This is a genomic window from Croceitalea sp. MTPC6 (assembly GCF_036985525.1).
Taxonomy (GTDB): Bacteria; Bacteroidota; Bacteroidia; order Flavobacteriales; family Flavobacteriaceae; genus Croceitalea.
Window position 1 is genome coordinate 1 of the sequence record NZ_BTGR01000005.1, and the last position, 115,343, is coordinate 115,343.

Genomic DNA, 115,343 nt, shown 5'->3' on the forward strand with positions numbered 1-115,343 from the left:
ACTGCTGATGGTGGTTCCGGTGCTTCGGAAATACTCTACCAAGAGGCCTTCCAACAGGACAGGCCATCGGTCAACAACGACTGGATATTCAAAATCCCACAGGCGGAGATCGATGCCAACCCTAATTTAACGCCTGCAGACCAAAATTAGATATTAATAAATAAAAAGGAACTTACATAATAAGGTCGCCTAGAAATTACTTTCTAGGCGACCTTATTATAATTATTTCAAGTTTCCAAATGCATATTTGAAGCATACCAAGCTATTATTACTAATATTCTCCACGCACAACGGTTATTAAATTCACTTCAATAAATAATATTTCCAAAAAAGAGAATGAATCTTCTAATATTTATAATTCTGTTTCCAGCAGAAATAAATTATTACTAAAGCTAGTATAACACTCTTACTATTGGTCTGCTAACGTAATAAACAAATATGACAAACTGAGCAATTATTTTATGTTATCCATAAAAGTTACCGTTTCCATTTTTCTTATTTACAACCTTATTAATTCTTACAGGAAAGCACTTTATGAACTTTGTAAATAATTCAGGTCATTTAGTCAAAACTCTGGATTACTATTTTATAGTAAGTAATTATCGGGATTAAGTAATAGTTTATAAGGATTACCCAAAACAAGCAGTTTACGATGTTTATTTACACTCAGCTTAACTATATAAGGTGGCTCTGATACATACTTCTAAAAAAAAATTATGTCTCATTTTTAGGGTGATTTATTTGAATTAGCTATCAAAAACTTCAGAGTCGCCTTTATATAGTTTACTTTATTGGGGAATAAAGTCCATCAAAAAGTACGTTTACAACCTTTCCTTTGTTTAATACTTCCCATAATTGCCTTACAGTACCATTAGTGTTTGCTGTCCAGGTTATTCTGTTTACATATAACTTTCCATCAGTATGTTCAAATTCATCCGAAGAGAGAATCATTTGGTTTCCAAACTTATTACCCCTTAACTTTAAATGACTTCCAGAATTATCAATCCAAAGTTGTTCCCATTGTCCAGTTTCTAAGTTATAGAAATTAAGACTGGTGCCTGTATAACCTGGTGTAGCACTTGTCCAATTCTCACGAAGGACACAATCTCCTTCAACTTTAGCGATTGTATTTTTTCCAGCAATTGAACCATCCTTGTTCGTTACTTCCCAAGAACCAACCCAGAAATCAAATGCAGAATGGTTTTCTGAACAGCATTTACAATCTGCTGTTTGCGATGATAAACTGTAAGAAAGGGAAAGAAAAATTACTAGGAATATAACCTGTTTAGGTATCATTTTAAATTAGATAAATATTCAATTACGCTATTATTAAAAACAATGGGTTGTTCTACATTCACTACATGTCCACAGTTATCTATAACTGCCAATTGAGACATTTGATGCGATTTTACCACTTTCTCTATGGTCGGAAGGAAAAGGTAGTCCTCACCACCCATAATATATAGTGTTGGAATTTCAATATCTACAGTTCTAAAAAAACGTAACAATGGATTAATCTCAGAAGTAAGTTTAAACCACCTTATAAACTCTTTCTGATATAATTTCTTGGCTTCCCTAACAAAAAGCAAGCGCGACTCCCTATGGTTCTTATTTGGCATGATTACGAAGGCAAAGAACTTGTATAACCATATGTAAGGTACTATTGATTTAAAAATAACGCCCAATCGCATTAATACTTGCGATCGAAAATTTAATTTCATAATAGCACCGCCCATTACCATACTTGCAACCCTGTCCGGGTATTTTTCTGCTAAATTACGTATCAGAATGGTTCCTAAGGAAATTCCGATAAAATGTGACTTTTTAACTCCCTCATAATCAATTACCTCCACAATATCATCTGTTATACTGTCAAAAGTATACTTATCGCTGAACGCATCTTTTAGATTAGGTTTGGAGTTCCCATGACCCCTTAAATCCAATAATAGGATATTGAAGTGTTCTTTAAAATCCCTTAACTGCTTGTACCAAATTGTAGAACTTCCTCCAGCTCCATGAACAAAAGTCACCCATTCATTTGAAGTTTTATGTAAATATTTGGTATAGTTGAGCAATCTAAATTTTTTATAAAAGTACGTTAATTTTTAGCCAACAAAACCCGCAAAAACATCTAGAGCTATTAATTATTAGTTAAAAATTAGACAAACTGCCTGATTTTTAGGTGTGTACACATTTACATCGTAGTCTAAACCAATGTTTTGAACGTATCTTTGTTAGAACAAATCTTTTGAACTATGGAAAAGCAATATTGTAGAGTTGGAGCAGTGACTCCAATCACAGGAGAAAGTAATGCGGTGGCTATTTTACAATACCGTTACGAGAACTTTTTAAGTAAGGCCATGGATGCTAATTACATCGATACCAAATTGGGAGAGTTCTTTGAGCGCAAAGCACAAAGCATTAAAAGAATATTGGAGGATTTAGTATAATTTTTCTAATTCCTTCTTCATTTGCGTTTGAATTTCTTTGGCTTTTAAAGCCGCTTCATCTGCGAAGCCCTCTGTATTGGAAGCGTAAATAATTCCTCTAGAAGAATTCACCAATAGACCCACAGTTGAATTCATCCCATACTTACACACTTCTTTTAGGTTCCCCCCTTGGGCACCAACGCCCGGTACCAATAAGAAGCTGTTTGGCACTATCTCTCGAATTTCTTTTAAGTATTCGGCTTGCGTAGCGCCTACAACATACATCAAGTTTTCAGCATTTTCATACGTCTTGGAAACCGTCAGAACTTCTTTATAGAGTTCTTGATTATCCATATGCTTTGTCTGAAAGTCAAAAGCTCCTTTATTTGAGGTCAAGGCCAACAAAATAGTATGCTTATTGGTAAACTCTAGGAACGGTTCAACAGAATCACGTCCCATGTATGGTGCTATGGTGATTGAGTCAAAAGCCAATTCTTCAAAAAAAGCTTTGGCATACCGGGTAGAAGTATTTCCAATATCCCCTCTTTTTGCATCAGCAATCGTAAACTGCTCCGGATAGTTTGTGTTTAGATAATCAATTGTTTTTTCAAGTGATTTCCAACCTTTTAAGCCATAGGCTTCATAAAAAGCAATATTTGGCTTGAAGGCTACGCAAAACTCCTGAGTGGCATCTATAATAGCTTTATTAAAGCTAAAAATAGGATCTCCTTCTTGTAAAAGATGTTTTGGAATCTTTTCTAAATCGGTATCTAAACCAACACAGAGAAAGGATTGCTTTTTTTTGATTTGAGCTATTAAATCTTTTGTTTTCAAATGCTATAAATACTTTTCTTTTATATCCCACTACAACACTTCGACAAGCTCAGTGTGACAACTAATAGTAATTTTCTACTGACTACCAATCTAAAATATCTCAGAAGCTTCTTTTAGTTTTTCGGTATTTTCAACCAACATCAATTCATCAATGATTTTCTGAATATCACCATTGATAATGTTTTGCAGGTCATATAGCGTTAATCCAATTCTGTGGTCGGTAACCCTGCCCTGCGGGTAATTATAAGTTCTAATCTTGGCAGAGCGATCACCACTGCTCACTTGAGAGTTTCGTTTTGCAGCATCTTCTTCCTGTTTTTTCGCCAACTCTAAATCATATAATCTTGACCGAAGTACTTTAAAAGCTTTTTCTTTGTTTTTATGTTGGGATTTTTGGTCTTGACATTGTGCCACCAATCCAGTTGGAACATGCGTTAAGCGTACCGCTGAGTAAGTGGTATTAACTGATTGACCACCAGGACCCGAAGAGCAAAAGAAATCTATTCGAACATCTTTTGGGTCTATTTGCACATCAAAATCTTCTGCTTCCGGAATTACCATAACCGTAGCTGCACTAGTATGGACACGACCTTGGGTTTCAGTTTGCGGAACACGTTGCACGCGGTGCACTCCTGCCTCAAATTTTAAAGTACCGTAAACATCCTCTCCATTAACTTCAAAATGGATTTCTTTATAACCACCACTGGTACCTTCACTTAAATCTATAATATTGGTTTTCCATCCTTTGGATTCGCAATACTTTGCATACATGCGATATAAATCCCCAGCAAAAATACTTGCCTCATCACCTCCAGTACCTGCACGAACTTCCATGACTACATTTTTTTCATCTTCCGGGTCTTTTGGAATGAGCATAAACTTAATTTCTTCTTCTAGCTTTGGAATAGCCTCTTTAGCTTCATCATATTGCATTTTGGCCATTTCAACCATTTCTTCGTCACTACCGTCAGCAATAATTTCCTCTGCCTCATTCAAATTGTTGGTCAACTCAATATATAAGTCACGTTTATCAACAAGTGCCTTTAAATCTTTGTATTCTTTATTCAACTTCACATAAAGCTTCTGGTCAGTGATGATATCTGGTTGAATAATTAAATCCGAAACCTCATCAAAGCGTTGCTTTACAATATTCAGTTTATCTAGCATAGTTCAATCCTCCTTAAAATGCGAATTTACGATTTTTTTGATGGGATCAATTTTGAAAAAAGATGTAACTAATCAATAATAAAAGTAGTGCTCAAAGTTAGAATGGAGGCATTTAAACCGTCACTTCTATCATAATAACTGTAACGTAAATTAATGGTCTGTAAACCAAAAAAGAAGACTCTTGCACTATTAAAAATATCTCTATACTGTACTCCAAAACCTAATTGATTTGCTTGGTAAGCTGATAAATCGTAATCAGAAGTATAAAAATCAAAACTCGATAAAGCGGCTTCTTTTACATAGAAATAATCAGCAGCTGTTTGAGTATAGTAACGATAGCTAGGATAGAGGGTAAATTTATCATTTAGTTTAATCGGCGCTTCTATATTAGCAGTATGGGATGTTATTCCCCAATCGTCATAATAAAAACGATAATAAGACCGCAATACGACGGCATCATTCAAATAATAGTTTAGTCGACCACCAAGAGGAATCTTAAACCTGGAATCTGGTAGCCGTTCAATATCATCTGCTAACTGAAAATCATCAATAAAAAAGTCATCAACATCACTAAAATAAACGCGTTGGAAAGGTGTGCTCAATAGACCATTTTGAGAAACCAAATCCACAAACAATGAAGCTTGCAGTTTTTTACTTAAAATTTGAGAAAATGAAAGTGAAACGGAATAGGTATTTCTTTTTTCATCTATAAATTCAGTAAAGTCTGGAGCATATGTTCCATTACCTGTAATACGGTCATCAAAAAAACCTTGTCTTAACTCTATAGGGTACTGTGAATTCCATTTATCTAAAAACACCCTACCACTAATGCCTATTTCGGTATTTTTTTCATTGAATAGTTTCGCATACGAGCCTCCAAAGCCTATGGAAAAATAATCGTATTCATTAGACACATATGCATTGGCACTCCAAATATTATTTCTATCATCGGAACTATGCCGATACGTTGGATTAAAATAGGCAAGTATATCTTTTCTTGATTCTCCTGAGGATGCATCAAACGGACTCACATTAGGATTATTCCCATCCAAAGGGTTCACATTACTTGAAGAAGCTGAAGTGTAAGCGGACAAGCCCACATCAACAGTTAAAATATCATCCGCATTTATAGGCATTCTCAATACCAATGTAGAAGTGGCATCGGTTAACTCCTCTGTTCCTTCACCACCAGTTACAGCAGCATTTTGCCCCTCTTGACTATAGTAACTAAATAACACATCCAATTCGCTCGCTTCCAGTACTTTTCTTTTGTAGGAAGTATCATTTTGTTGGGAATACACAGCTACACCAAAAAACACACAGATTAAAACAAAAGACAGTTTCTTCAAAACAAGAATTCTCGTAAAATTATTAGCTTTTAATCTATAAAGACCCTTCGACTACGCTCAGGGTAACTTCAACCATCAAATTTCGTTTCATTTAGTTCACAAAATTTGGGTTTCAGTTACAACCACAACCACCTCCAGTTTTTCCTCCATTTGCACCAGAAGAAGCTTCACGATATAGTTGAAAGTTGGTTTCAAAACGTTCGGAAGCCCTAGCACTCAATTGCATATCACCATCATTCAGATAGACTTTATCATACCCTTTTACTGCTACACAAGAGCTAGAACAAATCAATATTAGAATTAAAATTAAAAACTTATGCATAACTAAAACTACTGATTATTATCGAACAAAATACCTGAGCTTTTATGGATTTTATTTTCACCATCTACAACAACAACTTCAACACCTGGAATTTGATTGATTAAATGGATTCCACTATCCCTACCAATTATAAAAACAGCTGTCGCTAATGCATCACACAATTCTGCATCTTTTGCAAAAATGGAAACACTGTTTATTCCTGTGGTTGGATAGCCTGTCCTTGGATCAATAATATGAGAATACTTTTTACCATCAAACATTAAATACTTTTCATAATTCCCTGAGGTCGCAACTGAAGATTCCACAATTGGAAGCCATGAAAAAACCTTGTCCTTACTTAAAGGATTTGCGATACCTATCATCCATTTCTCACCCGTTGCCTTAGTTCCCCAGGTCGTTAAATCTCCAGAAGCATTTATTAGTCCTGCCTTTACCCCTTTAGAAATCAACAGCTCTTTTGTCCTATCAGCAGCAAAGCCTTTTCCTATAGCACCAAAACCAATTCGCATTCCTTCTTCCGATAAAAAAACTGTTTGTGAATCGGCATTAAGAACTATCTTCTCATGACCTATTTTGGAAATTGAGCTTTCTATCTGCGGTTTTGTTGGAAGTTTGTCCATTGTACCATCAAACTTCCATATGTTGTCCATGGAAGCATAAGAAATATCAAAAGCGCCATCTGTAATCTCAGAGAGTTTTTTTGCACGTTCTATGAGCTTGAAAAGTTCAAAACTCACTTTAACAGGTTTTATACCTGCATTTTTATTGATTTTGGAAGTTTCGCTATCCTTGTCCCAAGAAGAAATCATTTTCTCAATTCGAGTGATTTCCGCAATAGCTTCTTGAATATTGATATAGCCTATCTCTTCATTTTGGGCAACGACCGTTATTTCAAAACGGGTGCCCATTAGCTTTAAAACTTTCTTAACCGTTACCAGTTTTTCTTGATTCTGACCAAAGGTCAAAAAACAAAAAAAACAGCAAATAATAACGGTCCATTGTTTCATTATAAAAAGGAATTCAGGACAGCAATATACTCTTTTGGGCTTATCTTTTGATAGCCCGTTTTGCCAAGAACCTGTTCCGATTTATCTAATACCAGCACCAAAGGGTAGTGTCCTTTTGGGTTAAAGCGTTCAGCTAGTTCCTTATTTTGATTTAGCTGTTCTTGGGGGAGTTGATTTGCTTTTTTCCGTGGAAAATCAGCTTTATACAATACATATTTTTCTGAAGAAAAACTTTTAAACTCATCTGAAGTCCAAATAGTTTTATCCAATCTCTTACAAGGTGGACACCAATCAGAACCTGAAAAAACCAAAATCAATGGTTTATCATCAGCTTTTGCTTTGGCAAGCGCATCACTATAATTTTCTTTCCAATCCTGGGCTACAGCTCCAATCGAAAAAAAAAGTGTCAAAACAAATAGTAACTGCTTCATCATCAATCTAAGGCTTAGCTTTCAAATACGCGAAGCATATCTCCGTTAAGTTCTGTTTGGAATACTTTTAAGGGTCTTGGAGTAGTACTATCAACTTGGTTCAAGGGGGTACCGTCTTGGGCAAAACGCGAACCGTGGGTAGAGCATTTAAAAATACCTCCATCTTCATTCACAAATCGCACCTCATCTGTTTGTTGGTGACTACAAATTTGACTAGCTGCCACGAAATTTCCTTCTAGGTTTCTGGCAACTACAATATCTGTAAGCCTATCAGCAGGGTTGGATTTTGCTAAAATAAAACCACCATTATTTGCCAATGGAGCGGAATCAGCAGCTGTTAAATCGACAATAAAGTCCACACCTGTAGGTTCTGGGAAGGTTTCTAAGTCTTCTGAATCTGAAGAACAACCGTTTAAGCAAGGAAAAGTTAGTGCAAAAGCTGCACCAGCACCTATGCTTCTCAAAAATTCTTTTCTTTCCATAGCATTATGTTTATTAAAAGAACGTGAGATTTTGCTTAATCGTATGGCTAATACGTAAATGTTCCGTATTCGCTTTTAATGGTCAATTTTTTTGTATTGCTTGCTTCTACCCTACCCACTATTTGAGCATCTACATCAAAAGACTTTGAAACGGAAATTAAATCATCGGCAACCGCTGGGTCAACATACAATTCTAGACGATGACCACAGTTAAAAACCTGGTACATTTCTTTCCAATCTGTCCCAGATTGTTCTTGGATTAATTTGAACAATGGTGGAACTTGAAAAAGATTGTCTTTTACAATATGTAGCCTATCTATAAAGTGAAGTATTTTAGTCTGCGCTCCACCACTACAGTGTACCATACCATGTATTTCCTTAGAAGCATATTTTTTCAATATTTTTTTAACTATTGGCGCATAGGTTCTTGTTGGTGACAAAACTAATTTACCTGCATCCAAAGGAGAATACACTACTTCATCCGTGAGCTTGGTTTTACCAGAATACACTAAATCTTCTGGGACAGAAGCATCAAAACTTTCTGGATATTTATCCGCGAGGTATTTGGAAAATACATCGTGCCTAGCAGAAGTAAGTCCATTACTCCCCATACCGCCATTATACTCCTTTTCATAAGTAGCCTGACCAAAAGAAGCCAAACCAACAATAACATCGCCTTCTTTGATATTGGCATTATCAATTACATCACTACGTTTCATGCGCGCAGTAACCGTAGAATCTACAATAATAGTTCTAACCAAATCTCCAACATCAGCAGTTTCACCACCGGTAGAATGAATTGTTATTCCATGTGTTTTCAAATCCTCAATCAATTCTTCAGTACCGTTGATAATGGCTGATATCACCTCAACCGGAATAAGGTTTTTATTGCGCCCAATGGTTGATGAAAGCATAATATTATCCGTAGCCCCAACGCAGATTAAATCATCTATGTTCATGATTAAGGCATCCTGTGCAATTCCTTTCCAAACAGAAATATCCCCTGTTTCTTTCCAGTACATATAAGCCAAAGAAGACTTGGTTCCAGCACCATCTGCATGCATTACCAAACAATGGTCATCACTACCCGTCAAATGGTCTTCCACAATTTTGCAAAACGCTTTGGGGAAAAGCCCCTTGTCTATATTTTTTATAGCGTTATGTACATCTTCTTTGGAAGCGGAAACTCCACGTTGGGCATATCTTTTACTCGTGTCTGAGGACATGTATTATTCTGTTTGGACAAAAATAACAAAACCGAGGTTAGGAGTTGGAAATAAATATCGCCTGTATCGGCTATGATTTCGTTATGCAATCATCCGTAGAATTATTTTACCTACAAATCAGTTGTCTATTCATACTTTTATTTTGGTGTGTGAAAAAACCACAATGCATTATATCCATTATTAGCAGTAATTATTTTTATTTCAAATTCAATTGCCATGAAATTCCAAATTGGTCAATTACCCAACCAAATTTTTCGCTAAATCCGTAATTAGCTAATCCCATTGTTACTTTTCCGTTTTCGGCTAGTTTTGAGAAAAGTCTATTCATTTCTTCCTCATTCTCACAATCTATATAATTAGAAACAGCAGGCGAAAAATCCCAATCGTGAACTGGCGGGCTATCACTGCACATAAATAAATTTCCGTTTAGTTCGAATGTGGCTTGCATAATTTTTCCTTCAGCTACAGGTGCTCCATTTCCCCAACGACTTACATTAATGATTTTAGAATTCTCGAACAATTCCACATAAAAATTCATTGCATTTTCAGCATTTCCATCTTGAAAAGTTAGCGACCTGATCATTTGATTTTCCATAATAGACTTATTTTGTATTATTATCGTAATTAAGCTATCATTTTCGATTTGCAACTTTTTTATTTCGTTAGGATTATTGTTCTCATTTTTATAGTTAGAACAACTCAAAATAATTAATCCAAACAATAAGATTGATATAGTTTTTTTCATAATATTTTTATGTTCATTTCTTTTTGACTTCCGCTTCTTTAATTACTACCAAAAGTCTTAGCTATGATTTTGTTGTCAATATTTCAATGGTAAATTTTCTGTATGAAATCCAGCAGTATCAATGGTTAATAAGTTTCAAGTTAGTAAAAAAGCCACACTGAATTATAGCCATTGTTGACATTATTTTTATTCATTAACATTGCTGATTGGGGAATTTACTTTGGCGTAATTAACCCAATTAGATTGCCAGCCACATCTTTAAACCAAGCAAATTCTCTTCCATCAGGTAGCTTAATTGGTTTTACAAATATCTCTCCACCGTTGAATTCAATTGCTTCTAGGTCAGAGAGTAGGGAATCAGTTTCAATATAAACCGTTACATAATTTTGAGGGTCATCTGGTCCCAGTTTATTGATATGCCCACTTAACGAATCTTCATTTCCTGTGTCGATTATGGCAGAATTCCCGTGCATCTTTAAATTCCAATCAAAGACGGTTTTATAAAATTTAGATGTTTTATCTAAATCAGCACAGCCTATTTCAAAATGTACCACTGTTTTTTTCATAGTTTCTCAAATTACTACCAGCGCCGGACTAAACTTAGTTACCTTCAGCGCGTAGTATGTTTAAATTCATTTAAATATACGAAGTGCTGGTGAAGGTGGCCAAATTACTTAAAGCCAATTGATGGTGTACGTTTTCATTCCACACGCACCGCAGTTAAAGCTGTATTACTTAGGTCTTCGCGCCGCAATTAAAGTGATTTGGTTTAGCCCGGCGATGGGGTACATTTCCCGTGGGGCGGGGCTTTGCTTTGCAAAGTATAGCGGCATGGGTCAGCTTTAGCTGAATGTACCCCATCTGTTGTATAAAGATATCACACTTATATGTTGAAATCACATAACTTATTGTCTTTTAGTCAGTAATAGCTCTACAAACAAACGTTTACAAACGTATATTATTCGAATAATGTAGGCTTTTTGGTCAGGCAATCTTTCTCCCAAATCTTTTGCGTAGTCGGTTGATCTATATTACCCCCAGAAATGACCATTAATACACGTTTTTTGGTTTTCTGGGTTTGCAACCATCTACGTATGGCTTCCATAGGCATAGCGCAAGTGGGTTCTATTCTGCATTTTAGCAGGTGGGTTAACCACTGGGTCCAATAGATTAAATATTCTTCTTCAATTTCGTAAAACCCATCCAATTGCTTTAAATACTCAAAAGTGATATCCCCAACAGCCATGGTCATAGCACCATCAGCTAAAGTATCTGGCACACCTGATAAGCGTTGAATTGTTCCTTTTCTTAAAGATTCTGCAGCATCATTGGCATTTAAAGGTTCTACCCCAAACATTTTGGCTTTTGGGGCTAAACCACGGGTAGAAATTAAGGACCCAGAAGTGAGTCCGCCACCTCCACAAGGGGTAAAGACCGCGTCAATAGCATCTAATTCTGCAATTGCTTCGTAGGCTGCTGTTCCTTGTCCACAGATAACTTGTTCATGATTAAATGGTGGAATCCAAAAGGTGCCTTCTTCTTTCGCCGCTTCTGCTACTTTAGCATCTGTAATATCACGTGTTTCATTTAAAACAACGTTAGCACCATAGGCTTTGGTCGCTTGTACTTTTACTTTAGAAGAATAAGCAGCCATAAAAATTGTTGCCGGAATCCCAAATTGCTTTGCAGCATAAGCTACAGCCTGTGCATGGTTCCCAGAGCTATTGGCAACAATATGTTTGGGTCGATGTCCATTTTCTAACAACCACGCTAAAGTGTTAACTCCTCCCCTAGCCTTAAAAGCCCCGATTTTTTGGAAGTTTTCTGCTTTAAAATAAATTTCATGACCCAGCCATTCATTCAAAAGTGAAGAGGTTAGAATAGGGGTTTTATTTATGTAGGGGTCTATTCTGCTTTTTGCCTTTTCAATATCTTTTAGCGTGAGTTTCATAAGGCTTATTTGACAAATAGCAATTCACGATATTTTGTCAAAGGCCATAAATCATCAGCTACTAATTGTTCTAAAGCATCTGCCTCTGTACGAATTTTATCAAAGTAGGGCTTTACATCATTACAATATGCTTCTGCTTTTTTACTGATAGTGGATAGTCTATGTGCTTTATTCTTAGTAAGCAACATGGCATCTGTCAGCTTTTTAGCTTCTAAAATATGCTCCCCTATCTTCTCTAAAATATTTAATTGGGGTTCTGTTAATTTTTTATGCGCCGCTCCATAGACTTCCTTGAGTCCAGCAACATTTTCCAACAATAGGTTTTGATATTTTATCGCCGAAGGGATAATATGGTTGTAGATAAGTTCACCCAAGATTCGCCCTTCAATCTGAATGTGGAATACATAGTTGTCCAATTCTACTTCTTGATGTGCCTTTAACTCCGTCTCATTCATTACATCGGTTACATCAAACAACGCAACACTTTCTTTCGAAGTTAATACTTTAAGTGCTTCTGGGGTATTCTTATTATTGCTCAATTTTCGCTTATGCGCCTCACTTTGCCAATCATCACTATAGCCGTCACCATCAAAACGTATACGCTTCGAATTTTTAATATATTCTCTAAGCACATTAAAAACTGCTTCGTCCTTTTTTAAATTTTTCTTATCAATTAAGGCATCAACCTCTTTTTTAAAATCGGTTAACTGCTTTGCAACTATAGTGTTTAAAACGGTCATTGGTTTGGCGCAGTTCATCTTTGCACCTACTCCTCGCATCTCAAATTTATTTCCAGTGAATGCAAAAGGTGATGTACGGTTACGGTCTGTATTATCTAATAAAATCTCAGGGATTTTACCAACCACATTTAGTTTTAACTCTGTCTTTTCTTCTGGTGAAAGTTTCCCTTTGGAAACGCCTTCCAATTCGTCCAATACTTCACCTAATTGTTTCCCTACAAAAATGGAGATAATCGCTGGCGGCGCTTCATTAGCCCCTAAACGGTGATCGTTACTAGCAGATGCAATTGAAGAACGAAGCAATTCCTCGTAGGCATCCACCGCCTTGATTGTATTGACAAAAAAGGTTAAAAACTGAAGGTTCTTCATTGGGGTCTTACCCGGACTTAACAAATTTACTCCAGTATCTGTTGCCAAGGACCAGTTATTGTGCTTTCCAGAACCATTTATACCAGCAAAAGGCTTCTCATGAAAGAGTACCTTAAATCCATGCTTGTCAGCTATTTCATCCATAACATCCATTAGCAAAAGGTTATGGTCTACGGATAAATTGGCCTCTTCAAAAACTGGCGCCAATTCAAACTGATTTGGAGCGACTTCATTATGCCTTGTCTTCACTGGAATTCCCAATTGGGTACATATTTTTTCCAACTCACTCATAAAACTTAAAACCCTACTCGGAATTACTCCAAAGTAGTGATCGTCCAACTGTTGCTCTTTTGCAGCAGAGTTGCCCACTAAGGTTCTACCTGTCATTAAAATATCTGGGCGGGATTGTGCCAAAGCCTTATCAATTAGGAAATACTCTTGTTCCCAGCCCAAAGTAGCATTTACTTTACGCACGTTTTTATCAAAATATTGAGCTACGCCAGTAGCAGCTTCATCAACAGCATTTAATGCGCGCAATAGTGGTGCTTTATTGTCCAATGCCTCCCCAGTGTATGAAACGAATATGGTTGGAATACAAAGAGTTGTCTTGTATATAAATGCTGGGGATGTTGGGTCCCATGCAGTATAACCACGAGCTTCAAACGTGTTCCTTATCCCACCACTGGGAAAACTAGAGGCATCAGGTTCTTGCTGAACCAATTGCCTACCGCCGAATTTCTCCATAGCACGCCCATCTGGTAATAAATCGAAAAAAGCATCATGCTTTTCTGCAGTAGCTCCCGTAAGTGGTTGAAACCAATGTGTGTAATGGGTAGCTCCCATAGAAAGTGCCCAAGCTTTCATTCCTTCGGCAACCTGATCGGCAATCTTTCTATCAATCTTACTACCAGAAAAAATTGCCGATTTTACCTTATTGTAAGCATCTGTGGTCAAAAATTGAAGCATTTTTGACTCGTTAAAAACATTTTTGCCAAATAAATCAGAGCGTTTTCCTGTCTCATCTATCAATATTTTCTCTCTTTTGTGGCTATCTGCCAAGGCATCAAATCTCATCTTAGACATTTTGGTGGAATTTTAAGACTGTAAAATTAACAATTTAGCAATATATGGGCTAAAAAATGACATTTTATTAATTAACCCCTGCAAAAAAGGGGGTTAACAAATTTTTGATAACTTTTGACGATTTACTTCCCCTAAAAATTTATAATGTACAGAAAATAATTATTTTTACCCCTTATTAAAATTTAAAGTAAACTACCCACTATTATGAGTAAGTCAAAATTAGAGTACATCTGGTTGGATGGCTATTTTCCAACGCAAAACATGCGAAGCAAGACTAAAGTAGTAAATGACTTTAGTGGTAAATTAGAAGATTGCCCAATGTGGTCTTTTGATGGAAGTTCAACAAGGCAAGCTGAAGGAGGTTCTTCAGATTGTTTATTAAAGCCAGTAGCAATTTTCCCAGACCCTGCAAGAAATAATGGTTTCTTAGTAATGACTGAGGTTTTAAATGCAGATGGGACTCCACACGAATCCAATGGTAGAGCAACAATAGATGATGATGATAATGACTTCTGGTTTGGTTTTGAACAAGAGTATTTTATTATGGACACTCAAACGCAACTGCCTCTAGGCTTCCCAATAGGTGGTTATCCTGCGCCGCAAGGTATGTACTACTGCTCTGTTGGTGGTAAAAATACCCATGGAAGGGATTTGGTTGAAGAGCATGCAGATTTATGCATCGCAGCTGGAATCAATTTTGAGGGAATTAACCAAGAGGTTGCTTCTGGACAATGGGAGTTCCAATTATTCGCAAAAGGAGCTAAAAAGGCCGGTGATGAAATTTGGGTAGCTCGTTACCTATTAGATCGTTTAACTGAGCAATATGGTTTTTATATAGAATATCATCCAAAGCCGTTAGGAAAAGATATGGATTGGAATGGATCTGGAATGCATGCTAATTTCTCTAATACAACATTAAGAACGTGTGGAGATAAAGCTACTTATGAAAAAATATGTGAAGCTTTCCGACCTGTGGTAAAAGAACACATTGCTGTATATGGCGAATTTAACGATCAGCGTTTAACCGGAGATCACGAAACACAATCTATTAATGAATTCAGTTTTGGTATTTCCGACCGTGGCGCATCTATTCGTATTCCTATTGCAACAGTAGAAAGTGGATGGAAAGGATGGTTGGAAGATAGAAGACCAGCCTCTAACGGTGACCCATATAAGATTGCAGGTAGAATTATCCAAACAGTTAAATCTGCAAAGGTTTAAAACAAATAAATTAATTGTTGATTATAAAAAAACCGTCTCAGAAATAAGGCGGTTTTTTTAGTTCTCAATCGTTTTTAATGGAGTATTCATCCAGTAATCCACATTGTCATTTTTTTTATAGATAGGCTGACTAGAGTCGTATAAAGGAATAGTTTTATACATTAAATCTTCTTTGGAAAAATCATTATTAAAATCCTTAATTACTTTTTGAGTGAAGAACTCCCTAAACTGATCAAAGCTTTCCAATTTACGTTCATCCAATAGATTAAAATCTTCATCAATTAAATTTTTAATGCGCATAAACAGTTTTTCCTTTTCTAAGTCTCTATCATTAGATAATAATTGACTTATAAGCTCAATTTGGCCAGGTTTAGAGCTAAGTTTTACAGTAATTTTATTCCCAACAGCTTTAATTATTCTTTGAACCCGTATTTCTTTCCCTTTAAATGTTAGACTAAAATCTGATAGTTTTAACTCATCATAATTTTTTGCTGGTTTGTTTAGCTCAATTTCCAGGAGCCCATTTGCCTTATCAAAAAGGCCCTTTTTTATTCTGAATAGTGCTGGGCGTCTTATTCTAAATTTGTTATGGAAAGAAATATAATTTAAATACATTTTATCTTTAATGTCTGTATATTCAACTAAAATTTCTATGAGTAATTCTTTCTCTGTAGAATTGTAAAAATCTCTTTTGTTCTCGAAACTGCTATCCGAGTTCTTCTTATAGACCGCATAGTCCAACTTACGAATGGCATAATTACTTTTATCAATATAAATAGTTCCCACAACCTGAAAAGGAGGCATCATTTTTTTAATACCAATCTTATAAACAGCTTTGTTTCCATAAGATGTTTTCTCAACTGATGAAAAAAGGTGTCCTTTTAAAAAATCTTCCGTCAATTTATTTACAAAAGAGTATGTTTTTATATCATGATTCCTAATAGCATCATGAATATGTAAAATCATCAATTCGTTTCCACCATAATCACTTATCAAAGAAGCATCTGGAATAAACTTATCTTTTGTAACATAGTCATACGGCTTTGCAGCTAAAGAATCTACTTTAAAATCCTTGTTCTTCTCATAAGAAAATAAGCCATATTGGGTATTCGTATAGTCGTCACTTTGAAAACCCATATCAAAAACCTGAACAATGGCTTCGTTCAAATTAATATACTCTTTCTTCTGCAATTGATAATCGCGATAATATCCTATTAGACTAAAAGGATCATTGGGATAATTATCTGGAATTCTTTCTAGGGCATACTTAATGATTTTTCTGGCAGATAATCGTTTCGATCGCTTTGCCTTAGCTGTAACAATAGTCTCCTGGAGCTCCAGAACTGCACTTTTAATTAAAATAGTATTAATGCCATTTTTTTTGAGGGTTGAGATTTGAATATTCTTGGTCTCATAACCCATACTGGAAATTTCCAAGACCGTACCTTCAAGTTGAAACTCTATTGGAATCTTAAAACCCCCATCTAGGTTGGAAATTACCCCAAGTGCTTTACCCTGAATTCTAACCGTAGCAAAAACAATTGGCTCCTTAGTTTTAGCATCTAAAAGTTTCCCTGTAATAAATTCATCCGACTGAGAATAAGCCACAGGAGCGAATGAGAACATAACTGCCCAAATAAAAAAAAATAAGCCAAACTTCATGGTAACTTTTATGCTAAGCTATAGTAAGATAGATAAAAGCAATATAAACTGCAATTAGAACAAGCCCGTCTCGCCATCCCAAACGCAATCCTTTTGGCAAAAACACCAAGGGCAGTATTAAAAAAGAGATTCCCAACATCCAAAATATATCATTTGTCAATAATCCTTGGTCAACTACATTTATAGGTGTGATGATTGAGGTAATACCAAGCACAGCTAGAAGGTTAAAAATATTAGAACCAATTAAATTACCTAATGAAATTGCTTTTTCCTTTTTTATAACTGCAATAATGGAAGCTGCCAACTCTGGGATACTTGTTCCGACTGAAACCACGGTTACCCCAATGACCCTATCACTAACTCCAAATTTTGAAGCGAGTCCAACGGCGCCGTCAATCAAAAACTCTGAACCTCCCCACAAAGCTACTCCCCCAATTCCCAAAAAGAGTACTGTTTTATATAAGGGTAAAGGCTTGTCGTCTTCTGGTAGTTCATCAACCACTGCTGTTTTTTGAAAACGTAAAATATAGACTAAAAATGCAAAAAGAAGAACTACCATTATGATTCCCTCATATTGTTGAAGCGTACCATCAAAGTAGATAAACCCCACAAACAAAATTGATGCAACCATCATTACCGGCCAATCCGTTGTATAGAAACTTTTACGAACATCTATGCTTCCCAATAATACGGTAACAGCTAAAACCAAGCCCAAGTTTGCTATGTTGGAACCTACCACATTCCCCAATGCTAAATCCGGAAAACCATCTAATGCAGCTTTTATGCTTACAATGAGCTCTGGCGCTGATGTGGCCAAGGAAACCACCGTCATACCTATTACTATCTTTGGAATATCCAATCTAAGTGAGAGTGCTACTGCCGATTTTAAAAGCCAATTACCGCCTAAAATCAACAACACTAGACCTAAGATTATAAAAAGAAAGTTTTGCATCAATGGTTTGTTTAGCGCAAAGATAAAGGAAGTTTTAGATGTATAATTTCATTTGAAATTTCCTTAAAAACTAAATAAATAGTTAAATAACTATAAAAATAGTTGTTTAACTATTTTTTACTTAGTATGTTTGGAATCTAAACTCATAGTAATGCAAAAATTAACTAATAAGGAAGAAGAGGTAATGAAAATTCTTTGGAAGCTAGATAAAGCTTTTGTAAAAGAGATACTTGCAGAAATTTCTGGTGACAAACCCCATTATAATACGCTTTCTACTATTGTAAGGAATTTAGAGGAAAAAAAATATGTTGCTTATGAAGCATTTGGGAATACGCATCGTTATTATCCTTTAATCACCAAAGAAGATTACCGTAAAACCTTTGTGAATTCTACCATTGCAGATTATTATGACAATTCCTATAAAAGCTTGGTTTCCTTTTTTGCAAAAGAGGAAAAGATATCTGTAGAAGAACTAAAAGAAATTATTCAACTTATCGAAAATAAAAAGTAATGGAACCGTTTTTCATACATCTTATAAAGTCGTCCAGTATTCTACTTTTATTTCTGTTATCCTATTATCTTTTTTTACGAAAAGAGACCTTTTTTAATGGTAATAGACTGTTTCTTGTCTCGGGGCTCATAACAGCAATTTTTTTACCTTTTGTCACTATCACAAAAACTATTTTAGTTGCACCTACTCCATTAGCCCAAAATGATTATTACATCATTGAGGAAGTTGCAAGTGATGCGAACGTTACTTCATCATTTAATTGGGTAGCAGTTTTAATGATAGTTTATCTTTTAGGGGTCCTGTATTTTTCTTTTAAACTGATAATTCAACTCAGTACAATTAGAAAAATTAAAAAAACCAGCGATATTATTGCAGATGATTATTTCTATCATGTAAAAACCAAAAAACAGATTTCCCCATTTTCGTTCTTTAAACATATTTTTTATTACCCCAAACAATTTGAAGGAGCGGAACTCAAAACCATTATTGAACACGAAAAAGTTCATGCTCGTGAGTTACATTCCATTGATATTTTGATAACAGAAATCTTGTTTATTGTCTTATGGTTTAACCCTATCATTTGGTTTTACAAAAATATTATCAAACAAAACTTAGAATTTTTGGCAGACGCAAAAACCTGTGCTCAAAACCTGGACAAAAAAAATTATCAATACTTAATGCTTAGGCAGGCTCTTGGCAATCATCACATTTCAATCGCAAATCCATTTTATAATTCAATCATCAAAAAACGAATAGTCATGTTAAATCAAAATCAATCAAAATCAGTCAATCGTCTGAAACTTTTACTTGTGCTTCCATTTCTTGGTCTTTTCCTCTATGGATTCAATACCAAAGAAGTGGTGAAGTTTTCCGAAGCTCCAATTTCACAAACTATTGAGAGTGAGCAAAACCCCATGCTTGCCAACCCAATTAAAACAACTGAAACTGAAGTTAGCAAACCAAAGAAAACTCCAACCAAAAATTCTAACTATGTAAAAACAATCGAATTAAAAATTGATAAAAACACTACGGATGAATCGCTTGAAAAAATGAAAAGTGATTTAGCAAAAGACGGTGCAGACTTTTCATATACAGTTGTTAGAAATAGTAGTAAAGAGATTATAGATATCAGTATTCAAATAAGTGGCAAAGGAACTAATGGAAAAAAGTTTAATGGCAACTATAACACAAGTTCAGATACGCCAATAAACCCAATTACCATTCTGTACGATGATAAAAGTAATGCGGTTTCATTTTGGAATAGCAAATCCACTTTTAATACGTTCGGCAAGAATAAAAGTTCAAACTCCATGGTTTGGATAGATTCTGGTGAGGATGGAGATAATCCAAAACAAATTGAAATCAAAAAAATAAATGGTAAGAAAATAATAATAGTTGACGGAGAGGAAGTAGATGAAGAAGAATTAGAAGACATGAATATCTTTCATAATGATGATGGTAGTTCCAAAAAAATGAAATTCTTCATTAATTCTGAATCTGATGAAGATAAAGAAGGTAGCGAAGACGTCTTTATTATAGAAAATGATGATAATAGCGTATCAAAAATAAAAGTTAGTTCCGCTTCTTCAAAAGATGGAAAAAAGAAGCCTTTAATTTATATTGATGGCGAAAAGGCGACTAAAAAACAGATGGCGGATATAAAGTCCAATAAAATCGAATCTGTACATGTTCTAAAAGGAACATCTGCTAAAGAAAAATACGGTGCACTTGGAAGTGATGGTGTAGTAGAAGTAACTACAAAGAATAACAAAAATATTATAGTCTTTGAAAACTCTAATGATGAAAATGAAGAAAACAAAAACGTGTTTGTTATAAGAGCAGATGAAGCTGGTGATTATGATAATGATATAAAAATTAGATCTAAAGGTCCAAAGCCATTATATATAGTTGATGGTAAAGAAGTAAAAAAGTTAAAAAATACCAGTCCAGATGAAATAGAATCTATAAATGTTTTAAAAGGAAAGGCAGCAAGAAAAAAATATGGTAAAAAAGGAAAAAACGGGGTTGTGGAAATCATCACAAAGAAGAATTAGTCAATCAAAAAACGACCCTTTTTTATTTTATGACCGGCCATTAGATGGTCGGTTTTTTTATGGGTTCAAAAGATGAAATCCTCAAAAAAGCTACTTTTTTAAATGAAATACCCCTTGCATTTTAAAAACAGTACAAAATACCCTCTACAATTATTATATAATGTAACCATAATATACTTATAAAATTACAATATGCAACTTTATTGTAGAGAGTCACATATTTTTCGAAGGTTATCCTATTTTAAAACTTTCACTTTTGTATTCAATTACATTGTTTTTGCTCCAAATCCTTGGAAACATGACAATTATCATCATATATTCAAAAAACAATTAAGCAACACAATCAATTTTTAACTAAAAAAACAACCATATGATAGCCATTGTAAAATTCATCGTTCTAGTCTTTATCAGTATTGTAGGCTTATTTATTTAATCACTAAACCAAGCTAAAGACAACAATACAAACCCTCTTTATAATCATCAATCAAAAAAATCATCAATCAACCATAAACCCGCTAAATAGCGGGTTTTTCTTTTCCTATCTGTTCATTTTAAGTATATTTCCAGTACAAGAAAATTAAAAAATGAAAAAACAAATCACATTTTTACTTGCACTTGTGTTCATTATTCAATCTTGCAAGAAAGACCAACAGGGCAATGAAAAAGATATTCACAAAGAATTTGCCGAACTTTTAGACAATTACTATGAGAATGGGTTAAAATTAAATCCAATAACCGCAACCACAGCGGGAGATTATAGATATAATGATGTTTTTACCAATCTCTTGTCCGATGAACATCTTGAAAAAGAAAAAGCATATTATGAAAAGTACAAAGAGAAAGTCACTACAATACCTGACGAAGGGTTGAGTGAAAGTGAACGACTAAGTAAAGCTATCTTACTTTGGGAATGCAACATACATCTTAATGAATACAACTTTAACGCGAACCTGACCCCTATTGACCAAATGTGGTCCCCAAACCTATTTATGGGACAATTGGCCAGTGGTTCTGGAGCACAACCCTTTAAAACTGTAGAAGATTATGAAAAATGGTTGAAAAGAGTTGATGGGTATTTAGAATGGATGTCAAGTGCTGAGGATAGAATGAGAGAAGGGGTAGAGAAAGGCCATGTATTACCAAAATCTTTGATTAAAAAAGTATTACCGCAGCTAGAAGCACTGACCGTCAAAGATTTAGATAAACATCTTTTTTATCAACCTATACAATTATTACCAGATAGTTTTGATGTTTCTGAAAAAGAAAACCTCACTAAAGCATATCAAAATATGGTCACGGAAAAAGTAATCCCTGCCTATGAGAAACTGCATTCCTTTATGCAAAACAAATATATGACAGCTGGTCGTGAATCCAGTGGAATTCAAGGCGAACCGAATGGTGATGCATATTATGCACATCAAATAAAAAAATACACTACAACAACCATGACGGCAAATGAAATTCATGAGTTGGGTTTAAGTGAAGTAGCCCGAATTAGAGGAGAAATGGAAAAAATTATGAAGGAAGTTGGTTTTGAAGGTGACCTTAAGACTTTCTTTGGCTTTGTTAGAAACAATAAAAAGCTAATGCCATTTGATGACCCATCCCAGGTCATCGAAAATTTTAACGCCATTCATGAAAGGATGAAACCACAAATAGAAAAGCTATTTGGTAATAAACCCAAAACTGCGTTTGAAGTAAGAAGAACTGAAGCTTTCCGTGAAAATTCAGCAAGTGCGGAATACAACCCAGGCTCACTTGATGGCACAAGACCTGGCATTTTTTATACCCCAATTCCGCAGGTAGAAAAGTACAACACGTATTCAGATGAATCCTTATTTCTACATGAAGCTATACCTGGACATCACTATCAAATTTCTTTGACCCAAGAAAATAAAGAGCTGCCAAAGTTTAGAAAAACACTATGGTACAGTGGCTATGGTGAAGGTTGGGCATTGTATAGTGAATCTTTAGGAAAAGAATTAGGACTTTACACCGACCCTTACCAATATTTTGGGATGTTGGGTGCAGAAATGCACCGAGCTGTCCGCCTTGTAGTTGATACAGGATTACACTCTAAAGGTTGGACAAGAGAACAAGCCATACAATATTCATTGGAAAATGAAGCTGAATCCGAAGCATCTATTACAGCCGAAATAGAACGTTACATGGCCAATCCTGGTCAAGCATTATCATACAAAATAGGTCAGTTAAAAATTCGTGAGCTACGTGCCAAGGCTGAAGAGGTTATGGGAGATAAATTCGATATTAAAGAGTTTCACAACCAAGTTTTAGAGACTGGCTGTGTGCCATTAGCACTATTAGAAGATAAAATCAATACTTGGATCTCTAAGCAATAAGTAATCAATAAAGGCTCGGGTCTATGACCGAGCCTTTATTTTTGTATTTTACCTAAAAATAAACTGTGGGAAAATCCTTTTTCAAAATCTTAGCTAGAATGAACAAAATTATACTTCCATCTTTTACAAAAAAAGGATTGGATTTAGCTAAAGCCAGTAAGTTTCAATTGGCAATTATTGGTTGGCGCTATTTTGTTACGACCAAAGCATTGGGCTAATAGTTTAATAAGGCTTCAATTTTATAGTCCCCTAATTTTTCGGCTCCATTTAAAAAGTCTAGTTGAATTAAAAAATTACATTGTACAATTTCCCCACCAAGTCTTTCCACTAATTTACAAACAGCTTCGGCAGTACCACCAGTTGCCAAAACATCATCATGGATTACTACTTTCTCCCCTTTTTTAATAGCATCAGTATGTATCTGTAGTATATCTGCACCATATTCTAAATCGTATGACTCTGAAAATGTGTTGTAGGGAAGTTTACCCTTTTTACGGACAGGCACAAAACCCGCATTTAATTTAGAGGCTAATAATGGTGCAAAAATAAACCCTCGACTATCTACTCCCACTACCTTATCCACATGTTGTCCGTTTATCTTTTCTAACAAGGTTTCGCAAGCCCTTTGAAGTGCAACTTTATCATTTAAAAGTGGTGTAATATCTTTAAAAACAACTCCTGGTTTAGGAAAATCTTTGATATCTCTGATAAAGGGTTCAAAATCCATTTGTTTTTGCTAGCTAGGGTTTTGTTGTAAATTTAAAAAGAAATATATTTGCACCCCATTAAAAAGGCCTCGTGGCGCAACTGAATAGCGCATCTGATTACGGCTCAGAAGGTTGCAGGTTTGAATCCTGCCGAGGTCACTTAAAACAAAGAGCCCACCAAATGGTGGGCTCTTTGTTTTGTCATTTCTTAGCTAAACTATCTAAAGGAAATGATTCTAAATTTAATTTTAAGTCACTTATTTCTTTTAATAGGGCTTCTTTCTCTTTTCGATTCTGTTCCTTTAGTTCGGTCAATTTCGCATCTAATTCAGATTTGGTAATACTTCCCGATTCAAAAAAAAGGTCATTCACAATACTAAATAGTGTAAATAGAAAACTCAAGGAAACTGCACTTATCAAAAAAAACAAAAGGTTTCGTTCTCTTTTGTATGAAGTTTTTTCTGTTTTTCCTAGGCTAACTTTTTCTTCTGTCGAGAGTTTTCGAGAGTTAGAAAGTTGAGATAAAAATGTGTCCCACTTCTCTTCTTCTTCTATATACATATCCTTAAACCCACCTTCTTCTATAAACTCTTCTGTAAACGCGGTAGCGGACAGCATAAATATTTTTGAACCGTTACCACTCATTATATCCAATAAGTTAGGATTATAATCAATAATCTCACGAACTAATTTTTCTACAAATTGGAGACTGTAATTTGGTCGTAGAAATTCATCATAAAGCAGTTGCACCTCAAAATAGTCATCTCTATCTGAAGCATATTGTAAAAATTTGTCTTTTAATTCCGCTTTAAAAAACTCACTCATTGGTGATTTGGCAATTGAAAAATTACAGGGAAACTCTTTGGTAATTACAAATTTAATTGAATCTTAAATTTGACAATTAATAATAGTAAAATATTTGGAAGAAATTATTTTATCGGTCTTAATACAAAAAAGAATTAAAACTTTAATTTTTCATGCTTATCCCAAAGACCCCAAAAGGCACCAACATCACCTTCAGCCCCCACTTTCCAAGATTCATCAAAAGATGAAAAATAAAAAATATCGATATCATCTTTAGCTGACCAAGCTTGTGTATTTATAAAATATTTCATGGCATTCCCAGCGTTTGAAATAGAGCCTTTTAGGCTACTACCCTCACTTGGCCAACCAGTTTCCGTAATAATAACTTTTTTACCTTTTGCTGCATCTGTTGCTTGACCAAACATCTGTTGCATATGACCAAGAGAATATTCCAATGGACAGCCTTCCCAATAAGGATAGCAATTGGATAAAATGACATCACTGGCATCTACTATTTCTGGATGTTGGGAAAACTCATAGTAGGCGTCCACATATCCTACCTCAACATTAGGCAGTGCTTCTTTAACGCGATGTATATAACCCAATAATTGTTCTTTGGTCAAATCATTTCGATATAAAACCTCGTTACCCACGGCAGCCATATCTACACAACCTTCTTTGGCCAATGATATTAAAGCTTCTACCTCGGTTTCGTTCATTTCTAAATCATCCCCTAACCAAGCTCCTACTAAAGTTTTAAGTCCATTCTTTTTAGCAACCCTTGGTATATGCTCATTACCTTCAATACAAGAAAAAGATCGCACCCATTTTGTATAGGGCTTAATGATACTAATTCTACGCTGAACTTGCTCCTCAGTTATTACATCACCCGGCTTTTGACCATCTTCATACATGCTGAAACAAAGTCCATGCATTCCGTTTTGTAATGTTTCCAGCCAAAGTTCACGCAACTCGTCTGAAGAAATTTTGCTAAAATCAACACCAGAATGTCCAGAATAACTGTGTTTTTCTAGTGTAAAATGATGACCTTTTCTGTATGACATTTTCTTTTGTATTAATTATTAGGTTATACTTTTCTTTCTTCAAGCTGTATTCTAATCTTATTTGCTTTTTCTTCGGTAACATCATAGCTCCTCATAATCAACATGGCAATAATTGTACCTGCCATCGGAAAAAAGCAAAAGAAAGCATGTAACCCATCAACAGCAAATTCCTGCTCAGTAGTTGCCAAATCTGGATTAAAGCCCACTATAGCAATAATGACCCCACTCAAAGCTCCAGCAATTGCAAAGCCCACTTTAACCATCCACCAGTAAATAGCACCAAAAATACCTTCCCTACGTTTGCCAGTATTTAATTCATCTATATCAATAACATCAGCGGTCATCGACATCATAATGGTAAATAAACTTCCTATTCCAAAAGAAAATAAAGGTAGAGCTATGATATACATCCATGGTTTTCCTGGAACGAATAGAAAATATAACATAATGTAACCTACTATTGAAATTGATTGAGACAACATAAAGGCCTTTTTCTTTCCAAACTGCTTGGACATCCAAGCCACAGTTGGTATAACAATGAAGGTAGTACCCAGCGCACCTAAAAATCCAAATAAGGACACCCAAATACCAGAAGCTTCTGCATCACCATTAAATAATTTATACACGATAACAAAAAATGTCAATGCAGCAACAGTATTAAAAGCATTATAAATTAGGAAAGTGGAGAAGCACAATTTTCTAAACTCGGGGATTTTAAAAGCTTCCTTAAAACTTACCAGAATTTTTCTGAAACTACCTCGAATATTAGCAGCGTTTAAGGGTTCATAATCCTCATTAATCGTTGGTTTGCTTTTAATGAACAAAGCTGGTACAATAGCGCAAATAGCGCAAGGAATAGCAACCCAAATTGCTAGCTCTCTAACTGCGGCATCTGCTGATGGAAACCAGTCCGGATCGTACATAATGACCCAAAACCAGGGAGCGATTACCCATGCCCATTGGCCAATCCATTGAGCAATTGCCATGATGTTGGTTCGCTCATGGAAATCATTGCTCATTTCATAGCCCATTGCCACATAAGGAACGCTAAAAAAGGTTAATCCCAAATAGAATACTATTGACCATATGAAGAAATACCAAAAATTATATTGCAGAGAATCATCTGCGTAGAGCTGCCACATAAAAATATAAGCTACTCCCATTAATAACCCACCTATTAGAACATATTGCCTTCTCCTACCCCATTTAGATTTGGTATTATCTGAAATAAAGCCCATAATTGGGTCAGTAATGGCATCAAAGATTCTTGGAAAGAAATATATGAGAGCCCACATCCAACCAGGAAAGCCTAAATCTTGAACCAAAACAACCATGAAAATTGTTAGAATAGCGGGGAACATTTGGTTGGCAAACATACCAATCCCAAAAGCCAATTTTTGACTAAACGCAACGCTATCCTTATTTACTGTAGGCATTTTACTGTATTAAAGTTTATAACCCTTACTAGATTTAGTATCATAACGGTTAAACACTAAAAAACTCCTCTACAGCTTTTTCTTGTATAAATCGCCAAGCGCTCTACCTCTTTCGCTCCAGCTGGTATTTCTTCCAGTTGTAGTCCAGGGTAATTGTCTTCTTCCTTCCATTTTGATATTGTTGAACTGAAAAAAGAAGAAGCTTCAGAATCTGCCTCGTAGATAATCAAATCATAAGCCTCACCCATATCTCCCCCAAAACGGGTAACAACCTGCCATTCACCATCTCTTTTATAGGAAGTATTTGTATGATCGGATTGCGGGTAGTATCTATCGTCAGTAGGTCTAATAATAACCCAGATGTCTTTTTCATGGGACTCTGGATATACGCCCATTGTTAGTATACGGCAATCCACTGAATCCTTATCTATTGGTGAAACTACTTTCACTTTATCTACCGGACCATTAATCTTTATTTTATTACCTATGGAAACTTGTTCCATTTGGCTGTTATAATTAACCAAATCGGATGAATAACTACCATAGATCATCATTAAAACACCAATAATTCCTAAGGATACCCCTAACTTACCAGAACTCCCTTTTTTAATAGTAAGTAGAGCGATTAAGATTAATAAAACTCCAATTATTAATATTACTAATTTAGTTGACATCTTATTATTTTTTAATTAGGTAATCTCATTTAGCAATGCAATTTTGTTATAGCACACCTCTTCTTTCTTCCAATTGAGCTTTAATATCTTTTGCCCTATCTTCGGAAAGACTGTATTTCCACATAATCCATATAGCTAAAGCTGCTGTAACTACTGGGATTATTATATCAGCAATTCTTAATTTCGTTAAAGTATCAACTGTCTGGGTAGCTGCATTACCATCAAAACCAATTAATTTTAATACTAGACCACCTAAAACTAGAGCCAATCCTTGTCCTAGCTTTACAACCCACCAATATAATGCACCAAAAGTACCCTCTTTCCTAGGCATTCCATTAACAAGTTCATCCAAATCACAAACATCGGCAGTCATGCTCATCATTAAAGTAAATAAACTTCCTAAACCAAATGACATTAGAGGTATTGGAATAAAAGAAAACCAAATATTGTCAGGCGTGAATGCCCACCATTTCATGGCATATCCAACTATAGAAAGGGCCGTTGAAATAATGAAAGCTTTCTTTTTGCCCCATTTCGTAGCCATTTTAGATACAATTGGAATTACTAAAAATGCTGAAACCAAGGCTCCAACGGAACTAAACCAAGCAGGCCATGTGGAAGTAGCTTCGTAACTGCCATTAAAAATGTAAAAAACGAAAATGAAAAAACTAAAAGATGCTACAATTTGGTACCCATTAAACACTAAAAAAGTAGCACCGCATAATTTCATAAAAGGCTTATTCTTTACAGCCTCTTTTATACTTGTAAATAAGTCTTTTAAATTACTGAATATAGAGGTAAATGTTAACTTTTTTCTATCTCCCATATTAGAGGCATCTATACCCCTACAAAATATAGCAGGTAATAATCCAAGTAACAAGCAAGCAACTCCAACATAGAATGCCATTGTTCTTACTCCTTCAGCTTGATTACTGAAAAAATCCGGGTCAGCAATAATAACCCAAAACCAAGGTACAATTACCCAAGCCAATAAGCCAACCGTTTGCGAAAATGCCATTAAACGAGTACGCTCATTATAATCTGAAGTCATTTCATAACCCAAACCAACCAAGGGTGTTGCAAACATGGTATTTCCAATAAGAAATACCATAGACATTATTAAGAAATACCAAAAATTATAGTCTGAAGAATTGTTTTCATCAAGTTGCCAAAGCAAAACAAATGTAATAGCGCTTAAAATACCTCCTACCAAAATATATGGTCTTCTTCGTCCATATTTTGAACTAGTGTTATCCGAAATAAAACCCATGATTGGGTCGGTAATTGCATCAAAAAAACGTGGCAAACCACCTAAAAGACCAGCTAAAAATGGATCCATCCCAAAAGCTGTTAGCAAAAAGAACATAAAGAAGCCTAAGGCCCCTGGATATAAGTTTAAAACCAAATGCCCAGCTCCAAAAGCTGCTTTTTGACCAAGGGGGACTCTATTCGATGAAACTGTTTTTACATTTGGCATAATTTCATTTTTTAGTTATTCGGTAGCTATATTTTTTGATTTAGAAATCACAATGGTTTGGATAGCTTGCGCGTCTATTGAAAATTCTACATTCTTTTCATTTAGCGATAGGTTTATGGTTTTTGGGATTTTAAACTCATTAAATAGGACTACTACCGTTGAGCCATCAGGATTTATAGCAGCAGTTGCCATTAATTTATTATCAGACTTTTCTAATCCAATCACTTTGGCTTCAGGTCTAATAAACTTACTAAAATGTGCCATCGTCTGATAAAGTGGTGTAAAATACACTTCATCTTTATCTGTGTCGACGATTACTGGAGCAATACACCAGTTTTTAAACCAGTTAGGTCCCCCTTCAGTATCCAAAACCATATTCCAATCTACCCAACCGTCCACCCAGTTGTTCAAACAACCTATAATATCCCTCGCATAACGATTTACAGGCGCATATTTAGGGTGTAAGTGCTTGTCTTTTTCTGGAGCCCAAGTGAATCCCCAATCCGTTGCTTCTTTTTTCCAATACCAAGCATCATCTTTCCAGACAGGAACTTGCGCATCTACACATGCTTCTGACTGAATTAATAGTTTATTAGGCGCTTTTTCATGGGCGTTCTGTAATTCTTCAGGGAAATAATCATATGTACTGGCATACCAGTGAATAGCCGTTCCATCAAAATATTTAGCGGTTTCTTCATTCTTAAATTGAGAATCTACCCATTCTTTTAAATGTTCTCTGTTCTGGTCATAACCTAAAATCTTTAGGTGCCCTTTTCCATCTGCTTCAAGTTTTGGCCCTAAATGATTCACAACAAAATTTGTCATTTCATCTGGTGTATAATGCATACTTTCCCAGTTGTTCCCGTTACCTAAAGGTTCGTTTTCAACAGTAAATCCCCAGATATCTATACCTTCGGCTTTATAAGCATCTACATATTTTGAGAAAAACAAAGCCCAAGTGTCGTAATATTCTGGAAGTAGTTTACCCCCAACCCAATTGTTATTATCTTTCATCCAAGGTGCTGCTGTCCATGGTGAGCCAAAAATCTTAAATCCGTCTGTTGAAGCTGCCATAGCTTCTTTAATGAACGGAATCAAATCTTCTTTATCTTCTTCAATGGTAAAGCGCTCTAAGTCTTTATCACCTTCAACCGGTGTATAGGAATAATTGCTTAATGAAAAGTCACAAGAGTTCATATGTGATCTTGTTAAAGAGTAGTGTGCGCCTTCCTTGCTAAAATATGCATCAATAATCTTTTTTCGATTTTCTTTACTCAACCTATTTAACAAATATGCCGAAGACTCAGTAAATGCACCACCAAAACCTGTAATGGTTTGAAATTTTTCTTCCGGCAACAGTTTAATCAAAATAGTATCATCAGTGTCTTGAAAATGTGTTATCTCGGTTAATTTGTTCCCGCTTTCTGATGTTTCGTAAATCGTAATATCCAGTTGTTCTTCTTTTTCCATACAGCTCATACACATGAAAATAAGAAATACCACAAATGCTGCCCTTCTAAATTCAGCACTTGATTTAATCATTTTCTTATATGTAAGTTTTTTTTGCATTATTTAGATGGTGGGATTAAAACCTCTTTCATTAACTCTTCTTTATTGCCACCATAAGTTTTTGTGATTGGTTTGCCGTCTCTAGTGAGTCCTTCGAAGGTTCCATTATCTACTAAACCCCAAATTGCATATTTTGCTTCACTCTTTAGATTTATCAACCCGAAGTGATTTTCCGAGCCCATAGGATTAGCTGCATCTTTCCATTGTTCATCAAATGCTTCAAAATAAAAACATGATATTCCATTGGCATTTGTCCACTCTCGCATATGCTTATAATACAACGCCTCTTTATATTCATCTGTAGCTTTTGAGCCTTCAGGCCCATAGTGACCATTGGATTTGGAAGCCCAACCAGTTTCGCCTATATGAATTGGTTTATCAATACCTAAGCTTTTCATATACTTATGTACGCTATCATACTGAGACATAGCATATTCTTTAGCTCTGAGCATAGCTGCAGCTATTTTTTCACTACCTGATAAATCTTTTTCATCCTCAAGAACACCCCAAAAGACTGGATTGTAGTGTGTATCATGCATTGGATAGGTATGAACAGAAAGAAAATCAACAGCAGCAATCAATTTATTTAAATCTTCAACATGGTATTCGTCATCTCCCCCTCCCCACGAGGCAAAGTTATCTGAACTCGTAATCCATAAATCCTCAGGAAGCTCTCCAGATTTTTTTAATTGTTGTAAATGATTGACCCATTTTAAAATCACATTGGGCTGAACGTAATAACTAGCTGCCCATTTTACCATAGCTTCATTGCCAACCGCTATGACCTTGACTATATCTGGATACTTTTTAGCCAATCTAACCGCTTCTTTAATCTCTACGGCATTTCTTTCACTTTCTTCATTATGGTTTGGCTCCAAATCTGTCCATGCATTTTTGCAATCAATCCAAGCGCCCAACATCACATACATTTCAAAATTTGGGTCTTCTTGTTTTAGTTCTTTTATTGCCTTTAAAACATTGCCCGCATGTGGTAAATGGACTTTGTAGGTACGTAATACCTTAATACCCATAGCGGCCATGATTTTCATATCCTCCTTTAATTCATTCAATGTCGGCTCTATGTCATGATCTATATGTCTATAACCACCATACGATATTGCTAGATATTTAGGATTGCCTAAAATAGCTGCTGCATTTATATTTGATTCTTGCTTCACTACAGTTTCTTTACTTTCTGATTTGGTGTTTTTTTTACATGAAAAAGCCACGAATACAAGTAGTAAAAAGGTAATTGATTTAAAATAGTTTTTCATGGCTATATAATTTAAATTAAATACTCATTTATTGATAGCAACAATAATTTTATTTATCTCACCTGTTCTATCAAAAACCTTTTTGCTTGTTACATGGTCCAACGATAGGCTATTGAATTTAGCTCTAGAATTATCCTTAAAAAATACGCTCAAACTTTCGTTATCGGCTATTCTGTAAATAATGGGTACTTGACAATACGTAAAGCAAAGTTCCCCCTTGTCCAAAGAGAGTTTTTCTACCTCACCATTACGAGCTATGTATTCAAATACTGAACTGTCTTCTAAAAATTCATTTTTTCTTAGCAAATAAGGCTTGAATACTAGTTTTCCAGATTCTACAAAAACACCTAATTCACCAAATCTACTGAGTATGTCTTCTTTGACTTGACCAGTCATTCCTGGTTGTTGAGCGCCCTTCCCTGCAGGTGTATGGGAATATGGATCAGTAGGGAAAGCCCCATAAAGTTCTGGAGATTTGTGAACTCCTATTCCTTCATTAATTTCATAATAATGCTCTAACAACCTTCCTATTACTTCTTCACTCTCTCCTAGTTCAATCGCTCTTAAGCAAGTTTCTTGAACAGCAAGAAGAAGTTTAGATACCATATGCCAATAGATAGAACCTAAACCTTCATAGCCAAAGAAAGTACCAGACCTACCAGTAAAAGACTTATGGTCAAATATTTCTTCAAAAATGGAAAGTAAAAGTGGCTCATCTTCTTTAACAAGTTTACCATACTTTTCTTTTGGTAAATTGGATAAGGCGTTTTTTAAACTATCTGCATTATTAAAAGAACCATTAAAATGATAATTCCCATCAACATCTTTCCTAATAATTTCAATATTCCCATCTTTCAAAAGTTGTTTTACTAAAACAGATTTCTCAACCTTTTTTGCCGGAATATTATTCTTTTCAACAAACCTTGGGAGCTCTTTATTTGGATAGAGCAAATAACTATATTGATCCTCTCTAAAAAGAGCACTTTCTTTTAAACCATCTAAAAGTGCTAGGGAATCTTTACTTGAAAGATATCCTGAACTCAAAGCTGCTACTTGACCTTCCAACATCTCCGACAAGTAAGAAATTGAAACTTCAGTATCATTTTCAACCGTCATTAGATTGTAAGCATGATAGAGGTTATCATTTCTTTTATTAGCCCTTATACTGTGCTCTAAATAAATTAATGCTGAATGAACGAACTGTAAAATATCCTCTTTAGTAAGTTTTCCTTTTTTAGCTTTAAAGCCCTTGTCATAAATTGTTTCCCTAAAAACACTCCCAGCTTTTCCCAGTCCATCCATTACTTTCTTTCTATCTTCATTTGACAGAGCTCCTGAAAGACTTGAAAGGTTTGCAGTTAAAGTGACCCTTATTTCATTAAAAAAAGTAATCAACTCTTTAGAAATTTGATAATTTTCTATTGGTGCTCCTTCTACAGTTTTTTGGAAGAAGTTTAGAAATCTTCTCAAATAATTTAAGGTAACCATTGAAACTCCGTTACCAACCAATGCATTATTAGCATCATTCCATTCTGGTCTTTGGGTGTTCATCCATATACCACCTTCCGGAATAAAATTGGAAACCTTAGCAAGCACAGTTGCCAGCAACTTTTCTAGTAGATTTACTCTGTATATCGAATTGTCAGAACCCTTTAGCAAAGCACCATCAGCACCTAGTTTTGATCTTTCCTCTCTAATTTTTAAATCAAGTTCCTCATCAAAAACAATGGTGTCCTTTGGGTTTTGAAGTATAGCCTGGTAATCCTTAATTTTATAAGGGACGTTGGCGTAAACAAAAATTTGCTCATTAAAATAACTGCCTAGCTTTCCAGGATAATGGTTCTCGATAAATTCTAAAAATTTCAACAAATAAATTATCTGGTGATCGCCCCAATAACCAATATAAGACCATGGGTCATCGGGTTCTATAGCCTCCCAATCGAAACCATCTTTTGTAACTCTATAGGGGTTATATCCATCAAATGTAGAAGCATTCAAAAATTTATGAATCATACTATCCACGAATGCTGGATAAGAGTGGGCCAATGCCTCCCAATTTTGGAATATATCGCGCCAATTCCCTTCATAATCCAAAATCTTAGACCCATCTTCAGCAACAGTATTTATGGAGAACTTATTCCATGGTCTACTGGGATCTCCATGTCTTCTGCTAAATTTTAAGGGCATGTACTCATAGGCCAATCGTTTAAAATCGGCATCGTTATCATTTTCCGCTAATTCCTTTAATTCTTTAAGTGTAAACTCTTTAGCAAGGTTTTTTAAAACTACTTCCTTTTCCTTATATACCCTTCTGTTAGCTACCCTTATATATCTAACAAAGTCCTGCCACCCTATGTTGTAGTTATCATCAAAAATTCCTCCACGCATAATATTAAAGAGCGTATTGGAAAAGTGTCTCGTATTCCTGAGTTTATCAGCAGTAAATTGCATCGCATCTGAAGCCGCATTTAACTGTACTAGCTGTTTTGAGCCTAATTCTATATCCTCCTGAACTAGACTAGAAAGGTTTTTTTCTTTTTTAAGCTGATTCGTAATGATTGCAATAGCCGAACTAGATTGATTGACTTCTGCAACCATCATCCAACTTTTTGTAATGCTATTCTTTAGAGTAAAATCTGATTTAAGAAAATAAGCCCCTTTTTCTGCTTTTATATCAACTTCTTGATTAATGGTTTGACCCTTTCTAAAAGCATCTAACTGTTTAGAGCAAACTAAATAAGTGCAATCTTCAAGTCCTGTAGACCATACCGTAGTAGCTTTTAAAGCTTCACTTGGCTCTGCCCTATCCACAATGATAGCACTCAAAGCATAAATTCCCAATCCAATGTCAGCTTCAAGCTCATTCTTCTTGTATGCATCAACTAGGTTACTACTTGCGTTTTGCAGTGCAGAATTTACCCCATGGGGCATAATATTCTGAATGCCGTCTAAAACAATAATTTCAATATTACTTTCATTGTTATTTATAAGTGTTGATTTCTTGACAAAACCATACGCATCACTTGAGTTCCATTGATACCTATAGGTAAGGCCTAAATCTTCATTTATCTCCTCAAAAACTACTTTGTTTCCATAGCTGTTTTTATATAGGTTTCTAAAAACTTTATATAGTCCTGCATAACTATCAGAAAAAGGTTCCCATAAAAAAACTTTATCTTCAGAATGTACTTGCAGAATAGTTTTACTCCCAGTAATATGGGCCATTTCAGTTATCTTATCATCTGTATAATAAGGAAACAAGGATGATTCTGAATTTTGTCTGCCTGCTGTTAGACCACCATTACTTGAAATGAACATCCAATGGTTGGAATTACTTACAATGCTCATGAAAAAAGGACGCATAGTGTCATAGTTTGAAATCTTATAATAGCTTTCGTTTTCAAACTGAACTATATCTCCAATAATTTCTTTCTCGGTAGATTTTACTTTTGCATTGCCTATGTAGATGTCTTTATCTAACATTGATTGATTTTGGTTACTTTATTGGTTGAAAAAGGCCAGTTGAAATTTGTTTTCAAACTAGCCTTTTATAAATTTCAAAACTTACAATTATTCTAAAATAATATCATCAATATAATATGTCTCTGATGATGAAGTAGGGTTGTTACCTGTATCAAAATCAGGAATGATAACTATACCATTATAAATATTTGGATTGAAATCACCAGGAACTACAGCACCAAAATCAAAAGTTAACTCTACCCATTCATTTGCATTAGTAACAGTTTGTTGCAAACTATAATTTGGAATACCTGAATCAGTTGGTCTTCTTTGTAACTCAAACTGGAATACTACATTTGGTTTTGTAGAATAAACTTTTACTTTAAATGTCCTTGTTGTTGTCATATCTAATGGTGAAGCAAAAACATTTTCCATACCTCCATAAAACTCTGTCCCAGCAGGTTTGTTAAAAGTGTAAACATTAGCAGATGTATTAATACCTCCAGATACAGGATTTGCAGTTATTGATCCATTAACGCTTGCAGGTTCAAAAACAGCACTAAATTCTTCTCCATTTTCGAAATCTGCTGGTAAAGCAGAAAGAGCTGTAACTCCGCCACCTCCAGAGCCTCCATTATCACATAACCTGATGTTATCGAACTGGATTGTCCAATCTGCAGTACCATCACCTTGTGTTCCGTTGTCCATTATCAAAGTGATGCCCGTAACTTCACCTGTGTTACCTGTGAAATCGTAAGATAGGGTCTCCCATCCTGTCCCTGAGGTAGGTAGAATAATCTCTTGGTTCAATCCTTCTAGCTTGAACAATAACTGCCTTACAGAAGTGGAATTTACATCAATGGTAAACGTTCCATTGTCCAGGGCAATATTACTGGCCAAACCGATGGTAATACCACCAAAAGGCTCACCAGCATTCTTTACATACTGCGCTAACTTAGCACTGCTATTGACTGAAGTGTCAGAATTATCGATAATGGTTCCTACACCACCACCAAAATTGCTGAAAATAGAATCATCAGCAGTCTCAAAATCATTTACAAGGTCTCCACCGTCGCATACTTCTAGAGAACCACCGCCTCCGCCAGAGCCTCCATTATCACATAACCTGATGTTATCGAACTGGATTGTCCAATCTGCAGTACCATCACCTTGTGTTCCGTTGTCCATTATCAAAGTGATGCCCGTAACTTCACCTGTGTTACCTGTGAAATCGTAAGATAGGGTCTCCCATCCTGTCCCTGAGGTAGGTAGAATAATCTCTTGGTTCAATCCTTCTAGCTTGAACAATAACTGCCTTACAGAAGTGGAATTTACATCAATGGTAAACGTTCCATTGTCCAGGGCAATATTACTGGCCAAACCGATAGTAATACCACCAAAAGGCTCACCAGCATTCTTTACATACTGCGCTAATTTAGCACTGCTATTGACTGAAGTGTCAGAATTATCGATAATGGTTCCTACACCACCACCAAAATTGTTGAAAATAGAATCATCAGCAGTCTCAAAATCATTTACCAGTTCTCCACCGTCACATACTTCAAGAGAACCGCCACCTCCGCCACCGGAACCAGCAGCTTCAAGGGTTAAGTCATCTATATAATATGTTCCTCCATTAGTAATTGGGTCATCTGTTTGATTGTTATCAGGTTTTATAACCAATTGATTGTAAGCCATAGGCCCAGCTGGCAAACCAGTAAATAGGATTTCAACTTCTGTCCATTCATTCGCGTTAGGAATTGTTACAAATACAGGTGCAGGATTCCCAGTTGGCGGGTCTGTTTGTGGATTTAATGCCAATTCAAACCTAAATACTACGTTTGCTTTAGTTGAATATACTTTAGCCTTAAAGGTATCTGTAGTTGTTAAATCAAAATTATCAGCAAATGTATTTTGTATCCCTGCAAAGAAATCTGAACCTGTTGGTTTATCTATTTGTAAAACAAAATCTGAAGTATTAATACCTGTTTTATCAGGGTTTTCAGCTAACATAGAAGTTAGTCCTTCACCAAAATTATCTGCAGCAGGGAATGTATCACAACCTTCAAAATCCAAAGGAAGTGCTGTTGCAGCAACTGGAGTGTCTGTACACCCAGTGGCGCTCATATCTCCGGCAGAATCACTACCGTCTCCACCTTCTACCAATGATACATTATCAATTACAACGACACCTACATCTGCTCCCATGTCGAAAATAATACGACTATTAGCACTACCAAAATCTGCAGCACTTAGCTGTAATGTAAATGTTTGTGTTGTTGTAGTGAGGTTAACCGATGGCGCAGTATTGGTAAATGGTGCTTCATTCAAACCAATTCCTGCCAACATAGTCCTTTCACGGTCAGAAGATGCATCAAACATAAGAATGTAATTGGTGCCCTGTGCAATCTCAACAACTTGACTTAGGTTGACATCAAATGCATTACCTGCAGTCTCAACATTGGCTAAATTGAAAGAATTACCACCTTCAGTCTGTACATTAAGCGCATTTCCAGTCCATCCGTCACCACCATTGGAGAAGTCACCATTTACAAGAAGCCCTGAGTCAAATACTACAGGTTCGTCTGGTAATGTTATGGTAATCTCATCCTCAAAAACCCCCGAAGCTCCAGATACATTAAAAGCCTGTAAGGAAACCGTGAATGTACCTTCTTCAAAAGTCCTAACCGGATTTATTTCTGATGATGTTTGGCCATTGCCAAAGTCCCATTCATATCTTTGAGCTTCTTCTGATATATTGATAAAAGAAACGGTACCGGTTGTAGCACTTTGCGTAAATGTAAAACCAGCGATAACCTCCGGTAAATCAGCTTCATCTTCTTCACATCCAAAAAAGGAAAAAGTTAGTACACAAAGAAATATTAGTTTAGTACTGTTGATTAAAAATTTCATAATAGTTATAGTTTAGTTTTGTCTAAAATTGGTGTTCTCATATACTCGTACATAATCCACTAGCATGGATTGTGGAAAAACAGTCTCGTCATTAGGGGAACCAACAAATGTCCCTCCTACAGCAAGATTCATTAGAATAAAGAAAGGTTTGTCAAATACCCAAGGACCTGTAACATCTTCTCTTGTTATTTGATTATATAAAATGTTATCTACATAAAAGTTGACCGCATCTGGGCTCCATTCAACACCAAACACATGAAAACTGGTATCAAACCTATCATTTAAAAGTTCAAACTCTTTAGAAATGGCATTTCCACCGGAGTATCCTGGACCATGAACACTACCAATTAAAACCGAAGGATTCTGACCACGATATTCCATGATATCTATTTCCCCAGCAGCTGGCCATGGATTCTCATCGATATCCGCACCCAACATCCAAAAAGCTGGCCACATACCTTGACCAAAAGGTAAGCGTATCCGTGCTTCAAAACGACCAAACGCTTGCTCAAACCTATCTTTAGTAAGTAATCTTGCCGAAGTAAAAGCTGACCCTTCAAAGTCTTCTCGCTGTGCAGTAATTAACAGCACACCATTCTCAACTTTAACGTTCTCAGTACGGTCTGTATAATATTGTAACTCGTTATTACCCCAACCATTCTCTCCTGTACCAATATCAAATCCCCATATATTGCTATTGGGTGCTCCATCAGTATTAAACTCATCCGCAATTACTAATTGTGTAAAGTTTACCACTCTTTGTTCATCTTCAGTAGCACAACACATAAAGAGTAATGCTAGCAAAACGGTTAAACTTATTTTTAACTTTTTCATATTTTCTTTGTTCATCTTACCTTTTACTTTTAGTTAGCTTATTTACTCTCTGTAGAAGTATATATTGTCTAGAATAAAATTAGGACCACCTGTTAATATTATAGAACCTAGGTTATTTTTCTGTGTTGCAATATCACCATCCAAAGGAATCTCAAAAGACACCCATTGTCCTGGTATTAAACCAGTTGCAGTAAATCTTTTATCTTTATCATCCTCTATTGGATTACCATTAGTTTCGTCTGTATTCACTACTTGATTTGCTCCAAAGTCCCTTATTTGAATTCCGACTTCAACACCTGGATCTTGCACATAGATATCAACATGCATAAAATTCAATTCCGTAGCGTCTACCGTATTTCCATAAATAATGCCTGTAAAATTATTATTGGCATAAATTATTACATCGTCTCCATTCGCCGAGGAAATGGATGCTTCGGTAGTTGACCCTCCAAAACCAGGGGCAATATTAATTTCCGTTTCGTTTACGTATGCATTACTGAATATAGATTTAACATCTACCTGTGGACGCGTTGGTGTTGGAGCAGATTGTAAGCCTCCACTAGCATCAATGGTTAATGAACCTTCCGCCAAAACTCCACCTAAAAGCGCAGTTATTTCAGTAGTACCTTCACCAATAACAGAAACCTCACCTAGTTCGTTTACAATAGCCACATCAGTATTAGAAGATTCAAAATTAAAATACGATGGCGCAGCTAGAACTGTTACATTTTCACCAGAACTTAAGTTAAAGGTTTGTGTTAAACCCGTTACCATAACAGTAGAACCAGTAAAAGTTTGTTGTGTAATGTCCTCCCCAGAAAAAATGGCTGGACTTGGTTGAGCAATCGTACCCAACTTTTCAAATTGGATTTCATCAAAAAATAAAACATATCCTCCTTCATCATCAGCATTTTCTGCACCTTCAGCCAACCAAAATAATCCTACTTCGTTAGTAAGCGGTGTAGCGTCTGGAATAGGTATTATGTACTTCTGCCACCTGGTACTAACTTGCAAATTTTGTGTGGCTACTCGATATTTATTACCTGTACTACCATCAATACCAAAACCAATTTCATTTATATCTGCTGACTGTGAAGCCTTTGCATAAAATGTAAGTGCATCGAAACCAGATAAATCTCTCTTTGCCGTTGTATTAAATGTAGCACCAACAAAACCGGTTCCGAACGAAGGGACATCAAATCGCATGGCAGCATCACCTGCGAAAACCTCATCAGTTTCCACACTAAATGCTTCTGGGTCTGCTCCAGCATCTACAAAGGGAAAATAATTTAATCCGGCTGAAAAAGCATCAATAAAAACATTACCATTTGGTGGAAACTCTGCAAATTCCACATCATCTGAAAATTCTCTTTCACAACCTGAAAAAATAACTAACCCCAAGGTTAATAGAAATGTAAAACGTAAATTGATATATTTTTTATTTTTCATTTTTCTGTCTTTTTATTTCCCGATATTGATGTGTACGTAAGTCATTATTTCCCATTCGCTACCATTTCCAAAACCAACAGGGCTAATGATAGGTTCAGTAGCAAATTCTAGCGCATTGTTTGGAAGATATCTTGGCGAAAACTCGTTCAACGAACGCCATGTACCCCTAATACCTACTTGAGTACTTGGTAGGATAAACCAATCTGGTTTACCAAGTGTTGTAGATATATCCAACATTAGTTGTACTGGATATGTTAAGTTAAAATCTCGGTGATAATCAAATGGTCCCCAATCATTAATTTTTTGGGTGTATTGTACCTTCCATTTATTGTATAACATTCGGATATCTCCTCCAAAACGTCTTATCAATCGATTGCTATCACCATTTGCCTGTCCATTGCCGTAATAGAAGTTTCCTATTATACCAAAGTCAGAGCCAAGCTTAGATACCATTCTAGAATGTACTTCCCATAAGTCTTCTGCTGGTGCAGAATTAGGAAAGGCAAAAAAGGTACGATTTGCCAAAAATCCAATGGCTGCATCTTGTGTTGTTGGAAGGTGACGGTATACAAAACCTAAGTTCATAGCGAACTTAGCATCTTCCGATCTATCGTTATCCCACTCATACATCCATGTACCTGGAGTTGGGTCAAAGGTTAATAATATTTCACCTCCTACTGTTTCACGGTTAGCACGTACCGAAAATGGGTCGTCAATAATATTCCTTAAACGACCTGGACCTTCCACATCATTAGGCATCGCATCCACTAGTGGTTTTTGCCATAAGAAATTAGGTGCAATTTGAAAATTTCCTGTAGCGTAAGTAAAACCAGATAATACGTTCACTTGATTACCACTACCAGAATCCCTTAATTTCCAACCTGTAAAAGTTAATGTTTGGTCCGCACCACCATTAGCTATTAAACCCATGGCTGCACCCTGGCCATACCAATTGAATTTTCCTCCTTCATAAGTGATTTTTGCCTTGCCACCCCAGTTGTCAGTTGATTGAATCCTATCTTGAAATACAACATAGTTACCAGATTCTCCCCTAACATCTTGAAATCCAATATCGTTAAGCGGACTACCGCTCCATATTCCTCCAAGCACAACGTCAAACTTTCCAAATTCTCTTTCTATTGCGATAGAGGCTCTTTCTGTAGGCCATGCTGGTATTACACCACTACGTGTTTGGTTTACGTCTAAAACTCGTCTTCCGTTATCATCTAGCACAACGTCTTTTTCGAAATCCCTGTGGTAAATACCTGTTACACCAAACTTACCTAGATGGGTACTATACTTAAAAAGCATTGTTGGATTTGCACCCCACCATAATTGTGGTCCAATAGCAGCTTTTAAACCTTTGAGAGCTCCTTTCCCATCAACTTCCATTCCTAAAATCTCACCATTATAAATATCAAGATTAGGACCATAATTAGCTTCAGGATAAAAACCGAAGAAATCACCTTCGTAACCCCAATGGTAATGTCCTGTTCTATAAAAACCTCTTAAGTCGAACTCTTTTGCATTCCACTCAAACTCTGCTTGATACATCCGAATTCTATTTACATCTTGTACAAGCACATTACCCTGATCTGTATTGACCTCTATAGGTCTAGAATTGTTTTCATAAAAAATCTCGTTGATAGGGTTTTGAGCCACATTACCAACAATATTAAAGTTTACTTCTGCCCTCATATTTGGCGCAGGATTTCCTTCAATGCCAACAAAGTAAGATTGCATATGATCAAACCCTAATTGATTAGGGAAAGTATTAGGATCATCTGGGTCTGCATTATTTGGTGTAGTAAGAAGGTTACCTCCTGTACTAAACGTTGAAAACTTTGCCTGAAGATTACTTATGCGAAGTAAATTGCTCTGCTCTCCTGTCAAAGCAGCTTTATCCCCTCGTGCCCTAAGCACAGCATCCATTAACTGTATATTATTAAAATGATTTTTTACAAAATCAAGGTCAACGCCCTCATCATAAGGATTTAGTTGATGGGCGTCCTTTAGTGCATAATAAGCTGCTCGTGGATAAAGTTGGTACAGACCTCTTGGATCTGTTTGCCCTTTGGCACAAATACCAAACCATTCCTCATTCATGTTATTTGCTCCTTCTGAAGCTAAATCTCTAGCATACCCACCATTGGACCATGATGCATTATTATCATGTACATCAGCATTCTTTCTATCGTCAAAACCGAATTTCCACCATCCATCACTAAATTGAAAAGTAAATCCACCAATAGAGTTATCAGCCTTCCCTAAACCTGCTGCATTCTCATAAATTTCTTTCCAGTTTTCTACCATGTAGTAGGCCTGGGAATATTGATCTTCTTTATTATCAATAGCGTTGAATGCATCTGCACCAAACTCAGTGAACATTACCGGTTTATTAAGTTTGTCTTTTACAACTTGAAACATATCCCCAAAAGAGGCACCACGATATGTGTTTGTTCCATAAATATCAATGTCTTTACATTCCTCAGCAATTATGTCAATGAAGAGAACGTCTCCGTTACATATAGCTACTGGATGGGAAGGGTCTGCAGCTTTCATTAGCTTAGCAGCTTCGTTCATCAATCTATACATTGGACGACCACGTTTTTCTCCAATAAATTGCTTCTCCCCTTCATCATCTGGAAAATCCTCAGTTTCTGCACCGGCCCAAAACAAGCCGTAGTTATTTTCATTGCCCAAGAGGTACATCAAAAGTCCTGGTGTATCTTTATAGCCCCTTACCAATTCCTCCATCTCGGACATCAAAAACGCAGCAGTTTTTTCATCATCGTAGATAGTAACAGGAGTCCAAACTCCATCTAATGTTAATCCGTAACGACCAAATGAATGGTTAAGCATGGTGTAGATACCATAGTTTTCATATATGTATCTAATCCATTTAGCTGGAACCCCGGTATATTGACGTATTACATTAACACCCATGTTTTTTAAAAGCGACATCTCTGTATCAAGACCAGCTTTGATTACATCGTCAGACTTTTTCCAAAAATTTGCATTAACGGTGTTAGTTCCAATAGGTATGTAGTCCCAGTTCATACCGTTAATCATAAAATCTTCTCCATTAACAACCAATTTTGCTCCTTCACCATTATTTACAACAGAAACATTAGCCGTCTGTCCAAATGTGAATACTGATAAGAGCAGAAATATTGATTTTAATAATTTTCTAAGAATTGTGTTCATGTTCTCTTTTTTTCAGTTTCTAAACATATTGTTAAATATTAAGAATACCATAAAAAGTACCTCTACAAAAAGTATACATGATAATTAAGGTGCTATATTATTGCCATATTAACAAAAATGAATGGTTTTGTTTATGAAAATTTCGTCAAAACCTAGTTTTCTCGCCTTTAAAGTTGAACAAAAAAAAAGAGGCTAAACAATCCGTGTATAGGTAATGTTGAGGTGATGTAAGAAAGTGTTGTGGTCTAAAATGGAAATGTTGTGCTATTATAACTCCAAAATGTAGTTCACTAGATTATCTCCATACTTCAAATTTAGTTTTTTGCGCAGTCTGTAACGTTTTATTTCTACACTTCTAGGTGAAATATGAAGCAGTTGGGCAATCTCTTTTGAAGATAAATTTAAGCGTAAATATGCACATAATTTAAGGTCATTTGGTGATACCGAAGGATGTAGTGTTTTGACCTTTTTTAAAAATTCACTGTCTGCATTATTAAAAGCTTCTTGAAATAGTTCCCAGTCATCATTCTTTTTAAGGTTCTTATCAATAATCTTAATGACAGATCTTACAGAGTTTTTATCATTCACTTGATTAAGTTCGTCCTTAATGTTTGTCAATAATTCGTTCTTTTTAATAATGCTCATAGTCGAAGCTGCCAACTCTTTGCTCTTGTTTTTGAACTCTGTCTTCAACTGTTCGTTTTTAATCCTTATGATTTCTTTTTCTCCATGTACCTGAGCTAACGCCAATTCTTGTTTGTTTTTATAGATTAGCTTTTCTCGTTGTTTTTTATAATAACTTTTGTAGAGATTGTGCATCATAAAAGAAAATAATACCATGGTTAAAAAATATAACACTATCATGACATTGGAAATATACCATGGCTTTGCAATCTGAAAACTATGTGTTGCAATATTGGAAGAAACCTTATTCCCGATCTTAGCTCTTACATTAAAGATATAGGAACCATATGAAAGATTCTCAAAAGTTGTATTTGAAGCAGTTGACCATTGGCTCCAATCATCATAAATTCCTAAAAGTTGAAATTGATATTGGGTATTTAAAAGCTTATTGTACTCTGGTGTGTAAAATGAAATATCAAGATTGTTCTCGTGAGTTCTTAAGTACCCTTTATTACTTTTATCCATCATGTGCCCTTCATCTTCATAATTCGTAACGAACACCCGATCAATATTCACCTTAAAATCCTCAATCAATAGGTCATCTAGCCTTGCAGTAATATAGCCAGAGGTAGTCCCCATTAAATACTCATTGTTGCCTAAACTTAATATATTTTCATAGCCAAGAATACCATTGCGTACTTCTTTTGTTAAGGGAATAGTTTCTAATTGTGGTGTATTGGTTAAGGTTTCATACTCCAAAAAACGTATTCCAGATTTTGTAAAAACCCATAAAATATTGTCATTCTCATTAAAAATCAACTTCCCAGATTCATAGTCATCTTCAGTATACATACTACTCAACAATGTATCTCTTACAAATTTATTCTCCCCAACTTCATATTTAAATACCCCACTCTTATATGCATATAAAATATCACCTTTATAATTGATTATACCGGAATTGGCACCTCTAATAGAAGTATCCTCTTCAAATTTTTCAACTTTATAAAAATTACTGTCAACTGTCAGTTCAAATACTCCATTATATTCATGGTTAACAAAGATGGTTTGCCCTAGTGTCTCGAAATATCTTGAGGAATTATTAAATCCAGCTATTTTATTTCTTAATTGCCAAGAATCATTATTTTTTTCCAGAATATGTAATCCATTATAATTTCCCTGTATTAATAGTCCTGGATTGTTCTCTAGTTTAGAAACCCCCCAAGTACCTGGCACATTCGCTATTTTTTCTACCGACCCATCTTGAACAATAAGAGTGCCGGAATGATGTCCGCAGAATATGGTCCCATCTATATTCTTTAAACTCCAAACCTGCCCCTGGGTGCCATTTATAAATTTAAAGGTCTCAGCACTTTCAAACTCTTTATAAAAGAGGCCTTGGTTAGTTCCTAAATATAATTTATCATCATTAACCAATGCAGTATATACGCTACCAAGAATTCCTTTATTGTCATTAAAAACATTGTAAGGGGCATTGGTATTAATGTAACTTATACCATTATCCAATCCTAGCCATATATTATTTTGTACATCCTCGAAAACCGATAAAACCGTATTATTAGATAAACCATTATTCTGATTTATTTGGCTTTCCAATTCTCCTTGTTTACTCAAACAAACAATACCATTTGAAATGGTCCCTAGGACAAAACGTCCATCTTTTAGACGAGTAGCGTCATAAAAGCTCAAAGTTGAGAGAAACTCATTGGAATCTATATCGGATTGGTTTAAGGAACCATCTCTAAAATCGTAGAAACCTTCATTTTGGGTAAGAATACGTAACCCTCCATCATGCTTAAAAATGTTTATTATCTCATCACTTTCTATTATTTCATCGTTATTCACCAAAGTATCCTCACCATATTCAATTTTATATAAGCCCTCACCTATTCTTTGAAAATAAATAGTCTCATTAACTTTAAATATCTTTGGAATTGTATTTTGGGAATCAATAGTATTAACTGTTTCATCAACCACGTTGAAAATATATATCCTCTTTTTTGATTGAAACACCATTAAATCCCCCAACTTTATAATGTTCCAAAATTCTTCATCTTCAACTAAAGGGATTTTTATTTTTTTGGATAGAGAGGTATAGCTAAGAACATTCAAACTATCTTTTTCCCAGTAGCCAAACTCCATGTAGCAGCCTGTATAAATACGTTCACCTATTACATTTACAGATCGCATTATACTTTCATTTGGAGTAGGGTAAATTTTCCAATTTGCCCCATTATATTCTAACAGGCCTTTATTATTTGCAACGTAAATTAGTTTAGAAGATGACTGGGAGATATCCCAATTTTGATTTTCTCCATTATAGTCTACTGGAGCAAAATTTTGAATTGGTGGAAGTTCCTGTGAAATAGCAGAAAGACCATAAAAAAGAATAAGTATTTTGAAAAAATTATGCAAAATTAGGCTGAGCTTGTGTATTGCTAAAGATAGGAAAGAATGTAACCTTTATCTAATTTTTAAAATTTAGACCAGTTCTGCACTTAGACCGGCCTGTAAAAGCCTCGTGCATCTAGGTTTTAAATCTTCGTATTCACCAGTTTTAACGGTACACTTTCCGTTATGGTGAACAATTAAAGAGCATTGCTCTGCTTGTTCTGGAGTATGGTCACAAACAGCTATTAATGTGTCGATAACGTGGTCGAAAGTATTGACATCATCATTAAAAAGTACAATCTCACTTTGCTTGACTGTATCTTCTTCAAGTAGTAATTCTTCGGAAACTTTCTCTTTAGTACCAAACATATTACGGTGCTTTGCGATAAATGTATTGAATTAAAGTTTTTGACACAAAAATCAATTCATAAAATTAAAGAAGCGCCGATAATGGCGCTTCTTTTGACATTGTTATACCCAGATTAATAAATGTGTTTATTTTTTTTAATACAAATAATTAAGTGCTGTAACGTCGTTTGCATTGAACTCTCCATCAACCAAAGAATTAAAGCAAGCTAACATTAATGAGGTTGGATCATAACCAGCAGGTGTTCCAGGAATAGGGTTTGCACCTATGCCCCCGGAACCTTCGTTAACATTCTCTCCGCAACTCTGACGGCTAAACCAATCAGTATGCCTAAATCCAACCGAATGCCCCATTTCGTGAGTAATAACATGTTCGTTAACATTAGTTGAAAATCCACCTAAACCATAAATCTGGATGAACTTATTAGGATTGCCGTTGCTTGGAAAACCTGCCACCCCGCCACTTCTGCCAGGGTTATTGACCTCATTATTGTAAACAACCATATCCTTATTTTGAAAATTGGTTCCAAACGTAAGATTGAACCGAATGCCCAAATTTAAACGATTGTAATTGTTGACTGCCCATTGGAGTGCGGTACGTTCTTTATTGCTCAAGGCGAAACTCCCACCTGTGTAACCAATAATGCTAAGGGTTCTCGGGTTTACCAAGTTGTTGGTATGATAGTTTCTGTCATCATTACCTTCTAAAGCTATAAATTGGTCCATTTGAGCTTTTGATAATGCGATATCTCCTTCCAATTGATATCGTTTTTGAATTGAGCCATCTGGAAGGTGAAAATCGATAATCTCAACCTCGCTAGTATTAAAATAACTGGTTTTTAATGTGGTCAAAATTTCTTCTGTGATTTCAATAGAGGCGTCCAACACAACTTCTTCGTTTGCACTTTCTAAATCTACTTCATCTACAGAATCTTTCTGACAAGAAATGGTAATTAATGCACATACGAGGGTGCATGACAAGAGTTTTAAATCTTTCATAGTATAAAGGTTTTAAGTTAAAGATATAGGGCTATACCAATGTTTTTTTAAAGTACGAAAACGTTTTCGTAAAATAGATAATTCTTTATCCTTTTCGATAAACTGCAGCCACCCAAGAATTGTTTGTAAGCTTGTTCTGAAATATCAAAGAGTGAGATTTTGATTCCGCAGAAATTAAACTTAGGTCAGACTCATAAAACCCGCTTAAAAATAGAAGACCGTCGGAATCTAAGCAAGAGCTATAAATAGAAATATCCTGTAATAAAATATTTCTGTTAATATTGGCAATGATAATACTGTACTTTTTACTGCCCAATAAAGTGGCATCTCCCTCATAAACATTAATATGATCACAGTTATTACGTGCTACATTTTCTAAAGAGTTTAGATAACACCAATTATCAATGTCCATTGCATCAATAGTTTTAGCACCTTTCATTTCAGCTAGTATTGCTAAAATTCCTGTTCCACAACCCATATCCAAAACTGACTTATCTTCAAAATTATAATGTAAAATATGCTGTAGCATCATATGGGTGGTTTCATGATGTCCAGTCCCAAAACTCATTTTAGGCTCTATAACAATATCGTACTTCACATCTTCTTTAGGGTGAAATGGAGCTCGGACCACACATTTGCCATTTACCTTTATTGGATTAAAATTCTTTTCCCATTCGGAGTTCCAGTTTTGCTGTTGAATGGTTTTAGAGCTCCAGGTAATTTCAAAACTTGGATTGTTTAAAAGGTAAACTTCGCTAAAAATAGCTTCATCAAAATCCTGTTCTGGAATATAGGCTAGAAAACCAGAATCATGCTCCACAAAACTTTCAAAACCAGCTTCACCTAATTCTGCAATAAGAATTTCAGAACCAAGCTGTAATGGCTTTATTGTAAAATCAAATTCGAGATAGGTCATTTAGCCTAATTATATTGCTCGTATAATAGCAATAAAATCATCACAATTTAATGAAGCTCCCCCGATAAGTCCCCCATCAACATCTGGTTTGGAAAAGATTTCCTTGGCGTTACCAGGCTTTACACTACCTCCATATAAAATAGAAATGCCATTGGCCAATGAAGCATCGTATTTAGAAGTCATTGTATCCCTAATAAACGCATGCATTTCTTGTGCTTGTTCTGGACTAGCAGTTTCGCCTGTACCTATTGCCCATACTGGTTCGTAAGCCAGTACAATGTTTTTAAAGGAAGAAGCCTCTAAATGAAAAAGGGCATTTTTTAGTTGATCTTCAACCACTGAAAAATGATTTTCAGATTTACGATCTTCCAACTCTTCCCCAAAGCAAAAGATGATGCGCATATTTTTTTCTAATGCAGTGTTTACTTTTTTAGCAAGCATATCATCTGTCTCGCCAAAATGAGAACGTCTTTCGGAATGGCCTAAGATAACTGTGTCCACATCAATATCCAATAACATATCGGCTGAAATTTCTCCCGTGTAAGCACCATTTTCAGCAAAATGCATGTTTTGTGCGGCAACTTGAATTATTGAGCTCTCTAAACTTCTTACCGCGGCGGAAAGGTTAACATAAGTAGGAGCTACTATAACTTCAGCATCAGTATCCGGCAATTTTGCGGCCAGCTCTGAAGAAAGCGTTTCGGTTTCTTGTAATGTCTTGTTCATTTTCCAGTTTCCTGCTACTATTTTGGCTCTCATGGCTATATTTTATGTTGGTTTAAAGCTTTAGTTTGTCTAAATCGTTGTAATGTACTTTATCTTTTATTGTACCTCTTTCCAAAATCAAAATGGCTGGATTGGAACGCACAATGGTCTTTAATGTAGTCTCATCTGTAAAATAAAACTCGAAATCAAGACTATACTCCTTAGTAGTAGAGTTTGCCTTATCCGTACCAGAAGCTGACATACCAATCACTTTATATCCTTTGGAAATAGCTTCGTCAGTTGTTCTCTTGATTTCTTTAAAAGCTTCATAATTACTTTTGGCTAAGTCATAAGCAATTACCATAACCAGTTTGTCTTCATTCATGAGCAAAGAGGTCAGGTCTTCACCATCTTTTTCAATAGTAAAATCATGAATTGGTGGTTCGTAGCCTTTTTGGATTTCAGTAGTTTCAACATCAACAAAGTCACCATCAACAGTTGGATAATCCCCGTTGGTTACCACTATTTTATCCTCTCCATTAACCTTAAAACGCCAAGCGTATTCATATAGGGCCTTTGGTGCATCGTCTGGAACGCTCATCCCCTCTTCGATATTAGCTCCTATTTTATAAGGTCTAAAATCCTTTGCCGGTAGATGGTATAATACATAATAACAAAAAACGCTACATCCCAACAAAGAGACTGCCATCACCATTGTTCCCTTTAAATTATTGAATAACGGTTTAATGTTTTTCACTTCAACTACCAAAACCACAATTAAGACCAGTAATATGATGTCTTTAGTAAATGATTCCCATGGTGTGAGCTTAACTGCATCCCCAAAGCAACCACAATCCGTAACCTTGTTGAAGTATGCGGAATAGAAAGTTAGAAAAGTAAAGAAAATTATCATTGCCAAGAGGCTCCAAACCGTGAATTTTGGTTTATATCCTATTAAAAGCATAATTCCCAATAGTACTTCTATAATCACAACTATAATTGCAATTGCTAAAGCATATGGCATAAAAACAGGTAAATCAAGCACTCCTTGGCTAAAATACTCCTCCAGTTTAAAAGAAAAACCAACCGGGTCATTCAGTTTTATCAATCCACTAATGATAAAAAGAATACCAACAAAGACTCTTGAAAAACCAACTAGATATTTCATTCTTATGATAGGTGAATTAATGCAAAAACTGCATAATTGATAATATCCTGATAATTGCCATCTATACCTTCGCTAACAAGTGTTTCACCCTTATTATCTTCTATTTGTTTTACGCGTAGCAATTTTTGCAAAATTAAATCTGTCAATGAGCTTACACGCATCTCTCTCCAAGCTTCACCATAATCATGGTTCTTATTCTCCATTAAAGTTTTGGTAAGCGTAGCTTTTTCATCATAAAGTGAGATAGCTTCGTTAATACTCAAATCTGGTTGTTCCGCAATCCCTTTATCAATCTGAATCAATGCCATTATCGAATAATTGATGATTCCTATAAATTCTGACTGTTCACCTTCATCTACTTTTCTAACCGAATTTTGTTGAAGCCCTCGAATTCGTTGAGCTTTTATAAAAATTTGATCTGTCAATGAAGGCAGTCGCAATATCCGCCATGCGGTGCCATAATCTTTTGTTTTTTTAAGGAACAATTCTCTACAGGTTTCAATTACTGTATCGTACTGTTTTGAAGTCTGCTGCATGTAAGCGCTTATTTGCGTAAATTTCAACTTTTATCAGTGCAAATGCACTTTGCCAAAGATAAACAAACCTAATAAAGCGTACATTTTTTATGACCATAAACTGTAAAGGAACCCTTGTAGATTTATCAAAGCCCAAAGTAATGGGAATTTTAAACCTTACCCCAGATTCTTTCTATGATGGTGGAAAATATAAGAATGAAGCTGGTATACTGAATCAAGTAGAAAAAATGCTTTTTGAGGGTGCATCATTTATAGATATTGGCGCTTATAGCTCAAGACCCGGTGCAGAACATATTTCTGAAGAAGAAGAGCTTTCGCGCATCACACCAATAGTTGAGGTGGTATTAAAAAAATATCCCTCCACATTAATTTCCATTGATACATTTAGAAGTAATGTAGCTTCTGAATGCATACAAATTGGAGCTGTTATAATTAACGATATTTCAGCTGGGAAACTTGATGAAAATATGTTGGATGCTGTTGCCAAACATCAAGTTCCATACATCATGATGCACATGAGGGGAAATCCACAGAACATGAAAGAAATGACAGATTATGATGACCTTTTAAAAGACATATTGTACTATTTCTCCGAAAGGGTGGCCACTGCAAGAACTAAAAAAATAAATGATGTTATCCTTGACCCAGGTTTTGGCTTTGCAAAGACCATTGAGCAAAACTTTGAATTATTGGCCAATCTCAATTTGTTTCAAAACTTTGATTTACCCATTCTAGCAGGATTGAGCAGGAAATCCATGATTTACAAATTACTTGACACAACTCCAGAAAATGCATTAAATGGAACAACTGCGCTACATATGAGTGCATTGGCTGGTGGCGCTAATTTTTTACGTGTTCATGATGTTAAAGAAGCAATGGAATGTGTTGTGCTTTTCAATGAACTAAACACCATGAAGAATTCCTGATTTGTTCTTTTAAAATTGTTAATTTTACAAAAACACAGCGTTTGGATTTTCTAAATTTTCTTGAATTTAAAATCACAGATTTTATAGATATTATCTTGGTCGCTGTACTACTCTACTATGTTTATAAGTTAGTTAGAGGCACAGTTGCCATCAATATTTTTATTGGTATTGTTATTGTTTGGGCACTTTGGAAACTTACCGAATTGCTACAAATGAAAATGATAAGCAGCATGGTCGGCGGATTTATGAACATTGGGCTAATAGCTTTGATAATTGTTTTTCAACAAGAAATCCGAAAATTTTTGCTCATGGTTGGGTCAACGAATTTTGCTTCTAAACGCAATTTTATAAGGCACTTTAAATTTTTGAGACAGGAAGGCTTACCAACCGATACCAATGTTGAGGCCATTATAAATGCTTGCGAAAAAATGGGAGTGAGCAAAACTGGAGCCATTTTGGTCATTGAGCGGACCAATAGTTTGGACTTTGTGAAATCTTCTGGAGATAAAATGAATATTGAAATCACCCAACCCATCATTGAAAGTATTTTTTATAAGAACAGTCCTTTACATGATGGTGCCGCTATCATACAGGACAATTATATTACGGCTACAAGGGTAATCTTACCTGTTTCCAATGAGCGTACCATACCACTCCGTTTTGGGCTGCGCCATCGTGCCGCTGTTGGCATCACTGAAAAAACAGACGCATTGTGTTTGGTAGTCAGTGAAGAAACTGGACTTATTTCCTATATAAAAAGTGGTGAATTCGTGCTTTATAAAAGTTTAGAAGAATTGACCGAAATGATTAAAAAGGATTTAGAGTAATGGTCTGTAAAACTTGTGAAAATAGTTTGCGATCAGATTTTAGCTATTGCCCAAGCTGTGGAGGAAAGGTAATTCGTAATCGATTGACCTTAAAAAATGTTTGGCAGGATTTAAAGTTTCAGGTATTTGATCTTGATAACACCCTATTTAAAACTATAAAGCATCTTTTTACCAAACCAGAAGTGGTAGTAGAGAGCTTTATTACTGGGGCACGTAAAAAATATATGAATCCAATTAGTTTTTTTGCAATTGCAATTACACTCTCTGGTCTGTTATTTTTTGTCTTAAGGGATGTTTACCATATAAATCTAGCTGAAAACAGTTTTAGTCAAGAGAATACTCCTAATATGGACTTTATTTTTGACTACCAAGCTTTACTTTCTTATCTGTTGATTCCCATATATGCTTTAATGACTTGGCTTCTGTTTTTAGACAACAGAAAGCTCAATTATACAGAACATTTAATTACAAATGCTTATACAACTGGACAAGCTTCATTTGTTCAAGTAGTTTTAGGACTCACCATTTTTAGCATTTTTGATTTTCGGTACGATATTTTTAATTGGTGTTTTTTAGTGCTTTCCATTACATATCAATTTTATGTCCTAAAGAAAATCCATAAAATTGGAATAGGTAGTGCGGTTATACGCGCCCTTGGTTACTTTTTCCTACTTGTCATAGTAATGATGGGAATTGGAATACTAATAGTTTTGATTGGACTATTGTCAGGAGCCATGAGTTTAGAAGACTTTAGACCAAAATAAACTAAGCAACCTCTTCTTCAGCTAAAAATTGAGCTTCATATAAATCGCTGTAGTACCCTCCTTTTTCTAACAATTCCTTGTGAGTGCCACTTTCAACAATTTGACCTTTATCCATTACCAAAATTTTATCTGCCTTTTTTATAGTCGCCAATCTATGGGCAATGATTATCGAAGTCCTTCCCTCGGTAATCTTATCCGTTGCCTGCTGTATCAATTGTTCAGAATAGGTATCTATAGATGATGTGGCTTCATCCAAAACGAGAACACTTGGATTACTGACATAAGCTCTCAAAAAGGCAATAAGCTGTCGTTGCCCACTAGAAAGCATTGTTCCCCGTTCTTTTACATTGTACTCATATCCACCTGGTAAACTAGAAATAAATTCATGCACTCCTATCTGTTTGGCAGCAGCTTCAATATCACTAACACTAACAGACTTATCCTTTAAAGAAATATTGTTCGCAATGGTATCAGCAAAAAGAAAAACGTCTTGCAGTACAACGGCTATGTGTGAACGAAGTGATTGTAACGTATACTCCTCAATATTAATATCATCAATAAAAATATCGCCTGAATTTATTTCATAAAAGCGGTTTAATAGATTGATAATGGTTGATTTACCTGCACCTGTAGAACCAACAATTGCTATAGTTTCGCCTGAATTTACATTAAAAGATATTCCGTGTAACACTTCTTCATCTTCCACATAACCAAACCGGACATTAGAAAATTTAATGTTTCCTTTCATATCCAACTTTTCTACGGTCCCGTCATTAACAATATGGCTTTCCGTATCCAGTATATTAAACACACGATTTGCAGCAACCATACCCATTTGCAAAGTATTGAACTTATCCGCTATTTGCCGTAACGGTCTAAAAAGCATTCCCGAAAAAAGAATGAACGTAAAAATATCCCCGTATTCACCAGCATCTATTCCTGTTACATTTTGCAATCCACCAAACCAAACAATAAGACCAATGCTTACAGCTCCCAACAATTCAGCTACCGCAAAGAATATAGAATTATACCATACCGTTCTTAACCAAGCATTTTGGTGCTTTTCATTAATATCCTTGAACTTTTCCTTTTCTATCTCCTCCCTATTGAACAATTGTACAATCTTCATCCCCGTAATACGTTCCTGAACAAAAGAATTGAGATTCGAAACCTGGGCTCTTACCTCAATAAATGCAGATTTCATAGCCTTTTGAAATAAACGAGTGGCATACAAGATCACTGGTAAAATTGCGAAAACTATCAACGCTAATTTCCAGTTCATTACTAGCATTATAACTGCAACTACTAGCATTTTTAAAAGATCAGCTACAATAACAAAAAAACCTTGACTAAAAATTTCCCCTATCCGCTGCATATCCGCAACAGCTCTTGTAACCAAAATACCAATGGAAGAATTGTCAAAATAGGTCATTTTAAAACCCATTATCTTTTCAAACAGACGTATTCTAATATCTTTAATAACAGATTCCCCTAAAAGGTTGGCGTAAAATGTAAAAAGTAATTGGCATGTAACCTCACCAATAAGTACTCCAAACATAGCAATGACCAAAAGCAAAAGTCGCTCCTGGTCTTTGTTGGTAATGGCATTATCTACAATATCTCCAATAATCAAAGGAGTGAAAACTGCAAAGGCAGAAAGCAATATGGCAATTAAGGCCACTCCATAAAACGTTAACCTATATGGCTTTGTATGTTGAAAAACACGCTTAAACAATCCAAAATCAAATGCTTTTCCAGTTTCTTTATCTTGACTCATCAACTATCGTTTTTGGATATAAAACCTTGGTTAAATATAGCCCTTTTGCAGGTACAGAAACACCTGCCCTACCCCTATCTTTACTTTCAATAATTTCTTTAATGGTTTCGGGTGTTATTTTGCCCAGTCCCACATCTAGCAAAGTACCAACTATTGCCCGTACCATATTTCTTAAAAACCTATCAGCGGTAATGGTAAATATCAGCTTATGATCTTCTAATTTCCAAACAGCTTTTTTAACCTTACAAATAAAGGTTTTTACATCTGTATTCGATTTAGAAAAGCACTCAAAATCTTCGTAATCCAGTAAATTTTCTGCAGCTTTATTCATGGAGTCAACATCTAAAGATTTCCATATGTAATGCGCTGCATCAAAAAGAAATGGGTTTTTATCTTGGGTTATCCAATACTCATACGTCCGTTCCAATGCATCAAATCGTGCATGTGCTTCTTCATGAACATCAAAAATAGACTTGACTAATATATCTGTAGGCAGATAATTATTTAAACGATGAACAAGTTCACTTGAATTAGCAATATCTTGATGGTCAAAGTGCGCAAACATTTCTTTTGCATGAACACCGGCATCAGTTCTCCCAGCACCTACAACTGCAACTTTGGAACGCAACAAAGTAGACAAGCCTTCTTCTAAAACTTGTTGCACCGTAACTGCATTAGGTTGGTTTTGCCACCCATGATATGCTTTTCCGAAATAAGCAAATTGGATAAAATATCTCAAGGTAAACCGCTATTTTTAGCAAGGCAAAGATACTTTAATCATCATCAAGGCGAAGTTAGCTCTACTTTTTTAGCATATTTTTAGCGTTATGACCAAAATCCTTCTTCTTTCAGACACTCACGGTTATTTGGACAATGCTATTATTAAATATGTTCGGCAAGCTGATGAAATCTGGCACGCTGGTGACATTGGTAGTCTTGATGTCACAGATAGCATGAAGTCATTAAAACCTGTAAGAGGAGTTTATGGCAATATTGATGACCATGTGATACAAAAAGAATTCCCAGAGCATAACCGTTTTTTTTGTGAAGGGGTTGATGTTTGGATTACCCATATAGGTGGATATCCCACCAAATACAATGTGCGCGTACGGGAAGAAATTAAAAGGAACCCACCAAAGCTATTTATTTGCGGTCATTCCCATATCCTTAAAGTAATGCATGACAAAAGATATGATTTGTTGCACATGAATCCTGGGGCATGTGGGAAACATGGATTTCATCAAGTTAGGACAATGTTACGGTTTGTAATTGACGGTGAAAAAATAAGTGATTTGGAAGTTATTGAACTAGGTAATAGATAGTAAATGAAAAAAATCATTTTTGCATGTGTTCTTCTTACCCTTTTGGGGTGTAATGGACAATCAAAAACAGTTTTAGAAGCAAAAGTCTCAATTATTGTTTTGGGAACTGTACAGGATGCAGGGAGTCCACATATTGGATGTAAAAAAGAGTGTTGTTCATTTTTATTCTCAAATCCTGATACTACAAGAAAGGTTGTCTCTTTAGGGCTCGTTGACCACGAAAAAGAACAAACTTTTTTGTTTGAAGCCACACCGGACATAACTGCGCAATTAAAATTGCTTAGAGAATATTCCAAAACTGCAAACATAGTTCCAAACGGCATCTTTTTAACACACGCTCATATTGGGCATTATACAGGCTTAATGTATTTAGGGCGTGAAGCACTTGGTGCAAAAAACGCTAAGGTTTATGCCATGCCAAAAATGAAAGCTTTTTTGAAAAAAAATGGTCCCTGGAATCAGTTGGTGAATTTGAATAATATATCCACTCAAGAATTAATAAATGAAAAGGAAATTAAGCTCACAACAAATCTAAAAGTAATCCCCTTTTTAGTTCCACACCGAGATGAATTTTCAGAAACTGTAGGCTATAAAATTATTGGTCCTAAAAAATCATTGTTGTTTGTTCCAGATATTGATAAATGGAGTAAATGGGAAAAGGATATTGTTGAAGAAATCAAAAAAGTAGATTATGCATTTTTAGATGCTACTTTTTTTTATGGCGAAGAACTAAATAATCGTAGTATCTCAGAAATTCCTCACCCATTCATTGTGGAAAGTATGGAGCTTTTTAAAAACCTTCCAGAATCTGAAAAGCAGAAAATTCATTTTATTCATTTCAACCACACCAATCCAGTTTTAGATAAAGAAAGTGAACAGGCAACTATGGTATTAAAGCAAGGTTTTCATATAGCAAACTTCGGTCAAACTATTCGTTTATAAATTATATTTCATAGCTGTAAGAAAATAGATTTCTACCGTCTAAGGAATTAAATAATTTTTAAACAAAACATGAAAACACAAAATTTGAAACTCATCGCAATTGCTTTTCTTTTCATTCTTACCTCGTGCGTAGAAAAAGAAAAGAAAACAGAAGAAAAAGTTGAAGCCGTTGCTGAGAAAATGGAAGTACCTGCTTATAGTACAGATGACCCTCAAAGCATGTTAGCTGCAATTGAATATTCCCATGGTGGTTGGGGAGACCTTTGGAAAAAGAAAGATGTACAATACACTTATAATTACCATAGCCCAGATGCCAACAAAACAGATATTTCTATAGAACGCTATATTTTTAATTCTGAAGCATCTTACGGTCATTACACCAAACACGAAATCAATGTGATGCCTGGGGTTGCAGGAGAAGTTACACAGTGCTTTGATGGGAAGGAAACCATTGTTCTAGTGGATGGCGCCAAAAATACAGACCAACAGGCTAATATTGTTGGAGACTTTTTAAGAAAAGCAAACTATTTCTGGTTTGTAATGCCTTATAAGCTTAATGACAAGGGGACAATGACAACGTACATAGGTCAAGAAGAATTAAATGGAACAACTTATGACAAATTAAATGTTACTTATGATCCAACCATTACTGGTAAAGAGCAGAATGATATTTATATCCTTTATGTAAATCCAAAAACTAAACTAATAGACCGTTTTTATTTTTCACTGCCTTTTATGGGGGTAAATGAGCCTTTAATTATAGCTGATTACGAGTATGAGGATGTAGAAGGCCAAATGATAGCAACTAAACGTAGTTATTACATGCCAAGTGAAAATGGATATGCAGAATCTCCAAACCTAATTCAAACACTTACAGATATTTCTTTTAACAATGGATTTACTACAGCTAATCTAATGGTATCTGCAAATTAGATTGAAAGGAAGTTGCAGTGTTACTTTATAAAATTGAAACAAAAAACCCCAATGCTTTGCATCGGGGTTTTACGCACTAATACTACTAAGATGTTAGGTTCAACGTAAACGATCAACAGATTTTACAAGATCTTCATCCTTTTTGATAGCTCTGTTGGCCAGAACTAGAAAAACGATAGAAAATACAGGAATCAGCATCCCAATACCCTTCTCAGAGACCGCCGTCTCTCCGGATAAGTTTAGCGATCGGTAAACGAAAAATCCTAGTAAAAAAAGATTTAATATCATGTTCAGCCTGTTCACAACAAATTGATTTTGTCTTTTTTTAAATAGAAAAATAGCTATTCCAGCTAATAAAGCTATAACGTAAAAAGCTATTGAAATCAACATTTCATTTTTAGCAAAAATTGCACCATTATCAGTTTCAACCCAGAGTTGAATAAAAAAAGGCACTACCCCAGCTAACAATGCTACTATTACCAAATATAACGTCTGAATTCTCTGAATCATTGCTTTTAAGCATTACAGAAGGCAAAAATACGTGTCTTTTCGATAAATAACAGTTCTTCTTTAAAAATAATTTGTATCATTGTACTGTTATTATCAAGTATACTTACCCAGGAATATCTTTCCTAACCGTAATACCAATAACATTTTACTTCAAAATTAGATACAAGTTTAACTTATCAATCATTTAATGTTCGAGATTTCAGATCTAAAAGCAAAAAAGCTACCTGAGCTACAAGAAATAGCAAAAGGTTTAAATATTCCCAAATTCAAGACTACCAAAAAGTTGGATTTGGTCTATCAAATTTTAGATGTACAAGCATCAAACCCTAAAGCTGTGGCAGAAACAAAACCTGCAGAAAACGCTCAAGAAGAAAAACCAAAGCCAAAACCTAGGCCAAGACAAACTAGAAAGCCAGAGGTAAAAGCTGATTCCAAAGCGCCTGCCACGGATAAAAGCAATCCTACCGAGGACAAAAGGGAGCCACAAAAAAATGCTCCAAATCAAAAAAGAGAGCACAAGCCAAACCAGAATCACAAAAATCAAAATCGAAGGTCTAACCAAAATCAACGTTCACAGCACGACAAGAAGAGTAGCAATTTTGATAAAGACTTAAAAAACCGCTATAAAGAACCTGAGTTTGAATTTGACAGTATTATTGAGAGCGAAGGTGTTCTTGATATTATGCAAGACGGTTACGGTTTTCTAAGATCATCTGACTATAATTATTTATCATCACCTGATGATATTTATGTGTCTCAATCCCAGATTCGTCTTTTTGGGCTAAAAACCGGAGATACTGTTCTAGGAAATGTTAGGCCACCAAAAGAGGGGGAAAAATACTTTCCTCTGATTAAAGTGAACAAAATCAATGGAATTGATCCTAAAATAGTTCGCGACCGTGTTTCTTTTGAACATTTAACTCCACTGTTCCCAGATGAGCGGTTTAAATTGGCAGAACGCCAAGCTTCTATTTCCACACGAATCATCGATTTGTTCTCACCGATTGGTAAAGGACAACGTGGTATGATAGTTTCCCAGCCAAAAACAGGTAAAACTATGTTGTTGAAGGATATTGCCAACGGAATTGCTGCCAATCATCCAGAAGTTTATCAAATTATCTTATTAATCGATGAACGCCCGGAAGAGGTTACGGACATGCAACGTAACGTTCGTGGTGAAGTAGTTGCATCAACCTTTGACAAAGAAGCAACAGAACATGTTCGAGTAGCCAATATTGTTTTAGAAAAAGCAAAACGCCTAGTGGAATGTGGGCATGATGTAGTTATCCTTTTAGATTCCATAACGCGTTTGGCGAGGGCATATAATACAGTACAACCAGCTTCAGGTAAAGTATTGAGTGGTGGTGTAGATGCAAATGCATTGCACAAGCCCAAACGCTTCTTTGGTGCTGCACGTAATATTGAAGGCGGTGGTTCTTTATCTATAATTGCAACTGCACTTACGGAAACCGGCTCCAAAATGGACGAAGTAATTTTTGAGGAGTTTAAAGGAACTGGTAACATGGAATTGCAATTGGATCGTAAAATTGCCAATAGAAGAATATTCCCTGCCATTGACCTTACTTCTTCCAGTACGCGTAGAGATGATTTATTATTGGACGAATCTACAATACAGCGTATGTGGATAATGCGTAAATATCTAGCAGATATGAATCCTGTTGAAGCAATGGAATTTATAGAGCAACGCTTTAAGCAAACAAAGAATAATGAAGAGTTCTTAATGACTATGAACCAATAAGGTTTTAAAAACCAACTTCAAAAGCCAAAAGCCCAGCTAAATCAGTTGGGCTTTTTTGTGAGCTTATTTATGGAAAATAGTATCTTTAAGGTTAGGTTCCCCATATAATTATAAACATTTAACCCTATCACCTATGATAACACTTCAAAAATGTGCTTTGGCCTTTTCTGCCTCCTTATTCTTTGTAATTACTTCCTGTGTTGAAAAACCAAAAGAAGACAGGGACAAACCAGAACATGAAGAGCGTGAGGAAAATGATATAACCAAAGCCCCAGATGGAATCATCACACTAGAAGAGGCAAAAGAATTATGTGAAAACTATGAGACTAGGCGCTCTAGAGCTATTCTAAAGTTTGAAATGGAACAAAATCCCGAAAAAGAATTTATCCCAACACAGTTTATTGACTTTGATTTAAAGACCATAAAAAAGTACATAAAATATGTAGAGAAAAAGGCTAGAAAAGCCAAAGTAAAACCTGATAGCCTACGTATTTATCTGGGTAATTATGGTAAAGAGGGTAGAGATCCCAATAGAAACACCGTTTTTGTATTACCTACAGCTTCTATAAATGGTGAGCACGGTGGTTTTTATATTGATGGGGATGGCAATGCTAAACTTATTAGAAATTATTGGCCAGAAAATGGAGATGATAACGGACAAGGGTTGGAACAAAAATCAGAGGCAAGTTTTTTACCATCTTTAAATACATTACTTTACCAAGATGAAGATGAAAGTTTTATTTTAAATTATGGTAATGGTGGCCCTCCACCAACTGGTGATTTCTAAACTCTATGTCTCAAGAGCTTATTGATTTTTTAGGACAAAATTATTTTGTTTTAGTTTACGCGATAACTTTGGTTATTGCAATTTTTTATTATCGAAAATATTTTGATACTGAATTAAAATATTTTCCATTAATCATTGCCTACACATTTTTCAATGAGCTCTTAGGGTATTTCATTAGATATACCGACGGCTTTGCTTTTTTTCCAGAAAAAGAATATTTAAATGCCAACGATATAATTTATAATATATACTCCTTAATTTTCTTTGGTTTTTTCTATCATGTATATTGGAAGTTATTCAAAACAAACAAAAGGTGGATTTTATATGGCTCTATTATAATATTATTATCTTTTATAATAAGTTGTTTCTATCAAAACCCATTCTTGCAGAGTTTATATTATTCAATCGCATTGGGATCATTGTTTTTATTTGTCTTGGTAGTTTTCTACTTAATTGGTGCCAAACAAAGCTTAAAGTGGTCATTGCAAAAATATAATTTGATGTTCTGGGTGTCAATAGGTCTTGGTATCTTCTATTTGTTCTTTCCTACAATTTATTTAATCGGTTTCAAAAACTATGAACTATGGCAAAAATTAGAACTTAGAAATGTTTTGAAAATTCTCATAGTTTTAATGTATAGTTTATTTAGCATAGGATTTATTGTAAGTAAAAGAAAGGTATTTCATTAAATAAATAATTTGACTGATTTTCTGTTAAGTAGTTTTTTTATTCCCGTTTACTTTATCACATGGGTAATCTCCATGTTTACTTATAAGAAGTACTTTGATACGGTAATGCGTTTTTTTCCCATATTCATTGCCTATACTTTTTTTACAGAAATTTTAGGTTACTTCATTACCACTTACGAAGATTTTAGCTTTTTTACAGAAAAAGAATACTCATGGCATAATGTTATTATTTATAACCTCTACTCCTTTGTCACTTTCCTATTCTTTTTTTGGGTCTATTGGAAACTGGTTTCTTCCAAAAAATATAAAAGAACAATCTTGTTTGCTGCTGTATGTACGCTCCTTTCCTTTATAATAAGTGCATTTCTCCAGGATCCAATGCATACTGGGCTGTACTTTGCAGATATTATTGCCTCATATTCTCTGTTATTGACAATCATACTATATTTTAAAGAGAAAAGAAAAGAAGGCCATCCATTTGTGCAGAAAAACAATCTCATGTTTTGGGTGAGTATTGGTTTCTTTACTTTTTACTTAGCTTTCCCACACCTCTATTTTGTCGGTTTTGAAATGCCCGAAATCTGGATTAAATACCATTTTAGAAAAGTTTTACAAGTATTTATTGTTATCATGTACATACTCTTTTCTATTGGTTTGATACTGGGAAAAAGGAGTCATTTTAAATAAAAAGCCCCAACATTACTGTTGAGGCTCTAAATATACTGTTAAGGCAAATATTACATTGCTGCAACTTTAGTCATCAATTTACTCTTTAAGTTAGCCACTTTGTTTGAATGAATGATATTGCGTTTTGCCAATTTATCAATCATACTTACAACAGAAGGCAATAAAGTCTCTGCAGCCTTCTTATCCTCTTCACTACGTAACTTCTTAATAGCATTACGCACAGTTTTGTGCTGATACCTGTTACGTAAGCGTACTGCTTCGTTTCTTCTAATTCTCTTTAATGCTGACTTATGGTTTGCCATTATTTTAATTTAAAATGGTAAATAAACATTGAAAAGCAACACTTTTCAACTCCTTTTTTATTAAACTTTTCACTAAATAGTAGCCCGTAGGGGAATCGAACCCCTGTTACCAGGATGAAAACCTGGCGTCCTAACCCCTAGACGAACGGGCCATTAAATTAAAAATATCCAACCTATGGTAAATTTTCAACTTTCAATTTTTCATTAAATAGTAGCCCGTAGGGGAATCGAACCCCTGTTACCAGGATGAAAACCTGGCGTCCTAACCCCTAGACGAACGGGCCATTACAATTAGAACGTGGGTTGCATTGCTGCATGCCAGTTAGAATAAATAAATTTATTCCTAAGGCGGGTGCAAAAATACAACTATTTTTAACTATTGCAAGAGCTAATTATTTTTTTTAATAAGCTTTGGCAAACAAGACACGATAAGAAGAAGGTTTTCCTGTTACCATGCACTCTCCAGCTTCCTTTTCTACATCAATTGGAATACAGCGAATAGTTGCTTTTGTTTCTTCTTTTATTTTATCTTCTGTCTCTACAGTACCATCCCAATGAGCAGATACAAACCCTCCTTTTTCTTCCAAGACCTGTTTGAACTCTTCATAGGATTCAACCTTAGTTATATGATTGGTCCTATGTTCTAAAGCTTTACTGTGAATATTTTCTTGTATATCATCCATCAAAGCAATTATCTTATCAATAATTTCATCTGCATTGACCGATTCTTTTTGTAAAGTATCACGTCTTGCCACCTCATAGGTTCCATTCTCTAAATCGCGTTGTCCAATAGCCAAACGAACAGGAACTCCTTTAAGCTCATATTCGTTGAACTTAAAGCCTGGTTTATGGGTATCCCTATCGTCGTATTTTACCGTAATTCCTTTTGAACGAAGTTCTTCAACAAGTGGGTTTACCTCTTTAGAAATAACATCCAGTTGTTCTTGTCCTTTGTAAATCGGTACTATAACCACCTGAATTGGAGCTAATTTAGGTGGTAGCACCAATCCATTATCATCACTATGGGTCATAATCAAAGCTCCCATTAATCGGGTTGAAACTCCCCACGAAGTCGCCCATACATAATCCTGTTTCCCTTCTTTGTTAGCAAATTTTACATCAAAAGCCTTGGCAAAATTCTGTCCTAAAAAGTGTGATGTCCCAGCCTGTAAAGCCTTACCATCTTGCATTAAGGCCTCAATACAGAAAGTTTCTTCCGCTCCAGCAAATCGCTCACTCTCTGTTTTTGTTCCTTTTATAACGGGTACCGCCATGTAATCTTCGGCAAATTCTGCATATACATGCATCATTTGCTCAGCCTCTTCCATCGCCTCTTTCTCGGTCGCATGGGCTGTATGACCTTCTTGCCATAGAAATTCAGCTGTTCTCAAAAACAATCGCGTACGCATCTCCCAACGCACCACATTAGCCCACTGATTTATCAGTAGTGGTAAATCACGATAAGATTGTACCCATCTGCGATACGTATCCCAAATAATGGTTTCAGACGTAGGTCTAACTATTAGTTCCTCTTCCAACTTAGCATCCTCATCCACAACAATTCCGCTTCCATCTTCAGCATTTTTAAGCCTATAATGTGTAACTACAGCACATTCCTTAGCAAATCCCTCAACATGGTTTGCCTCTTTGCTTAGGTATGATTTAGGAATAAAAAGTGGAAAATAGGCATTCTCATGGCCAGTTTCTTTAAACATCTTATCCAATTGGGCCTGCATCTTTTCCCATATCGCAAAGCCGTAAGGCTTAATAACCATACATCCGCGTACACCAGAGTTTTCAGCAAGGTCAGCTTTTACAACAAGTTCGTTGTACCATTTGGAATAATCTTCCGCTCTGGTTGTTAATTTTTTACCCATTAATTATAGTTTGGCACAAAACTTGTGATTCAGTTAACAGAAAAATAGAGCGGTAAAACTAACTATTTTTACTATGTTCAACAATAAAATTTAAAAGATGGATAACACTTTACCCCGCCAAAAATTTCAAATAGCCCTGACATCGTTGTTAGGCATCCTCTTTCTAGCATCATGTGGTTCTTACCAACAAGCATCTTATTATGAAAATGATGGGATCTATGGGAATAATAACCGTACAGTCAGTGTAGAAAAGAGGTCTGCAGAAGCAGTTAAGACTCAGGAGTCAGAAGATAACATGTATGGAGATTACTTTGGGCAAAAAGCTCAAGAGTATGGTGAAATTCTTGATAGTGAGGTTTTCACAGATGTTGACAGCTATACGAGCGGACAAGTAAATGATACTTTACAAGTTGGTGAGCAAACAGATTATTTTGCTTATAATAATACTTACGAAGGCAATCCAGGATGGGGTGATAATCCTACAAGTGTAAATATAAATGTCTATGATAACGGTTGGAACAACTGGGGCTGGGGCGGAGGCTTCGGTTGGGGATGGAACGATCCTTGGTTATGGAACGGTGGATTTGGATGGGGATGGAACAATCCTTGGAGATGGAACCGTTGGAACAGATGGGGCTGGGGCGGTGGCTTCGGCTGGGGCTGGAACAACTGGGGTTGGAATAACTGGGGCTGGGGCGGTGGCCTTGCCTGGGGTGGCGGTTTTGGCTGGAACAACTGGGGTTGGAATGGCTATGGAAATAGACACTTCAATAACAATTTTGGCTTTAATAATAGTAGAAGAGGTTATAACAATAATCGTGTAGCGAGTAATTCCTTTAGAGGACGGTCAAATCTTGGAGCTAGGACTGGTTCTTCAGCAAGAATACGTTCAAATTCTGGTCGCTCTAATGTAGGCAGAAGTTCATCAGCAACATCTAGAAGTTCTAGAAGTAACATTTCTGCTAGAAGATCTGTGAGCTCAGATGCAATAGCTAGAAACAGAAACTTTAGAAGTAGCAGAAGTACACGCTCCGTACCTAGATATAGCGGAATTACACGGTCTAACCAAACATATAGAAGCACAACACCAAGAAGTAGTGGATATCGTAGTTCCGCTACTGGAAGAAGTACCCAAAGATACCAATCATCAGGAAGAACAGCTCCGCGTAGTAGTGGATATAGAAATTCTTCACGGAGTAGTTCAAGAAGCTCTGGCTATAGAAGTTCGGGAAGTAGACCATCTAGAAGTTCTGGTTTTAGAAGTTCTGGAAGTTCTAGCCGTTCCTCTAGAAGTAGCGGAAGTTTTAGAAGTTCCGGGAGTTCTTCTCGCAGCAGCGGAAGCGTTAGGAGTTCAGGTGGTTCCAGCCGCTCTTCCGGTAGTAGGTCTGGAGGAGGCAGAAGTAGTGGTAGAAGAAACTAATCGCAACTAGGTTTTATCAAACAAATATTTGAATAATGAAAAAGCTATTAATTTTTGGCATAGGAACATTATGCACTTTTGCAAATGCACAAAATATAAACGATGTTATTCGCTATAGCAGTGACAGTCCACAAGGAACAGCAAGATTCCAGGCAATGGGGGGTGCTTTTGGTGCACTTGGGGGAGACTTGTCCTCATTAAACATTAATCCAGCTGGATCAGCGGTATTTAACTTTAGTGAATTTACGCTTACTGGAACAAACTACAATAGAAGTAATGATGCTGCATATGGAAATAGCATACAAAATACAGAAATTAATTCCTTAGAGTTTAATCAAGTTGGTGGAGTGTTTGTATTCAATGCTTCTGATGATAATCCATGGAAAAAAATCACTTTAGCCGTTAACTATGACCTTGCCAATAATTTTGACAATGAATTTTTTGCATCAGGCAGTTCCTCCCAAGGAATAGATCAATACTTTTTAAATTTTGCAGATGGCCAAGCTCTTGGCCCATTACGTGTACAGACAGGTGAGCGCATAGATGACGCCTATTTGGATATTGGTTCTGCTATAGGATTTGGAGGGCAACAGGCATTTTTAGGTTTTCAATCTGGCTTAATTGAGCCTAATGAAGATATTGATGAAAATACTGACTATTTTTCGAACGCTGAATATGCTAGCCTAAATCAAGAGTACTCGCAAATTACTAGCGGTTACAATAGCAAGTTTACACTTAACCTAGCTGGGCAATATCAAGAAAATCTTTACATAGGGGCTTCTTTGAATTTCCATACCGTTTTTTATGACAGACTAACGAGATTTGATGAAACCGGTTATAACAATACCTCAGACATTCAATTCACCACATTTGATAATTTCTTACATACTGAAGGAAATGGATTCTCCTTTAGTCTTGGTGGTATTGCTAAATTGAATGAAAATATAAGAGTTGGTGGAAGTTACCAATCCCCTACTTGGTATACCTTAACAGATGACATCTCTCAACGAATAAGAACAGATTCCCCTGTTGGAAACCCAAATTTAGGACTTATAGATTTTAATGTTATAAATCTTTTTCCAGAGTATAGAATTAAAACTCCATCAAAAATTACAGGTAGTGCTGCAATAGTATTTGGAAAAGATGGCTTATTAAGTTTTGACTATGGATACCAAGATATGTCCAATGCTGAATTAAGACCCACATCCGACGCTGCTTTTGCAGATGAAAATCAATTTATCTCTGACCAATTAGGAGTTGTAAATAGCTATAGAATTGGTGGAGAGTATCGTATAGACCAAGTTAGCCTAAGAGCTGGTTATCGTTTCGAGAATGGCCCTTATGAAGATTCAACCATTATAGGTGATCTAACGAGTTATTCCGGAGGAATTGGATATAGTTTTGGCGCAAACAGACTGGATTTAGCGTTTAGCTGGACCGAACAAGACACAGACGAATTATTCTTTGATTCTGGAGCTTCTAATTCAACACTAGTGAATCGAATAAATACCAATATCAGTTTAGGATATACTATGAAGTTTTAAAAAAAGAAACCTATTTTCTTAAGATTAAGGGCTATCATTTTTGATGGCCTTTTTTTATCGCAATAATGTAAAGTGTTTTCTAGTAGTACTGGCGACAACAACTCCTTGATCATCCCTATCATACTCTAACTTAAACCAGTAATCGGAGGAAGGCAGTTGTCTTCCATTAAAAGTGCCGTCCCAGCCTAATGAAGTACCATCAATCTGCTTCAAAAATTTTCCGTAACGATCAAAGATGAATATGTTGGGGTTTGTTAATTGGTCAACTCCCAAAACTTGCCAAAGGTCATGGAGTCCATCTCCATTTGGTGTAAAAAATTTAGGATATCCAACTACCAAAAACTCTTCTTCCGCCATTCCACAGCCATTTTTATCATTAATGATTACTGTATTCAATCCTGGAGGAACATCAGTAAATATAGGGTCATCTTGAAAATCACCACCGTTTATGGCATATTCATAGTCCCCATTTGTTAAGGTCACAATTTCTACATCATAAGTGTCTATGTCCGGGTTATCCCTTAAATCTTCAACTATGATTACTTCATCCAATTCTGGAGGAGGAAAAAATGTAATTAAAATATTATCCGTAACATCACCAAAAGGGGTCTCAATAGTTACAAAGTATCTCCCCGAGTTTGGACTTGTAACAGTATATTCAAATTCTGTGGGGCCACTCAATAAATTTGAATTATCAATAGTGCCATCATCATCCGTATCTAAGGACCAAGTAATATTTGTGACGTTAGGTCCTGCAGGAGAATTTCGAGCACTAAGAACAATATCTGGGTCACCTTCACAAGCGATTATGTCTCGTCCTAAAAATTCATCACGTAGTGTACAATCCAAGGCAGTATCTTGGTCTGCATCAACGGAAGAGCCTGTGAACGTTAACGAGAATGGTTCTGGGTCACCGTTAAAATTAGTGTTATAGTTATTAATGAACAAATAATAAAGTTCTCCTTGAAGTACATCTATCCATTCATCATAAGTATTTTGGCTACCAACCACAAATGGTGCTCCAACTTGTCCGTTGGCTGGGTTCACCCCTATTCCAGTGAAACCAGTATTATTTACTTCGTAATTACATCTAATAGGTTCACCTTCAATACCGCGATCGCCAATTAAGGTACAGTAATTTTGATCATCAGTCTCATCAAAAGGTCCGTATAATGCAAAATCCCATTCTGCGGTAGTCGATAAAGCTTCGATATCAAACCCTAATTGCCCATCAGTGCCTGCCCTAAAAACGTACCATGAAGTATTGTTTTCAATATCAGCTGAAGCTACACTACCTTTTTCTAAACAACCTGAAGGCAGCAAACTATCATCGGTATCAAAATCACGGATATCACCACTCCCATCAACAAAAGGCATTATCGGCATTCCATCTGCACAAACTGGTATTGCAGTACGACAGTCGCCAGAATTAGCCGTTTGGGCGTTTAATCCTATACAAAAAAGGAACAAAAAGCAGGTAGCACTAAGTAGTGTTCGCATAGTAGTGTGGGGCTATTGTTATGCTCTAATTTGTTACATAACTCCCAAAATGGAACATTTAGTATGTTTGAACCGCAAAAAAATGCAGTTAATCGATAAAATGCATTATCATTATCTGTGAAGTGCAAAATTCTTCTGCAAGAATTTATCTTCTAATCTAGTGCCGGTGTCATCTACATAACTTAATCTAAACCAGTAATCAGATTCTGGCATTTGCTTACCAGAAAAAGTACCGTCCCAACTTAAATTATTTTGATCTAACTGTTTGATTAGTTTCCCATATCTATTAAAAATTGACACAACAGGTTCATTTAAATGTTCTAATCCTTCAATATGCCAATCATCATTAATACCGTCTCCATTTGGGGAAAAGTAGGCAAAATAGCCAACTACAGCTATTTCTTCAGTCACCACACCGCACCCATTCACATCTCGCATATAGACTGTATGATTGCCTGGCAATACTCCTTCAAATACTGGTTCTGGTTGAAATTCACCATTATCCAAACGATACTCAAATTCACCATCTACCTCAGTAATAATACGAACCGTGTTACTAAAACTAAATCCATCGATTTCTACGGCACTGATCTGAGGCGAAATGGACGTTATCACATCAATCGTCCTGGTACGAACACAAAAAACACTACCCTCAGAGGTAGTAGCGGTCAATACATAAACTCCAGGTTCTGAAACAGTAATAAAAGGGGTGGTTTCACCAGTATTCCATGAATACTCATAGTTGGGGTTTGATGTAGCTTGACCAATTGTAGCCGTAGAACCATCAGCACATAGATATACTTGTTGGTCCATGCCAAGAATTGGAACTGCTATTCCAGTCAATTCAAAACTTTGGGTGGCATCGTAGCAATTTGGATTTTCCAAAGAACTTGTCCTTATATAAATCGTTTCTATCCCAGCATTTTTTGGATATAGTTTTGGAAGTTCATTAATACCCATCTGCGCATCGGTCAATGTGTTGTGATAACTTACTGTAAAAAGGTCAGGGTCTTGTGTACCCAAAGCCTCTACATCCTTTTGATTCAAATCATAAGGTACATCCGTACCATGACAGAACACATCATCAGAAACAGGCTCGGTTATCGGGACTAAAGAAAAAGCTACTTGTACATCGCTTATAATAGTTTCTGTTGTAGTTACCACTTCAACACGATACAGGGCTCCAATATTAATAGTTAAAGTAGCGTTGGTTTGACCTGATATTTGTTGATATCCACTACCGATATCCCTGTACCAACTGTAACTGACAGCATTTGGTGAGGTTGCATCCAAAGTAACAGTTTCGTTCTCACAGGCGACTATTGGCGAACCTAACAGGTTGCTTATAATAGAACAATCCAATGCATTATTTGGATTGGCAACAAAAATATCACCTGTAAATTGAATAGAAAAACCAGAATTTGAACTTGTAAAATTATTTAGGAATAGGTAATAGTCCTGACCAGCATCAACATCAATCCAATCTTCATACTGCAAATTTGTATCACCGGATGGATCCATCCCAACCCCTATGTATTGATTTTCATCTCGATTATCGAAAAAATTACATCTAATCGGGTCACCCAAACTTGTACAATCATAGGCAAGATAAAGTGCAAAATCCCAATCTTCAGAAGAATCATGACCAATATTAAACCCTAATTGACCTGATTCATTCGTTCTAAAACGATACCATGACGAGTTTGACTCGATAAACCCAGTAGTTGTGGCTTCTAAACAACCACTACTATTGGCACCATTAAAATCATCAATCCCATAACCAGTGGCACCGCCATTAATTGGAGTATTGGCACAAATAGGCACCGCGTTTCCGCAATCATTTGAAACTTGAGCGTTCAAAAGGCTGCCAAAACACAATAAAAAATATAATAGCAATTTCTGCTTTTGCATAAGTGCTTGCTAGTTTGGGTCTTACAAAGCTAAAAACAGTGTCCCCTTAACAAGAATTTATGTTGTCAAAGCCAGTGATGGCGATGTAAAATCCTGCATTAATGTATATCTTTGCAATCTTTATTAGGTGTATAATGAAAATAAACCAGGTATTGGAAGAAAACTATGAAAAGGTAGGAAATGACCATATAGGTTCTTCTGCAGAAACCCCGATGCGCGAAAATGCTTTTGAACTTAGTGATGAAGAAAAAATTGAGCGCATAAAAGAGAATATTACTGAAATCATGCACACCCTGGGCTTGGATTTAAATGATGACAGCCTAAGTGGTACACCCAATAGGGTTGCCAAAATGTATGTGAAAGAAATTTTTGGTGGTTTAAACCCAAGCAAAAAGCCAAATTCTTCAACATTTGACAATAAATACAAGTATGGCGAAATGTTGGTCGAAAAAAACATTACGCTATATTCTACTTGTGAACACCACCTCTTACCAATTGTTGGAAAGGCACATGTCGCTTACATTTCTAACGGTACTGTTGTTGGGCTTTCTAAGATGAACCGTATCGTTGATTACTTTGCAAAACGTCCCCAAGTACAAGAACGTTTGAATATTCAAATCGTCAAAGAGCTTCAAAACGTTTTAGGCACTGATGACGTAGCCTGCGTAATCGATGCTAAGCATTTATGTGTTAATTCACGCGGTATTCGTGACATTGAAAGTAGTACAGTTACAGCAGAATACGGTGGAAAGTTTAAAAAAGAAGCTTTGCGAAGAGAGTTTTTGGATTATATCAACCTTGATACTGAATTTTAATGCAATCATTTAAGAATCAAGTTTTAAAAGTATACAATTCACTTTCAGGAAAAAAAGAAGAGTTTAAGCCTATAAAAGAGGGCTATGTTGGTATGTATGTTTGTGGACCAACGGTATATAGCAACGTCCATTTAGGTAATTGCCGCACCTTTATGTCTTTTGACATGATTTTCCGCTATTTTAAGCATCTTGGTCTTAAAGTACGCTATGTGCGCAACATTACAGATGCAGGCCACTTAGAGAATGATGCTGAAGAAGGTGAAGATAAGATTGCAAAAAAAGCTAAGCTGGAGCAAATAGAGCCTATGGAAGTTGTACAGCGATATACTGTTGATTTTCATGAAACGCTACAAAAATTCAATTTTCTTTCGCCTAGTATAGAACCAACGGCTACTGGTCATATTATAGAGCAAATAGAAATCATCAAAGAAATCATTGCAAAAGGCTTGGCATATGAAGTTAATGGCTCTGTTTATTTTGATGTGGTAAAATTTAATGAAACCAATGATTACGGAAAGCTAAGTGGTCGCAAGTTGGAAGACATGATCGCGAACACCCGTGAACTTGCTGCGCAAAGCGACAAGAAAAACCCTCAGGATTTTGCACTTTGGAAAAAGGCAGAAGAGCAACATATTATGCGTTGGCCTTCCCCTTGGGGAGATGGCTTCCCAGGTTGGCATTTAGAATGTACCGCGATGAGCACTAAATACCTTGGAGAGAATTTTGATATCCATGGTGGAGGAATGGACCTAAAATTTCCTCATCATGAATGTGAGATTGCCCAAGCGGAAGCAAGTAATGGACATACCCCTGTAAATTATTGGCTACACGCTAATATGCTGACGTTAAATGGTAAGAAAATGTCCAAATCCACGGACAACAATATTTACCCAAATGAAATCTTTAATGGAGACAACAAAATTCTTAGCAAGGCATTTGCCCCTTCCGTAGTTCGTTTCTTTATGCTCCAAGCACATTACACAAGCATACTGGATTTGAGCAATGATGCGCTTTTGGCTTCAGAGAAAGGATACAATCGCTTAATGGAAGCTCAAAAGGTTCTTGAAAATCTTGAAACAGGGAGTACAGGTGATTTTGACTTCAAAGCATGGCAACAAAAATGCTATGATGCCATGAATGACGACTTTAATACTCCTATCCTCATCGCCCATTTATTTGATGGTGTAAAACAGATCAATCTTATCAAAGAAGGAAAAGCCACTATTTCCAAAGAGGAAAAAGAGCTATTGCAAACAACCATGGATAGTTTCATATTTGATGTATTAGGTTTAGAGTCTCCAAATTCTAGCGAAACAAAATCAGATACCTTATCGGGAGTGGTTCATTTACTTATTGAACTCCGAAATAAGGCTCGCGCGAATAAAGACTTTGCAACGTCGGACCAAATAAGGGATGAACTAATTTCCTTAGGTATTCAACTTAAAGATGGAAAAGACGGAACAACCTTTAGCTTAAACTAGTTTGAAAAAGATTCTTATAGCACCTTTTGTCTTTCTAGTAAGAGCATATCAATTATTAATTTCTCCTTACACCCCTGCCACCTGTCGCTACTCCCCCACTTGCTCTTCATACACTTTGGAAGCTTTAAAGAAACATGGACTCTTTAAAGGTGGCTGGCTGGCCATAAAACGTATTTTCAGTTGTAATCCCTGGGGAGGTAGCGGTTACGACCCAGTTCCCTAATAATAAAATCCTTCTCTAGAAATCAACACTCAATTTATCCAAAATCTAATGGTTAAAAACAAAGGGCTTACTTCTATTTATTTATCTTAGCCCAAAAACTATAAAGCATGTATTTTTTAGGTTTTAACTGGAATCCAGATGATATTCTTTTCAAAATAGGGTTTGTTCAAATTAAGTATTACAACCTATTGTGGATTTTGGCATTTGTAGTGGGGTGGTACCTGATGAAGCAGATTTTCAAAAATGAAAATAAATCCCTAGAAAAATTAGATTCCTTATTTGTCTATTGTGTAGTTTCCATAATGCTCGGAGCACGATTAGGGCATGTGATTTTCTACGACTGGGATTATTATAAGGATCATCTAGCAGAGATACTATTGCCCATAAGAGAAAGTGTAGATGGTTCTTTGTTTGGAATAATAAACGGCTGGGAGTTTACAGGGTTTACAGGTTTGGCTAGCCATGGAGCTACGATTGGAGCATTTATCGCCCTATATCTACTATCAAGAAAGTTCAAAGACATGGGTTTTATGTGGTTATTGGATAGAGTAGCCGTAGTAAGCTCTATTGGTACTGCTTTTGTAAGATTGGGTAATTTCTTTAACTCTGAAATCAATGGTAAAGTAGTAGATGGCTCTTTTGCACTTGCAACCCGATTTATTAGAGATTCTGATGACATGCCAGCATACAAGGCCATGGGGCTTACCAATGAAAAAACAGCAAGTGCAGCATACAAGGCTATAGAGACAAATCCGGAATATGCATCCATTTTAGAAGCAATTCCATACCGCCATCCAGCGCAATTATATGAAGCATTCCTGTATTTGATTTTATTTGGAATCATGTACTTTATGTATTGGAAGACCAACAAAGGTCAAAAACCAGGGTTTTTATTTGGTTTATTTATGCTTGGCCTTTGGTCTGCGCGTTTTGTGGTTGAATATTTTAAGAAAAGTCAAGGTGGATTCGAAGATACTTGGGGCACATTTACAACTGGTCAATGGCTTAGTATACCTATGATTTTAATTGGCTTGTATTTTATGTTCAGACCTGTAAGCAGTAAGCAGTAAGTAATGAGTAGTAAGTAGTAAGTAGTAAGTAGTAAGTAGTAAGTAGTAAGTAGTAAGTAGTAAGTAGTAAAATGAATCATTTTTTGAACTATTTTAAAATTTCTTTGGTAGTCTTTTTTGTGATTTTTGCTTCCTGTAAAGGGAAGAAAAAGACAGAAATTAAAACAGAAACTATTGACTTCACTAAAGAGGGTGAACTATCAATTTTCAAAAAAGATTCGCTTCTCGTTAATCTTGATATTGAAATAGCAGAATCTGATTATGAAACTGAAACTGGATTAATGTATCGGGATTCCATGGAGGAAAAGCAGGGAATGCTGTTTATACAAGATGAATTCAAAGTTCAGAATTTTTACATGAAGAATACCCAAATTTCTTTAGATCTGATATTCATTGATGAGAATTTTAAGGTCGTAAGTTTTCAGGAAAATGCTAAACCTTTTGACGAAACCAGCCTTTCTTCTCAGGTTCCAGCAAAATATGTTCTTGAAGTTAATGCTGGTCTAGCTGAAAAATGGCTTTTAGAAGTAGGTGATAGTATTTCTTTCACGAGATAAATTCATGACAAAATACTTACTTGAAAATCAACAAAGTGAACGACTCCACTTTCGAAGCATAGTCCCAAAAGATTTTGACTTATGGCTGCCCTTTTATAAAAATCCAAAATCCACACAATATTGGGATGGATTGCCCAAAAATCCAGAAGACGCCTGTAAGGAACAATTTGATAAAATTTTCGAACGCTACGAAAAAGGATTAGGTGGAATGAATGCACTTATTCTAAAAGAAACCAACAAGCTAGTTGGTTTCTGTGGATTATTAGTACAAACAGTAGATGGTATTGAAGAGTTAGAAATAGGCTATTCCGTTCTACCAGAATATTGGAGAAATGGATTCGCGTATGAAGCCGCACGTAAATGCAAAAACTTTGCCTTTGGGCATAATTTTTCTCCATCCTTAATTTCTATAATTCATATTGACAATGTTCCTTCACAAAAAGTAGCCTTAAAGAATGGAATGAAATTGGACAAAACCACTGAATACAAAGAAAACCCTGTTCATATTTTTAGAGTTTTCAATTGAATATTTACTACTTTCCTCAATAATTCAGCACTCAATTACAAATGAATATTACTCACTATACTATTTTAATTGATAGTAAATCAAAAACAGATGGTTTTGTAGAAGACTTACTAAACAATTCATACACATCAAGCTTTGAGCAGTTGAGAGGTAAAAAAGGACTCGTATTCTCAAGCGCCCAATTAGCCCACTTTTTGGATGAAGAGGAAAAACATGGTTTAAAAATAATTACGGCACAAACAGAACAATCATTGCTTTCCATGAGTAGTGGAGAGCGAAAAAAAGCATTACTTGAATATCTTTTACGAAATTCCCCTGATTATCTTATTCTAGTTAATCCTTATGATAACCTGGACCGCTCCCATCAAAGTAATCTTAAGCAAAAGCTATTAGGAATTTCAAAAAGCAAAATATTAATCCAAATTATTGGTCGCAAAGAAGATATTTTATCGTTGAATTCAAAATATGCTAAATTAGAAGTTGATAAATTAATTTGGTTTAATAGCCAAAAAGACTTCTTAGAAAGTAACACACTTAGTAAAACAAATTTTTCACAATACGCTATTCCACATCCTTTAAAACCAATTAAATCTTCAATAAAACAATTAGTAAAGTTTAATGATGTATCTGTAGCTTTCAATAATAAACCAATAATCACCAATATTAACTGGACTATAAATTCAGGTGAATTTTGGCAACTAAAAGGACCTAACGGGAGTGGAAAAACCACATTGCTTTCTATGATTACTGGAGATAACCAAAAAGGGTACGGACAAGATTTGTATTTGTTTGGCAATAAAAAAGGAAGTGGAGAAAGTGTTTGGGACATTAAAAAACATATAGGGTATTTTACTCCTGCGCTGACTGATAAGTTTAGAGGATACCATAGCCTAGAAAATATGTTGATTTCTGGTTTGCATGACTCAATTGGTTTGTATGTCCAGCCTACTGAAAATGAAAAAATGTTAGCGGTAAAATGGCTCAGATTATTAAATATGGAAGCCAAGAGTGATTCCTATTTTCATCAATTAGCTACTGCAGAAAAAAGGTTGTTGATGACTGCTCGTGCTATGATCAAACATCCTCCATTATTACTACTAGATGAACCTACAAGTGGTTTAGACGATTACAATGCCAGCCTTTTTGTTTCATTGGTCAATAAAATCGCTAAAGAAAGTAAAACTGCAATCATCTTTGTTTCTCATAGAGAGGAAAAAGGTTTAGAACCAAGTTCAATTTTTGAGTTGATTCCTACTAAAAATGGAGCTATCAGTAAAATCCATTAATTTTAGAAGATAAAGAAATTACTGTATGACCAGACAAATTAATCTTTATGAAAATAGAAGAACATCTAAAAATTTATAGTGCTGTGGTAAAAAAGGCAGGTATAGAACTCAAAGGAAAAAACATGCTATATACCTCTGCTAATGGTTATATGTTTTCCCAACTGAATAAGGATGGAGAAATTGGTATTCGCCTTTCAAAAGAAGACACTTTAGATTTTGACTCAAAATATGGGGCAGAACCTTTTAAATCATATGGTGCTACAATGAGAGAATACGTATTAATCCCTGAAGACTTGTTGACCGACATTGATGCAATGGCCTATTATTTAAAAAAAGGGCATGAGCATGTAATATCCTTACCGCCTAAATAAAATGGGATTTTATGATTTATCAAAAGAGGAAAGGATAGCACTGGTAGCTAAAATAGATGCTAGAATACTTGAAGATTTCTTCAACAACAAACTTGAACATACGCTGAACTATTTCTCAAATGAAGACACCTACATTAGAAAAGCAGGGTATTTAGCGGTTGGAAAGGTGTATAAAAGCAAAAAAATAGCTGTAAAATCCATTATTTCTTTACTCAATAAACTTTTTACCTCGGAAAAAGAAAAAGTAAGACAGACTACCGTTAATGCTGCTGGAGAAATAGGAAAGACTGATTTTGAAGCTGTAACCCATTTTTTTGATAAAGGATTGTTTGATGAGCACCATTCGGTAAGAAATGCGGTTATCGGTTCTATAAAAAAGATGGGGGAGAAAAACCCTAAACCAGTTTTGGCATGGGCAAAACAATATTTGCATCATGAAGATAAGGAAATTAGACGTGAGATTTGTCACGGGATAGAGCTCAGAGGGCGTACCCACCCAGAAGATATTCTGCCACTCCTAAAAGAATTACAACATGATCAAACTGCTAGGGTAAAGAATACACTTATTCACGTATTGGGACAAATCGCATATAAGAAAGGCTGCCTTGAAACTGTAGTGACCGAATTAAACACGTGGAAGAATAAAGAATTGGTTGAAAAAGCTTTGGATGAAATTGTAGATGTACATCATCGCTACAGAGACTTTGCCATTCTAACTCAAGAACAAGCTGTTAAATACATTTCCAAAAATTACATGAACAACAATCGGTAAAACAAAAAACCATCTGCAATTGCAGATGGTTTTCTCATTTGAGTTAGCCTCCCGATAGCTATCGAGATATAATTATTCTTTACCAGAAGAAATTCTTTTTTTAAGTGCGTCGAACATAATTGGTGTCGCAATAAATACCGAGGAGTACGTACCTACCATTACTCCCACGATCATTGCGAACATAAATCCTCTTAAAGATTCGCCACCAAAGACAAAGATTGCTAAAAGTACAATCAATGTGGTTAACGAAGTATTTAAGGTTCTACTTAAAGTACTGTTCAAAGCTTCATTTACATTGTTTCCACTTTTCCAACCTTTTAGGTTTACTATCTCTCTAATACGGTCAAATACAACCACAGTATCATTTAGGGAATACCCTATAACCGTAAGGATTGCCGCAATAAATGCTTGGTCAATTTCCATGTTAAATGGCATGATTGCACTTGTTATGGAGAAAATACCCAATACAATCATAACATCGTGGAATACCGCAACTACAGCACCTAAAGAGAATTGCCATTTTCTAAATCGCAATAAGATGTACAAGAAAACAACTGCCAATGAACCGATAATAGCCAGAAGTGCATTCTTTTTAATATCATCAGCGATTGTAGGACCTACTTTTACCGATTGCAAAATTCCTATTGATTTTTCTGAAGCGCCAACAGTAAAGTCCTCAAACGTAGTGCCATCTGGCAAATAATTTTGTAATGAGGTATATAATTTATTCTGAATCTCGGCATCAACTTCAATACCCTCCACATCAACCTTATATGGAGTAGTTACCTTAATTTGATTGGCATCTCCAAAAGTCTTCACATTAGTACCACTACCAAAAACATCATTTAATTCTGATGCGATTTCTGATGGATTCACAGCTTGCTCAAAACGAATTTGATACGAACGTCCACCTACAAAATCAACTCCCTGCTGTAGACCTTTTGTGAACAGTGAAAATGCACCAACACCAACTAGGATAAAGGAAATAACATAAGCAATCTTTCTTTTCCCCAAGAAATTGATAGTCATATTCTTGAACAGGTTTTTAGTAATACCTGTAGAAAACTGGAGGTCTCTTCCTTTTTTAGAAATGTACCAATCAACTAATAGTCTTGTTATAAAGATTGCTGTAAATAATGAAGTTACAATACCAATTAATAAAGTGGTAGCGAAACCTTTGATTGGTCCAGAACCAAATATAAAGAGGATAATTGCTGTTAAGCCCGTAGTAATGTTTGCATCTAAAATAGACGACAGTGCATTGCTAAATCCATCCGCAACTGCTTGAGCTTTTCCTTTACCTCTATCCAATTCTTCTTTGATACGCTCAAAAATAAGTACGTTAGCATCAACAGACATACCTATCGTCAACACAATACCTGCTATACCAGGTAATGTTAGTACAGCTCCCAAACTGGTTAAAACACCAAAAATCAACACGATGTTGAAAATCAATGCGATATCTGCAAAAATACCCGCTTTACCATAATAGAAAATCATCCAAAGCAATACAAAGGCCATGGCTATCATAAATGACATAAAACCACTATCAATAGCCTCTTGTCCTAAGGATGGACCCACAACTTCTGACTGAATAATTTCAGCGGAAGCTGGTAATTTACCTGCTCTTAGAACATTTGCAATATCTTTTGTTTCGTTTACCGTAAAAGTACCAGTGATCTCAGAACGTCCACCAGAAATAGGCCCTGTAGAGACACCAGGTGCAGTATATACTTTATTGTCCAAAACAATGGCAATACCTGTTTGGTTATTAAATGCATCACCCGTTAACCGCTCCCATTCTTTAGCACCACGAGTATTCATGGTCATGCTAACCGCAGGTTTGTTAAACTGGTCAAAGGTGTCTTGTGCATCTGAAACCACATCTCCGCTAATTCTTGGAGCACTTTCTCTGTTTGACTGTAGTGCATATAAACCAACCAATTCTGATTCGGCTGCTGGTCTTTCCCATGCAAACTTTGTGAATTGTACATCAGCTGGAAGCAGCCTTCTAATCTGTGTCATTCTCAAATATGATCCAACTTCAGCAGTATCCGACACTAGTACCCGTGCTATTGCATTATTTGTTCCAGGTAGCAGCTTACCAATCAAAGGATTGGCCAGTGGAGTTAAATCCAAAGAATCTTGTGCAACATCAGAAAGTAAAGAGTCTATTTCACTTTCGGGATTTTCTACCTCTTCCTCCTTTTCTTCTGGCTCTAGAATATCTTTAAGACGCTCGTTAGCATTAACAAAAAACTGGCCCAAGCTCTGGTTGTTCTGAGGATAGGTTTCCCAGAACTCCAATTGTGCAGTACTAGACAATAGCTCTTGTGCACGTGCGATATCTCTTGCACCAGGTAATTCTACCAAAATACGACCCGAATTTCCCTCACGTTGGATATTAGGTTGTGTAACACCAAAACCATCAATACGTTCACGCAATACTTCAAAAGCAGAAACAATTGACTCATCTATTTTTTGACGGATAACCGGTTTTACCTCATCATCGGACATCTGAAAATTAATGACATCACTTAAGCCCTTATTTGCAAAAATATCTGGTGACGCCAGTTTAGTATCTCCTTTAATGTTGTCGAAAGCATCAAAAAACAACTCTAAATAAGTATCATCACTATTTTTAGAAGCTTCATCTGCATCTGCGATAGCTTTATTAAAAATTGGGTTCTTGGTATTGTTTGCCAATCCTTTTAAAATATCTTTTACAGAAATTTGTAGTGTAACGTTGATACCACCTTTAAGGTCAAGACCTTTGTTTAATTCCCTCTTTTTAGCGTCATCATAATTGGTATATCCAAGAACTGGATTAGGACCAATAGAGTCCAAGTAAGATGCTTCTGCAGCTTCACGCTTAGCAACATAATCGTCTTCTGTTTCTGAAATTTTATTTACCGCATAAGTCTCGGCATCACCCTCAATCTTGCTCGTGATAAAAGTGTATGATAATTGATAGATGCTCACCAAACCAAAAAGGAATGCGAAAAGCTTTATAAGTCCTTTATTCTGCATTGATTACGTAATTTTTCTTAAACAGCGTGCAAATATATCATTTCAAATAGGATTTGCCAATAGAATTCTCCTAATTATGGTGTAGGTTCTGGAATGAAAAATGCCATTTCTAACCTTTAGGCAAGAAATGGCATTCATTATTTTTGAACAGATTATTTATTATAACTCCAATAATCCGTTGGTTTTAGTTACTCCTTCAGCACTTTCTTGCATCTTTGCCTTCTCAGCATCGGTCAAATCAATCTCCACTATTTTTTCGATGCCTTCCTTGCCCAAGACCACTGGTACACCAATACAGATATCGTTTAATCCATACTCTCCCTCTAAAAAGGTAGAACATGGAAATATTTTTTTCTGATCACATGCAATGGCCTGTACCAAACCAGAAACAGCAGCACCTGGGGCATACCAAGCACTGGTTCCAAGAAGTTTGGTTAAAGTTGCTCCACCAACTTTAGTGTCCTCCACAACTTGCTGCATTCTATCTTGACTTAAAAATTCTGAAACTTTAACGCTATTTCTAGCTGCATGGTTAATCAAAGGAACCATTCCCTTATCACTATGCCCGCCAATCACCATTCCATCAACATCAGAAATAGGAGCTCCCAATGCTTCTGCTAGACGATATTTAAAACGTGCGCTATCCAAAGCTCCACCCATACCTATAATTTTATGTTTAGGAAGGTTTGTGGTTTTATGTACCAAATAGGTCATGGTATCCATAGGGTTACTAACTACGATTAAAGTAACATTTGGCGATTGTTCAATAAGACTTTGGGAAACTGTTTTAACAATTCCAGCATTGATACCGATTAACTCTTCACGAGTCATCCCGGGTTTTCTTGGAATACCAGAAGTAATTACTGCAATGTCACTATTTGCAGTTTTTGAGTAATCACTGGTACTACCTGTAATTTTAGTGTCAAATCCATTTAACGAAGCGGTTTGCATTAAATCCATGGCCTTGCCTTCAGCATAACCTTCTTTAATATCCAACAATACTACTTCTGATGCGAAATTTTTAATAGCAATATACTCGGCGCAACTTGCTCCTACTGCTCCAGCTCCTACAACGGTAACTTTCATTTGTGTGTTTTTAAGAATTTTTTTGAATCGGTCAAAAATATGGATTTTTTAGGTCAAATAAGATGAAGACAAGTATTAATAGAGCATACAAATTTTGATTGATATGTTAAATAATAGTGCGCTTTAGCGAAGAAATAACTCTAAAATGGTCATACATCGAATTTTTGCAATACCAACTCCATTATTCCCGTTCTAATAGTCCCAAATTAAAGACATAACCTACTTAATCATGAAAAAGTTCTTTTCATTATTGGCCATTTTGGTCATTATTGCTGTGAGTAATTGTTCGGAAATTCCAGAAAACAATGACCCAATTCTAGGGATTTGGTCAAAATCAGAAATTCTATCCCAAGATGGAAAAAGTGGAGATGAAGTTCGTGAGGAATGGATTTTCAACGATGCATATCTTGGAAGGTATCACAGTTACACCAACAATGACTTAGAGTTCTATACAGATTTTAGTTGGAGCTTAGATGGTGAAACCTACACCATCATCTATACAGGAACGGATAAACCAACAGTAGAAGTAAATTTACATCAAGCTGCTGAACCAGAATTGTTAGCTCTTGAAAACGGAAGTACTTTTGCCGTTAGGGAATAATATAGACACTAAATGCGAATGAAGGAAAAAGCCCATAGCTATTAAGCTATGGGCTTTTCAAATTCTATATTCTGGTGTAAAACATGGTTACCTAAAACCAAAATTGATACCTGCTGTAAGTGTATTGAATTCTGCAATGTTATAATCTACATTTAATCTAAAGAAACCAAGTTTTAGCTTTGTTCCCACATTGGCAGTAACTCCACTTACTTCTCTTTTTATTGAAAAGGGGTCTTCTACCCTTTGAATAAAAGGACCAATACCTTCTTCATAAGTTCCTAAAACATCCGTAGTAGAATTACCTGTTATATAACCCAAACCACCGTAAAAATTTATTACAGGTAATTTGGTTGAGGCAACTGCTGCGAATGTCCAAGTAGAAAAAGTCGTCTCAATACGTTGATTTTCTCCTGCTAGTATCTGTTGATCTGTAAAATCGTAAGAAGCATCTAACTTTGAATATCCGATAACCGCTGATAAAGCTACTGGCATAACCTTATCTGCTGGAAGTATTTTGGTAAAATCATATTGTAGACCAGCGCCAAAAAGTCCAAACTCTACATCATCATCAAAACTAATATTAGGCAGAAAACGTGCTTTTACCTCAAGTCCCTTAACTAATCCAACGCTTGCTTGCACAAAAGCTGAAGGTACAAAATTTAACCCTTCTGAAGCCAAACCAGCTGGCAACTCGAATTCTTGACGTTCAGTTACTCCAGGAGCAACTTCAACCTCCACAAAAACCCGAACTCCTTCAATATCTCCAAGTGCAGAAGAAACTAACTGAGTGTCTGTTCTTGCATCGTTACCCCCTACCAACTGTAGATTGGTGTAATTGGCTTCGTCAAATAAGAAAGCCTTTTTGTCTTCTTTATTTTTAAAGCCAGTTATGTTACCAACAATTGAAATTTCAAAACCCCCTAAAGGTTTTGCATCTGCAGAATTGTACCAACCATTAGCCATACTGTAAATAGCAGCGTCAGATATTGGTCCAAAGTAATCGTTGGAAAAACGTTCTGCATCCTCGACCCCTGCGGCAAAAACATCACTAAAATCAGATTGGGCCATTAGTCCACAAGAGAAAAGGGACATTAAACTAAAAAAAACTATTTTCTTCATTTTGTCAGAATTTGCCTTAAAACTAAAAAACTCGCCCTGTAGGAGCGAGTTTTTGTTGTGAAAGTATTGTTATCTATACATCAATGTTCGCATAAACAGCATTTTTCTCTATGAATTCCCTTCTTGGAGGTACTTCATCACCCATCAACATGGAGAAAATACGGTCTGTTTCTGTAGCATTATCAATTGTTACCTGTCGTAAGGTTCTAAATTCTGGATTCATAGTGGTATCCCACAATTGTTCGGCGTTCATTTCACCAAGACCTTTGTATCGCTGTATACCAGCTGCACCTCCCATGGATTCAACAATTTCGTCACGTTCCTTGTCTGTCCATGCATAGCGCTTTTTAGAGCCTTTCTTCACCAAATATAATGGCGGTGTTGCAATGTAAACATGTCCGCCTTCTATCAATTCTCGCATATAACGGAAGAAGAAAGTTAGAATCAATGTCTCAATATGGCTACCATCCACATCAGCATCACACATAATCACAACTTTGTGATAGCGTAATTTCTCTAAATTCAATGCTTTACTATCCTCTTCAGTACCAATGGTGACACCTAGCGCAGTATAGATGTTTTTGATTTCTTCGTTCTCAAAAACTTTATGCTGCATCGCTTTCTCTACATTCAAAATCTTACCCCTAAGCGGAAGTATCGCCTGAAACATTCTATCACGACCTTGTTTTGCCGTTCCACCTGCAGAATCACCCTCTACCAAGAACACTTCACATTTAGTAGCATCTTGTTCGGAGCAATCCGATAGTTTCCCAGGAAGGCCACCAACACTCATTGGGTTCTTGCGTTGCACCATTTCACGCGCCTTCGCAGCAGCATGCCTTGCTTGTGCAGCAAGCTTCACCTTTTCCACAATTTGTTTTGCATCATCCGGGTGTTCTTCCAAATAATTGGTCAGCATTTCAGAAACTGCCTGGCTTACAGCACTGGTAACTTCCCTGTTACCCAGTTTTGTTTTGGTCTGACCCTCAAACTGGGGTTCAGCCACTTTTACGGAAACTATTGCTGTTAGACCTTCTCGGAAATCGTCCCCCGAAATCTCAAACTTCAATTTATCCAACATTCCAGAGTTGTCTGCATACTTCTTAAGAGTAGAGGTTAAACCTCTCCTGAAACCTGATAAGTGCGTTCCCCCTTCATGGGTATTGATATTATTCACATAAGAATGTAAATTCTCGGAATATCCAGTATTATATACCATTGCTACTTCCACTGGAATTCCATTCTTCTCCCCTTCCATAGAAATAACGTTCTCTATCAAAGGCTCACGAGTGGCATCTAAAAACTTGATAAATTCTTTTAGACCTTCTTCCGAATAAAAAGATTCAGAAATAAACTCGCCCTTCTCATCTTTATTTCGTTTGTCCGTTAGATTAATTCGTACACCTTTATTCAAATACGCAAGCTCACGCATTCTGTTCGCAAGCGTTTCATAGTTATACTCTATAGTTTGCGTAAAGATGGTATCATCGGGGGTAAAAGTGACTACGGTGCCTCTTTCTTTGGTCTCACCAATACTTTTTACTGGATATTGTGATTTTCCACGTTCATACTCCTGCTCCCAGATTTTTCCTTCCCTATAGACCGTCGCCTTTAGATGGCTCGATAATGCGTTCACACAGGATACACCAACACCATGCAATCCACCAGAAACCTTGTATGAATCCTTATCAAACTTACCTCCAGCACCTATTTTGGTCATTACCACTTCCAAAGCAGAAACTCCTTCTTTCTTGTGAAGTCCAACTGGAATACCACGTCCGTTATCTTGTGTAGTTATAGAATTGTCTTCATTGATAGTGACCGATATGGTATCGCAATGGCCACCCATCGCTTCATCAATCGAGTTATCCACTACTTCATAAACCAAATGATGCAAACCTCTAGTTCCAACATCTCCAATGTACATGGAGGGTCGCATACGCACATGTTCCATACCCTCTAGGGCCTGAATACTATCTGCGGAATATTGATTTTTTTTAGCCTCTTCGCTCATAAATTTTTTACTAAGTTATTTTGCGTTTTTCAAATCTTACAAATATAACCAATACCCAATAAAATTAGGGGTTTGTGCTATGTTGATACCCTCAAGTTATTAACAATAATTGTGGAAAATATTATACTCTTTTAAAGGTTGATTTTTACTAAAAAAGTTCCTGAAAACATAAGGAGCAACACGATATGTTGCTCCTTACTAACTAATTAAAATGAATGAAAAAATTGTTCCCACGCTCACATATGGGAAATCAATTACTTTATATATGCATCATCATGAACATTCGCTACCGCCCTACCAGACGGGTCATTCATATTCATAAATGCTTCATCCCATTCCAATGCTATTTTGGTGCTGCAGGCAACAGAAGGCTCTTGAGGGACGCTTAAAGCAGCTGCATCAGAGGGAAAATGCCCTTCAAAAATACTTCTGTAATAATATTCTTCTTTTGAAGTAGGGGTTTGAATTGGAAACTTAAAGTGGGCGTTTTTCAACATTTCGTCACTCACTTCAGTTGCAACCACATCTTTTAAGGTATCTATCCAACTATAACCTACACCGTCTGAAAATTGCTCTTTTTGCCTCCAGGCCACGCTTTCAGGCAAATACGATTCAAATGCCTTACGAACTACCCATTTTTCCATTCGTTCCCCATTAATCATCTTATCTTTTGGGTTAATGCGCATGGCCACATCCATAAATTCTTTGTCTAAAAACGGAACACGTCCTTCTATGCCCCAAGCTGCTAAACTTTTGTTTGCGCGCAAACAGTCATACATGTGCAACTTATCTAGTTTACGCACCGTTTCTTCATGAAAATCTTTAGGACTTGGTGCTTTATGAAAATATAAATATCCACCAAACAGCTCATCTGCCCCTTCTCCAGAAAGCACCATTTTAATACCCATGGATTTTATAACACGTGCCATTAAATACATTGGCGTACTGGCTCGAATGGTAGTAATGTCATAAGTTTCAAGGTTATAAATAACATCTTTAATAGCATCCAAGCCTTCTTGAATTGTAAACTTGATCTCGTGATGTACCGTTCCAATATGGTCCGCGACTTTTTGCGCAGCAGCAAGGTCTGGAGAACCCTCCAATCCTACAGAAAATGAGTGTAACTGTGGCCACCAAGCGTCTTTGGTACTTCCAGATTCAATCCGTTTTTGAGCATATTTTTTCGCCAGTGCCGACGTGACTGAAGAGTCTAAGCCACCAGACAGTAGAACACCATATGGCACATCCGACATTAGTTGTCTTTTGACCGCAGCATCCAAAGCATCATGAATTTCTTTAATACTAGTTTCATTCTCTTTTACCGCCTCGTAATCCATCCAATCACGTTGGTACCAACGCACAAACTCTCCAGTAGAACTGTGCATATAGTGTCCTGGAGGGAATAATTCTATTTTTGAACAAGTTCCTTCCAACGCTTTAAGCTCTGAAGCGACATAAAATGTTCCGTTTTTATCCCAACCTATGTATAGTGGGATAATACCCATATGGTCCCTAACGATAAAATATTCGTCTTTTTCCGTATCGTAAATGGCAAAACCAAATATTCCATTCATTTCATCTATAAAATCAACTCCTTTTTCCTGATAGAGAGCCAAAATAACCTCGCAATCTGAAGCGGTGCTGAAATCATATTTACCTTCAAACTGTTTTCTCAATTCGCTATGGTTATATATTTCTCCATTAGCGGCTAAAACCAGTTTTCCATCACTACTGAACAAAGGTTGTTTTCCAGATGTTGGATCTACAATCGCCAAACGTTCGTGAGCCAAAACTGCATTTTCATTAGCAAATATTCCACTCCAATCCGGACCACGGTGTCTAATTTTTTTAGACATTTCCAACAATTGAGGGCGCAATACCTCTGTACTTTCCTTTACATCAAACGCGCATACAATTCCACACATAATTAAATATTTATAACAATTTTAAATCAAATATGATTCAAATGTTACATTTAAAAAACATTGAATAGTATTTAACTTACATTTTTTAATATTAAAATGATTAAAATGTATAAATTAAAATAACTTTAAGGACAATCAATCTAAAATATTTCACTTTAAAAGTTTATAAAATTTAACGTCTCTTTATAAATGGTAGAATAAAATATCAGGTAGTTTTGAGACTTAATAAATAATCCTAATTATGAAAAAAATAGTTGCTATTGCATTTTTTGCAATGACTTTAATTTTTAGTACTGAAGCTGAAGCTCAAAAATTTGGAGGTTTGGACAAAAGTCCTGCTGATATCGCATCTTTCCCAACCAGTTACAGAGTATCTGACAAATCTGTAAAAGTTGTCTATAGTAGACCACAATTAAAAGGGCGTAGTATGTCCGAATTGGCACCTGCTGGAAAGGTATGGCGTACTGGAGCAAATGAAGCTCCTGAAATTACTTTTTACAAAGACGTGACTTTTGGTGGGAAAAGTGTAAAAGCTGGCACATACGCCCTGTTTACTATTCCCGGAACCGATGAATGGACCGTGGTTTTAAACAACAACTTAAACCAATGGGGAGCTTATTCTTATGATAATTCTGCTGATGTTATTAGAGTTACTTCTAAAGTAAGTTCTGATTCTGAATCTTTAGAGGCATTTTCGATGGCTTTTAAAGAGGTAGAAGGTGGTGCGCATTTAGTAATGGGATGGGGAACCACAAGAGTTGCTACTCCAATTATGTTCTAGAAGCAAGTTTTCACAAAAATTAAAAAGCTTCTAGACAACTGTTTAGAGGCTTTTTAATTGAAAACTATTTCACCTTTTCTCCGCTAACAAAAACTTGTTCTGCTTCTAAATTAGGAATATCAGTCACGGGAACTTGCATAATATCATCGCTTAGAATCACAAAATCAGCTTTTTTTCCTATTTCTATACTCCCTTTTTCTTCTTCTTCAAAATTGGAGTAGGCGGCCCAAATGGTCATTCCTTTTAAAGTTTCTTCCCTAGATAAGGCATCTTTCATCTGAAATCCACCTTCTGGATAGTTTTCTAAATCTTGTCTCACCACAGCTGCATAGAACGTTAAAAAAGGATTTACTTTCTCTACGGGAAAATCGGTTCCTAAAGCCACAATACCAGCTTTGTCCAGTAAAGTTTTAAATGCATATGCCCCCTTTACCCTTTCTTCTCCCAGTCTATCTTTGGCCCAATACATATCGCTTGTTGCATGCGTTGGTTGTACCGAAGGAATGATTCCATTTTTAAAATAATCAAAATCTTGCTGTGAAACTACTTGTGCATGTTCTACTTTCCAACGTCTATCACCCTTATCTTTCAAAACATTTTCGTAGGCCCTTAGCACTACAATGTTTGCAGAATCCCCAATAGCATGGGTATTCATTTGATATTCTGAAGCCGCTATGCGTTCTGCTAATGCTTCGATTTCACTAACTGGAGTGACCATTGCACCAAAATGACCAGACTTATCTGAATATGGAGCTCGCAAAGCTGCTCCTCTTGAACCTAAAGCACCATCACCATATACCTTAACCGAACGCACATTCAATTTATCTGTTTTTACAATACCTTTTGGAAGGTAATAGTCTAAATTCTTCTGGTTATTACTTATCATGGCGTAGACTCTAATATCCAATTCACCAACTTTTTGTAAACTATCTATCAATTCAATGGTAGCTTTATTTAGTCCCGCATCATTAACGGTTGTCAATCCGTAATCAAAACATAGCTTTTCTGCATCTTTTAAAGCTTGTATTTGAGTTTTTACGGTAGGCTTAGGAACTACTGCATCTATCATTCCTATTGGGTTATCAACCAAGACTCCTGTTAAATTTCCATTGCCATCCTTAACAATTTCTCCTCCTTCTATCCGGGTATCTTTGGTAATTCCAGCTAAATCCAGTGCTTTCTGGTTCACTAAATATGCATGACCATCAACACGCTCTAGTGCTACAGGAATATCTGGAAATAATTCGTCTAACTTATTTTTTGTCGGAAATTCTTTTACCTCCCAATCGTTTTGGTCCCAACCTCGACCAAGAATAAAATTTGAAGGCTTCTCTTTTTGAAAATCAGCTACTTTTTGAAGAATCTCATCATAACTAGCTGTTCCTGTTAAATTCACAACTTGTTGATTTAGGCCCAATCCATAAAAATGGCAATGTGCATCAATTAGACCAGGGACAATGGTTTTGCCTTTAGCGTCCAAAACTTCCTTTGCACTATATTTTGAAGTTATGCCAGTATCACTGGAAACCGACAGAAATTTTCCGTCCTTTACAACTATTGCACTTGCTTGCGAAAAAGCATCGTCAACCGTATAAATGTTTGCATTGTAAACAATGAAGTCAACTTCTTCTTTACTATTGCAAGAAAAAAGTAGTCCTAAAATGATGATTGCTGATAAATATAATTTCATTTGGAAAGTTGTTTTCCCAAAAATACACAATCATCTAATTATGATATAGCTTATTTATTGCCTAAATCTGTCATTACAAATTCTACCCTACGATTCTTTTCTTTAACTCTCCCGTTTCTAAGTGGTTTGGTGTCACCAGCACCTTCCCAAACTACACGGTTATCGTCTATACCAAGCTTTTTAAGGTACAATGCTACCGCCCTTGCTCTTAATGAAGATATAAACTTGTTATATTCTGGGTTACCAACATTGTCCGAGTGTCCAGTAATTTTCATTTGAACTTTGGCATTTTCTTTTAAAAACTTAAAAATCTTTTTGACGCTAGCTATCGCTTCTTTGTCCAATTCATAACCCTTTGGTTCGAACGGATTACGCTCCAGTACATAGATTTTATCCTTTTCATAATTGATTCTGGGCTGTTCCTCAAGCATAAAATCATCCACATAATAATAAGAGAAATCTTTGGATAGTACAGAACGCTCGTTATTTAGCAGTTGTGTATTTACATTGTTCTGAAAGTTGCCAACAATTATATGGTTTTCAAAACCTTTTGCCTCAAACTCCCCAGACAGCGTGACCCAACCATCCATGTCTGCCATGGATTTATCTGGTGAAAGTCTTACTTCATAAAATTCAACCCCATCCTGCAAGTCTAATTTTGAAGGAGTTAAAGCACTACTATTGGGGACTTTCACATTCGTATTGGTTAAAACAATTGACATACCCTTTAAGGCTAAACTGGAAGTTTCTGCCAAACTAACTTTTAATGATACTTTATATGGGAATTTTTTTCTGAGTGTTTTAGAAGTGTTCATCTGAATGTACTCACGATAGTCATTCAATGCGAAAAAGTATAAACCCGCATAACCATTGCCTTCAGCTGCTTTTTGTGCGCCCTTAAAATTATTGGGAACAGCAAAATCCCCTGTCCCGCATTCGTTAAAATAATCTCCTGAACTAGATGTTGGCAAAGATACATCCTCCACTAAGGCGTTAAAATTTGTAATGTTGGAAGGACAGATTTTATAGTCCTCAAACCCTGGGTTCAAGATTAAGTTTTGACCAAAGAATAAGGTACTCTGTAAAAAAAATATACCTACAATAAATAAACTACGAGAATAAAAATGCACCATACTACTTATGTTAATTTTCGGTTCTCGTACCGCAAATAAAAACGATGCTTTTTATCTAATATTGTTTTTTCTTAATTTTTTAGCCATTAAATTTTTAAACTGTTCTTTACATACTAATTTTCAATAAAATACGTTATTATAATCCAAATCTTACAAAAATGCACAAATTAACCCTTGTGCTCCTATTAACACTTATCCCTGCCCTTGGCTTATGCCAAAACACGGTTACTGGGAAAATTGTTGATGAGCTAGGACTTCCTATTTACCTGGCGTCTGTTGAAATTGATCAAACAGATAAAGTAGTCTATACCGATTATGACGGTAATTTTACACTTACCAGCAAAAAAGACTTTCACTGGAAAATCAACATTTCGTCCACGGGTTATAAATCTGAATCTTTCTTTGTTTTGGACGGAGGAAAAACTGAAGCTCTGGTATTAGAGTATGATGAAGAAATGAAAAAGTTGTTTGAAGGTGACTCAAATCTTAACCAAAAGGCCTTAAGAATTTTTAAAAAAAGATTCCATTTATTTCCTAAGCCTAAAAACTCACTTGCTGGTTCCTTTAATTATAAATAATGCGGAAAGTGTTCTTCCACTATGTCATGTATCTTTCAACACTAAGTGGTTTATTCTTAAAACCTCTAACTTGGCCAATACTTTTAGCTTTACTTGCATCATCAGGGTTTAGTGAAGTAGTTAAAATTACTACTACAATGTACCCTTTTTGTCCTTCTTCCAACTTTTTATATTCTTCCAAAAATTCCCATCCATCCATGGCGAGCATATTTATATCCAAAAAAATTACATCTGGTTGGGGATATATATCATCCTTCATTTTTGTCAAATAGTCCAAAGCATTATATCCATTTTGCATAGAAACTACCTGCTCATCACAATCCGCCTGCTTAATTACTATTTTATAACTATTTTCAGTGGTTAAAGTAAGAAAAGTAGTATGAATGGATTATCTATTCTTCAGATAATAAAAACTCGACCCTTCTATTTTTCTTCCTTCCGTTATCGGTTTTATTGGAAGCCAAAGGTCTAGAGCTTCCATACCCCATATACTTGACACGTTTTTGTGATAATCCGGCATCAATTAGGTAATCTGCAATTGTCTTAGCCCTTTTATTTGATAGGATTTCATTGTAATTCTGACTACCATAATTATCTGTATGCCCAGTAATGGTAATTTTTATTGTTGGATTTGCCATTAGAAAATCTAGCAATGCATCAATATCCAATTTAGCCCTTTTGCTAAATTCAAACCTATCAAAATCAAATAATATATTTTTGAATTCGTGGATGCTATCCAACTGGTAGAATACTTCATTTTTTAAGCCATTCTCTAGAACTAAGGAAACCTCATCTATGTAATAATATGCTCCCTTTTTAGTTTCCTTTCTTTTGGTCTGTACCTTTCTGGTAAGTTTGTTATTTCTGATGTTTCCAAGCAACAAATACTTTTCATACCCTTTAGCAGTAAAAGTAGTAGTCACTTTTAGCCAGTCACTTTTATCTTCATGAAACTTAGGATGGTTTATTTCAAAAGAATGAAATTTGTTTCCTTTAATACTATACAAACGCCCTTTTGATAATTCTTTTTTGGTATTTACAGCTATTGGTTTGTAAGAGCATACCACTCCAAAATCTTTAACTGCAAAATCAGAACCTTCTGCCAAACTAACATAAAAGCTTAATACATATTCTTTTTCTGGTCTAAGCTTGTTCTTTAATTCTACCTGCACATATTCCCTATAATCGCCTGGAGCATAAAAGTATAAGCCTGAGTACGCTTCACCATCTTTTGGGTGTTGAATCCCATTAAAATTTTCCGGAGCGCTCATTACCGAGCTACAGGTATTAAAATAGTCCGTAGAACCTGCCGTTGGGGTGGACCATGACTTTACATGGGCATTAAAGGTTCCAAGTGTATTTGGGCATTCATGGTAATCTTCAAAACTTGGGTTTTTGACCAAATTTTGTGCTAAAACATGATAAGCATTGAAATAAAGAAGAACTATTACAAAATATAGAGCTGACCGCATACAATCCTAAGATAAGAAAATTGTAATGCTTGAAAAGAGATTCCAACTTTCACAAGACTAGAAATCAAACTTATATGAAACTCCTGCTAAAGCCTGAAAACCTTGTACTTGAAAATTAGTCCAACGCTGGTAATTATTGTTTGCAATATTAGAAGCTTTCGCAAAAATTGAGAGCTGGTCATTAAATCTGTATCCTATATGCGCATTTGCATCAAAAAAACTATCTAAAGTCACTATTGTTGATGGGAACAAATTTGGAGGTGTATTCGCCTGGGCAGTTGAGACTAAATCTTCACGTTCACCTACAAAGAACAGGTTTGCACCCATAAACCATTGTTCGGAAATTTGATAATCCATAAATAAAGAGCCTTTTAAATTGGGCAAGTTCCATGCAGGATTATCTGTCTCTGTAGTATAATTATAAACTTCAGCATTTAACCTAAGGGTAAAATTCCGATTTACATCTACACTAAGTTCACCAAAAACTCCAAGGGTTTTTACATCATCATAAAACACCTGAAAAGAATTGCCGTATGTATATCCTCCTTCATCATCTCGGAATAAGTTCTGTGGATTTAACAAAAATAAAGGCCTTCTATTTTCTGCGGTATAAGAACCTTTAATATTGTAGCCCACATTAGAAAACAATTGCCCCTTAAATCCCGCATAAGCCTCATATTGCTGATCGGTAGGCTGTATCGTCAACGTTGGAGAAACATAGGGGTTTTCATTTACAAAGTCGTAGTATGAGTTTTGTTTTAACTGCCCTTCTAGTCCTCCATAAGCTATAACCTGTTCATCTAAAAGACGGTATGATGCTGTAACTGCCGGATAAATGTAAAAATTACCCGCACTGTTTTCAATATCCATCCCATAGACAAAATTTGCTCCTAAATTTAGCGTCAAATCATCTCGTAAAACCAATAAACTCGGATTTACAGAAACCTGAAATAACCCATAATCAATTTCTGAAGTATTCTCTGTATTATTTAAGCTAGCATTTTTAAAGTTTCCACTTATATAATCCAGCTTTGTATTTATGGTTACCAATTCTTCAGTAATTGGAAGTTCAATTGATGGCTCCATCACCACCCTGTTTTCGCCTGATTCCAACCCATCCCAAAAACGTCTCACTAAAATTTTACCACTCTTAAAGAAAGAGTCTTCTAAATTTAAATGTGCTTTTGCTTCTGCGTTGAGGTAATTCTGGCGCTCATCAATACCTGCCACTTGGGTTTCCGTAAAAGTTCCTCTTTCAATACCATACCAATTATATAATTGATGCTGCAAACCAATACTAGCACCCCAGTCCATATCACTATCTTTTTTGGCATAGGAAACATCAAACTTTGTATCGTAAAAATCAGTTTCTAAAGGCGTACTGTCAATATTGCCTCGTGAGGAATGATGACTTAAGCCTAAATCTAACAAATCTTCACCCCTATTAAATTCTCTACTGGTGTAAAAATCCACCAAAGCATTATTAAAATTGCCCAATCCAACTGATGCATAAGAATTGTACAGGGTTGGCGGCGGTGTTTTCTCTACTCGTGACGCTTTCCCTTTAGCAGGTGTGAATGTAGAGGCCACGGGTACCGAAAAAATACTATACGTAATGTTCTTTTTTTGAAGTACAATTGAATCATTTAAACTAGGAACTGATTTAATCTTAAAGGCATCTGAGACGGTTGGCGTATATGGTTTGACCACGGTAACCGTCTCAGTACCAATATCTTCAGTTTCTTGGGCCTGAACCACCCCAAAAAGGCTCAAAACAATGATGGATAATAGTTTATATGAATTTGACATTTTCTTTTTTTAGTTCTCGTTTGGATTGATTGATGAATTGATTTCCGCTTCTCGAGCTTTAATGAGGGAAAGCTCCCCCTTTGCTTCAGCTACAATATCATTGAACTCAGCAAAATTTTCAATGACGCTTTCTAAAATATAGGTAGCTTGGAAAGCATCTCCCAAAGCATAGAAGTTCTTTGCCATTAGTACCAGTCCTTTCCCACCCCATTCTTTGTAAGAAGCGTAATCTTTTGCCAATTTCTGCACTGATGCATTGGAAGCTTCAAAGTCTTGATTTTTATTTTTAAAGTAGGCATCGTAATACCAAGCTTCCGCAGCGGTTTCACCCGTAGCTATTTTTTTAACCTGTACAAAGGCAGTTTCTGCTCGTTGCTCATCTCCAGTTTCTATAGCTGAGCGTGCAATCATTATTTGAGCATCACTCTTAATACGGTTATCAATCTTTGGGGCATTTAACACCTTTTCAGCGTAAGCCAATGTTTGCTCATAATTCTTTTGTCCATAGTAACCCTTCATAAGGTTAGACTGCGCAAAAGTTCTGTTTTGTACTATCTCAGCTGTATTTTCAAGTTGTTGTAAGTATGGAATTGCACTTTGGTAATCTTCTCTTCCCACATAAATCTCACAGACTCTAGTAAGTGCTTGTTCTGCATATTCCCCTGCACCATTTTTGGTCACATTTTTAAATCTTACAAGGGCTTTTTCTTTATCTCCATTAGAAAAATAAAGTTGTGCTAAGTTGAAATTGGCTTTGATTGATTCTGAACCGTTGGGAAACTCTTTTAAATAATCTTCATATCCCCGCATGGCTGCAGCTGTGTTTCCTTGTGCATATTTTCTATCTGCTGCTTCAAAACTGGCAGCATCCAATTCGGAATCCGTTACTTCAACAAAATCTAAATTTCGTACCCAAGAGGCATATTCGCTTACCCTACCCAAATCCACATAAACCAACTTAGCTGTAGAAACTGCTTGTTTGGCTTCAGGGGTGTTTGGATATTGCGCCACTACATTCTTTAGCTTTGCTAGTGCCTGCTCATTTCTATTGGAATTATAATGCACTAAACCTTGGCGTAGCATCGCCCTTGGTGCAAATTTGCTTTTACTGAATTGACTTATTAATTTATCATAAGTTGAAAGGCCTTGAGCTTCTTTATCCGTCTTTACGTAAGTGTTACCGAGCTCAAACAACGCATCATCGCGTAATATTGATTTTGGGTAACGATTAATAAACTGATTAAGTCCATCTATTTTTGCTGAGTTGTTTCCTATAAACCCGCTACATATTGCTTTCTGGAAAGCAGCATAATCTCGCTCTGGGCCGTTTAATTTAGAAGAAGAATCATAAGCTGAAATTGCAGCTTTGTAATTACTGGTAACAAAATAACTGTCTCCCAATCGCAGGAAAGCATCATTTTTTCTTTCTTCATCTATATCTGATTGTGAAACATTTTTAAAATAGCCAATCGCACTTTTGTAATCCTTCAGTTTAAAATGACAATACCCCAAATTATAATCCAACTGACTGTATTCTGGAACGTTTTTAGCATTTGGGGTTTTTCTAAATTGCTCAAAGGCAACTAAAGCATCATCAAAACGATTTAATCTATAAGCAGATTCTGCTTTCCAATATTGTGAACGAACTTCATAAGTAGGGTTCTCAGCTTTTTTTAGTGATTTGGAAAAACGCTCCAAAGCATCTTCATATTTGGCATCAACAAAAAGCTCCACCCCACTATAAAATGCAACTTTTTGGTAAGTTTCGTCACTTGCATAGCTGGCATTCTTCTCCAACAACTCCATAGCACCATCAAAGTTTTTAGAGGTTATGTACGAATCTACCAGCAACTCTTGTAATTCTTCTTGATGTTCGTCTTTTGGATATTTCTCTAAATAAGTGGTCATCACCTGAGGAACGGGCTCATAGGCATTCCCTATTTCATAGCTCAAACGGGCATAATTTAAAAGCGCGTCTTTTTCAATTTCAGGATTAAAATCCATCTGGGAGGCATTCCTAAATGCATTTAGCGCCTCAGGTTTTTTATCCAGTTTTAAATAACATTCCGCCAAATGGTAATAGGCATTTTGAGCTACACTATTAGAACCACCAATGATTTTATTGAACTGTCCAATGGCAGATTCAAAATCGCCCTGTTTGTAATGGCTATAACCAAGTAAATAATAATCTGTGTTGTTAAACCGACCACGTTTTCCTTTATATTTCTTTAAATAGGGAATAGCTTCATCATATCTTTCTAGATTAAAATAACTCTCACCAATTATTTTATTTAATTCAGATATTTCCCGCCTATCTGATTTTGGCAATTGTTTTTTTGCCATTTCAATAGCCTTATCAAAATTGCCCAACTTGAAATTTAAGTCAGCCTGATAGTATGAAAGTTTTTCTTCTAAAAGTTTAGGGTCGGTAATTTTATCAAAACGCGCACTCGCTTCATCATAATCATCCTGTTCATAGGCAATGTACCCTAAATAATATTTGGCTTGTGAACCATATTTTCTGGAATTGCTTACTCTGGTCAGGTAACGCTCCGCTTCTTTTGGTTTTTTTGACGCATAAAGTGCATAGCCGTTATTAAAGTTGAAACGTTCCTCATCATTATGGGACATTGCACTTTTATCCACTTTTTTATACCATTTTAGTGCATAGGGATATTTTCCTGTTTCAAAATAATAATCTGCCACATCCATAAAAGCAGAGTTCCTTTTGGTGGATGTAGGATAACGTTCCACAAAATCTTCCATTAGTTTATCCGCACCACGTTGATTTAAACGTATAGCGGCATTAGCAGCATAATAACTACTATTGGCCTCAGTCTCATAATCGCTAGTGGTAGCCTTTACTTTTTCAAAGAGTGCTTGCGATGCTTGATACTGCTGATTATTATACAGCGCTAAGGCATCTTGAAATTGCTTCTGTTCGTGAGAGTAAATCTTGGTTTCTTGTGCAGTGCACAAAAGGCTAAATCCTAAGAAAAATAGGAATAGAATTGCAGTGGTTCTCCGATTCATAGTGTTCTACGCTGTTCTCGATTGATGATACCATAACGTCAAAATTCACGCCAAAGTATATTTAAGAGTTCTCAAAATTTAACATCCATAGTATTTTTAGAACTTCGTACCTTTATTTTATTAAAAACAAAAGATGCCCGAAACCATTTTAAAATTACAAGATGTTGCCATTTTTCAAAATGAAAATCTTATCCTGAACAACATTACGCTTGAAGTAAAAAAAGGAGACTTTGTTTATGTGATTGGAAAGACCGGGAGCGGAAAAAGTAGCTTTATGAAGACGCTTTATGGAGATTTACCATTAAAGCAAGGATACGGGAGTATTGTTGATTTTAACCTTAAATCATTAGAAGAAAAACAAATCCCATTTCTTAGAAGAAAATTGGGTATTGTATTTCAAGATTTTAAACTGTTATCTGACCGTAATATCAACAATAACCTAAAATTTGTTTTAAAAGCGACTGGCTGGACGGACACATCAAAAATGGATGCCAAAATCGAAGAAGTTTTGGATAAGGTTGGCATGAAAACCAAAGGATTCAAATTTCCCCATGAACTCTCAGGTGGAGAACAACAACGAATTGCAATAGCTAGGGCTTTATTGAATGATCCTGAACTTATCCTAGCAGATGAGCCAACCGGTAATCTTGACCCACAAACAAGCGTAGAGGTTATGCGGGTCTTACAAGAAATAAATGAAAGCGGTCGTACCATTATTATGGCTACACATGACTATGCTTTAATTTTAAAATATCCACACAAAACGATAAAGTGTGACGGAAGTAGAATGTTTGAAGTAATTCAAAAAGCAGTCTAAAATGATTTATAAAGAAGTAGATGGTAAAAGAGCGAAACGAAAAAATCCTTTAATTGGATTGTTGCTTCTATTAATATCTATAGTCTTATTATTCACTACAGGCGTATTTGGTTTTGTTTTTGGTTTGCTTCACCAACTTTTTACCAAAGGCCTTAAAGGAATTGGGGAATTCGGTCTAAAAACAGCCATATCCATAGACCAATTGGGCAATGTTATCATGCAACATCTATTTAATCTAATCTGGATAAAAAAAGGCGGATACAAATTCGGAAATAGGGATGAAACCATCTCCAGTGTTTTAGGTAAAAATAAACAGTTGAATATGTTGACCGGTTTTGGAAAAGCTATAGACAAATTACTGGATGTAATTGACCCCAACCATTCTTTGAACTCTATTGACTATTTTATTGAACCTGTAGATAATACGCTTTAATACCGATTTTTAACATTCCACCTCCTTAAGAAAAGCTTACCAAAAGATTTTTGTTTCTTTGCCAAATAAAATTTTTACCCTACTATGGAAATTCTTGGCATTGATGTTGGCGGATCAGGCATGAAAGGTGCATTGGTAAATACAGAAACTGGTGAAATGCTCACTAAACGTCACCGAATACCTACCCCAAAGTCAAGAACACCTGAAGCAATGGCCGAAGTTATTGCACAACTAGTTAAACACTTTGAATATCAGGGGCCAGTTGGATGTGGATTCCCTACAGTAATAAAGAACGGTATATGCAAATCGCCCGGCAACCTAGATGAATCTTGGTTAGGTGTAGATGTGGACAAACTTTTTGAAGATGCAACAGGACAACAATTTTCTGTTGTCAATGATGCAGACGCGGCAGGCTATGCAGTAATAAACCATGGTATTGGCAAGAGCCTGGAAGGTTTTGTTTTAATCATTACCATAGGTACAGGTCTAGGTAGTGGTGCATTTATTAACGGGGAGCTTTTACCTAATTTTGAACTTGGTCAAATTCCCTATAAAAAGTACAAAAAGATTGAAACTTGGGCTGCAGGTTCTGCAATTGACAGAGAAGGGCTTTCTTACCAAAAGTGGGCAAAACGTTTTAATAAATTTTTGAAAATAGTTGATTTGATAGTTTCTCCGGACCATATTATTTTAGGGGGTGGTATATCCAAAGACTGGGATCAATATAAAGATTACATTAAAGTGGACACTCCCGTAATGGCTGCACAACTTCAGAATCATGCAGGAATTATTGGGGCTGCAATGGCAGGATCAAAAATTAAGGTTATAGGTTAGACCGTTTTATTCCTTTTCCTATCTACTTCCTTTAAATAAATTTTGCGAAGCCTCAAGTGTTTTGGGGTTACTTCAACATATTCATCTTTTTGAATATATTCTAAGGCTTCTTCTAATGAAAATTTAATAGCTGGAACTATCTTTGCCTTATCATCGGCACCGGAAGAACGTACGTTGGACAACTTCTTGGTCTTTGTTACGTTCACAGTCATATCATCAGAACGGGAATTCTCGCCAATTACTTGACCTTCATAAATATCTTCTCCTGGATCTACAAAAAACTTACCTCGGTCTTGTAATTTATCGATTGAATAAGGAATTGCTGAACCATTTTCCATTGAAACCAATGAACCATTGTTACGTTGGGCAATATCTCCCTTAAGCGGTTGATATTCCAAAAAGCGATGTGCCATAATAGCCTCACCAGCAGTAGCCGTTAACAATTGGTTTCTAAGACCAATTATTCCTCTTGACGGAATCATGAACTCACAAAGCATGCGAGAACCTTTGGCCTCCATACTCGTCATCTCTCCTTTACGGATAGAAACCATTTCAACAGCTTTTCCAGAAACTTCTTCTGGTAAGTCAATAGTCAAATGTTCTACTGGCTCACACTTTACCCCATCAATCTCTTTGATAATTACTTGCGGTTGCCCTATCTGTAATTCGTAACCTTCGCGACGCATGGTTTCAATCAAAACAGAAAGGTGAAGTACACCACGACCAAATACCATAAACTTATCTGCACTATCGGTTTCTTCAACTCTTAGGGCTAAGTTTTTTTCCAATTCCTTTTCAAGACGTTCTTTAATATGGCGTGAAGTCACGAATTTTCCATCCTTACCAAAAAATGGGCTATCATTAATGGTAAACAACATGCTCATTGTTGGTTCATCAATGGCTATTGTTTTTAACTTTTCTGGGTTTTCAATATCAGCAACGGTATCACCTATTTCAAAACCTTCTACGCCAACAAGAGCACAAATATCTCCTGTTTTAACCTCTTGCACCTTTTGTTTGCCTAAACCTTCAAAAGTATAAAGCTCTTTTATTTTAGACTTTACAATAGTCCCATCTCTTTTTACCAAAGAGATTTGTTGTCCTTCTTTTAACGAACCTCTGGTAAGTCTACCGATAGCGATACGACCTGTAAATGATGAAAAGTCTAATGAGGTAATCAACATTTGGGTTGTACCCTCTTCTGGCCTAAATTCTGGCACATGGTCGATAACCATATCCAATAAAGGTTCAATGTTTTCAGTTTTATTTTGCCAATCTTCACTCATCCAATTCTGCTTGGCAGAACCATAAACGGTTGGAAAGTCTAGCTGCCATTCTTCAGCACCTAATTCAAACATCAGGTCAAAAACTTTTTCATGTACTTCTTCAGGCGTACAGTTTTCCTTATCTACTTTATTGATAACCACACATGGCTTAAGACCTAAATCAATAGCTTTTTGGAGCACAAATCGGGTTTGTGGCATAGGGCCTTCAAAGGCATCAACCAATAACAAGACACCATCAGCCATATTCAATACACGCTCTACTTCTCCACCAAAATCGGCGTGACCTGGAGTATCAATAATATTAATTTTCGTGTCCTTGTAAACTACGGAAACGTTTTTAGAAACAATGGTAATACCACGCTCACGTTCCAAATCGTTGTTATCTAAAATTAAGTCCCCCTTATTCTCATTATCACGAAATAGTTGACAATGGAACATTATTTTATCAACCAACGTAGTCTTACCGTGGTCAACGTGGGCAATAATGGCAATATTCTTGATTTTAGACATAACCTTGTTTTTGAGCGTGCAAAGATACTGCGATTTAGTTACGCTACAACACAATGAAATGTTATTTTTATCTTATTGATTTTGAGGTAGTTTCAAAAACTATTTACCCACACACCAACGTTTCTCACTCACTATCCAACCAATACTCAAATTAACCACAGGTTGAATTCCTCCTTCAAAAGGTCCGACGTAGTAACCAGCACCAGCATCAATAGAGAAACTTAGTCCAGAATTATAACTCCGTTGCACCCCATAAACAAGCCCAGCATAACCGTGTACGCCATCAATAATTTCATTGTTAACCATTCTAGAATCTGGAGAAAAAATTGCAACCGAGGGTGCTATATAGTTTCCGGAATTACCGTAAATCTGTCTTCCTCTTCTATCTCGCCCATCAAAATTATGGTAATATCTATTTTGGACCGTAATCGCAGGAAAGAAATCAAAATCTTCTACTGGATTTTCAGAAGCTGGTTCAATAGCCGCTTGCCAAGCCACCCTAAAATCTAGCGTACTATTTACACCAAGTGCCATTTCATATTCAATACCTGGGTTGAACAGATTTATTTTCAACTGTCTTATTTCACAGTTTTTTCCAAATTGGGCAGTAATTCCAATAGAAAACAGCCAAAAAATTAAATGTGTAATTTTTTGCATAGTAGGTTAATTTGGTAGTATAGTAACAGATACTTTATCAAAATAGTATTTTTGCCTAAAACATATACTCATGCAGTTAAGTCTGATTCCTCAGCTAAAACATACAAAAAGCGACAATTTTTTTCTTTTAGCTGGCCCATGCGCCATTGAAGGTGAAGAAATGGCAATGCGAATTGCAGAAAAAGTAGTTGCAATAACGGACGAGCTTAAAATACCGTATGTATTTAAAGGAAGTTTTAAAAAAGCCAACAGAAGTAGGATTGATTCTTTTACTGGAATTGGTGATGAAAAAGCATTAAAAATTCTCCGAAAAGTATCTGAAACCTTTAAAGTGCCAACAATTACGGACATACATACGGAACAAGATGCAGCAATGGCTGCGGAATACGTAGATGTTTTACAGATTCCAGCTTTTTTGGTTCGCCAGACCGATTTAGTAGTTGCTGCTGCTGAAACCGGGAAAGTTGTCAACCTAAAAAAAGGACAATTTATGAGTCCAGAAAGCATGAAACATGCGGTTACTAAAATCACAGATTCCGGAAACGAAAAGGCATGGATTACAGATAGGGGAACCATGTTTGGTTACCAAGATATGGTGGTGGATTTTAGGGGTATTCCAACTATGAAGCAATATGCTCCCGTTGTTTTAGACGTTACGCATTCTTTGCAGCAGCCCAATCAATCTTCTGGAGTAACAGGTGGCAGACCAGCACTTATTGGCACCATGGCAAGGGCTGCAATTGCAGCAGGTGTTGATGGAATTTTTATGGAAACGCATTTCGACCCCGCAAATGCAAAAAGTGATGGAGCAAATATGCTCGATTTAAGTCTATTGAAAAAATTACTGACAGACTTAGTGGCAATTAGAAAAACGATAAATCGTTTGTAATTAACCTTTTTTCTTGTAAAAGCCTTTTTTCTTTAGGGAGTATGCTTCTTGTAAAACAGCTATTAACACCTCATCATTAATTCCTTCCAACGTTGAATATCTAAGTGATTTTACCACTTTTCGTTTTTCGGTCACCATAAGTTCAACATGCTTGGTCAAATGGGCAGAATTCCAAAAAGCAATATCCACAAAGTTCTTTTTTGGTGAAGCGTTCAAATAACAAATAGGACTTTTGCCATCATAAAAGCAGGGAATATTCCATTTAAACTTCATTTCCGCATTATCAATGGTAGCTTCAATTACTGCTTTAAGATGAAGTAAAATGCTCCGATAAGGCTCTGGTTGAGATAAAATGTATTCTTCAGCTGGATTCATATTCTAAAAATAAGGAACAATCATAAATTCTGTTAAATATATTTTCATGCTTAAAAAATAAATTAACTTTGAATTTCAAAGTACTTTATCATGAGTAAAAACAAATACTTAGAAGATATTTCTGAAATCAAGGATATGATGAGCCGTTCTTCGCGCTTCATATCTCTTAGTGGTTTATCCGGTATCATGGCTGGTGTTTATGCTATTACAGGTGCAGTCATAACCTATCTTTTTTTATTGCCAGAACCTGGCACTTACCTCACCCTGCACAGCTGGAATTTTAAACTCATTCTGGCAATTTTGATAGCCGTTGCTTCCCTAAGCATTATAACCGCTTACTTGCTCAGTTCAAAAAAGGCTAAAAAGAACAAAGAAAAAATATGGGATGCTACTACAAAAAGACTATTGGTTAGCTTTTTAGTCCCTTTAATAACTGGAGGCATCTATATTCTTATAAAATTAAGTAGCCAGCATTACGGTTTAACCGGGTCACTTATGTTAATTTTTTACGGTCTCGCTTTGGTAAATGCATCAAAATACACCATTGGCAATATAAAATACCTTGGTTATGCTGAGATCATATTAGGTCTTATATGTTCCGCTATGCCAGGTTATGGATTTTGGTTCTGGGTTGTTGGATTTGGCTTTCTACATATTATCTATGGTAGCCTCATCTATTTTAAAGAAGAAAAAGCTTAGCATGGGCTTAATTGACAACATTAATAAATTGTTTGACCACCGTATACGGTTGGGTATTATGTCCATCCTTATGGTTAATGAAAACATGGACTTTACCTCTTTAAAAGAATTGCTGGATGTCACTGATGGTAATTTAGCTAGCCATACCAAAACATTGGAAAAAGCAAATTATATAGCTGTTGAAAAATCATTTATAGATCGAAAGCCCAATACAAAATATAGTGCCACAAAAAGTGGCCGCATTGCATTTAAAAAACATATTGAAGCTCTGGAAAGTCTCATAAAAAAGAAAGAATAATTTTTTTATTAATTCACTTTGAAAAACAAAGTACTTTAATTACAACATCATGGAAACAAAAAGAAGTAGAATTGGAAACTGGTTTAAAACATCAATATCGGCAAGAATGATCATTGTTGGCTTTATATTGGTAATCCTTTTAATTCCGTTAAGTTTTGTAAAAGATTTAATTAGGGAAAGAGGGTTTAGACAAACTGAAGTAATTCAGGAAATAAACCAAAAGTGGGGCAATCAGGTTACGCTATATGGACCAATCATTAAAATCCCTTATAAGACCTATAAAGAAGAAAAGGTCTTTGATGCGAAGTCAAAAACTTACATTAAAACTTATGAGGATATATATCATAATGCCTATTTTCTACCAGAAGATTTAGTAATTGATGCCAAGGTTGATACAGAATCTTTAGAACGCGGTATTTATGAATCTGTAGTTTACACTTCAGATATAAAACTAAAAGGAAGCTTTAAAGGGTTTGATTTTTCTACCGAAGAAATTCCAAATAAAGATATTCTTTGGAACAAGGCAACTGTCCTAATGAAAACATCAAACTTAAAAGGAATACGAAACGAAATTACTATTCAGCTAGATACTAACAAGTTAAGCTTAAAGCCCCAGTTTGATAACCAATACATGAGTACACTATCAAGCGGGTTTATAAAAAATCTCAGCACTGATAGCATTTTTGCCTATTCCGCGGACATAAAAATTAATGGTAGTGAACGCTTGCAGTTTATCCCCGTTGGAAGGGAAACACTCGTGAATATGAAATCTGATTGGCATTCCCCTAGTTTTAACGGGAACTTTTTACCAGACGATAAAACAAAGAAAATAGCAAAAGATGGCTTTGAAGCCAATTGGAAAGTGTTGGAGACCAATCGTCAATTTGGACAAGAATTTTTTGATAGGTTACCGGACTTATCGCAATTTTCTTTTGGTACAGATTTAATAATCCCTGTGGATGATTATCAAAAAACAGAACGCACCAGTAAATACGGTTTACTAATTATTGGCCTAACCTTACTCGTATTTCTGCTAATTCAGATTATCAGCAAAATAGATATACATCCTTTTCAATATTTAATGATAGGATTGGCATTGGTTATGTTTTATACCTTATTGATCTCTATTTCTGAACATCAAAATTTCCTAAAAGCATATTTAATAGCTGGTACAGCTGTAATAGGACTCATTACAATTTATTCGAGAACAATTTTAAAGCATAATAAATTTCCCCTTCTAATAGGTGGCTCTCTGTCTGCACTACACACATTTATCTTTGTAATCATTCAATTAGAGAATTACGCCTTACTGGTAGGTAGTATTGGGCTTTTTATTATTCTAGCAATTATCATGTTTGCTTCTAAAAAAATAGATTGGGGAAATTCTGATTAACCCATTCTTAACCTTTTAAAAAACTGTTTGATGGATTAAGACTGAAATAATCGTATATTTTTGATTAGCTAATTACTATACCTGATGAAAAATCTACTTTATATTTCAGTCTTATTACTTTGTTTTGGTCTTAATGCGCAAGAACATTCACATAAAAGCACGCGAGCACTGTCCTTTCCAGATATACTAGGGTATAAGACTTTAAAAACAGATTTACATATCCATAGTGTTTTTTCTGATGGGAGTGTATGGCCAGACATTCGAGTACAAGAAGCGTTAAGGGACAATCTTGATGCCATTTCATTGACTGAACATTTAGAATACCAACCACATGGTAAAGATATTCCCCATCCTGATAGAAATCGCGCTTACGAATTAGCACTCTCTGAAGCAAAAAACCATGATTTGATTATAATAAATGGATCAGAGATTACTCGTAATGCTCCAGCTGGCCATAATAATGCTGTTTTTATTGAAGATGCCAATAAACTAATGGATACAGATTCTATATTACAATTTGCTACAGCCAAAAAGCAAGGCGCTTTTATATTTTGGAATCATCCAAATTGGGTATGGCAATCTCCCACCGGAAATCCTATTTGGACAGATTTTCAAAAAGAGCGAGTTGAGAAGAAAGAATTACATGGCATTGAGGTCATAAATTCTGGTCTTTATGATGAAGAGTCTTTAGCAATTGCATTAGAAAATGATTTAACCATTATGGGCACAAGTGATGTTCATGGATTGGTTGATTGGGATTATATTGAGAAGGGTTATACAAGACCCATAACACTTGTTTTTACAAAAGAGAGGACTGAAGAAAGTCTAAAAGAAGCTCTCTTTAACGGTAGAACAGTAGCGGTATTTAATGAATTATTTGTGGGCAAACCTGAATATGTAAATCCATTATTAAAAGCCTGTTTAAAAATAGAAAAAGCTTCCTATTTGGCAAACACCCAAATTTTAGATGTAGAAATCACTAATATCTCAAGCAATAAACTACTTTTTGAAAATGCAATGGAATATACATTTTATGGAAGTTCTCCAGTTATAGAAATTGAATCAGGAGAAACCAAAATCCTACAGATAAAAACCCTGAAAGTCTTAGATTCAGTTACATTAAAACTCAAAGCAATAGGTTCATATATTGCACCAAAAATCCATCCAATAATTGAGTGGGAAGTAATTATGAAAAAGTAAGTTAAAAACGATCTATTGTTCTTGCATTACCAAGAAAATTGGGGTTAAACTCTCTATAAAATTTATCCTGAATAATGGAGGTTATATGCAAAGGAGATTTATCTGATATCGTAATTTCTTTAGTTACCATATCAATATCAAAAACAAGTTTATCAAAATCATCCATTAAGTCATCCCAATTGGAAATCAAAAATTTTGATATTTTTTCTCTAAGTAGATATTCCATGTCCACACAGAGTTTTTTCATCTCGTCGTTAACATCAAAAGAAATTATCCAATTAAATCGCATGCTTGGCCAAAAGGTTTCCGAATATAGTTCTTTTTCCAATATTACTAGTTGATGTAAAAAAGGAAAATGTTCAACTACTTATTTTTCCGTACCATCTACATAATCTTGTAGATATTTATAGTTTTTGGTAAGCTCGCCTTTAGCAGTCATCCTAGCACGCTTTAGAATACCGTCCTTATCCCCGTTAAAAAAGGCTGGGATTACGTATTTAGAAAAGGCTTCTCCAAAACCATCACTGGCATCTCTTGGTAATTCTGCAGGGAGGTTATCTACAGCCATAACTGCTATTGCTTCTTCATTTCTGTAATCAACTTCCTTTTCTGTTTTTGAATTATAACCATATATGGGGTCCGCTATTGTAGAGGGTCTAATTGTAGTTGCCACGGGACCATCTATATCACAACTCACATCAGCCACCACTTTTATACTAAAATCCGGATGCTTCGCATCTTCCCGTGTATAAAGATAAGGCGCCCCATCACCATAAAAATGCCCTGCAATGTAAAAATCCGTTACTTTGGCAAAGCGAAAAAAGTTTGATTTATATTCTTCTGGGTTTTCAAAAAAATCTGCTTTATTTCCCCTAACACCATCTTTGCGTTTATTATATTCTGAAGCATCAATTTGACAATAAACCACTTCATTAAATGTGTCCTTCAGATATTCCCCCATATTGACTCTTCTAATTTGCATAGCATCTAGCATTTCCCTGGCACCATTACCTACTCTACCCCTACCGGTTAGTAGAATTTTAATATTGGGAAGTTTTATTTTTTTCAACTCGCTTATTAAAGCGGCTTGGTCTTTTAAAAGTTCGGCTTTTGGTAATTCAAATAAATCAAACTTAAGCCCATATGCACGTATCCCGTTGTATGCACCTACAATACCCGCATACCTTCCAAAGGCTACCAAGCGTTGTCCATTCTGGTTGGTAATTACTTCATGGTCATAGAGTTCAATATTTTTTTGAAGTATGGCACGCAATAAATCTCGATTATAAGATTGCTTTTTTATAGTATGGGAAAAGAAGAAATATTTCTTATCTGGAATTAAAGAATCGATAGGCACCTCCTTAACCCCTAACAGTACATCACAATCTTCCATCTTATCTGCAACTTCAATTTTGTTTTTTGAATATTCATCATCAGAAAACACCCTTAAAGGAGAAGGCTCAACTATAATATCAGCTTTTGGAAACTTTTGTAATACGCTTTCGCAAATTGATGGCGATAAAACTACACGTTTATCTGGTGGGTTCTTTCGTTCCCGTATAATTCCGAATCTCACACGTTTAAATTTTAGTAATTATTTTATAGTAAATTAATTATAAAACTAAGAACGTATGTAACCACGCGCTGTACTCGTTCTCTCATAAATAAATTTAAATATCACCTTTGGTAAAGCAATTTTTAAATTTCTCAATGTTCGTTTCATTTGGTATAATTATTGACCTAAAATAAGGGTATTGTTAGGGGTAAGCAAACTTTTAATTAACTTTGCCGTCCTTAAAAATTGTTCATTGAAATAATGGGGCCGACTGGTTTTGACAGCGAGACCAATGGTAATGTAAGCATGTCGAGCGCTGGATTATAGCTCGTTAATCTCAGGATTCACACTTTTAATTGGCGATAATAATTACGCTCTTGCCGCATAATCTGAATTATAGTAGGATTTGCCTCGTCGCTACAAGGTAGCGAAGCGAGATGTCTTTGAATAGCCCTTGTTGACGGCGATTCGTTTAAAGACACCATAAAAGTCAACACAAGGATACTATTCGCTTTGGTAGTGTCACCAAAATCTTAAGAAGCTAAGTATGTATTGGGCGGTATTTGGTCAGGTACATATCGAAAATTAAACAAAGACTAAACATGTAGAAAGCATTATAATTGCTTGTTTGGACGGGAGTTCGATTCTCCCCGGCTCCACTATTAAAATACCAAATTAGTACAAAATCCTGTAAACATCTGATTTACAGGATTTTTTAATTTTATATGTATTCAAATATATGCAAATAATACCATTCTAAAAGTCACCTATTCGACACCTATTTTAAAAATTAAAAGTGGTGTCGATTTCTTTGTAATTCATTCTTTTTTAGGTAATTATAAAAATATGTAATTCATTTTTTATATCTTTATTAGGTATAAATCGATACCTAAAAACTTATGAATTCATTTTCTACACTTTTTTATATAAAAGATGAGCGTCGCGACAAGAACGGGAAAGCGGGTCTATACCTAAGAATTACAGTAGATGGGAGACGAACAGGAATAAGTTTGAACCGAAAAATAGACCCATCTAAATGGGACTCCCGAATGAATAAATTAAAGGGAAAAGGTGTTGAAGCTGAAGAATTGAATCAGTTTATGACTACAATTCGCCATAAGATAAACAGAATACAACATCAGCTTATTGAAGAAGGAAATCCATTTACGGCAGTAGATATTAAAAACATTTATCAAGGGAAGGATAGAGAGGTTAAAATGCTCTTAGAAATTTTTGATGAGCATAACCAACAAATGAAAAAACTAGTAGATAAGGAATTTGCCATCGGAACATGGAAGCGCTATTTCACTACTAGAAATCATATCGCAGAATTCATCCAACATGATTATAAGAGAGAGGATTTACCGGTAAGAAGTGTAGACTTAAAATTTATAACTCGGTTTGACTACTTCATGAAGTCAATAAAAAATTGCAACCATAATAGTGCTTTAAAGTATATTAATAACTTTAAAAAGATTGTTCGGTTGAGTGTAGCGAATGGATGGATTGACAATGACCCTTTCTATAATTTCAAAGCTAAGTTTAAATGGGTAGACCGCGAATTTCTATCCGCAGAAGAACTACAACGCTTGGTAGATCTTGAAATTAAATGGCCACGAATTGCCATGGTTAGGGATATGTTTGTATTCTGCTGCTATACGGGACTTGCGTATATTGATGTAAAGAAGTTGAACCCAGATAATTTGGTCATGAATATCGATGGAGAACTTTGGATTGAGGCAAAACGCACCAAAACCAATGCAAAATTTAGCATTCCTCTACTCCCGACCGCACTAGCTATATTAGAAAAGTACAAAGACCACCCAAAAGTGATTGCTGGAGAATGCGTACTACCTGTTCTAAGCAATCAGAAGGCTAATGCCTATTTAAAGGAAATTGCCGACCTCTGTGGTATTAAAAAGAATTTGACCACACATTTAGCGCGCCACACCTTTGCAACCACAGTAACACTCTCCAACGGAGTCCCTATCGAAACCGTTGGCAAAATGTTAGGGCATAAAGATTTACGCACTACACAGCATTATGCTCAAATCATTACTAAAAAGGTTAGTGATGATATGTCGGTTTTGAAGGAGAAATTGTCGGGAATCAATGTTAAGGAAGGGAATAAGAAGTCGATAAATTAAAAATCGTTTATTTGAACTTTAATTTATTGACTTGAAGAGCAACCAAAGTAAGTTAGATATAGTTTACTCCAGACATATCTTACCTGTTTTTGCTTTAGATTTGCCGTTGGCTAGTGTTAACACTGCTCTATATCCCATGCATCTATCATTAATTTTAGCTTGGGTAACAACTAACCCATTATTGTCATTAACCAACTGTTGCGATTTATTCAGTTTATGCTTCGTTTCATCAAATTTTAATATATAAGTGCAACCGTCAATCCATTCAAGATTTGAGTAAGCTCCATTTTCTTTATCAGTAATGTTTGAATATTCAATTTGGACATTCCCTTTTCGTTCCATAAGAACAGAATCCTTATCTGAGTATATCATATAAAATGATCCAGTTTTGATATCTGCACAAGTCAAGTAAGGGCCACAAAAACTTAAACTTAGACCTATTATGGTCAGTATGAGAAGTTTTATTTTCATCCCTTATTTTAACTATTTTTGTAATACTAGGTCAACTAGCTTTTCGAACATTCCTCTTTTCACTTCTATATCTTGAGCACCAAATTGTTCTGGGTTTTTATTGACTGTCACTTCACCAAGAAATATCTCATCTCCCTTTTTTTCAACCCTTGCTATAAAAATACAATGACCTAGCCAACTACGGTGAAAGTATATAGATTTTCCTTGACAATAGGCAAACCATTTATCATCCATACTTTCTGGTTTCAGCCTTATATAAAGCTTAGAGTATTCTTCTGGCATTAAAAGGCGACCAGAATAAAAACTTTCATTTTCACTTGGAATAGGAATGGTTTTCCAATCATTAGGTCTAATCATCGTTTATTTGAACTTTCATTTTCTGATTCATTCTATTTAACATAAAGTCATAGTCCTTATTTCAATATCCAAAGTTGATATATTTAGTAGTCAAACTTTCCAAGAAATTGGTCTTTCCGTCTTACTGCTACAGGTAATTGATTGCCATTGGTCATAATCACATAGCCCTGTTTTCCTTTGTGGTAGCTTTTGACCTCATTCAATTTAATGAGATGTGATTTGTGACATTTAAAGAACTCATTCTTATCTAGGAAATCTTCATAAAACTTGATGGGTTTAGAGACTGTTTTTTTACTTTCCCTGGTATGGATATAGGTGTAATTTCCACTGGCTTCCAAATGAATAATATCTGTTATTTGTATGGTCTCAAAACCTTCTACAGAAGAAATGGTCAATAAATTAAGTTGCTTTTGCTCGACATTTTCGAGCAAGCTTTTCACCTGATTATCATTCCCGCTCTTGGCCATTTTTTTGTCTAAACGTTCTATAGACGCATTGAATTCATCCACATCAATGGGTTTCAGAAGATAATCAAAGGCACTGTACTTGAATGCCTTAATTGCATAGTTGTCAAAAGCTGTTGTAAAAATCGTGTTGAATTGAATTTGTTCTAACTGTCGAAGAAAATCAAAACCAGTCTTATCCTTGATTTCAATATCCAAGAATACTAAATCCAGAGGTTTGTTTTTAACGACTTCCAGAGCAGCTTCTACTGTTTGGCAAGTATCAACGACTTCAAAGGTGTTCGGTCTTCTTTCAATTAAGTGCAACAGTCTATTGATGCAGTGGTTTTCATCATCAACAATCAAGGTTTTTATCATAGCATATTAACGTAAAATAGGTCGCATTCCGTAGCTAAAGATAAAAAATCCTGAGATTGGGTAGCTCATAAGCACTAAACCTGATGCAAAGGCAAGGTCACAACTACCTTGGTGCCGATAGTTTTGTCAATTATCTTGATAGCACCATTGGCGTTTTTGGTTCGGTTTAGGATATCAATTCGGTTTTGGGTTATGGCAATGCCTTTGGAACTTTTCCCGTTCCGTCCTACTGATTTTTTTGCGGGTTTCCGTCCCACACCGTTATCTACCACGGTACAAACCAATTCGTTGTTATGGGTCGCAAAAGTGACATCAACTTTCCCATTATTTTCCATGGTGGATAAGCCGTGTATGATGCTGTTCTCAACAAAGGGTTGCAGCAGCATCGGTGGGACGAGTACTTTATCTATATCCAAATAATCTGTCACTTCGATTTTAAAATCAAAAGAATGATCGAAGCGTTTTTGTTCTATGCCCAAATATGTTCTGAGTAGAGTAATATCTTCCATCAAAGTAATTTCTTTCTTATCGGAATTTTCCAAGGTCATACGCATTAATCTGGCAAATTTGCCCAAGTAATCGCTCGCCTCTTGACTGTCGTTTTTTAAAATATAATCACCAATGGAATTGAGACTATTGAAAATAAAATGTGGATTCATTTGCGCGCGTAACGCCTTCAATTCCACATCTGCAACGGTTGCCCTAAACTCAGCTTCCTTTTTCGCAGTGTCCGCTTTTTGCTTTCTACGATATAATACAAAAGCGAATAACGATGCCAGGATGATTCCACTACCCCCAAAGATTGAGGCATTTTTGATAAAACGCTGACGCTCAGTTTCCGCAAGAGCAAGCGTTTCTTTCTTATCCGCTTCAAATTGTATTTCCTTTCGGGATATTTCAACCTTGCGGTCTACATTGATTAGGCTGTCGTTTAAAATAGTATATGCCTTAAAATTCTCCAGTGCCCCTTTGTAGTCACCTTTTTTTTCTTGGATCCTGGCCAAGGTCTGAAGGGCTTTTGTTTCGGTATATAAATTGTTCAGCGATTTAACGGCATTCAGGCTGGCCTGTGCATAGGTTTCAGCTTTTTCTAAATCATGGTTGTACATATAAACTTCAGCCGCATTGATAGAAACGGGCACTCTCAATATTTCAAGCTTTAGGGAGTCCATCATTTTGAGGCTTGTCAAGGTATTGGCCAAACCTTTATCCATTTGACCGGCCTGGGCCTGTACCAAACCGAGATTACTGGTTACATTGG

Annotated in this window: 102 protein-coding genes, 3 tRNA genes and 1 other RNA gene (1 of these 106 running past the window's edge); 41 read left to right on the top strand and 65 right to left on the bottom strand. The window is 35.8% G+C overall.

What is annotated here, in order from left to right; all coding sequences use genetic code 11:
* Window positions 1–783: 783 nt before the first annotated feature.
* A complete protein-coding gene (locus tag AACP56_RS10370) occupies window positions 784–1,296 on the bottom strand; it encodes a hypothetical protein (protein WP_339338166.1) in 513 nt (170 codons plus the stop codon).
* Entirely contained in the window at window positions 1,293–2,075 is a 783-nt protein-coding gene (locus AACP56_RS10375) for an alpha/beta fold hydrolase (protein WP_339338164.1), read from the bottom strand. Before AACP56_RS10375 ends, AACP56_RS10370 begins: the two co-directional genes overlap by 4 nt.
* A gap of 180 nt (window positions 2,076–2,255) precedes the next feature.
* Between AACP56_RS10375 and AACP56_RS10380 the strand changes: the two genes are divergently transcribed.
* Entirely contained in the window at window positions 2,256–2,450 is a 195-nt protein-coding gene (locus AACP56_RS10380; protein ID WP_339338162.1) for a hypothetical protein, read from the top strand.
* Here the strand turns inward: AACP56_RS10380 and pyrF are convergent.
* The 12 genes from pyrF to AACP56_RS10440 form a co-directional block, all read right to left on the bottom strand.
* Window positions 2,442–3,263 (bottom strand): orotidine-5'-phosphate decarboxylase, encoded by an 822-nt coding sequence (gene pyrF / locus AACP56_RS10385; RefSeq protein ID WP_339338160.1) that lies wholly within the window; start codon window positions 3,261–3,263, stop codon window positions 2,442–2,444. The two genes, AACP56_RS10380 and pyrF, sit on opposite strands and share 9 nt — an antisense overlap.
* Window positions 3,264–3,353: 90 nt before the next feature.
* Window positions 3,354–4,430, bottom strand: coding sequence for a peptide chain release factor 1 (gene prfA, locus AACP56_RS10390; protein WP_339338158.1), 1,077 nt, complete (start codon window positions 4,428–4,430; stop codon window positions 3,354–3,356).
* Between the two features lie 68 nt (window positions 4,431–4,498).
* The gene (locus AACP56_RS10395) at window positions 4,499–5,779 is read right to left on the bottom strand and encodes a DUF3570 domain-containing protein (protein WP_339338156.1); all 1,281 of its coding nucleotides are present in this window, start codon (window positions 5,777–5,779) and stop codon (window positions 4,499–4,501) included.
* Window positions 5,780–5,891: 112 nt separating this feature from the next.
* Entirely contained in the window at window positions 5,892–6,101 is a 210-nt protein-coding gene (locus AACP56_RS10400; RefSeq protein WP_339338154.1) for a DUF4266 domain-containing protein, read from the bottom strand.
* An 8-nt stretch (window positions 6,102–6,109) separates the two neighbouring features.
* Window positions 6,110–7,108 (bottom strand): FAD:protein FMN transferase, encoded by a 999-nt coding sequence (locus AACP56_RS10405; protein WP_339338152.1) that lies wholly within the window; start codon window positions 7,106–7,108, stop codon window positions 6,110–6,112.
* On the bottom strand, window positions 7,108–7,539 hold the full coding sequence (locus AACP56_RS10410) for a thioredoxin family protein (protein ID WP_339339933.1): 432 nt from the start codon (window positions 7,537–7,539) through the stop codon (window positions 7,108–7,110). The genes AACP56_RS10405 and AACP56_RS10410 overlap by 1 nt, the downstream gene beginning before the upstream one ends.
* Before the next feature lie 14 nt (window positions 7,540–7,553).
* Complete coding sequence (locus AACP56_RS10415) at window positions 7,554–8,021, bottom strand: QcrA and Rieske domain-containing protein (RefSeq protein WP_339338148.1); 468 nt, start codon at window positions 8,019–8,021, stop codon at window positions 7,554–7,556.
* 47 nt (window positions 8,022–8,068) lie between these two features.
* Window positions 8,069–9,247, bottom strand: a complete 1,179-nt coding sequence (locus tag AACP56_RS10420) for an AIR synthase related protein (protein WP_339338146.1) — start codon at window positions 9,245–9,247, stop codon at window positions 8,069–8,071.
* A 196-nt stretch (window positions 9,248–9,443) separates the two neighbouring features.
* The gene (locus AACP56_RS10425) at window positions 9,444–9,992 is read right to left on the bottom strand and encodes a VOC family protein (protein WP_339338144.1); all 549 of its coding nucleotides are present in this window, start codon (window positions 9,990–9,992) and stop codon (window positions 9,444–9,446) included.
* 215 nt (window positions 9,993–10,207) lie between these two features.
* Entirely contained in the window at window positions 10,208–10,558 is a 351-nt protein-coding gene (locus AACP56_RS10430) for a VOC family protein (protein WP_339338142.1), read from the bottom strand.
* 392 nt (window positions 10,559–10,950) lie between these two features.
* Window positions 10,951–11,943: a serine/threonine dehydratase gene (locus tag AACP56_RS10435; RefSeq protein WP_339338140.1), complete on the bottom strand. Its 993-nt coding sequence runs from the start codon at window positions 11,941–11,943 to the stop codon at window positions 10,951–10,953.
* A 5-nt stretch (window positions 11,944–11,948) separates the two neighbouring features.
* Entirely contained in the window at window positions 11,949–14,135 is a 2,187-nt protein-coding gene (locus AACP56_RS10440) for a glutamine synthetase III family protein (RefSeq protein WP_339338138.1), read from the bottom strand.
* Window positions 14,136–14,339: 204 nt separating this feature from the next.
* Between AACP56_RS10440 and AACP56_RS10445 the strand changes: the two genes are divergently transcribed.
* On the top strand, window positions 14,340–15,356 hold the full coding sequence (locus AACP56_RS10445; protein ID WP_339338136.1) for a glutamine synthetase beta-grasp domain-containing protein: 1,017 nt from the start codon (window positions 14,340–14,342) through the stop codon (window positions 15,354–15,356).
* 57 nt (window positions 15,357–15,413) lie between these two features.
* Here the strand turns inward: AACP56_RS10445 and AACP56_RS10450 are convergent, their stop codons facing one another.
* Entirely contained in the window at window positions 15,414–16,982 is a 1,569-nt protein-coding gene (locus AACP56_RS10450) for a carboxypeptidase-like regulatory domain-containing protein (protein ID WP_339339936.1), read from the bottom strand.
* 49 nt (window positions 16,983–17,031) lie between these two features.
* Window positions 17,032–17,970, bottom strand: a complete 939-nt coding sequence (locus tag AACP56_RS10455) for a calcium/sodium antiporter (protein WP_339338132.1) — start codon at window positions 17,968–17,970, stop codon at window positions 17,032–17,034.
* A gap of 151 nt (window positions 17,971–18,121) precedes the next feature.
* Between AACP56_RS10455 and AACP56_RS10460 the strand changes: the two genes are divergently transcribed.
* The 4 genes from AACP56_RS10460 to AACP56_RS10475 all read left to right on the top strand — a co-directional run bounded on the left by AACP56_RS10460 (window position 18,122) and on the right by AACP56_RS10475 (window position 23,113).
* Window positions 18,122–18,481 carry a BlaI/MecI/CopY family transcriptional regulator gene (locus AACP56_RS10460; protein WP_339338130.1) on the top strand — a complete coding sequence of 120 codons (360 nt, stop codon included), beginning with the start codon at window positions 18,122–18,124 and terminating at the stop codon, window positions 18,479–18,481.
* Window positions 18,481–20,535 (top strand): M56 family metallopeptidase, encoded by a 2,055-nt coding sequence (locus AACP56_RS10465; RefSeq protein ID WP_339338128.1) that lies wholly within the window; start codon window positions 18,481–18,483, stop codon window positions 20,533–20,535. The genes AACP56_RS10460 and AACP56_RS10465 overlap by 1 nt, the downstream gene beginning before the upstream one ends.
* Window positions 20,536–21,119: 584 nt before the next feature.
* Window positions 21,120–22,895, top strand: coding sequence for a DUF885 domain-containing protein (locus AACP56_RS10470; RefSeq protein ID WP_339338126.1), 1,776 nt, complete (start codon window positions 21,120–21,122; stop codon window positions 22,893–22,895).
* 98 nt (window positions 22,896–22,993) lie between these two features.
* Window positions 22,994–23,113: an SsrA-binding protein gene (locus AACP56_RS10475; RefSeq protein ID WP_339338124.1), complete on the top strand. Its 120-nt coding sequence runs from the start codon at window positions 22,994–22,996 to the stop codon at window positions 23,111–23,113.
* Here AACP56_RS10475 and AACP56_RS10480 read toward each other — a convergent pair.
* The gene (locus AACP56_RS10480) at window positions 23,110–23,622 is read right to left on the bottom strand and encodes an adenine phosphoribosyltransferase (RefSeq protein ID WP_339338122.1); all 513 of its coding nucleotides are present in this window, start codon (window positions 23,620–23,622) and stop codon (window positions 23,110–23,112) included. The two genes, AACP56_RS10475 and AACP56_RS10480, sit on opposite strands and share 4 nt — an antisense overlap.
* 65 nt (window positions 23,623–23,687) lie before the next feature.
* Here AACP56_RS10480 and AACP56_RS10485 point away from each other — a divergent pair.
* Window positions 23,688–23,761 (top strand) — tRNA-Arg (locus tag AACP56_RS10485).
* A 42-nt stretch (window positions 23,762–23,803) separates the two neighbouring features.
* Here the strand turns inward: AACP56_RS10485 and AACP56_RS10490 are convergent.
* From AACP56_RS10490 to AACP56_RS10580, 19 genes are all read right to left on the bottom strand, one after another.
* Entirely contained in the window at window positions 23,804–24,427 is a 624-nt protein-coding gene (locus AACP56_RS10490; protein WP_339338120.1) for a hypothetical protein, read from the bottom strand.
* 134 nt (window positions 24,428–24,561) lie between these two features.
* Window positions 24,562–25,470, bottom strand: coding sequence for a glycoside hydrolase family 17 protein (locus tag AACP56_RS10495; protein ID WP_339338118.1), 909 nt, complete (start codon window positions 25,468–25,470; stop codon window positions 24,562–24,564).
* A 23-nt stretch (window positions 25,471–25,493) separates the two neighbouring features.
* Window positions 25,494–26,906, bottom strand: a complete 1,413-nt coding sequence (locus AACP56_RS10500; RefSeq protein WP_339338116.1) for an MFS transporter — start codon at window positions 26,904–26,906, stop codon at window positions 25,494–25,496.
* 56 nt (window positions 26,907–26,962) lie between these two features.
* Window positions 26,963–27,580 carry a hypothetical protein gene (locus tag AACP56_RS10505; protein WP_339338114.1) on the bottom strand — a complete coding sequence of 206 codons (618 nt, stop codon included), beginning with the start codon at window positions 27,578–27,580 and terminating at the stop codon, window positions 26,963–26,965.
* Window positions 27,581–27,626: 46 nt separating this feature from the next.
* Window positions 27,627–29,057: an MFS transporter gene (locus tag AACP56_RS10510; RefSeq protein ID WP_339338112.1), complete on the bottom strand. Its 1,431-nt coding sequence runs from the start codon at window positions 29,055–29,057 to the stop codon at window positions 27,627–27,629.
* Window positions 29,058–29,072: 15 nt separating this feature from the next.
* Entirely contained in the window at window positions 29,073–30,542 is a 1,470-nt protein-coding gene (locus AACP56_RS10515) for a glycoside hydrolase family 30 protein (RefSeq protein ID WP_339338172.1), read from the bottom strand.
* 83 nt (window positions 30,543–30,625) lie between these two features.
* Window positions 30,626–31,900 carry a glycosyl hydrolase family 17 protein gene (locus tag AACP56_RS10520; protein WP_339338110.1) on the bottom strand — a complete coding sequence of 425 codons (1,275 nt, stop codon included), beginning with the start codon at window positions 31,898–31,900 and terminating at the stop codon, window positions 30,626–30,628.
* A 24-nt stretch (window positions 31,901–31,924) separates the two neighbouring features.
* Window positions 31,925–35,383, bottom strand: coding sequence for a hypothetical protein (locus tag AACP56_RS10525; RefSeq protein WP_339338108.1), 3,459 nt, complete (start codon window positions 35,381–35,383; stop codon window positions 31,925–31,927).
* 87 nt (window positions 35,384–35,470) lie between these two features.
* Window positions 35,471–38,275 carry a PKD domain-containing protein gene (locus tag AACP56_RS10530; RefSeq protein WP_339338106.1) on the bottom strand — a complete coding sequence of 935 codons (2,805 nt, stop codon included), beginning with the start codon at window positions 38,273–38,275 and terminating at the stop codon, window positions 35,471–35,473.
* 12 nt (window positions 38,276–38,287) lie between these two features.
* Window positions 38,288–39,109: a glycoside hydrolase family 16 protein gene (locus tag AACP56_RS10535; RefSeq protein ID WP_339338104.1), complete on the bottom strand. Its 822-nt coding sequence runs from the start codon at window positions 39,107–39,109 to the stop codon at window positions 38,288–38,290.
* Window positions 39,110–39,151: 42 nt separating this feature from the next.
* Complete coding sequence (locus AACP56_RS10540; RefSeq protein ID WP_339338102.1) at window positions 39,152–40,558, bottom strand: glycosyl hydrolase family 16; 1,407 nt, start codon at window positions 40,556–40,558, stop codon at window positions 39,152–39,154.
* Between the two features lie 12 nt (window positions 40,559–40,570).
* The gene (locus AACP56_RS10545; RefSeq protein WP_339338100.1) at window positions 40,571–43,765 is read right to left on the bottom strand and encodes a glycoside hydrolase family 2 TIM barrel-domain containing protein; all 3,195 of its coding nucleotides are present in this window, start codon (window positions 43,763–43,765) and stop codon (window positions 40,571–40,573) included.
* A gap of 267 nt (window positions 43,766–44,032) precedes the next feature.
* A complete protein-coding gene (locus AACP56_RS10550; protein WP_339338098.1) occupies window positions 44,033–46,825 on the bottom strand; it encodes a helix-turn-helix and ligand-binding sensor domain-containing protein in 2,793 nt (930 codons plus the stop codon).
* 66 nt (window positions 46,826–46,891) lie between these two features.
* On the bottom strand, window positions 46,892–47,170 hold the full coding sequence (locus AACP56_RS10555; RefSeq protein WP_339338096.1) for an ATP-dependent Clp protease adaptor ClpS: 279 nt from the start codon (window positions 47,168–47,170) through the stop codon (window positions 46,892–46,894).
* Window positions 47,171–47,305: 135 nt separating this feature from the next.
* On the bottom strand, window positions 47,306–48,166 hold the full coding sequence (locus AACP56_RS10560; RefSeq protein WP_339338094.1) for a zinc-dependent metalloprotease: 861 nt from the start codon (window positions 48,164–48,166) through the stop codon (window positions 47,306–47,308).
* Between the two features lie 85 nt (window positions 48,167–48,251).
* Complete coding sequence (prmA, locus tag AACP56_RS10565; protein WP_339338092.1) at window positions 48,252–49,082, bottom strand: 50S ribosomal protein L11 methyltransferase; 831 nt, start codon at window positions 49,080–49,082, stop codon at window positions 48,252–48,254.
* A gap of 9 nt (window positions 49,083–49,091) precedes the next feature.
* Window positions 49,092–49,841: a triose-phosphate isomerase gene (gene tpiA / locus AACP56_RS10570; RefSeq protein WP_339338090.1), complete on the bottom strand. Its 750-nt coding sequence runs from the start codon at window positions 49,839–49,841 to the stop codon at window positions 49,092–49,094.
* Between the two features lie 19 nt (window positions 49,842–49,860).
* Window positions 49,861–50,955 carry a BT_3928 family protein gene (locus tag AACP56_RS10575; protein ID WP_339338088.1) on the bottom strand — a complete coding sequence of 365 codons (1,095 nt, stop codon included), beginning with the start codon at window positions 50,953–50,955 and terminating at the stop codon, window positions 49,861–49,863.
* Between the two features lie 2 nt (window positions 50,956–50,957).
* Window positions 50,958–51,491, bottom strand: a complete 534-nt coding sequence (locus AACP56_RS10580; RefSeq protein WP_339338086.1) for a DUF1599 domain-containing protein — start codon at window positions 51,489–51,491, stop codon at window positions 50,958–50,960.
* Window positions 51,492–51,580: 89 nt separating this feature from the next.
* Here AACP56_RS10580 and folP point away from each other — a divergent pair, with 89 nt between their 5' ends.
* The 3 genes from folP to AACP56_RS10595 are packed head-to-tail and all read left to right on the top strand — an operon-like array spanning window position 51,581 to window position 54,008.
* A complete protein-coding gene (gene folP, locus AACP56_RS10585) occupies window positions 51,581–52,417 on the top strand; it encodes a dihydropteroate synthase (protein WP_339338084.1) in 837 nt (278 codons plus the stop codon).
* A gap of 41 nt (window positions 52,418–52,458) precedes the next feature.
* Window positions 52,459–53,244 carry a diadenylate cyclase CdaA gene (gene cdaA / locus AACP56_RS10590; protein ID WP_339338082.1) on the top strand — a complete coding sequence of 262 codons (786 nt, stop codon included), beginning with the start codon at window positions 52,459–52,461 and terminating at the stop codon, window positions 53,242–53,244.
* Window positions 53,245–53,270: 26 nt separating this feature from the next.
* Window positions 53,271–54,008: a DUF3667 domain-containing protein gene (locus AACP56_RS10595; protein WP_339338080.1), complete on the top strand. Its 738-nt coding sequence runs from the start codon at window positions 53,271–53,273 to the stop codon at window positions 54,006–54,008.
* Between the two features lies 1 nt (window position 54,009).
* Here AACP56_RS10595 and AACP56_RS10600 read toward each other — a convergent pair whose 3' ends face one another.
* Window positions 54,010–55,785 (bottom strand): ABC transporter ATP-binding protein, encoded by a 1,776-nt coding sequence (locus AACP56_RS10600; protein ID WP_339338078.1) that lies wholly within the window; start codon window positions 55,783–55,785, stop codon window positions 54,010–54,012.
* Window positions 55,772–56,524 carry a tRNA pseudouridine(38-40) synthase TruA gene (truA, locus tag AACP56_RS10605; protein WP_339338076.1) on the bottom strand — a complete coding sequence of 251 codons (753 nt, stop codon included), beginning with the start codon at window positions 56,522–56,524 and terminating at the stop codon, window positions 55,772–55,774. Before truA ends, AACP56_RS10600 begins: the two co-directional genes overlap by 14 nt.
* 88 nt (window positions 56,525–56,612) lie before the next feature.
* On the opposite strand from truA, the gene AACP56_RS10610 reads away from it, so the two are divergent.
* From AACP56_RS10610 to AACP56_RS10620, 3 genes are all read left to right on the top strand, one after another.
* Window positions 56,613–57,107: a metallophosphoesterase family protein gene (locus AACP56_RS10610; RefSeq protein ID WP_339338074.1), complete on the top strand. Its 495-nt coding sequence runs from the start codon at window positions 56,613–56,615 to the stop codon at window positions 57,105–57,107.
* A 3-nt stretch (window positions 57,108–57,110) separates the two neighbouring features.
* Entirely contained in the window at window positions 57,111–58,049 is a 939-nt protein-coding gene (locus AACP56_RS10615) for an MBL fold metallo-hydrolase (protein WP_339338072.1), read from the top strand.
* A 69-nt stretch (window positions 58,050–58,118) separates the two neighbouring features.
* Window positions 58,119–58,982: a DUF6503 family protein gene (locus tag AACP56_RS10620; RefSeq protein ID WP_339338070.1), complete on the top strand. Its 864-nt coding sequence runs from the start codon at window positions 58,119–58,121 to the stop codon at window positions 58,980–58,982.
* Window positions 58,983–59,081: 99 nt separating this feature from the next.
* On the opposite strand, the gene AACP56_RS10625 is transcribed toward AACP56_RS10620, so the two are convergent.
* Window positions 59,082–59,492 (bottom strand): DUF4293 domain-containing protein, encoded by a 411-nt coding sequence (locus AACP56_RS10625; RefSeq protein ID WP_339338068.1) that lies wholly within the window; start codon window positions 59,490–59,492, stop codon window positions 59,082–59,084.
* Window positions 59,493–59,679: 187 nt separating this feature from the next.
* On the opposite strand from AACP56_RS10625, the gene rho reads away from it, so the two are divergent.
* The 4 genes from rho to AACP56_RS10645 all read left to right on the top strand — a co-directional run bounded on the left by rho (window position 59,680) and on the right by AACP56_RS10645 (window position 63,414).
* Window positions 59,680–61,251, top strand: a complete 1,572-nt coding sequence (gene rho, locus AACP56_RS10630) for a transcription termination factor Rho (protein ID WP_339338066.1) — start codon at window positions 59,680–59,682, stop codon at window positions 61,249–61,251.
* 133 nt (window positions 61,252–61,384) lie between these two features.
* Window positions 61,385–62,038, top strand: coding sequence for a hypothetical protein (locus tag AACP56_RS10635; RefSeq protein ID WP_339338064.1), 654 nt, complete (start codon window positions 61,385–61,387; stop codon window positions 62,036–62,038).
* Window positions 62,039–62,043: 5 nt separating this feature from the next.
* A complete protein-coding gene (locus AACP56_RS10640) occupies window positions 62,044–62,727 on the top strand; it encodes a hypothetical protein (protein WP_339338062.1) in 684 nt (227 codons plus the stop codon).
* A 9-nt stretch (window positions 62,728–62,736) separates the two neighbouring features.
* The gene (locus AACP56_RS10645) at window positions 62,737–63,414 is read left to right on the top strand and encodes a hypothetical protein (RefSeq protein ID WP_339338060.1); all 678 of its coding nucleotides are present in this window, start codon (window positions 62,737–62,739) and stop codon (window positions 63,412–63,414) included.
* Between the two features lie 50 nt (window positions 63,415–63,464).
* On the opposite strand, the gene rpsT is transcribed toward AACP56_RS10645, so the two are convergent.
* From rpsT to proS, 4 genes are all read right to left on the bottom strand, one after another.
* Window positions 63,465–63,716, bottom strand: coding sequence for a 30S ribosomal protein S20 (gene rpsT / locus AACP56_RS10650; RefSeq protein WP_339339939.1), 252 nt, complete (start codon window positions 63,714–63,716; stop codon window positions 63,465–63,467).
* 80 nt (window positions 63,717–63,796) lie between these two features.
* Window positions 63,797–63,868: transfer RNA gene (locus AACP56_RS10655), tRNA-Glu, on the bottom strand.
* Between the two features lie 60 nt (window positions 63,869–63,928).
* Window positions 63,929–64,000, bottom strand: a tRNA-Glu gene (locus AACP56_RS10660).
* Between the two features lie 117 nt (window positions 64,001–64,117).
* A complete protein-coding gene (gene proS / locus AACP56_RS10665; protein WP_339338056.1) occupies window positions 64,118–65,593 on the bottom strand; it encodes a proline--tRNA ligase in 1,476 nt (491 codons plus the stop codon).
* Window positions 65,594–65,690: 97 nt separating this feature from the next.
* Here proS and AACP56_RS10670 point away from each other — a divergent pair, with 97 nt between their 5' ends.
* Together AACP56_RS10670 and AACP56_RS10675 are read left to right on the top strand one after the other, a co-directional pair.
* Window positions 65,691–67,013 (top strand): hypothetical protein, encoded by a 1,323-nt coding sequence (locus AACP56_RS10670; RefSeq protein WP_339338054.1) that lies wholly within the window; start codon window positions 65,691–65,693, stop codon window positions 67,011–67,013.
* Between the two features lie 35 nt (window positions 67,014–67,048).
* On the top strand, window positions 67,049–68,557 hold the full coding sequence (locus AACP56_RS10675; RefSeq protein ID WP_339338052.1) for an OmpP1/FadL family transporter: 1,509 nt from the start codon (window positions 67,049–67,051) through the stop codon (window positions 68,555–68,557).
* A 54-nt stretch (window positions 68,558–68,611) separates the two neighbouring features.
* On the opposite strand, the gene AACP56_RS10680 is transcribed toward AACP56_RS10675, so the two are convergent.
* Window positions 68,612–70,057, bottom strand: coding sequence for a T9SS type B sorting domain-containing protein (locus tag AACP56_RS10680; RefSeq protein WP_339338050.1), 1,446 nt, complete (start codon window positions 70,055–70,057; stop codon window positions 68,612–68,614).
* Between the two features lie 111 nt (window positions 70,058–70,168).
* A complete protein-coding gene (locus AACP56_RS10685; RefSeq protein WP_339338048.1) occupies window positions 70,169–71,968 on the bottom strand; it encodes a T9SS type B sorting domain-containing protein in 1,800 nt (599 codons plus the stop codon).
* A gap of 134 nt (window positions 71,969–72,102) precedes the next feature.
* Here AACP56_RS10685 and folE point away from each other — a divergent pair, with 134 nt between their 5' ends.
* The 9 genes from folE to AACP56_RS10730 all read left to right on the top strand — a co-directional run bounded on the left by folE (window position 72,103) and on the right by AACP56_RS10730 (window position 79,069).
* Window positions 72,103–72,783, top strand: a complete 681-nt coding sequence (gene folE, locus AACP56_RS10690) for a GTP cyclohydrolase I FolE (protein WP_339338046.1) — start codon at window positions 72,103–72,105, stop codon at window positions 72,781–72,783.
* Window positions 72,783–74,264 carry a cysteine--tRNA ligase gene (cysS, locus tag AACP56_RS10695; RefSeq protein WP_339338043.1) on the top strand — a complete coding sequence of 494 codons (1,482 nt, stop codon included), beginning with the start codon at window positions 72,783–72,785 and terminating at the stop codon, window positions 74,262–74,264. The genes folE and cysS overlap by 1 nt, the downstream gene beginning before the upstream one ends.
* A 1-nt stretch (window position 74,265) precedes the next feature.
* Window positions 74,266–74,487 carry a membrane protein insertion efficiency factor YidD gene (gene yidD, locus AACP56_RS10700; protein ID WP_339338041.1) on the top strand — a complete coding sequence of 74 codons (222 nt, stop codon included), beginning with the start codon at window positions 74,266–74,268 and terminating at the stop codon, window positions 74,485–74,487.
* A 107-nt stretch (window positions 74,488–74,594) separates the two neighbouring features.
* A complete protein-coding gene (gene lgt, locus AACP56_RS10705; RefSeq protein ID WP_339338039.1) occupies window positions 74,595–75,557 on the top strand; it encodes a prolipoprotein diacylglyceryl transferase in 963 nt (320 codons plus the stop codon).
* A 71-nt stretch (window positions 75,558–75,628) separates the two neighbouring features.
* Complete coding sequence (locus AACP56_RS10710; RefSeq protein ID WP_339338037.1) at window positions 75,629–76,114, top strand: DUF192 domain-containing protein; 486 nt, start codon at window positions 75,629–75,631, stop codon at window positions 76,112–76,114.
* A 4-nt stretch (window positions 76,115–76,118) separates the two neighbouring features.
* Window positions 76,119–76,640: a GNAT family N-acetyltransferase gene (locus tag AACP56_RS10715; protein WP_339338035.1), complete on the top strand. Its 522-nt coding sequence runs from the start codon at window positions 76,119–76,121 to the stop codon at window positions 76,638–76,640.
* A 194-nt stretch (window positions 76,641–76,834) separates the two neighbouring features.
* Complete coding sequence (locus AACP56_RS10720) at window positions 76,835–77,926, top strand: ABC transporter ATP-binding protein (RefSeq protein WP_339339941.1); 1,092 nt, start codon at window positions 76,835–76,837, stop codon at window positions 77,924–77,926.
* Window positions 77,927–77,973: 47 nt separating this feature from the next.
* Window positions 77,974–78,297, top strand: a complete 324-nt coding sequence (locus tag AACP56_RS10725; protein WP_339338031.1) for a hypothetical protein — start codon at window positions 77,974–77,976, stop codon at window positions 78,295–78,297.
* A 1-nt stretch (window position 78,298) separates the two neighbouring features.
* Window positions 78,299–79,069: a HEAT repeat domain-containing protein gene (locus AACP56_RS10730; protein WP_339338029.1), complete on the top strand. Its 771-nt coding sequence runs from the start codon at window positions 78,299–78,301 to the stop codon at window positions 79,067–79,069.
* Window positions 79,070–79,141: 72 nt separating this feature from the next.
* Here AACP56_RS10730 and secDF read toward each other — a convergent pair whose 3' ends face one another.
* Together secDF and mdh are read right to left on the bottom strand one after the other, a co-directional pair.
* A complete protein-coding gene (secDF, locus tag AACP56_RS10735; protein ID WP_339338027.1) occupies window positions 79,142–82,099 on the bottom strand; it encodes a protein translocase subunit SecDF in 2,958 nt (985 codons plus the stop codon).
* A gap of 159 nt (window positions 82,100–82,258) precedes the next feature.
* The gene (mdh, locus tag AACP56_RS10740; RefSeq protein ID WP_339338025.1) at window positions 82,259–83,185 is read right to left on the bottom strand and encodes a malate dehydrogenase; all 927 of its coding nucleotides are present in this window, start codon (window positions 83,183–83,185) and stop codon (window positions 82,259–82,261) included.
* Window positions 83,186–83,414: 229 nt separating this feature from the next.
* On the opposite strand from mdh, the gene AACP56_RS10745 reads away from it, so the two are divergent.
* Window positions 83,415–83,786 (top strand): hypothetical protein, encoded by a 372-nt coding sequence (locus tag AACP56_RS10745; protein ID WP_339338023.1) that lies wholly within the window; start codon window positions 83,415–83,417, stop codon window positions 83,784–83,786.
* An 87-nt stretch (window positions 83,787–83,873) separates the two neighbouring features.
* Here the strand turns inward: AACP56_RS10745 and AACP56_RS10750 are convergent, their stop codons facing one another.
* From AACP56_RS10750 to asnB, 3 genes are all read right to left on the bottom strand, one after another.
* Window positions 83,874–84,905: a DUF6588 family protein gene (locus AACP56_RS10750; protein WP_339338021.1), complete on the bottom strand. Its 1,032-nt coding sequence runs from the start codon at window positions 84,903–84,905 to the stop codon at window positions 83,874–83,876.
* 73 nt (window positions 84,906–84,978) lie between these two features.
* Window positions 84,979–86,919, bottom strand: coding sequence for a DNA topoisomerase (ATP-hydrolyzing) subunit B (gene gyrB / locus AACP56_RS10755; RefSeq protein ID WP_339338019.1), 1,941 nt, complete (start codon window positions 86,917–86,919; stop codon window positions 84,979–84,981).
* A gap of 254 nt (window positions 86,920–87,173) precedes the next feature.
* Complete coding sequence (gene asnB, locus AACP56_RS10760; RefSeq protein ID WP_339338017.1) at window positions 87,174–88,844, bottom strand: asparagine synthase B; 1,671 nt, start codon at window positions 88,842–88,844, stop codon at window positions 87,174–87,176.
* 241 nt (window positions 88,845–89,085) lie between these two features.
* Between asnB and AACP56_RS10765 the strand changes: the two genes are divergently transcribed.
* Window positions 89,086–89,625, top strand: a complete 540-nt coding sequence (locus AACP56_RS10765; protein WP_339338015.1) for a DUF2911 domain-containing protein — start codon at window positions 89,086–89,088, stop codon at window positions 89,623–89,625.
* A 64-nt stretch (window positions 89,626–89,689) separates the two neighbouring features.
* On the opposite strand, the gene AACP56_RS10770 is transcribed toward AACP56_RS10765, so the two are convergent.
* Together AACP56_RS10770 and AACP56_RS10775 are read right to left on the bottom strand one after the other, a co-directional pair.
* Complete coding sequence (locus AACP56_RS10770) at window positions 89,690–91,315, bottom strand: amidohydrolase (protein ID WP_339338013.1); 1,626 nt, start codon at window positions 91,313–91,315, stop codon at window positions 89,690–89,692.
* Window positions 91,316–91,365: 50 nt separating this feature from the next.
* Window positions 91,366–92,448 (bottom strand): OmpA family protein, encoded by a 1,083-nt coding sequence (locus AACP56_RS10775; protein ID WP_339338011.1) that lies wholly within the window; start codon window positions 92,446–92,448, stop codon window positions 91,366–91,368.
* 158 nt (window positions 92,449–92,606) lie between these two features.
* Here AACP56_RS10775 and AACP56_RS10780 point away from each other — a divergent pair, with 158 nt between their 5' ends.
* Complete coding sequence (locus AACP56_RS10780) at window positions 92,607–93,026, top strand: carboxypeptidase-like regulatory domain-containing protein (protein ID WP_339338009.1); 420 nt, start codon at window positions 92,607–92,609, stop codon at window positions 93,024–93,026.
* A gap of 19 nt (window positions 93,027–93,045) precedes the next feature.
* Here the strand turns inward: AACP56_RS10780 and AACP56_RS10785 are convergent, their stop codons facing one another.
* Genes AACP56_RS10785 through AACP56_RS10800 form a run of 4 tightly spaced genes read right to left on the bottom strand, consistent with a single transcriptional unit; the run spans window position 93,046 to window position 99,340 of the window.
* Window positions 93,046–93,411 (bottom strand): response regulator, encoded by a 366-nt coding sequence (locus tag AACP56_RS10785; protein WP_339339953.1) that lies wholly within the window; start codon window positions 93,409–93,411, stop codon window positions 93,046–93,048.
* Window positions 93,412–93,418: 7 nt separating this feature from the next.
* Window positions 93,419–94,498 carry an OmpA family protein gene (locus tag AACP56_RS10790; protein ID WP_339338007.1) on the bottom strand — a complete coding sequence of 360 codons (1,080 nt, stop codon included), beginning with the start codon at window positions 94,496–94,498 and terminating at the stop codon, window positions 93,419–93,421.
* A gap of 57 nt (window positions 94,499–94,555) precedes the next feature.
* Window positions 94,556–96,307, bottom strand: coding sequence for a TonB-dependent receptor domain-containing protein (locus AACP56_RS10795; protein WP_339338005.1), 1,752 nt, complete (start codon window positions 96,305–96,307; stop codon window positions 94,556–94,558).
* Between the two features lie 9 nt (window positions 96,308–96,316).
* Complete coding sequence (locus tag AACP56_RS10800; RefSeq protein WP_339338003.1) at window positions 96,317–99,340, bottom strand: tetratricopeptide repeat protein; 3,024 nt, start codon at window positions 99,338–99,340, stop codon at window positions 96,317–96,319.
* Window positions 99,341–99,473: 133 nt separating this feature from the next.
* On the opposite strand from AACP56_RS10800, the gene AACP56_RS10805 reads away from it, so the two are divergent.
* The 3 genes from AACP56_RS10805 to ppgK all read left to right on the top strand — a co-directional run bounded on the left by AACP56_RS10805 (window position 99,474) and on the right by ppgK (window position 101,424).
* Window positions 99,474–100,157 (top strand): cell division ATP-binding protein FtsE, encoded by a 684-nt coding sequence (locus AACP56_RS10805; protein ID WP_339338001.1) that lies wholly within the window; start codon window positions 99,474–99,476, stop codon window positions 100,155–100,157.
* A gap of 1 nt (window position 100,158) precedes the next feature.
* Window positions 100,159–100,590: a hypothetical protein gene (locus AACP56_RS10810; protein ID WP_339337999.1), complete on the top strand. Its 432-nt coding sequence runs from the start codon at window positions 100,159–100,161 to the stop codon at window positions 100,588–100,590.
* Between the two features lie 84 nt (window positions 100,591–100,674).
* On the top strand, window positions 100,675–101,424 hold the full coding sequence (gene ppgK / locus AACP56_RS10815) for a polyphosphate--glucose phosphotransferase (RefSeq protein WP_339337997.1): 750 nt from the start codon (window positions 100,675–100,677) through the stop codon (window positions 101,422–101,424).
* Here ppgK and typA read toward each other — a convergent pair.
* Window positions 101,421–103,220: a translational GTPase TypA gene (typA, locus tag AACP56_RS10820; protein WP_339337995.1), complete on the bottom strand. Its 1,800-nt coding sequence runs from the start codon at window positions 103,218–103,220 to the stop codon at window positions 101,421–101,423. The two genes, ppgK and typA, sit on opposite strands and share 4 nt — an antisense overlap.
* 99 nt (window positions 103,221–103,319) lie before the next feature.
* On the bottom strand, window positions 103,320–103,877 hold the full coding sequence (locus AACP56_RS10825) for a hypothetical protein (RefSeq protein ID WP_339337993.1): 558 nt from the start codon (window positions 103,875–103,877) through the stop codon (window positions 103,320–103,322).
* A 70-nt stretch (window positions 103,878–103,947) separates the two neighbouring features.
* Here AACP56_RS10825 and kdsA point away from each other — a divergent pair, with 70 nt between their 5' ends.
* Complete coding sequence (gene kdsA / locus AACP56_RS10830; RefSeq protein ID WP_339337991.1) at window positions 103,948–104,766, top strand: 3-deoxy-8-phosphooctulonate synthase; 819 nt, start codon at window positions 103,948–103,950, stop codon at window positions 104,764–104,766.
* Here kdsA and AACP56_RS10835 read toward each other — a convergent pair whose 3' ends face one another.
* Entirely contained in the window at window positions 104,767–105,141 is a 375-nt protein-coding gene (locus AACP56_RS10835) for a DUF1801 domain-containing protein (RefSeq protein ID WP_339337989.1), read from the bottom strand.
* A gap of 90 nt (window positions 105,142–105,231) precedes the next feature.
* On the opposite strand from AACP56_RS10835, the gene AACP56_RS10840 reads away from it, so the two are divergent.
* From AACP56_RS10840 to AACP56_RS10855, 4 genes are all read left to right on the top strand, one after another.
* Complete coding sequence (locus tag AACP56_RS10840; RefSeq protein WP_339337987.1) at window positions 105,232–105,840, top strand: hypothetical protein; 609 nt, start codon at window positions 105,232–105,234, stop codon at window positions 105,838–105,840.
* A gap of 1 nt (window position 105,841) precedes the next feature.
* Window positions 105,842–106,138 carry a winged helix-turn-helix domain-containing protein gene (locus AACP56_RS10845; RefSeq protein WP_339337985.1) on the top strand — a complete coding sequence of 99 codons (297 nt, stop codon included), beginning with the start codon at window positions 105,842–105,844 and terminating at the stop codon, window positions 106,136–106,138.
* A 49-nt stretch (window positions 106,139–106,187) separates the two neighbouring features.
* Entirely contained in the window at window positions 106,188–107,531 is a 1,344-nt protein-coding gene (gene creD / locus AACP56_RS10850) for a cell envelope integrity protein CreD (protein WP_339337983.1), read from the top strand.
* An 84-nt stretch (window positions 107,532–107,615) separates the two neighbouring features.
* Window positions 107,616–108,731, top strand: a complete 1,116-nt coding sequence (locus tag AACP56_RS10855) for an Sb-PDE family phosphodiesterase (RefSeq protein WP_339337981.1) — start codon at window positions 107,616–107,618, stop codon at window positions 108,729–108,731.
* A gap of 1 nt (window position 108,732) precedes the next feature.
* Here the strand turns inward: AACP56_RS10855 and AACP56_RS10860 are convergent, their stop codons facing one another.
* Entirely contained in the window at window positions 108,733–109,059 is a 327-nt protein-coding gene (locus AACP56_RS10860; protein ID WP_339337979.1) for a hypothetical protein, read from the bottom strand.
* Window positions 109,060–109,098: 39 nt separating this feature from the next.
* A complete protein-coding gene (locus tag AACP56_RS10865) occupies window positions 109,099–110,307 on the bottom strand; it encodes an NAD(P)-dependent oxidoreductase (protein ID WP_339337977.1) in 1,209 nt (402 codons plus the stop codon).
* Between the two features lie 242 nt (window positions 110,308–110,549).
* Between AACP56_RS10865 and ssrA the strand changes: the two genes are divergently transcribed.
* Both ssrA and AACP56_RS10875 read left to right on the top strand, forming a co-directional pair.
* Window positions 110,550–110,948: a transfer-messenger RNA gene (gene ssrA, locus AACP56_RS10870) on the top strand.
* A 237-nt stretch (window positions 110,949–111,185) separates the two neighbouring features.
* On the top strand, window positions 111,186–112,433 hold the full coding sequence (locus tag AACP56_RS10875) for a site-specific integrase (protein ID WP_339337975.1): 1,248 nt from the start codon (window positions 111,186–111,188) through the stop codon (window positions 112,431–112,433).
* Between the two features lie 63 nt (window positions 112,434–112,496).
* Here AACP56_RS10875 and AACP56_RS10880 read toward each other — a convergent pair whose 3' ends face one another.
* The 4 genes from AACP56_RS10880 to AACP56_RS10895 form a co-directional block, all read right to left on the bottom strand.
* Entirely contained in the window at window positions 112,497–112,904 is a 408-nt protein-coding gene (locus tag AACP56_RS10880; RefSeq protein WP_339337973.1) for a hypothetical protein, read from the bottom strand.
* Between the two features lie 12 nt (window positions 112,905–112,916).
* A complete protein-coding gene (locus tag AACP56_RS10885; protein ID WP_339337971.1) occupies window positions 112,917–113,261 on the bottom strand; it encodes a hypothetical protein in 345 nt (114 codons plus the stop codon).
* An 83-nt stretch (window positions 113,262–113,344) separates the two neighbouring features.
* Window positions 113,345–114,082, bottom strand: a complete 738-nt coding sequence (locus AACP56_RS10890) for a LytR/AlgR family response regulator transcription factor (protein ID WP_339337969.1) — start codon at window positions 114,080–114,082, stop codon at window positions 113,345–113,347.
* A 74-nt stretch (window positions 114,083–114,156) separates the two neighbouring features.
* Window positions 114,157–115,343, bottom strand: the 3' portion of a protein-coding gene (locus AACP56_RS10895; protein WP_339337967.1) for a tetratricopeptide repeat-containing sensor histidine kinase. It continues 592 nt past the right edge of the window; the window shows 1,187 of its 1,779 coding nt (coding positions 593–1,779); its start codon lies off the right edge, out of view; its stop codon occupies window positions 114,157–114,159.

Coding starts and splice junctions, on each gene's coding strand:
- AACP56_RS10370 (WP_339338166.1), bottom strand. CDS start 1,296: ATGATACCTAAACAGGTTATATTCCTAGTAATTTTTCTTTCCCTTTCT.
- AACP56_RS10380 (WP_339338162.1), top strand. CDS start 2,256: ATGGAAAAGCAATATTGTAGAGTTGGAGCAGTGACTCCAATCACAGGA.
- prfA (WP_339338158.1), bottom strand. CDS start 4,430: ATGCTAGATAAACTGAATATTGTAAAGCAACGCTTTGATGAGGTTTCG.
- AACP56_RS10400 (WP_339338154.1), bottom strand. CDS start 6,101: ATGCATAAGTTTTTAATTTTAATTCTAATATTGATTTGTTCTAGCTCT.
- AACP56_RS10405 (WP_339338152.1), bottom strand. CDS start 7,108: ATGAAACAATGGACCGTTATTATTTGCTGTTTTTTTTGTTTTTTGACC.
- AACP56_RS10410 (WP_339339933.1), bottom strand. CDS start 7,539: ATGAAGCAGTTACTATTTGTTTTGACACTTTTTTTTTCGATTGGAGCT.
- AACP56_RS10415 (WP_339338148.1), bottom strand. CDS start 8,021: ATGGAAAGAAAAGAATTTTTGAGAAGCATAGGTGCTGGTGCAGCTTTT.
- AACP56_RS10420 (WP_339338146.1), bottom strand. CDS start 9,247: ATGTCCTCAGACACGAGTAAAAGATATGCCCAACGTGGAGTTTCCGCT.
- AACP56_RS10425 (WP_339338144.1), bottom strand. CDS start 9,992: ATGAAAAAAACTATATCAATCTTATTGTTTGGATTAATTATTTTGAGT.
- AACP56_RS10430 (WP_339338142.1), bottom strand. CDS start 10,558: ATGAAAAAAACAGTGGTACATTTTGAAATAGGCTGTGCTGATTTAGAT.
- AACP56_RS10435 (WP_339338140.1), bottom strand. CDS start 11,943: ATGAAACTCACGCTAAAAGATATTGAAAAGGCAAAAAGCAGAATAGAC.
- AACP56_RS10440 (WP_339338138.1), bottom strand. CDS start 14,135: ATGTCTAAGATGAGATTTGATGCCTTGGCAGATAGCCACAAAAGAGAG.
- AACP56_RS10445 (WP_339338136.1), top strand. CDS start 14,340: ATGAGTAAGTCAAAATTAGAGTACATCTGGTTGGATGGCTATTTTCCA.
- AACP56_RS10450 (WP_339339936.1), bottom strand. CDS start 16,982: ATGTTCTCATTCGCTCCTGTGGCTTATTCTCAGTCGGATGAATTTATT.
- AACP56_RS10455 (WP_339338132.1), bottom strand. CDS start 17,970: ATGCAAAACTTTCTTTTTATAATCTTAGGTCTAGTGTTGTTGATTTTA.
- AACP56_RS10460 (WP_339338130.1), top strand. CDS start 18,122: ATGCAAAAATTAACTAATAAGGAAGAAGAGGTAATGAAAATTCTTTGG.
- AACP56_RS10465 (WP_339338128.1), top strand. CDS start 18,481: ATGGAACCGTTTTTCATACATCTTATAAAGTCGTCCAGTATTCTACTT.
- AACP56_RS10470 (WP_339338126.1), top strand. CDS start 21,120: ATGAAAAAACAAATCACATTTTTACTTGCACTTGTGTTCATTATTCAA.
- AACP56_RS10475 (WP_339338124.1), top strand. CDS start 22,994: ATGAACAAAATTATACTTCCATCTTTTACAAAAAAAGGATTGGATTTA.
- AACP56_RS10480 (WP_339338122.1), bottom strand. CDS start 23,622: ATGGATTTTGAACCCTTTATCAGAGATATCAAAGATTTTCCTAAACCA.
- AACP56_RS10490 (WP_339338120.1), bottom strand. CDS start 24,427: ATGAGTGAGTTTTTTAAAGCGGAATTAAAAGACAAATTTTTACAATAT.
- AACP56_RS10495 (WP_339338118.1), bottom strand. CDS start 25,470: ATGTCATACAGAAAAGGTCATCATTTTACACTAGAAAAACACAGTTAT.
- AACP56_RS10500 (WP_339338116.1), bottom strand. CDS start 26,906: ATGCCTACAGTAAATAAGGATAGCGTTGCGTTTAGTCAAAAATTGGCT.
- AACP56_RS10505 (WP_339338114.1), bottom strand. CDS start 27,580: ATGTCAACTAAATTAGTAATATTAATAATTGGAGTTTTATTAATCTTA.
- AACP56_RS10510 (WP_339338112.1), bottom strand. CDS start 29,057: ATGCCAAATGTAAAAACAGTTTCATCGAATAGAGTCCCCCTTGGTCAA.
- AACP56_RS10515 (WP_339338172.1), bottom strand. CDS start 30,542: ATGTGTATGAGCTGTATGGAAAAAGAAGAACAACTGGATATTACGATT.
- AACP56_RS10520 (WP_339338110.1), bottom strand. CDS start 31,900: ATGAAAAACTATTTTAAATCAATTACCTTTTTACTACTTGTATTCGTG.
- AACP56_RS10525 (WP_339338108.1), bottom strand. CDS start 35,383: ATGTTAGATAAAGACATCTACATAGGCAATGCAAAAGTAAAATCTACC.
- AACP56_RS10530 (WP_339338106.1), bottom strand. CDS start 38,275: ATGAAATTTTTAATCAACAGTACTAAACTAATATTTCTTTGTGTACTA.
- AACP56_RS10535 (WP_339338104.1), bottom strand. CDS start 39,109: ATGAAAAAGTTAAAAATAAGTTTAACCGTTTTGCTAGCATTACTCTTT.
- AACP56_RS10540 (WP_339338102.1), bottom strand. CDS start 40,558: ATGAAAAATAAAAAATATATCAATTTACGTTTTACATTTCTATTAACC.
- AACP56_RS10545 (WP_339338100.1), bottom strand. CDS start 43,765: ATGAACACAATTCTTAGAAAATTATTAAAATCAATATTTCTGCTCTTA.
- AACP56_RS10555 (WP_339338096.1), bottom strand. CDS start 47,170: ATGTTTGGTACTAAAGAGAAAGTTTCCGAAGAATTACTACTTGAAGAA.
- AACP56_RS10560 (WP_339338094.1), bottom strand. CDS start 48,166: ATGAAAGATTTAAAACTCTTGTCATGCACCCTCGTATGTGCATTAATT.
- prmA (WP_339338092.1), bottom strand. CDS start 49,082: ATGACCTATCTCGAATTTGATTTTACAATAAAGCCATTACAGCTTGGT.
- tpiA (WP_339338090.1), bottom strand. CDS start 49,841: ATGAGAGCCAAAATAGTAGCAGGAAACTGGAAAATGAACAAGACATTA.
- AACP56_RS10575 (WP_339338088.1), bottom strand. CDS start 50,955: ATGAAATATCTAGTTGGTTTTTCAAGAGTCTTTGTTGGTATTCTTTTT.
- AACP56_RS10580 (WP_339338086.1), bottom strand. CDS start 51,491: ATGCAGCAGACTTCAAAACAGTACGATACAGTAATTGAAACCTGTAGA.
- folP (WP_339338084.1), top strand. CDS start 51,581: ATGACCATAAACTGTAAAGGAACCCTTGTAGATTTATCAAAGCCCAAA.
- AACP56_RS10600 (WP_339338078.1), bottom strand. CDS start 55,785: ATGAGTCAAGATAAAGAAACTGGAAAAGCATTTGATTTTGGATTGTTT.
- AACP56_RS10610 (WP_339338074.1), top strand. CDS start 56,613: ATGACCAAAATCCTTCTTCTTTCAGACACTCACGGTTATTTGGACAAT.
- AACP56_RS10615 (WP_339338072.1), top strand. CDS start 57,111: ATGAAAAAAATCATTTTTGCATGTGTTCTTCTTACCCTTTTGGGGTGT.
- AACP56_RS10620 (WP_339338070.1), top strand. CDS start 58,119: ATGAAAACACAAAATTTGAAACTCATCGCAATTGCTTTTCTTTTCATT.
- AACP56_RS10625 (WP_339338068.1), bottom strand. CDS start 59,492: ATGATTCAGAGAATTCAGACGTTATATTTGGTAATAGTAGCATTGTTA.
- rho (WP_339338066.1), top strand. CDS start 59,680: ATGTTCGAGATTTCAGATCTAAAAGCAAAAAAGCTACCTGAGCTACAA.
- AACP56_RS10635 (WP_339338064.1), top strand. CDS start 61,385: ATGATAACACTTCAAAAATGTGCTTTGGCCTTTTCTGCCTCCTTATTC.
- AACP56_RS10640 (WP_339338062.1), top strand. CDS start 62,044: ATGTCTCAAGAGCTTATTGATTTTTTAGGACAAAATTATTTTGTTTTA.
- rpsT (WP_339339939.1), bottom strand. CDS start 63,716: ATGGCAAACCATAAGTCAGCATTAAAGAGAATTAGAAGAAACGAAGCA.
- proS (WP_339338056.1), bottom strand. CDS start 65,593: ATGGGTAAAAAATTAACAACCAGAGCGGAAGATTATTCCAAATGGTAC.
- AACP56_RS10670 (WP_339338054.1), top strand. CDS start 65,691: ATGGATAACACTTTACCCCGCCAAAAATTTCAAATAGCCCTGACATCG.
- AACP56_RS10675 (WP_339338052.1), top strand. CDS start 67,049: ATGAAAAAGCTATTAATTTTTGGCATAGGAACATTATGCACTTTTGCA.
- AACP56_RS10680 (WP_339338050.1), bottom strand. CDS start 70,057: ATGCGAACACTACTTAGTGCTACCTGCTTTTTGTTCCTTTTTTGTATA.
- AACP56_RS10685 (WP_339338048.1), bottom strand. CDS start 71,968: ATGCAAAAGCAGAAATTGCTATTATATTTTTTATTGTGTTTTGGCAGC.
- folE (WP_339338046.1), top strand. CDS start 72,103: ATGAAAATAAACCAGGTATTGGAAGAAAACTATGAAAAGGTAGGAAAT.
- cysS (WP_339338043.1), top strand. CDS start 72,783: ATGCAATCATTTAAGAATCAAGTTTTAAAAGTATACAATTCACTTTCA.
- lgt (WP_339338039.1), top strand. CDS start 74,595: ATGTATTTTTTAGGTTTTAACTGGAATCCAGATGATATTCTTTTCAAA.
- AACP56_RS10710 (WP_339338037.1), top strand. CDS start 75,629: ATGAATCATTTTTTGAACTATTTTAAAATTTCTTTGGTAGTCTTTTTT.
- AACP56_RS10715 (WP_339338035.1), top strand. CDS start 76,119: ATGACAAAATACTTACTTGAAAATCAACAAAGTGAACGACTCCACTTT.
- AACP56_RS10725 (WP_339338031.1), top strand. CDS start 77,974: ATGAAAATAGAAGAACATCTAAAAATTTATAGTGCTGTGGTAAAAAAG.
- AACP56_RS10730 (WP_339338029.1), top strand. CDS start 78,299: ATGGGATTTTATGATTTATCAAAAGAGGAAAGGATAGCACTGGTAGCT.
- secDF (WP_339338027.1), bottom strand. CDS start 82,099: ATGCAGAATAAAGGACTTATAAAGCTTTTCGCATTCCTTTTTGGTTTG.
- mdh (WP_339338025.1), bottom strand. CDS start 83,185: ATGAAAGTTACCGTTGTAGGAGCTGGAGCAGTAGGAGCAAGTTGCGCC.
- AACP56_RS10745 (WP_339338023.1), top strand. CDS start 83,415: ATGAAAAAGTTCTTTTCATTATTGGCCATTTTGGTCATTATTGCTGTG.
- AACP56_RS10750 (WP_339338021.1), bottom strand. CDS start 84,905: ATGAAGAAAATAGTTTTTTTTAGTTTAATGTCCCTTTTCTCTTGTGGA.
- gyrB (WP_339338019.1), bottom strand. CDS start 86,919: ATGAGCGAAGAGGCTAAAAAAAATCAATATTCCGCAGATAGTATTCAG.
- asnB (WP_339338017.1), bottom strand. CDS start 88,844: ATGTGTGGAATTGTATGCGCGTTTGATGTAAAGGAAAGTACAGAGGTA.
- AACP56_RS10765 (WP_339338015.1), top strand. CDS start 89,086: ATGAAAAAAATAGTTGCTATTGCATTTTTTGCAATGACTTTAATTTTT.
- AACP56_RS10770 (WP_339338013.1), bottom strand. CDS start 91,315: ATGAAATTATATTTATCAGCAATCATCATTTTAGGACTACTTTTTTCT.
- AACP56_RS10775 (WP_339338011.1), bottom strand. CDS start 92,448: ATGGTGCATTTTTATTCTCGTAGTTTATTTATTGTAGGTATATTTTTT.
- AACP56_RS10780 (WP_339338009.1), top strand. CDS start 92,607: ATGCACAAATTAACCCTTGTGCTCCTATTAACACTTATCCCTGCCCTT.
- AACP56_RS10790 (WP_339338007.1), bottom strand. CDS start 94,498: ATGCGGTCAGCTCTATATTTTGTAATAGTTCTTCTTTATTTCAATGCT.
- AACP56_RS10795 (WP_339338005.1), bottom strand. CDS start 96,307: ATGTCAAATTCATATAAACTATTATCCATCATTGTTTTGAGCCTTTTT.
- AACP56_RS10800 (WP_339338003.1), bottom strand. CDS start 99,340: ATGAATCGGAGAACCACTGCAATTCTATTCCTATTTTTCTTAGGATTT.
- AACP56_RS10805 (WP_339338001.1), top strand. CDS start 99,474: ATGCCCGAAACCATTTTAAAATTACAAGATGTTGCCATTTTTCAAAAT.
- AACP56_RS10810 (WP_339337999.1), top strand. CDS start 100,159: ATGATTTATAAAGAAGTAGATGGTAAAAGAGCGAAACGAAAAAATCCT.
- ppgK (WP_339337997.1), top strand. CDS start 100,675: ATGGAAATTCTTGGCATTGATGTTGGCGGATCAGGCATGAAAGGTGCA.
- typA (WP_339337995.1), bottom strand. CDS start 103,220: ATGTCTAAAATCAAGAATATTGCCATTATTGCCCACGTTGACCACGGT.
- AACP56_RS10825 (WP_339337993.1), bottom strand. CDS start 103,877: ATGCAAAAAATTACACATTTAATTTTTTGGCTGTTTTCTATTGGAATT.
- kdsA (WP_339337991.1), top strand. CDS start 103,948: ATGCAGTTAAGTCTGATTCCTCAGCTAAAACATACAAAAAGCGACAAT.
- AACP56_RS10835 (WP_339337989.1), bottom strand. CDS start 105,141: ATGAATCCAGCTGAAGAATACATTTTATCTCAACCAGAGCCTTATCGG.
- AACP56_RS10840 (WP_339337987.1), top strand. CDS start 105,232: ATGAGTAAAAACAAATACTTAGAAGATATTTCTGAAATCAAGGATATG.
- AACP56_RS10845 (WP_339337985.1), top strand. CDS start 105,842: ATGGGCTTAATTGACAACATTAATAAATTGTTTGACCACCGTATACGG.
- creD (WP_339337983.1), top strand. CDS start 106,188: ATGGAAACAAAAAGAAGTAGAATTGGAAACTGGTTTAAAACATCAATA.
- AACP56_RS10855 (WP_339337981.1), top strand. CDS start 107,616: ATGAAAAATCTACTTTATATTTCAGTCTTATTACTTTGTTTTGGTCTT.
- AACP56_RS10875 (WP_339337975.1), top strand. CDS start 111,186: ATGAATTCATTTTCTACACTTTTTTATATAAAAGATGAGCGTCGCGAC.
- AACP56_RS10880 (WP_339337973.1), bottom strand. CDS start 112,904: ATGAAAATAAAACTTCTCATACTGACCATAATAGGTCTAAGTTTAAGT.
- AACP56_RS10885 (WP_339337971.1), bottom strand. CDS start 113,261: ATGATTAGACCTAATGATTGGAAAACCATTCCTATTCCAAGTGAAAAT.
- AACP56_RS10890 (WP_339337969.1), bottom strand. CDS start 114,082: ATGATAAAAACCTTGATTGTTGATGATGAAAACCACTGCATCAATAGA.